This is a genomic window from Streptomyces sp. GbtcB6 (assembly GCF_019091475.1).
Taxonomy (GTDB): domain Bacteria; phylum Actinomycetota; class Actinomycetes; order Streptomycetales; family Streptomycetaceae; genus Streptomyces; species Streptomyces hyaluromycini.
Genome location: NZ_JAGXJL010000009.1, coordinates 1 through 112,498, shown reverse-complemented (window position 1 = coordinate 112,498; position 112,498 = coordinate 1). Strand labels below are relative to the sequence as shown.

Here is a 112,498-nt window from a genome sequence, read left to right as displayed (position 1 = left end):
CGCTCAGCCCACCTCCCACAGGAAGCGGTGGGTGTGGATGCCGAAGTACGGGAAGGGCCGGACCTCGCGGACGCCCTCGATCGGCCGGACCACGTCGTTGACGAAGTCGAGCAGGTCCTTCGGACCGGGCGTGACCACCTCGGCGAACAGGTCGAAGCCGCCCGAGGTGAACACGGAGTACACCACCTCGGGGTGTCCGGCGAGCGCGTCGGCGACGGCACGGGGGTCGCCGTCCACGCCGACGCCCAGGAGGGCCATCGCCTGGCCGCCCATGGCCATCGGGTCGGTGACGCCGACGACCTGCACGGCCCGGGAGTCCAGCAGGCGCTGCAGCCGCTGCCGGGCCGCGGAGGCGGAGAGGCCTACTTTCGGGCCCAGGTCGGCGTAGGCGATACGGCCGTCGGCCTGGAGCTCGCGCAGGATGGCCCGGTCGATGTCGTCCATGTGCACCACGTCCCCGCCCCTTCCCCTTCCTTTTCCTCTTCCTCAGCCGGCCAGTTCGAGCAGGGCGGCGCCGAACACCGCGGTGTGGGTGTCGACGTCCTGCTCGGTGGTGTCCGGGCACATCAGGGCCATGTTGTGGAACGGGGTGAGGAGGATGCCCCGGTTGGCGAGGTAGAGGTGCAGGAAGTCCTCCAGCTCGGGGTCGGCGGCGGCCTCGGACTCGCTGCCGGTGCGCGGCGCCGGGGAGGCGAAGCGGTACTCGGTGCGGGCTCCGAGGCGGCTGACCGACCAGGGCAGGCCGTGCGTCTCGACGGCGGACCGCACACCGGTCTCGAAGCGTGCGGAGAGCCGGTCCATGTGGTCGAACGCCTCGTCGGTGAGCACGTGCTCCAGGGTGGCCCGGGTCGCCGCCACCGAGAGTGCGTTGCCAGCGAGGGTGCCGCCGACCCCGCCCATGTCCACCAGGTCCAGGTCGGCGCGGGCGAGGAGCCGCTCGGCGAGGTCGGCGGAGAGGCCGTAGGCGCCGGCCGGGATGCCGCCGCCGATGGCCTTGCCGATGGTCAGCAGGTCGGGTTCCAGGTCCCAGGCGGCGGTGCAGCCGCCGGGACCGGCGGAGAAGGTGTGCGTCTCGTCGTTGATGAGCAGCGTGCCGTACTGCCGGGTGAGGGCACGCACGCCGTCCAGGTAGCCGGGCTCGGGCAGGACGATGCCGATGTTGGTGAGGGCGGGTTCCATGAGGACGGCCGCCACGTCGCCGTGGGCGAGTTCGCGCTCCAGCTGGTCCAGGTCGTTGAACTCGGCGACCCGGCTGGTCAGGGTGACGTCGCAGGGCGCGCCGACGTTCCCGGGGCGGGGCACGCCCTTGCCGTCGGGGCCGACGACGATGAGGGACTCGTCGACGCTGCCGTGGTAGCTGTAGCTGTTCACCAGGATCTTCGGGCGTCCCGTGACGGCGCGGGCGAGCCGGATCGCCCACCGGTTGGCGTCCGTCGCGGTGAGCGAGAAGCTCCAGCGGGCGAGCCCGAAGCGGCGGGTCAGCTCGGCGCCGACCCACTCCGCGTCCTCCGTCGGCAGCATCGCGGTGGCCCCGCCCAGCTCGGCGAACCGGCGGTGCACCGCCTCGGTCACGGGGGCCGGCGAGTGACCGGCCATCGCGCCGGTGTCCCCGAGGCAGAAGTCGATGTACGTGTGCCCGTCGACGTCGGTGACCCGGGCACCACGGGCAGTCGCCAGGTACCGGGGGAAGGCTCCGGCGGTCTTGTTCATCCACGTCATCGGGACCCGGCCGAAGAGATGGCCGGCGTCAGCGTATGCCGCCCGGGAACGGGGGTTTCGCCCTTCGGCCTCGGCGCTCTCGCGGGCCAGGAGGGCGTGCAGTCGGGTGCGGTCCATGAAGTACCCCTGGTCGGGTGCAGCGGCGACGGAACGATGGGAGCGTACGACTGATATCGCCCTCACATCAAGGTATGACACTCGAATCGATTGTCGGAACGATGGAATCGAGCGCGATTGCCCGTCGAGGCAGATCGCCGTTCTGCGCGGCATCCGGACCAATGCACAGTGTTCGAACATCCGCCCTAAAACGCCAGGGTTCGCCACCCCTTCCGCCAGTTAGAAATATCTACCAGCATGCATATGCCGGGTTGGCGGGCGGATGCGCCGAGTGCCCGGTGTCGGTCGTTCCCTGCACCCGAAACAGGTGAGCGGATATCTCCCGGAGCAGTGCATGACGAACACGATGTGGATGCAGGGTGTGGAATGGCTCGCGGCGGCCTCGGCGGACCCCCGGACGTGCAAATGGGAGTGGGACCACGGTGAGGGCGTCTCACTCCTTGAGGCGGGACGCTTCTGGGATGTGCTGAGCGTGCCGGACCGGCTCGGCATGCTCACGCTGGACCTGCTGTGGCGGCCGTCCCTGCCGGTGCCCGGGCCGACCCTGGTGGACACCGCGGCGGGCCGGGTCGGGTTCTTCCTGCCCCCCGACCCCGACGGCGGCTGGATCGGGGCCGGGCTGCGGTACACGAGCAAGGGGGCGTGGGTCGCCGTACCGCCCCCCTACCGGCCCGCGCGTTTCCTGGAGTGGCTGGTGCCGCCCGACGGCAGTGGCGCCTTGCACTCGCCGGCCACGCTGGAGCTGGCGCTGCGGGAGGCCAACGGCACGCTGGCGGTGCTGCGGCCGGTGTGCGACGAGCAGTGAGGCCAGAGGTCGGCGGCGGCCCTGCTCCCGCCGTTCCCGGACGAGTTGGGCGCAGACCGGCTCACGGGAGCGGAGGGCGCGCGGTTCCTGGGCCGTGCGCCAGGGCGTGCGAGAGGTTCCGTCCAGACCGGGGCAACGCCCGGGACGCGCTGGTTGGTACGCGCCGTCCGACGCGCTCACCGGGCCGGGTGAGCGCCCCCCGACCGGGCCCGGCCGCCCGTCCTGCAGGCATTCCGGCGGCCCGCGGCCGGCAGGCGGTGCCGGGCGCGCGCTCGTATCCTGTGAAGTCAGGGTTCTGACGTCCGACCCCACCGCACGTTCGCTCTCACGTGCTTGGAGTCAGCCCATGCCGTACACGTCCGCCAGGCTGCGCCGGACGGCCGCGATCGCCGTCGTGCTGGGGGCGCTCACCGTGCCCCTCGCCGGAGCACCCGCCGCCGCACCGGCCGCGTTCGCCGCGCCCTCGCCCACCCCGTCGCCGTCCGGCAGCCCGGGCGTCCGTGACCTGACCCCGGCGGTGGCCCGCCAACTCGACGCGGTCGTACAGCACGTCATGCGCGAGGCGGACGTACCCGGCGTGACCGTCGGCGTCTGGACGCCCGGCCGGAGCGACTACGTTCGCTCGTTCGGGGTCGCGAACAAGGCAACCGGACAGAAGATGTCACCCGACCTGTACATGCGGATCGGCAGCGAGACCAAGACGTTCACGGTGACCGCACTGCTCCAGCTGGTCGACCAGGGCAGAGTGAGCCTGGACGACCCCATCGGCAAGTACCTCGACGGGGTACCCAACGGCGACCGGATCACGCTGCGAGACCTGGCCGGGATGCGCAGCGGGCTGTTCAACTACTCCGAGGACACAGGCTTCTTCAAGGCGCTGACCTCGGATCCGCAGCGCGCCTTCACCCCGCAGCAGCTGCTCGCCTACTCCTTCAGACACCCGGTGATGTCCCAGCCCGGGGAGAAGTTCTACTACTCCAACACCAACCTGATCCTGCTCGGCCTGCTCGTCGAGAAGGAGAGCGGGCAGCGGCTCGGCGACTACCTAGAACAGCACGTCCTGGGTCCGGCGGGCATGAGCCACACCCTGTTCCCGACCGGGAACGAGTTCCCCGCCCCGCACGCACAGGGCTACACGAACCAGACGGCGACCGGGAAGGTCGAGGAGACCGCCGGCTGGAACCCGTCCTGGGGCTGGGCCGCCGGCGCGATGATCTCGAACCTGGACGATCTGCACACCTGGGCGCGCACCGTGGCCACCGGCGTCTTCCCCGACGGCACCACCATGGTCGGACCGGTCGTCCAGAAACAGCGGCTGACCACACCCTCGACCGGCATCCAGGGCGCCGGGTACGGCCTCGGCATCTTCGACGTCCAGGGCTGGATCGGGCACAACGGCTCCCTGCCGGGCTACGAGTCCCTCACCGTCTACCTGCCGTCGACACAGACGACCGTGGTCGTGCTGCTCAACACCGACATCGGCTACAAGGGCGACATCGAGCCCAGCACCCTGTTCGGCCAGGCGATCACCCGGGTCCTCTCCCCGGCCCACGTCTTCGACCTGCCGGCGCCTGCCTCCGCCACGCGGTGACGACCACGCGGTGACGACTCGGCCCGCGCGGGAACCCAACTCACCGCCCCCGCATGGCATTTCCGACAGTTGACACAGAAGCGAACAGCCGCCGGGCGGATTCGAAGTGATGTAACGATTCACCGTGCGGGGCCGGTCAATGACGGTGTGTACTGTGCTGCGAGCGCCACATGGGAGGACCCCGGGCTCTCCCTGCCGTCTGCTGCCCTACTCCCCCTGGAAACCGATTCCATGATCGAATTACCGGAACTGGTGGCCGGTGGTCTCGCCGCCGGAACGCTCTCCGCGCTCGCCCTCGGCGGCAGCCTGGTCAGGTCCCGGCGCCAGAAGGCGGCGCTGCGGGCCGAGGTGACGGAGCTGCGCGCCCAACTGGAGGGCGCCGAGGGCGCGTTCATCACCGAGGTCGAGCATCTCGCCGCCCGCCGGATGCCCGCGGCCGCGGCCCAGCTCGCGCATCCGCACCTGAGGGTGCCGGGCCCGGCCAGGCAGCACACGCCCGGGACCCCCACCGGGATCGCGCTGGAGTACGTGCTCACCGCGCTGCGCGAGGAGCTGAGCGCGCAGCGCACCCGGATCGACGCGGCCGCGCAGGCCGGCCTCCGGGGCGCCACCCGGGAGATCCAGGCCGCCCTGTACCGTCTGCAGGACGCCCTGCGGGGGCTCCAACAGCGCTATGACGACCCCGAACTGGCGCAGACACTGTTCGCGCTGGACCACGAGAACGAGCAGTCGCTGCGGCGGGCGCAGGTCGCGGCCGTGGTGTGCGGAGCCTGGGTGGGGCTGGCCCGCGAGGAGTCCCATGTGGTGGACGCCGTCACCGGCGGCCAGGCCCGGCTCTCGGGCTACCACCGGGTCCAGGTCCACAACCATCTGGAGCCGGGCACCGCCCTGGTGTCGCACGCGGTCGAGCCGGTCGCCATCATCGTCGCCGAACTCCTCGACAACGCGCTGCGCCACTCGGCGCCGGACACCGACGTCGTGGTCAATCTGGAGCACGTCCACCACGGGGTGTGCGTGACCGTCGACGACGCGGGTCTGGGCATGACGCAGGACGAACGGGCCCGTGCCCAGCGGCTGGTGGCGGGCAGCGACCCGATCCTGCTGACCGACCTGGGCGACCCGCCGCGCATGGGCCTGGCCGCGATCGGCCAGCTCACCCGCCAGTTCGACCTGGGCGTCGACGTCTCGTCCCCGTCGCCCTACGGCGGGGTCCGCGCGGTGCTGCGGGTGGACAGCCATCTGCTCGGCCGGATCGACCCGGGCGAACGGCCCCCGTCGGTCAGCGCGCCCCGCTCGACCCGGGAGCGGGCGGCGCGCAGGGAAGCGGTGCGTGAGCGGGCCGTGCGGGAGACGGCGATGCGGGAGACGCCCGTGCGTCAGACAGCCGTACGCGAGGCAGGCGTACCGGAGACGGCCGTGCCCGAGATCGCCTCGGCCGAGTCTCCGGTGCCCGCCGCGCCGGCACCGGCCGGTCCGGCAGCCGAGCACGAACGCGCCCCCGCCCCCGGCCATGAGGAGCCGGGTGACCTGGGCGGTCTGCCGCAGCGGCGCCGTCGGCACCGTGCCGCCGCCCCCGGCTCGCCCGAACCGCAGCAGGCCGCCGCGCGCCGCCCCGAGGAGGCGGCCGCGGCGCTCGCGGCCCTGCAGTACGGCACCGCCGCGGCGCGGGCCCCCAAGCGGGCGAGCGCGCCCGATCCCCACCGGACCGACGACGAAGGAGGAGCGGCCAGATGAGCAGCCGCGATGCGGGCGAGACGGCATGGGTGCTGGACCCCGTCCTGCAGGTACCGCATGTACTGGCCGCCGTCCTGCTCACCCGGGACGGTCTTGCCACCGGCTACACCGACGGCCTGTCCCAGGCGAGCGCGGAGCGGGTGGCCGCGATCACCAGTACCGTGCAGGGCGCCTGCCGGGCCGCGGCGGCCGCGTTCGCGGACCGGGACCGGGCCGAGGTGCGGCAGGTGGTCATCGAGTCGGACCACGGGTACGTGCTGATCGTGCCGACCGACCACGGCACCTGTGTGGCCGCCTACGGTGACCCGGAGGTGCGGCTCGACCTGCTGGCGCACCGGGTGCACTCGCAGGTGGCCCGGCTGGGTGAGAAGGCGATGGCGGCCGCGCCCAGAGGCTCCGACGGCGGCGCACCGGCATGACCGGCCGCCGTGGCGGCCGTCCCCTGGTCCCCGCGTACCTGTCGACCGGCGGCGTGGCCCGGCCCAGCCGTCCGCACCTGGAACGGCTGACGGTGCTCACCCGTGACGGGAACCCCCTGCCCGTCGGCCTGCCGGCCGCCGAACTGGCCCTGCTGGAGCTGCTGTCCGGCGGCGCGCTGACGGTGGTGGAGGCGGCGGCGCTGCTGCGGCTGCCGTTCTCGGCCGTCCGGGTGCTGGCCGCCGACCTCGTCGACCGGGACCTGGTCCAGGCCCGCGCGCCGATCCCGCCCGCCGAACGGTTCGACCCCGACCTGCTGAAGAGAGTGGCCGATGGCCTCCGCGCCCTCAAGCACCAGTGAGCTGCCCCGCGCGGGCGGCACCCATCTCCCCGACGGCGCCCGCGACCTGGTGAAGATCCTGGTCACCGGCCCGTTCGGGGTGGGCAAGACGACCCTGATCGACTCGGTGTCGGAGATCCGCCCGCTGCACACCGAGGAGCATCTCACCGAGGCCTCCGTCCATGTCGACGACCTCGACGGGGTGCGGGAGAAGGAGACGACGACCGTCGCCATCGACTTCGGGCGGATCAGCCTGTCCGGCGGGATCGTGCTGTACCTGTTCGGGACACCTGGGCAGGACCGGTTCCGGACGCTGTGGGACGACATCTCCTACGGGGCGCTCGGTGCCCTGGTCCTGGTCGACAGCCGCCGGATAGACGCTTCCTTCGACGTACTGGGCCTGGTGGAGGAGGCGGGGCTGCCGTACGCGGTCGCCTTCAACGCGTTTCCCGACGCGCCGAGCCACTACACGGGCGACCAGCTGCGCGCCGCCCTGGATCTGGAGCCGGGCACCCCGATGGTGACCTGTGACGCCCGGGACGCGCATTCCTCGGTCGACGCGCTGCTCGCCCTCGTCCAGCATCTGATCGACGACCGGCCGGCGGAGGCCCGATGACCGCCCAGCAGTCCTTCACCGTCTCCGGCCCGGTGCGGCTGTGGGAGGACGGTTTCGCCCGCAACCCGCACGGCTACTACGCGGCGCTGCGCGCCCAGGGCCCGGTGGGCTGGGCGGAGCTCGCGCCGGGCACGCCCGCGTACGTGGTCACGGAGCGGCGCGCCGCCCTGGACGTGCTGCGGGACATCGAGACCTTCTCGCACGACCCGCGGGGCTGGGAGGCGACCGTACCCGAGGACTCCCCGCTGCTCGGCATGATGCGCTGGCGGCCCAACGCCCTGTTCTCCGACGCCGACGCGCACATCCGGTACCGGACCACCCTCATCGACGTGTTCGACCTGATCGAGCCGCACGACCTGCGCCAGCTGGTGCACCGGGCGGTACGGCTGCTGGTCGACCGCTTCGGGCCCAAGGGCGAGGCGGATCTCGTCACCGACTTCACCCGGCCGCTGATGGCCCTGGTGTTCAACAACCTGTTCGGGCTGCCGGACAGCCAGGGCGACCGGCTCAACGAGGGCCTCCTGAAGATGATGGAGGGCGGCGCGCAGGCGGCCGAGGGCGAGGCGGACTTCGTCGAGTACGTGCTGCGGCTGATCGCCGCGAAGGTCGAGGAGCGCGGCGAGGACCTGCCGAGCATGCTCCTGGACCATCCCGCGCAGCTGACCCCGGAGGAGGTCACCTGGCAGGTGTTCCTCACCCTGGGCGCCGGCTACGAGCCGACCACGAACCTCGTCTCCAACGCGCTCTCCCGGATCCTCGGCAACCCGCTCTACTACTCCACGCTCACCAGCGGCGCCCGTCCGGTCATGGACGCGGTGGTCGAGGTGCTGCACCACGAGACCCCGCTGGCCAACTACGGCATCTACTACGCCCGTCGGCCGGTCTCCTTCCACGGGGCGTGGGTCCGCCCGGCGATCCCGGTGGTGGTCTCCTTCGGCGCCGTGGGGCTGTTCGCCGAGCGGGAGGACACCGGCGGCCGGCGTGCCGCGGACGCCTCGCACCTGTCGTGGGGCGCCGGCCCGCACGCCTGCCCGGTCCGGCACCACGCGCTGCTCATCGCGACCGAGGCGATCGAGCAGCTCACCCTGTGGTTGCCCGACCTCGACCCGGTCCTGCCCCGCGAGAAGCTCAGCTGGCGGCCCGGCCCGTTCCACCGCTCGCTGACCTCGCTGCCCGTCCGGTTCAGCCCCCGCTCCCCCGACCAGCCTGGAGAGTCGTCGTGACCGTCACCGACCGCATCGCTCTCGACCCGTTCGGCTCCGACATCCCGGCGGAGAGCGCACGGTTACGCGCCCTCGGCCCCGTCGTGCCCGTCGAACTGCCCGGCGGCATACCCGCCTGGGCGCCCACCGGCTACGACGTCCTCAAGGAACTCATCCTCGATCCCCAGGTCAGCAAGGACCCGCGCAAGCACTGGCGGCTCTGGCCGGAGATCGGTGAACACCCCTCCTGGGGCTGGGTGGTGAGCTGGATCGGCGTGTTCAACATGCTCTCCGCGTACGGCCCCGACCACACCCGGCTGCGCAAGCTGGTGGCGCCGAGCTTCACGCACCGGCGGACCGAGGCGATGCGGCCGCGTGTCACGGCGATCGCCTCGGAGCTGCTCGACGCGCTGGCGGCCGCGGGATCCGACGGCGCTGTGGTGGACCTGCGGGCCGGACTGGCACAGCCGCTGCCCATGCGGATGATCTGCGAACTGTTCGGGGTGCCCGACGAGATGCGGGACGACACCGGTGCGCTGATCGCGGCCATCATGGACACCTCCGACCCGACCCCCGAGCACGCGGCGTTCGTGCAGGAGCGGATCGGCACGGTCCTCGGCGGGCTGATCGCGTACAAGGTGGAGCATCCGGGCGACGACATGACCACGGAGCTGATCCGGGTCCGCGACGAGGACGGCGACCGGCTCGGCGACGAGGAGCTGCTGTACACGCTGCTGCTGGTGATCGGCGCCGGCTTCGAGACCACGGTCAACCTGATCGGCAACGCGGTCGTGGCGCTGTTGACGGATCCGGCGCAGCTGGCGGCGGTGCGGACCGGGGCGGTCGGCTGGGACGCGGTGATCGACGAGACGCTGCGGGTCCATCCGTCGATCGCCTCGCTGCCGCTGCGGTTCGCGGTGAGCGACCTGAAGGTCGGGGACGTCACCATTCCGGCCGGGGACGCGATCATCACCACGTTCGCGGCGGCGGGCCTTGACCCGGCGCACTACGGGCCGGACGCGGCCGCGTTCGACGCCGCTCGGGGTGGCGACGACCATCTGGCGTTCGGGATCGGGGTGCACCGCTGCATCGGGGCACCGCTCGCCCGGGCGGAGGCGCTGGCCGCGCTGCCCGCGCTGTTCGAGCGGTTCCCGGGGCTGCGGCTCGCGGTCGGGGAGGACGAGCTGCGGCAGGTGCCGTCGTTCATCGCGTTCGGCTGGCAGGAGATCCCGGTGTGCCTGGAGGCGTGAACGGGGTCGCAAGGGGGCGACCGGGGATCGCGGGGGCGGCGACCGGTCCCCCGTTCCGGTCGTGCCCCCGCGCATCGTGAACATACGTCCGGATCCGGCCGTTGGGTATCGCGCCGATGCCCGTTCGTGGACGCCGAGGACTCACCCGTGCACAGGTGAGTCCGGTTGGCCCTGATTCGCCCGGAGCAGGGCGGGGGCGGTGAGGTCCCCGAGGGCGAGGTGGGCCAGGACGACCTCGTACAGGTCGGTGCCGGCGGCCAGCAGCTGGCGTTCCAGGACGGGTTCGGCGCCCCGCACGTGTTCGCGGACGGTCTGGGCGTGCACGCCCAGGTCCTGGGCGGCGCGTTCGGCGTTCCCGTCGGCGGCGATCCAGGCGCGCAGGGTGCCGCGCAGGTCGCGGCCGTCCCGGACCAGCCGGTCCAGGAGGTCGTGCGCCCAGGCCCGCAGCGCCGGACTCGCCAGCAGGTCGTCCAGGCGGACGCCGGACGGCTCGGGCACCGTAGCGGCGAGATCCTCCGTCAGGGCCGCATGGGTGTTCAGGGCCAGATGGGCGGTGGCGCGCACGGTGAGGTCGGAGAAGTCGGCGCCGAGCAACGCCTCGACCCGGTCCATGCGGGCGCGCACGGTGTTGCGGCTGACGCCGAGGACCTTGGCCGCGCTGACGGCGGTGAACTCCAGGCCGAGGCGGGTGGTGGCGAGGAGTTCCGCGCGGGTGTGGTGGGGCAGGGTGTCGAGCGGCCGCAGCACGGCGGTGGACCAGGCGTGCAGCACGGTGGGGTCCATCAGCCGTTCCGGGTGGGTGCGTTCGGCGTAGACGGCGGCCTGGTCGGGGCGGAAGTGGGCGACGGCGAGGGCGCTGACGGCCTGGCCGTAGGCGGTGGCCGTCTGGGCCAGGCTCTGCCGGACGCTGCCGCCGAGGAAGGTGCCGGGGCGGCCGTCGACCAGTGAGCGCAGCCGCTCCGCCGTCGCGGGCGCGGGGCTGAGGACGATGACGTGGCCGTCCATGGCGGGGCAGCGCACCACGAGGGCCTGGCCGCGGGTCATGTCGAGGCAGTCCTCGGCGAGGCCGTCGCGTTCCGCCGGCTGCCCCTCGACGATGTACACACAGGCGCTGTCGGTGTCGAGCAGGCCGGGCCACAGGCCGGAGGCGACGCGGCGGGCGGAGACCGTGTCCTCCACCATCAGGAGTTGCAGGATGGCGAGGCGCAGGTCGGCTGCGGCCCGCCGGAGCCGGTGCCCGGCGGCTGTCAGCTCCCGCTCGCGCAGCAGGAGCTCGACGACCCCGGCGGTGTGGGTGACGATCTCGGCGGCGCGCCGGTCGAAGGGGGTCTCGCGGGCCACGGCGAGCAGTCCGGCGGCCGCCGGACGCGGGTCGGAGGCGCGGACGGCGACGAGCCGCAGGTGGCGGTCGCCGTCCTGGACCGCGGCGGCCGAGATCCGTCCGGCGACCACGTCGGCGACGAGGTCGGCGTCGAGGGGGATCCCGGTCCCGGCGAGCACCGTGCCGGCGGCGTCCTGGAGGCAGACTGCCCCCTGCACCGCGCCGGCGAGCCAGGCGACGACCCGGCGCGGGTCGCGGGCGCCGGGACGCAGATGGTCGAGGAGCCGCGCGGCCCAGTCGTCGCCGAGGGGTGTCGGGTACTGGGGGCCCTCGCCTGCTCGGCCTGCCATCTCGCCCTGCCCCTCGTCCCTCGCTTCAGCCTCGGTCCACGGACGTTACCCGATGATCGAAGCCTGGTCCCGGCCACCGGGCACGGCTCCGCCGGCGGCCCTCGGGGGAAGGGCCGCCGGCGGAGAAAGCCTCACCCGGGGCCGGGGGGAGGGCCCCGGGGTGGCTCGCCCCTCGGGTGCCCCGGAATCCACCGATCATGCAGACCGATTCCGAAGCCACTGATTCACGGGGCCGACGAGGGCCGCGTCGGAGCCACCGAGCCGTGCCACGACCAAGCGCTCCGCTGGAAGTGCCGCGATATGTCTTCTGCCGACTGCGGCGCCGTCGTGGCTGGTCGCGCAGTTCCTCCCCCAGCCTTCGGCCGGGGGTACCCCCAGCGCCCCTCGGGGCGCTGCCGTACCGCAGCGGACTTCGCCGGACCCGCCTAGGGCGGGCAGGGGCCTGCACGCATCCCGGTATCGCCGGGTACGGCCTCGTAGCCGTCCGGCGCGTGTCCGGCCAGGTCGGCCGAGAGTCGCCGTACGGCATAAGCTCGGCGGATGGCGAAGTACTTCGACGTGCACCCCGACAACCCGCAGCCGCGCAGCATCTCCCAGATCGCCGACTCGGTGCGGTCGGGGTCGCTCATCGCATACCCGACCGACTCCTGCTACGCGCTGGGCTGCCAGCTCGGCAGCCGGGACGGCATCGACCGGATCCGCAGCATCCGGCATCTGGACGACCGGCACCACTTCACCCTGATGTGCCGTGACTTCGCGCAGCTCGGCCAGTTCGTGCGCGTGGACAACGACGTGTTCCGGGCCGTGAAGGCATCGACGCCCGGCAGCTACACCTTCATCCTCCCGGCGACCCGGGAGGTGCCGCGCAAGCTGCTGCACCCGAAGAAGAAGACCGTCGGCGTCCGCATCCCCGACCATGTGGTCACCCAGGCGCTGCTGGCGGAACTCGGCGAGCCGCTGCTGTCCAGCACCCTGCTCCTGCCGGACGAGGCGGAGCCGCTGACCCAGGGCTGGGAGATCAAGGACCGGCTGGACCACCAGGTGGACGCGGTGGTCGACTCCGGGGAGTGCGGCACCGAGCCGACCACGGTCATCGACTTCTCCGGCGGGGAGGCGGAGATCGTCCGCCGGGGCGCGGGCGACACCTCCCGCTTCGAGTGAACTCGACGATCCCCCGTCCGCGGCTCGCTCACCCCGGCGTGCCACGATGATCGCGACATGCCGCGCCGGGTGTCCCCCACCCCGACGCCGACTCCACAGAGAGGCACTTGCGCCATGACCGCCGTACAGGGAACCGACGTGGACATCACCACCGAGGACGGTGTCGCCGACGCCTACCTGGCCCATCCCGCCGACGGACTCCCCCACCCGGGCGTGCTCTTCTACCAGGACGCGTACGGAATCCGTCCCCACCTGAAGTCGATGGCGGACCGGCTCGCCGCCGCGGGCTACACAGTGCTGATCCCGAACGTCTTCTACCGCAGCGGCCGTACGCCGGTCGTGGAGCTGCCCGAGTTCATCGACCCGGCCGCGGACCCGACCATCTGGCAGCGGATCATGCCGATCCTGCAGTCGCTGACGCCCGACCGCGTCAAGCGGGACGCCGACGCCTACCTGAACTGGCTGGCCGACAGCCCGCTGGTGGCGGACGGACCGGTCGGCATCACCGGTTACTGCATGGGTGCCCGGCTGGCCGTGGGGACCGCCGCTGTCTTCCCGGAGCGGGTCGCCGCGGCGGCCGGCTTCCACGGCGGCGGACTGGTCAACGACACCCCGGACAGCCCGCACCTGATGGTCGGCCCCATCACCGCGGAGCTGTACTTCGGCTTCGCCGACCAGGACCACTCGATGACCGCGGAGCAGATCCGCACCTTCCAGGAGGCACTCGACGCCGCCGGCATCCGCAACACCTGCGAGGTCTACCCGGGTGCCGCGCACGGCTATACGCAGGCCGACACCCCGGCGTACTCCGCCGAGGCCGCCGAGCGCCACTGGGCCGCGCTGCTCGACCTGCTGAAGCGCGCTCTCTGATCCACCGACGTCACCGAACCAGACGTCACCGAAAGAAGGGGCCCGTCGACCGACGGGTCCCTTCTTTCGTCCTGCGCATTGACATGAACCCGCCCCACCGCCACGCTGAGAGCGCTCTCAAAATTGGTCCGGACCAATTTCCGTACCAACCCCGACCCCACACGGAGGTGGAGAGTGCGCACAGGACTCGCACGCCGGACGCTGCCCCTGACGGCCGCGGCGGCGCTGATCGGCGGAGTGCTCAGCCTGGGCACGCCGCAGCCGGCCGACGCGGCGGTGCCGGACACGATCCCACTGAAGATCACCAACAACTCCGGCCGTACCGACCAGGTGTACGTGTACGACCTCGGCACCCAGCTCAGCACGGGACAGCAGGGCTGGGCCGACGCCAACGGCACCTTCCACGCCTGGCCGGCCGGCGGCAACCCGCCGACCCCGGCGCCGGACGCCTCGATCACGGGCCCGGCGGCGGGCCAGTCGAAGACGATCCGGATCCCGAAGTTCTCCGGCCGGATCTACTTCTCCTACGGCCAGAAGCTGGACTTCAGACTGACCACCGGCGGCCTGGTGCAGCCCGCGGTGCAGAACCCGACCGACCCCAACCGCAACATCCTCTTCAACTGGTCCGAGTACACGCTGAACGACTCGGGTCTGTGGATCAACAGCACCCAGGTGGACATGTTCTCGGTGCCGTACGCGGTCGGAGTGCAGCGCGCCGACGGCAGCACGGCCAGTACCGGGCACCTCAAGTCGGGTGGCTACAACGGGTTCTTCAGCGCCCTGCGCGGCCAGCCCGGCGGCTGGGCGAACCTGGTCCAGACCCGGTCCGACGGCACCGTGCTCCGCGCGCTCTCCCCGCTGTACGGCGTGGAGACCGGGGCGCTGCCGTCGACCGTCATGGACGACTATGTCAACCGGGTCTGGTCGAAGTACTCGACGTCGACCCTGACCGTCACGCCGTTCGCCGACCAGCCGAACACCAAGTACTACGGCCGGGTCTCGGGGAACGTCATGAACTTCACCAACTCCGCCGGAGCGGTGGTGACGAGCTTCCAGAAGCCGGACGCGAACAGCATCTTCGGCTGCCACAACCTGCTCGACGCGCCCAACGACCTGGTACGCGGCCCGATATCGCGCACACTCTGCGCGGGCTTCAACCGGTCGACGCTGCTGACCAGTGCCAACCAGCCGGACACCAACCCGGCCGACTTCTACCTGGACACGGTCACCAACCACTACGCGCGCAAGATCCACGCGCAGATGGCCGACGGCAAGGCCTACGCCTTCGCCTTCGACGACGTCGGCAACCAGGAGTCGCTGGTCAACGACGGCAGTCCGCAGCAGGCGTACCTCACGCTGGACCCGCTGAGCTGATCCGCGCGAGCGTCCCGCACCCGGGTCGCGGGTGCGGGACGCTCGGCTTCAGCTGCGGTACGTCAGCCGGTCGTGACGGCGGTGTCGTCGACGACGAAGCTGGTCTGGAGCGAGGAGTCCTCGACACCGCTGAACTTCAGGGCGACGGTCGAGCCCGCGTAGGACCCGAGGCTGAAGGACTTCTGCACGTACCCGGTGGCCGCGTTGAGGTTGGAGTACGTGGCCAGGGTGGTCGAACCGGCGGTGACCGTCAGCTTGTCGTACTGGGTGCTGGTGGAGGTCTCGGCCGTGTCGACGTGCAGGTAGAAGGTGAAGGTGGTGGCGGTGCAGCCGGACGGGATCGTCACCGACTGGGAGAGCGTGTCGGTGTGGGTCGATCCGTAGCCGTCGAGCCAGGCCTTGTACGAGCCCGCGTGGGCGGCCTCGCTGCTGGAGTTGGTGATGACGCCGCTGGTCGCGGTCCAGGTGGTGTTGCCCGATTCGAAGCCGGCGTTGCCGAGGAGCTGCGTGGAGGTGCAGCTGCCGCCGCCTCCGCTGGAGCTGACCGTCCAGGTGAAGGACGCGGTGCCGGTGGCCCCGGTGGAGTCGGTCACCGTGACGGTCGTGCTGTAGGTGCCCGCCGTCGTGGGGGTGCCGGTGATGGCCCCGGTGGAGCTGGAGATCGACAGGCCGGTCGGCAGTCCGGTCGCCGCGTAGGTCAGCGAGCCGCTGTTGGTGCTGCTCGCCGATATCTGCAGGCTCACCGCGGTACCGACGGTCGAGGACTGGCTGCCCGGGTTGGTGACCGTGACGCCCGAGGTGGGCACGGTGATGTGGCTGCCGACGTTGATGCCGGCGAACGCGTTGCCGACACCCGCGTACTGGGTGGAGCTGGTGCCGTACAGCGCCGCGGCCGCGCTCAGGGCGGCGGTGCGGGCGCCCGCGTAGTTGGTGCTGGACGTCATGTACGTCGTCAGCGCCTTGTACCAGATCTGCAGGGCCGCGGCCCGGCCGATGCCGGCGACGGCGACGCCGTCGGAGGTCGGGCTGTTGTACGTGACGCCGTTGATGGTCTTGCTGCCGCTGCCCTCGGACAGCAGGTAGAACATGTGGTTCGCCGGGCCCGAGGAGTAGTGCACGTCGAGGTTGCCGACCCCGGAGTACCAGCTGTCGGCCGACGAACCGTCCTTGTCCGGCTCGTCCATGTAACGCAGCGGCGTGCCGTCGCCGTTGATGTCGATCTTCTCGCCGATGAGGTAGTCACCGACGTCGGTGGAGTTGTTGGCGTAGAATTCCACGCCGGTGCCGAAGATGTCGGAGGTCGCCTCGTTCAACCCGCCCGACTCACCGGTGTAGTTGAGACCGGCGGTGTTCGAGGTGACGCCGTGGCTCATCTCGTGGCCCGCGACGTCGAGCGAGGTGAGCGCGTGGGTGCTGCTCGTGCCGTCGCCGTACGTCATGCAGAAGCAGGTGTCGTCCCAGAAGGCGTTGACGTACGCCGTGCTGTAGTGGACGCGGCTGTAGGCGGCGACACCGTCGTTCTTGATGCCGCTGCGACCGAAGGTGTTCTTGTAGAAGTCCCAGGTCGTCTGGGCGCCGTAGGCGGCGTCGGCGCCGGCGGTCTGGGTGTTGGAGCCGGCTCCGGTGCCCCAGACGTCGTCGGTGTCGGTCATCAGGGTGCCGGTGCCCGACGTGCCGTTGTTGAGGCTGTACGTCTTGTGGCCGCCGCGCGTGGTGTCGTACAGCTGGTACGTCGAACCGGACAGCGTGGTGTTCAGGGTGACCGTGCCGCTGTACTGGGTGTTGCCGGTACCGGTCTTGATGCCCTGGTAGCGATAGAGCTCCGCGCCGGTGGTGGCATCGGTGATGACGTGCAGCTGGCTGGGTGTGCCGTCGTCCTGGAGGCCGCCGACCACGGTCTCCCAGGCGAGCTTCGGGGTGCCGTTGCCGGCCCAGATCACCTTGCGGGCGCTGTCGGTGGTGGGCTTCTGGGCGTCGAGGGCCTTGGCCGCCTTGAGCGCCTTGGTCTGGGCGGCCGACTTGCTGTAGGCCGCGCTGACCGTGGAGACCGCGATGGTGCGCTTGTTGTTGAAGGTCGTGCTCACCGTGCCGGCCGCGAGGGAGGCGGGCGGGGTGTGCACGACCAGGTCGCCGCCGAGGACCGGCAGACCGGCGTAGGTGCGCTCGTAACGGGTGTGCACGGTGCCGTCGTTGTCCTTGACGACGTCCTTGACGACCAGCTTCTCCTTGGCACCGAGACCGATGGTGCGGGCGGTCGTGGCGGTCTTCTGCCGGGCGCTCTTGAGCAGCGCGGAATGCTGGGCGGGGGTGAGCTTGGCCTCCAGGCCGCCGGTGCGTACGGGGCTGGGGTGGGGGGTGGCGGGCTTGGCGTTCGCCGGGACCGACTGGATGCCGACGGCGAGGAAGGCGGCGGTGGAGACCAGTGCGGCTCCGACCGTGGCCCGTCTGTGGGGAAGACGTCTCACTCGTACTCCTCCTGCTGCGGCCGCCGGGTCGCGGCCGGTGACAGACCGGGCAGACGGGGATGTGCTGTCCGGGACGAGCTGAGCTGTGCGGGAACCGGGATCCAGGAACCGGGGTGCGTGGTCCGTGATCCGTGGACACGCCATGGAGAAAGCGTGTGGTGAGCGAGGATTCCAGATTTGACCCGCACATGTCAGTCACGTCGAGGTCAGTCGAGGGTTTTCCCTATGCAGGGCGGGGCGGTCCGGGCGGACCGGTGTTCAGCGGGAGGGCGGGGACGGCACGCGCGGGGCGGGCAGGCGAACCATGAACACGTCCACCGGATCCTCGGTCTCGACCAGGAACCCGTGCCGCTCGTACAGCCGCCGGGCCGCGCTGCCCTGCAGGACGTTCAGCCGGACGGGGACGCCGTCGCGGTCGCACCCCTCCAGCAGCTCGCGCAGCACGGCCGAGCCGATGCCGCCGCCCTGCACGTGCGGCGCCAGATAGAAGTGCTCCAGCCGGCGGGCGTCCCCGGCCGGCCGCAGCGCCACACAGCCGGCGAAGGCGCCACCCACCTCGATCACCCGGGTGTGGGCCGCGGCGAACCCGTCCCGCAGCCGCTGCCGGACCCGCCGCGCGTCGTACCGGCCGAGCCGCTCCAGGTCGTCCCGCAGTACGACGGCACGCAGTTCGGCCACCGCCTCGACGTCCGCGTCCGACGCCGGCCGCGTCTTCCAGTCCCCCATGATCGCCACGCTACCCGCCACAGCCGGCCACCAGGAGAGCGGGGCGAGGAACCCGGCCCGGCCGTCGGGCCGACGAGAGCCGACGACCACCCCCTGTCACCAGCCCGAGCCGCGGCAAGCCGACCGATTTATCCTTATTGAGCCGGAGTGTGGCGACCTCGCGCCCCGGACCGGCCGTCGGCAGCTCCCACCCCACGGAAGGGGCTCACCCATGCGGGTCTTCATCGTCGGCACAGGCAACATGGCGGGCGGTATCGCCACCCGCGCCCTGGCGGGCGGGCACACGGTCCGGCTGATCGGCACGGACCCCGCCAAGGCCGCCACGCTCGCCGACGCCCTGGGCGAGCGTACGCCGGGGGCGGATGTGGCGCCCGCCGTGCCGGACGCGGTCGGGTCCGCGGACGTGGTGGTGCTGGCCGTGCCGTTCGACGCGGCCAGGCAGGTCGTGACCGAGTACGGGGACCAGCTCGCGGGGAAGACGGTCGTCGACATCTCGAACCCGGTGGACTTCTCCACCTTCGACTCGCTCACGGTGCCCGCGGACAGCTCCGGCGCCCAGCAGCTCGCGGAGGCCGCCGCACCGGGCACGCACGTGGTGAAGGCGTTCAACACCACGTTCGCGGGCTCGCTGGTCGCGGGCGAGGTGGGCGGGCTGCCGCTGGACGTGTTCATCGCCGGCGACGACGCGGCGGCCCGCGACCAGGTGGCCGAGCTGGTCTCCTCCGGCGGACTCAACCCGGTGGTCGTCGGCGGCCTGCGGCACGCCCGGGAGCTGGAGGGCATCCAGCTGCTGCACATGGCCCTGCAGACACGGCCCGGGGGGCACGGCTGGATGAGCGCGATCAAGATCGTCGCACCCTGAGCCCCGCCTGTACCCCGCCTGTACCCCGTCCGAAGACCTCCCCTGCGGCAGCTGTGTCGACCCTTCGGCCCCGGAGGCGGCCGAAGTCCCGGCGCACGCCCCCGGCGCGTAGTACCTTCCCCCACAACAGCCGTGACTCTGGGGGGAGTTGCACACATGCACGGCACGACGGACGGTTTCCACTACGGCGCCGTGACTCCGGTCGCGGCCTATCTGATGGCCTGTCTGGGCGGGGCACTGGGGCTGCGCTGCATCGTCAGGTCGCTGTACCACCACGGGCAGTCGTGGCGGCCCGGCTGGCTCGCGCTGGGGGCGGCCTCGATCGGCTGCGGCATCTGGACGATGCACTTCATCGCGATGATCGGCTTCCATGTCCGGGAGACCACAATCCGCTACGACGTGGGCCTGACCCTGCTCAGTCTCGCGGTGGCGGTCCTGGTGGTCGGCATCGGCGTGTTCGCGGTCGGCTACCGGGGCGCGACCACGGGAACGCTCTGGACGGCCGGTGTCGTCACCGGTCTGGGCGTGGCGGCCATGCACTACCTGGGCATGGCCGCGCTCCGCCTTGACGGAACGATTCACTACGACCGGGTGACGGTCGCACTGTCCGTGCTGATCGCGATCGCGGCGGCGACGGCGGCACTGTGGGCGGCCGTGTCGGTGCGGGGCTTCACGGCGAGTCTGGGCGCCAGCCTGGTGATGGGCCTGGCCGTGTCGGGCATGCACTACACCGCCATGGCCGCCGTGCGCGTCGATGTGCACGCGGCGTCCGTCACCTCCTGGTCGAGTGCGTCACCGACCTCGCTGCTGCTGCCCATGCTGCTCGGCCCGGCCGTGTTCCTGCTGCTGGCCGGGGTGGTGGTGATGTTCGACCCGCTGCTGGTCCTGGGCGAAGGGGACTGGAACCGCCGGGCTCCCGGGAAGAACGCCCGGCCGGCGCCGTCGCCCCGGGCGGCACGCTCACGCCCACCGGGCCGGCGCGGCGGGCGCCCGCCCCGAGGCCGCAACGGCCGCCCGACTCCCGGCGGCGCGGACCGGTACGGCACGGCGGCACGCACCGCGCCGTCCGCCACGGACCGGTACAGCACCCGGAACCGCCCGGCACCCGGCGGGACCGGCCAGTTCGGCGTCCCCACCCAGCCGGCACCCGGCGCCACCGGCCGACCGGGCACCCCTCATCGCCCCACGCACCCTTCGCAGGACCCGTACGGCGCCCCCGCGAACCCCTACGAGTGGTGACCGGTCCCGCCGGAAATGCCGGAATGCTATCGACGCCCCGTTTCCGGACATGAGCAGCTGAAGCAAAGAGCCGGGGACGACTCCGTGGACCGTGCCGGATGAGCTGCGGACCGTCTTGAGCCGCGGTTGAGCCGCGGTTGCCGCGGCGTGAGCGGCGCTTCAGGTGTCCGGGCCGCAAGCCGCTTCCGGACCGGGAGCTGCTGTGCGGGATCCCGCGTGTGCCGCAGGCCGGCGCCCAGTGAGGCCACCTGCCGCAGCGCAGAAGTCGTGGCGCGCTTTCCGGGATCGGTCGTCACCGATGAAACCCTGCGCTCCTTCGAAGACCGGGGCGTCGAAACCCTCACCACTGCGAGGTCGCGGCCGGTGCTGCCCGGAGCCGTGCGGGCGCTGCGCAAGCCGTCCGCGCGGACGGCGTGATCTTCGGCGGCACCGGGGCCTGGGGCCGAGGACGCCCCCGTCGTGTGCCACACGCTCTCCGGGATCCGCTTCACACGCCTTTAACCGCAGGGACACGAGAGGGAATCGGGAGCCACTGAGCATGTTTTTGGATCCAATCCAGCGCAGATTTAATCCATTCTCAGGATCGGTGCCCAAGGAGGCCCCATGCCGGACCACACATCTGGATCGCCCTCGACCGCCGCCGCCACCCCGTCGTCGGTGCCGGCGACCGGGTCGCGGGACGTCTCGCGCCGGACGATGCTCCGGGGTGCCGGACTGCTCGGCGTGGGCGTGGGGTTCGGGCTGCCCGCCCTGCTCACCGCGTGCGGTGCCGCGGCCCAGGACGGGGGCGGCAGCGGGAAGGGCGGCACGCTCACCCTGGCCATCGACGCCACCAGCGCCGTCAACGACCCGGCCTTCTACACCTCCCTGGGCGACTGGATGGCCGTCGACTGCATCTGCCGCGGCCTGACGTTCATCTCCTTCGAGACCAACGAGCCCACACCGGACCTGGCGAAGACGTGGACCATATCCGATGACAAGCTCACCTACACCTTCACCCTGCGCGAAGGGGTGAAGTTCCACGACGGGACCGCGCTGACCTCCGCCGACGTGCTCGCCAGCCTCGGCCGCCAGTTCGACCCGGACGACAAGACGCTGCCCAAGGGCGCGACCCGGCCGCTGTCGAGCATGGGCGCCAACGTCGCATCGCTCACCGCACCCGACGACATGACCGTGAAGATGGTCCTCAAGAAGCCGGACCGGACCGTGCTCGGCAAGCTCTCCGACATCGGCGGCCGGATCATCTCCAAGTCCGCGCTGGACAAGTACGGCGCCGACATCGGCAAGCACCTCGTGGGCACCGGGCCGTTCGCCTTCTCCACCGCCACCGCGGGGCAGTCCATCACGCTCGAGGCCTTCGACGGCTTCCGGCTGGGCAAACCCCCCATCGACCGGCTGGTGCTGCGCCAGGTCCAGGACCCGTCCACCATCGTCAGCTCGCTGCTCAGCGGCGACGTGTCCGCGACCCAGTTCGCCCCGTACTCCGCCGTCTCACAGCTGCGCAAGGACAGCGCGGTGAAGGTGTACGACACCCCGCAGAACGCCGACGCCATCATGATGATCGACGCCCGCCGGGTCCCCGAACTGAAGGTGCGCAAGGCCATCAATCTGGCCATCAACCGCAAGGCCATCCTCCAGCAGGCGTTCTACGGCGTCGGCGCCGAACCCAGGGGCTACGCCATCCCGCCGGCCCAGAGCGGCTACGACACCGCGCTCGCCGACCTCAGCACCCAGGACACCGCGCAGGCCAAGCGGCTGGTCGAGGAGGCCGGGGCGAAGGGGCGCACCATCCGGCTCATGGCCGCCAGCGACTCCTGGCACCCCAAGGCGGCCCAGATCATCGCCCAGAACCTCACCGACGTCGGCTTCAAGGTGGCCACCACCTCGGTGGACCCCGCGACCTACTTCAGCCGGCTCCTGGACGGGGAGGACGACTACCACGACCTGATGATCTGGGAACGCAACACCTACGTGCCGGACCCCGACGACATGGTCGGCGCCATGGCGAGCCCCACCAGCATCTACGGCTCCAAGCTCTCCGGCATGGACACCCTGAAGGGCGCCGCCTCCCTCGCCGACGACCTCTACACGGCCAAGAACCTCACCGACACCAAGAAGCGCACCGCCGCCTACACGAAGATCCAGCGCCGGTGGGCCGAGGAGTACATGGTCCTGTCGATGCTGGCCTGCTTCAGCAACCTGGTCGTCAGCGGTGCGGACGTGAAGGGCATGAACACCGACGCCCTGGCCAACCACCGCTGTTACATGGAGAAGGCCAGTGTCTGAGACCGGCGCCGCGGTCGACGCCGTGGCGGTGGAGGCGGCAGCCCCCGCCGCCGCGGCCTCCCCGCCCCGGCCCGGGACGGCACGACGGATTCTGGGCGCGCTGCGCCGGCGCAGGGTGGCCCGCTCCTGGCCCGCGCTGCTCGCCTGGCTGCTGCTCGCCGCGACGGTCCTGATCGCCCTCCTCGGACCGCTGGTCGTGGCGGCCGACCCGCTGCGCCAGACCTCCTCGGCGCTGCTGGCGCCCGGGGCGCCGGGGCATCCGCTGGGCACCGACGACCTGGGCCGGGACGAGCTGGCCCGGCTGGTGCACGGAGCCCGTCCGCTGCTGCTGGTGTCCTTCGCGGCGACCGCGCTCGCGGCCGGCATCGGCACCCTGGTCGGGCTGGTCGCCGGATACGCGGGCGGCGTGGTGGAGCAGGCGCTGATGCGGCTGGTCGACCTGGCGCTGGCCTTCCCGTCGATCCTGCTGGTGATCCTGCTGGTGGCGGCGGCCGGACCGGGCACGGTCAGTCTGGTCGTCGGTATCGGCAGCTCGCTGGCGCCGGGTCTCGCCCGGCTGGCCCGCACCCTGACCGCACGCGAGGCCGCCAAGGACTACGTCGTGGCCTGCCGGCTCGGCGGCACGGGAGCGCCCCGCATCCTGCTGCGCGAGGTACTCCCCAACATCGGCGGCCCGTTGCTCGCCCAGGTCGTCATGACGCTGTCGATCGCGGCCGGTTTCGCCGCCGGCCTGTCCTACCTCGGCCTGGGCATCCAGCCGCCGCAGCCGGACTGGGGCTACATGGTGCAGGCCGGGCAGGAGTTCCTGTACACCGCTCCCCGGCTGGTGGTGCTGCCCGCCGCCCTCACCCTGCTGTTCGTCGTGGCGTGCAACTTCGTCGGCGACGACCTGCGGGACGCCCTCGACCCGAGGGGGACGGCATGAGCGCGGGCACCGGGGTGCTGACCGGGGTGCGCCTGCCCCGGCCGGCGGGAGCGGTCGGGGCGTTCGTGCGGCGGCTCGCCGTGATCCCCGTCGTGCTGTTCGCGCTGGCCTCCCTGGTGTTCGTGGCGATACGGCTGCTGCCGGGCTCCCCGGCGACCTCGCTCGCGGCGGGCGGCGGCAACACCTCCGCCGGGCAGTTCGACGCCAACGAGGAACGCGTCACCAAGGCCCTCGGACTCGACCAGCCGCTGCTGACGCAGTACGGGCACTTCCTCGACGACCTGGTCCATCTGCGCCTCGGCACCTCGTTCTACGGCTCCAACAGCGTCCTCGGCCTGCTCGGCGACGCGCTGCCCGCGACCGTGGAGCTCACCCTCGCGGCCATGACGGTCGCGGTGGTACTCGGCGTCGTCACCGGAGTCGTCGCGGCACTGCGCCGGGGCACCTGGATCGACACCTCGACCCGGGCCGTGGCGACCGTCAGCTTCTCGCTGCCCTGGTTCGCGCTCGGCGTGCTGGCCATCGTGGTGTTCGGCGTGTGGCTGCGCTGGCTGCCGGTCCTCGGCCGGCTGCCAAGCACCCTGGACTACCGGCCCACCACCGGCTTCGTCCTGCTCGACGCGATCCTCCAGGACCGGCCCGAACTGGTGTGGCCGTGGTTCCAGCACCTGATCCTGCCCGCGGTGACCCTCGCGCTGTCGATGGCCGGTTTCATCACCCGGATCGTGCGCGCCTCCGTCCTGGAGGTGCTCGGCGACGACTTCGTGCGCACCGCCCGGATGAAGGGCCTCGGCGAGGGCGCGGTGGTGCGCCGGCACGTGCTGCGCAACGCCTGGCTGCCCATCGTCACCGTCCTCGGGCTCCAGTTCGGGTCCCTGCTGGGCGGTTCGGTGGTCACCGAGACCGTCTTCTCCTACCCGGGCGTCGGACGCCTCCTCGTGCAGGGCGTGCTGCAGCGCGACTACCCGGTGGTCCAGGGCGCGGCCCTCGCGATCGCCCTGCTGTTCACCCTCGTCAACCACGCGGTCGACCTGCTCTACACGGTCCTCGACCCGCGCCTACGCAAAGGATGATCCCGATGGACATCGTGCTGGTCCACGGCGCCGGCGGACGGCCCACCACCTGGTCGGCGGTCCAGCCGCTGCTCACCGCCCACGGCCACCGGCTGGTCACGGTCACCAACCCGATGACCTCGCTCGCCGACGACATCGCCGAGACCACCGCCGCGCTCGCGGGCACCAGCGGCCCGGTGCTGCTCGCCGGGCACTCCTACGGCGGCGCGGTGATCACGAACGTGGGACGCGATCCGCGTGTCGCGGGGCTGGTCTACATCGCCGCGTTCGGGCCGGACGAGGGCGAGACCGTCAACGGGATCGTGGAGCGCTACGAACCCGCGGAGATCTCCAAGTACATGCGACGCGGCCCGAACGGCGAGTGGAAGTCCGAGCCGAGCGCGGAGTTCTGGGCGGAGATCGGCCCGGACCTGTCGGACGAGCAGCGGGCGGTCGTCGAGGCGGAGGGCCGGAAGGCGGACAACCTGATCTTCACCCAGGCGACCGGTGTCCCGGCCTGGCGGTCGCTGCCCAGCTGGTACCTGGTCGCCGACGACGACCGCACCCTGCGCCCGGAGATCCAGAACTTCATGGCCGAGCGGATGAAGGCGACCGTCGAGCACGTGCCGGGCAGCCACTACACCACCCTGGTGTGGCCCGAGCGCGTCGCCGAGCTGATCCACCGGGCGGCGCTGGCCGTGGGCGGTGCCGTATGACGGCGCCGGAGGGCGCGCATGGCGTGACTGGTCCGGAGGCCGCCCACGACACGACCGCGTCGGGAGGCGCGCACGACGCGCCCCCTCCGGAGGCGGTGCTCGAAGTCCGTGAGCTGTGTGTGGGGTTCGATGTGCCGGCGGGCCGGCTGCCCGCCGTGGACGGGGTGGACCTGACGCTGCGCAGGGGCGAGATCCTCGCGCTGGTCGGCGAGTCCGGGTCGGGCAAGTCGGCGCTGTCGATGAGCCTGGTCGGCCTCAACGGCGGCCCCCGCACCCACATCGCCGGATCCGTGTCCTTCCGGGGCCGGGAGCTGGTGGGGGCGTCCGAGCGGGAGCTGCGCCGGGTGCGCGGCAAGGACGTGGCGGTGGTCTTCCAGGACGCGCTGGCCGCGCTCAACCCGCTGCACCGGGCGGGCGCGCAGGTCTCGGAGACGATCCGCGCCCATGGCGACGTCCCGCGCGCCGCGGCCGCGCGCCGTGCTGTCGAACTGCTCGGCGAGGTCGGCATCGCGGGCCCGGCTCGGGCCGCGCGCGCCTATCCCCACCAGCTCTCCGGCGGCATGCGCCAGCGCGTGATGATCGCGATGGGGCTGGCCAACGACCCGGCGGTATTGATCGCGGACGAGCCGACCACCGCGCTGGACGTGACCATCCAGGCCCAGGTGCTGGCGCTGCTGAAGCGGGTACAGCGCGAGCACGGCACGTCCGTGCTGCTGATCACCCACGACCTCGGGGTGGTCGCGGAGGACGCGGACCGGGTGGCGGTGATGTACGCGGGCCGGATCGTGGAACAGGGCACCCGCGACGAGGTGCTGTTCGACCCCCAGCACCCGTACACGATGGGCCTGCTCGGCTCGGTGCCTCCGCTGCACGGGCCGGTGCCCGAGCGGCTGCCGGCCATCCCCGGCAGTCCGCCCGCCGGTGTCGCGCGGCCGCCCGGCTGCGGCTTCCGGCCGCGCTGCGCGTTCGCCCACGACGGCTGCGACGGCCGCCCGGAGCTGCGGCGGCGCCATGGCGGCCCGGCCCACCTGGACGCCTGTGTGCTCCCCGCAGAGGCCCGGGCGCGGGCTCGCGCGGCTCAGGCTGCGGGAGCCGCCGTATGAGCGAGGTCCTGATGAGCGCCCGCGGGCTGCGGGTCGACTACGCCGGCCGGGCCGGCGGCCGGGTGCGGGCGCTGCGGGACGTCGACCTGGACATCGCGGAGGGCGAGACGCTGGGCCTGGTCGGCGAGTCGGGGTGCGGCAAGTCCACGCTCGGGCGGGCGCTGCTGCGCGTGGTGGAACCGTCGGCGGGCCGGATCGACTTCCTCGGCACCGATCTGACCCGGCTGCGCGGCCGGCGTCTGAGGCGGACCCGGGCCGAGCTCCAGATGGTGTTCCAGGACCCGTTCGGCTCGCTGAACCCGCGCCGCACGGTCGCCGACATCGTCGCCGAACCGCTGCTGCGCTCCCGGGGCGCGAGCCGCGCCGAGGCGGAACGTACCGTGGCCGGGCTCCTCGACCTGGTCGGTCTGGGGGCCGAGGCCGGCGGGCGCAAGCCGCACGAGTTCTCCGGCGGCCAGCGCCAGCGCATCGGCATCGCCCGGGCCCTGGCGTCCTCGCCGCGGTTCGTGGTGGCCGACGAGGCGGTCTCCGCGCTGGACGTGTCCATCCAGGCCCAGGTGCTGAACCTGCTGTCGGACCTGGTGCGCGACCGGGGTCTGACGATGCTGTTCATCTCCCACGACCTCGGCGTGGTGCGGCACATCGCCGACCGGGTGGCCGTGATGTACCTCGGCGAGATCATCGAGACCGCTCCCCGGGACGCCTTCTTCTCCGGCCCCGCCCATCCGTACAGCAGCGCGCTGCTGGCCAGCGTGCCGGAGCTGCGGCCCGGCCCGCCCGTCGAACGGCAGCCTCTGGAGGGCGAGCTGCCCGACCCCGCGGACCCGCCGGAGGGGTGTCTGTTCCGGACCCGCTGCCCGTTCGCCACCGACCTCTGCCGCACCCGGCACCCGGAACTGCGCGAGATATCGCCGGGCCGCCGCGTGCGCTGCCATCTGCCCCTCGGCCCCGTACCCGTGAGTGAGGACCCGCATTGATCATCGACGCCTACAACACGACCCAGGACGTGCGCGGCCGTTCCGACTACCTGACCGGCGCGCGCAAGGGCGAGGCGCCGCCGCCCTACAAGCCCTTCGAGCCGCGCCGCATCCTCGACCGGATGGACGCCGCGGGGGTGGACATGGCGATGGTGTGCTCGCTCGCGCAGCGCATCGAGAACGACTTCATCGCCTCGCTGGTGGCCGCGCACCCCGACCGGTTCTTCGGCTTCGGCCAGGTGCTGCCGCAGGCGGACGACGCCATCGAGGAGATCGACCGGATCGCCGACGCCGGACTGGTGGGTCTGAAACTGCATCCGAGCCTGCACGGCTACCACGTGGCCGACCACGGGCTGCTCGACCCGGTGTTCGAGGCCTGTGCAAGACGCGGGCTGATGGTGCTGGTCAACGCCCTCGACGACGCCTTCTGCGCGCCCCTGGCCATCGAGGAGATCGCCCGGGACCACCCCGGGGTGCCGACGATCATCGCGCACATGGGCGCGGTGTGGAACGTGCCGGAGGCGATCATCGTGGCCGAACGGCAGCCGCACGTCTATCTGGAGACGTCCGCGACGCTGATGAGCGATGTGAAGCGGGCCTACGCGCGGCTCGGCCCCCGGCAGATCCTCATGGGCAGCGAGTGGCCCGGCTCGGACTTCGACCTGGAGCGCATGAAGATCGCCAAGGCGGTCGAGGACGAGAAGGACCGGGCGCTGATCGAGGGCGGCAACATGGCCCGCCTGCTGGGGCTCGGCGCATGACCGCCGCACCCGTGGTCGTCCCGCCGGAGATGAGCGAGCAGGACGCCGAACTCCTGTCCGTGGCCCAGGCGTTGCTGGACCGGGTGTGGCAGCCGGACCGGCACGAGGTGGCCACCGCCCTGCGCACCGCGGACGGCCGGATCCACACCGGCGTCCATGTCGAGGGCTCCTGCCGGCGCAGTTCGATCTGCGCGGAGGGCGTCGCCCTCGGCACCGCGCGCGGCGGGCTCCCGCCCGGTGCGCCGCTGGCGGTGACCTCGGTGGTGTCCGTGCAGATCAAGCCCGCCGGACGGTTCCGGATCATCGCGCCGTGCGGGGTGTGCCGCGAACTCATCAGCGACTACTGCCCGGACGCCGTCGTGTGGATCACCACGGTCGACGGCGACCGTCCTGTCCCGGCACGCGCCCTGGACCTGCTCCCGGAGAAGAGCCGGCGCCGCTGGTGACCCCGAACGACAGCCCCGCGCCCCCGAGGAAACGACACCCCGGTACCCCCGAGGAAAGGAGAGACATGCCGTCCGTCATCACAGGGCCGAACGGTCTGAGCGTCCCCACCGGCCTTGACGTGCCCGCACTCGCCGCGCAACTCGGCGGCAGCGGAGCGCCGTTGCCGTGGGAGGAGCTGACCTGGCAGGAGGCCGGGACCACCGTCGCCGCCGGCGACGCGGTGATCATCCCGGTGGGCGCCACCGAACAGCACGGCCCTCATCTGCCGCTGGCCGTGGACACCCGGATCTGCGAGGCGGTCGCCCTGGGCGTGTCCGCGCTGACGGGCGTGCCGGTGCTGCCGCCGCTGGCCTTCGGCGTGTCCGCCTCGCACGGCGGCTTCGCCGGGACGGTGGCGCTGCGCCCCGAGACGCTGATCGCCGTCGTGGAGGACGTGATCGACTCCCTGTACGCCAGCGGCGTAAGGCAGTTCGTCCTGCTCAACGGCCACATCTGGAACAACGGCGCGCTCGACGTGTCCGCCGAGAAACTGAGGGTGCGTCACCGGGACGCCCGGGTACGGGCGTTGGGGTACGTGACGATGTACCCGGGGCCCGAGGTCGACGGCCATGTCACCTACGGGCGGGCGCTGATGCACGCCAACTACTTCGAGACCTCGGTGATGCTGCACCTGGCGCCCGGGCTGGTGCGGATGGAGCGGGCCACCTCGCACGTCGACGTCGACTCCTTCTGGGACTACCGCATGGACCAGGTCAGCGAGACCGGTGTGTGGGGCAGGGACGTCTCCGAGGCGAACGCGGCCCACGGGCGGGCGGAGTTCGACCGCTGTGTGCTCACCACCGCCCGCGCGGTCTCGGCGGCCGTGCGCGAGCCCTGGCCCAGCGCGGCGCACCGGCCCGGCGATCCCACCTGAGCCCTCACGCTCGAGCCGTCCGCTTGAGCCAAACCGCTTGAGGAACCGCGCCGCCCGTTCCACGAACGACAAGGAGAACCCCTTGGACCCCAGCATCACCCTGCCCAGGCTGCCCGAGTGCGAGCCCATGCTCATCGGCGGCGCCTGGACCACGGGCGCCTCGGCCCGGCGCATCCCGGTCCTCGACCCGGCCACCCGCGAGCCGCTGACCACGATCGCCCAGGCGGACGCCACGGACGTGGCCGCGGCGGTGGCCGCCGCCTCGGCCGCGCACCGCGACGGCCGCTGGCGCGCGCTGCCGCCCCGGGACCGGCGGGACGTCCTGCTGCGGCTCGCGGACCTGGTGGAGCGGGACGCCGAGGCGCTGGCGGTCCTGGACACCCTGGACAACGGGAAGGCGATCGAGCGGGCCCGCGGTGACGTGGAGCTGGGTCTCCAGGCGATCCGGCACTTCGCGGGCACCCCGGCCCGGCTGACCGGCACGGTACATCCCGCCGGGCCCGGCCGGCATGTGTACAGCGTCCGGGAGCCGGTGGGCGTGGTGGCCGCCGTACTCCCCTGGAACTTCCCCTTCATGATCGCGGCCTGGAAGCTCGCCCCGGCCCTGGCGGCCGGCTGCACGGTGGTCGTCAAGCCCGCCGAGCAGACCCCGCTGACCGCGTTGCGGCTGGCCGCGCTGTGTCTTGAGGCCGGTGTGCCGGAGGGCGTCGTCAACGTGGTGACGGGCGACGGACGCACCGGGGCGGAGCTGGTCGCGCATCCCGACGTGGCCAAGGTGTCGTTCACCGGGTCCACCGACGTCGGGCGGCTGATCATGGCCGCGGCGGCGCCGTCCGTCAAGCGGCTCACGCTCGAACTGGGCGGCAAGTCCGCCAACATGGTCTTCGCCGACGCCGACCTGGACGCCGCCGTACCGGCCTCCGTGCGGGCCGTGTTCGGGCACTCCGGACAGATGTGCACGGCGGGCAGCCGACTGCTCGTGCAGCGCACGGTGATCGAGGAGTTCCTGGACCGGATGCTGCCGGCCGTCGAGGCGCTGCGGATCGGCCCCGGCCTCTCGGGCGGGATCAACATCGGACCGCTCGTCTCCCAGGAGCAGTTCGACCGGGTCACGGGCTACCTGGACCTCGGCCGCGCCGAGGGAGCCAAGGCGGTCACAGGCGGCGAACCGCTGCCGGGACCCGGCTGGTTCGTGCGGCCCACGGTGTTCACCGACGTCACGCCGGACATGCGGATCGCCCGGGAGGAGATCTTCGGACCGGTCGCGGCGGTGCTGCCCTTCGACACCGAGGAGGAGGCGATCGCGCTCGCCAACGACAGCGACTACGGCCTCGCGGCCGGCGTATGGACCACCGACCTCGGCCGCGCGCACCGCGCCGCTGCGGCGCTCCAGGCGGGCACCGTGTGGGTGAACACCTACAACGAGTTCGACCCCGCCGTGGCGTTCGGCGGCAGCAAGCAGTCCGGTCTGGGCAGGGATCTCGGCGACGCGGCGGTCGACGGGTTCACCGAGCCCAAGAGCATCACGATGGCGCTGTGAGCGCCCCCGTGACGGCGGTGCCGCCGGCCCCCGCCGGTTTCGACCTGGCCGCCGAGCGGGCCCGCACCCCGGGCTGCGCGACCGGTCACCACTTCAACGCGGCCGGTGCCGCGCTGCTCGCCTCGGACACGGTCGAGGCGGTCATCGCCCAGCTGCGCGCCGAAAGTCTGCACGGCGGCTACGAGGCGGCCAAGCTCGCCGCCGACGACCTGGCTGCCGTCTACACCCGTACCGCCGGCCTGCTCGGTGTCGACGCGGACGAGATCGCCCTGGTCGAGAGCGCCACCGCCGGCTGGCAGCGCATCGTGTCGGCGCTGCGGCTGCGACCCGGGGACCGGGTGCTCGCCGCCCGCTCCAGCTATGTGAGCAGCGCCCTGCACCTGCTGGCCGCCGAGCGCGACACGGGAGTCCGGGTGGAGGTGCTGCCCAACGGGCCCGACGGCGCGACCGATCTGGAGGCCCTGGAGCAGGCGCTGCGCACCGGTCCCGCCGCGCTGGTGACCGCGGCACACGTGCCGACCTCGTCGGGACTGGTCGAACCGGCCGCCGGCATCGGCGCGCTGACCGCCGCGCACGGGGTGCCCTTTCTTCTCGACGCCACCCAGTCACTGGGCCAGCTGCCCGTCGACATGACCGCCCTCGGCTGCGATCTGCTGATCGGCACCGGCCGCAAGTTCCTGCGCGGTCCGCGCGGCACGGGCCTGCTGGCGGTGCGCCGACCGCTCCTCGAACGGCTCTCCCCGCAGGCACCGGATGTGCGCGGGGCCCGCTGGACGGCCGAGCGCAGCTGGGAACTGGCCCCCGACGCACGGCGGTTCGAACTGTGGGAAGCCGCCCACGCACTGCGGCTCGGCCTGGGCTCGGCCCTGGCCGACCTGCACACGCTCGGCACCGCGACCGTCTTCGGCCGGCTGGCCGCCCTCGCCGCGCGGCTGCGCGAGCGGCTCGGCGCGGTCCCCGGCGTACGACTCACCGACCCGCCGGCGGCGGGCGGGGCGATCGTCACCTTCGTGGTGGAGGGGCTCGACGCGAGCGAGGTCCAGCGGCGACTGGCGCTGCGACGGGTGTACCTGATCGCCGTGCCTGCCGACCACGGCCGCTGGGACCTGGAGCCGCGCGGGCTGGCCAAGGTGGTGCGGGCGTCGGTGCACGTGTACACCGACGACGGCGACCTGGACGCCCTCGTGGAGGCGGTCGCGGAGATCGCGGCGGACACACAGGGCACGGGTCGTGGGGCGGAGGCGTCGGGACCTGCCGCCGTGGCGGCTACGGCAGCCGCCTCCCGGCCCCCGGCCCGTCGCCCGCGCACACGTGCCGCCCGGACGTCCGCGAGCGCCCGGCGAGACGCCGTGGTCGTCGGGCTCGGCGTGCACGGCGGCGCCGCGCTGCGGCAGCTGGCCGAAAGGGGGCTGGACGTGCTCGGGATCGAGCGGTTCACGGCAGGACACGACCGCGGCTCCTCACACGGCGCCACCCGGATGATCCGCCGGGCCTATCCGCACCCCGACTGGGACGGCCTGGTCGACACCGCCTACCGGGCCTGGGCCGAGCTGGAACAGGCCGCGGGGACCCGGCTGGTCGAGGTCACCGGCGGGCTCTACGCGGCGCCCGGGGAGCGGCCCGATCCGCTGCGTGGTCCGGGCTGCCGTGCGGTGGACCGCGCGGAGGCGGACCGGATCTTCCCGGGGCTTCGGCTGCCCGAGGGGTTCACGGCGGTGCACGACCCGGCCGCCGGGATCATCGACGCCCGCGCGACCCTGCGCGCCCAGCTCGCCCTCGCGAAACGGGCCGGAGCCACGATCGCCGACCGCACGCGGGTCACGGGCTGGCGTCCGGACGGCGACGGGGTCGTCGTCCGGACGGCGGACGGGGAGGTGCGCGCCCGCCGGCTGGTGCTGTGCGCCGGGCCGTGGATGCCGAACCTGGTGCCGTCGCTGACCGCGCACCTGACGGTCACCCGGATCGTGAACGCGTACTTCGCCGCGGATCCGGCGGGGCCGCTCGGGCCCGGCGGGCTGGGCAGCTTCTCGGTCGATCTCCCGGAAGGGCTGCTCTACGGCTTTCCGGCCGCCGACGGTCGGGGGCTGAAAGCCGGTCTCGACTCGGGTCCCGCGTGGGATCCGGACGCGGTCGGACCCGCCGCGACCGATGCCGAACTCGCCCTGCTGACAAGGGCGGTGAGGCGGGTGCTGCCCGGTGCGGGCCCGGTTACGGAGAGCCTGACGTGTCTGTACACGATGACGCCGGACCGACGGTTCCTGGTCGGCGAGGTGCCCGGTGTGCCGCAGGCGCTGCTGGCCTCGGCCTGTTCGGGACACGGTTTCAAGTTCGGTCCGGCGATCGGGGCGGCCCTGGCCGACCTGGTGTGTGAACTCCCCCGCCCCGACCTGGACTTCCTCTCCCCCGCTCGGCTGGTTCCCGGCGGTGCCCGGTGACGGCGGTCACCGGGACTGCCGGAGGCGGGTCAGCCGTGGAACACGGTCTGGGAGCGTCGCTCGTACCAGGCGGTCAGATGTTCGCCGGCGCTGATGACGTGCTCGCGCATGGCCTCCTGCGCCCGGTCCTCGTGCCGGTCGGTCAACGCGGCCACGATGGCGTCGTGCTGACGGATGTTCAGCTGGCGGTGGCGTTCGTCACCGGTCAGGGCCAGCGAGGACACGTTGCGCGGGAAACTCTCGTTGATCCGGTCGATCATCCGGCTCAGCCAGGGGTTGTCCGCCGCCTGGCAGACCACGGTGTGGAAGCAGTCGTTGGCCTGGGTGGTGTCCGGGGTGCCCGCGGCTCCGGCGCCCGCCGCCGCGCGCAGCACCTCGTTGTGGCGGCGCAGCTCGGCGAGCTGGCTGTCGGTGATGCGGGCGGCCGCGCGCCGGGCGGCCAGCGCCTCCAGCTCCGCGCGCACCTCGTAGGCCTGCCGCACCTCCCACGGCGCCGGCACCCGCACCACCGCGCCGCGGTGCGGCTGCATCTCGATCAGCCCGCCGTTCTGCAGCTGGCGCAGCGCCTCGCGCACCGGGGTACGGCTGACCCCGAACTCGGCCGCCAGCGCCGCCTGGCGCAGCGGTTTCCCGATCGGGAGCTCCCCGTCCATGATCCGCGCGCGGATACGGGCAGCGATGTCGTCGACGAGGGCGCCTTCGTCGGTCTGGGGCGTCATCGGAGTGGGTCTCACCCTTCTCGGGGGCTGACGGGAGCCGCGCGGTGGTGGAGCAGTCTGTCACGCCGCCGCCGTCCACTGTTCATCGACATTGGATCCATTTACAGACTATCCGCATCCAATAGGAGCGTGTCATGCACCTCGATGTGACCAAGGCCATCGACGTCTCCGTGCCGATCCACCCCGGCATGCTGCACTGGGGCCGGCGGCCCGAGATGGAGGTCGTCGAGTCGCGGACGGCGGGTGATCCGTCCAACGTCAGCCGCTGGCGCATCGGCGCCCACACCGGCACGCACATCGACGCCCCGGCCCACTTCGTCGACGGCGGCAAGACCGTGGACCGGCTGGACCTGTCGGCCCTCAACGGGGCGGCCCGGGTGCTGGACCTCACCCATGTCAAGGAGCAGATCACCGCCGCCGACCTCGACGCGGCGGGGCTCGGCACCGAGGAACGGGTGCTGCTGCGCACCAGCAACTCGGCGGGGGTGCTGCGCAGTCCGTGGAAGGCCCGGCAGTGGGTCGGCCTGGCCCCGGACGGCGCCGAGCGGCTGATCGAGGCGGGGGTGCGCACGGCGGGCATCGACTACCTCAGCATCGAGGCGGTCGCCTACACCACGCACTGGGAGACACACCAACTGCTGTGCGGCGCGGACGTGTTGATTCTTGAAGTCGTCGACCTGCTGCACGCCCCCGCCGGGGTCTACGACATGCTTTCGCTACCCGTGCCCCTCCAGGGCGCCGAGGCGGCCCCGTCGCGCACCCTGCTGCTGCCCCAGGACGCCGCGTGACCCCGGCCGACGCACTGGCCCTGGCCGCCCCGCACCCCGCGGCGCTCGCCGCGGCTCGGCGGGCGGCCGGGCGCGGCGGCAACGCCGTGGACGCGGCGCTGGCCGCGGCGGCCGCGCTGACCGTCGTCTACCCGCACCAGTGCTCCCTCGGCGGCGACCTGGTCGCCCTGGTCCACGCCCCCGACGGCACCGTGCGGGCGCTGCTGTCCGTCGGGGCGGCCGCGGCGGGCACCGACGTCGAGGCGCTGCGCGCGGCGGACTCCAGGATGCCGGCCCAGGGTCCGGGGACGGTCACCGTGCCGGGCGCGGTGGCGGGCTGGGCGGCGCTCGCCGAGGCGTACGGCACGCCGGGCGCGCTCGCCGCCGCACTGCGGGACGCCGCCGCTCTGGCGCGGGCGGGGGCGACGGTCTCGGCCGGGCTGGCGCGCGCGGTACGGGACAACGAGGCGCGGATCAAGGCCGATCCGGGCCTGTCGGCGCTGCTGACCGGCCCGGACGGCCGGCTGGTCACGGAGGGCGCCCCGCTCCCCCAGCCCCGGCTGGCGACGGTGCTCGACGAACTCGCCGACGACCCCTGGTCGTTCTACCGGGGCGCCGTCGCCGAAGCACTCGCCGACGGACTGCGCGACCTCGGCAGCCCGCTCATCGCGGCCGACCTGGCGGCGCACCGGGCGGAGTTCGCGGAGCCGGTGAGCATCGCGGAGGGGGGCGTCGAGCACGGGGGCGCGGAAACGGTGAGCGCCAAGGCGGTGGATGTCGAGCCGTTGGGCGCCGAGGCTGCGGACGTCAAGACCGTGAGCGTCGAGGCGATGGGCGCCGAGCCGGAGGACGCCGAGGCCGTGAACGCCGAGCCGGTGGACGGCGAAGCCCTGGGCGACGAGTCGATGGGCGTCGAGCCGATGGGCGTCCGCTGGTGGGCCGCGCCCCCGCCCAGTCAGGGCGCCGTACTCCCCGCCCTGCTGTCCGCGGCGGCCGGTGCCCCCGGCCGCTCCGCGGCGGAGCGCACCCGTCTGCTGGCCGCCCGCTGCCAGGATGCCTCGGCCGCCCGGGACCGGCTGCTCGGCGATCCGCGTGGGCAGCGGCTCGACCTCGACGGGCTGCTCGACCCGGCGCCGCTGGCCGGCACGCTCCCGCCACGGCCGCCGTTCCGGCCGTCCGGTGACACGGTCGCGGTGACGGCCGTGGACTCCTCCGGACTCGCGGTCTCGCTCATCCAGAGCGTCTACCAGACCTTCGGCTCCGGACTCTGCGACCCGGGCACCGGGATCGTGCTCCACAACCGGGGTTCGGCGTTCAGTCTGCTCCCCGGGCATCCCGGCCTGCTGCGCCCGGGCGCGCGCCCGCCGCACACGCTGTGTCCGGTGATCGGCCGCTCCCCCGCGCTGCTGCTGGCGGCCGGCTGCCAGGGTGGCCGGGCCCAGCCGCAGATCCTCGCCCAGACCCTGCCCGGGCTGGCCGACCCGGACGCCGACCCGGCGGCCGTACTCGCGGACCCGCGCTGGGTGATCGGTGCCCGGGACATCGGCTTCGAGGAGCAGACGCTGCTCGCCGAACCCGGCTCGGTTCCAGCGGCAACGCCCGCCGTGTCACCGGGAGTTCCCGTGGTCACCGCCCCGGGTCCGAGCGATCTGGCCGGCCATGTCCAGGTGGCCCGGCTCACCCGTGACGGCCGCCTGGACGCCGCCTCCGACCCCCGAGCCGACGGCGGCACGATCCACCTCGCACCCGACACCCCCGGCACCACTCGCACCACCGGCACCACCCCGGAAGGAACCCCCGCATGAGCACCCTCGCGCCCCGCCCCGCGTCCGCCGCCGCACCCCACCCGCTGGATCCCCTGACCGCCGCCGAACTGGCCGTCGCCGTCAAGGTGCTGAAGGACGACTCCCGGGTCACCGGGGACGCCCGGTTCTGGGGCGTCGCCCTGGACGAGCACCACGCGCGCACCGCCCGGCCCGGCGACGCCCGGCGGGCCCGCGCGGTGGTGATCTGCCCCTCGGCGCGCCTCGGCTACGAAGTCGACCTGGAACTCGGCGAAAAACCGCAGTCCATGGCCTGGCGTGAACTGGACGTGCGCAGCCCCGGCTGTTCGTCGGAGGAGGCCCGGCAGGCCGCCGCCGCGTGCCGGGCGGACCCGCGGTTCCGGGAGGCGCTCGCGCTGCGCGGCATCCACGACGTGTCGCTGGTGATGGTCGACCCGGAGTCGATCGGCGGGTTCGAGCCGCCCGAGCACCCGGGCCGCAGGCTGACCTGGGGCAGTGTGTGGCACCGCGAGTCGGAGGACGACAACGGCTACGCGCGGCCCGTGCAGGGCGTGGTGCCGATCATCGACATGGAGTCGATGGAGGTGCTGTACATCGAGGACCACGGGGTGGTGCCGCTGTCGGAGGAGTCCGGGGTGTTCGCCGCCGGGACCGTGCCCGAACGGGCGGGTCTGAAGCCGCTGGAGGTGATCCAGCCCGAGGGGCCGAGCTTCACCGTGACCGGGCAGCGGGTGGACTGGCAGGGCTGGTCGGTGCAGGTCGGCTTCAGCCACCGCGAGGGCCTGGTGCTGCACGACCTGAGCTTCGACGCGGGCGGCAGGGGGCCGCGCCAGGTGATCCGCCGGGCCTCGGTCAACGAGATGTACGTGCCGTACTTCGACACGGCCTCCACCCAGTACCGCAAGAACTTCTTCGACTGGGGCGAGTACGGCGCCGGGCCGCTCACCAACTCCCTCGCCCTGGGCTGCGACTGCCTCGGCGTCATCCACTACTTCGACGCGGCGGTCCTCGGCGGCGACGGCGTGCCCCGGGTCATCCCCAACGCGGTGTGCATGCACGAGGAGGACGACGGGATCCTCTGGAAGCACCACGACGGACGCACCGGCCGTACGGAGGTGCGCCGCTCCCGCCGCCTGATCATCTCGGCGTTCGCCACGGTCGCCAACTACGACTACGGCTTCTACTGGTCCCTGTACCAGGACGGCTCGGTCATGCTGGAGATCAAGATGACCGGCATCCTCTCCGCGACCGGTGTCACGGAGGACGAGGAGACGCCGTACGCCCGGCGGGTCGCCCCGAACGTGGCGGTCACCAACCACCAGCACTTCTTCGCCGTACGGCTGGACATGGCGGTGGACGGGACGGCGAACCGGCTGGTCGAGGTGACGGCCGAGCACGAGAGCGACCCGTCGCTCGACCCGTACGGCAACGCGGCGCGGACGGTCCTGCGCCCTGTCCTCAGCGAAGCCGAGGGCGGGCGGTCCACGGACGCCTCCCGGGCCCTGCACTGGCGGGTGGAGAGCACCGAGGCGCGCAACCGGATGGGTGAGCCGACCGCGTACCGGGTGCACGTGGAGAACACGGCGGTGCTGCCGGTGCGTCCGGACAGCGTGTGCGCGCGGCGGGCGCCGTTCGTGGCGAAGCAGCTGTGGGCGACGGAGTACGACCCGGCGCGGCGGTTCGTGGCCGGCGAGTACCCCAACCAGGCCGAGCCCGGCGCGGACGGGGTGCACCGCTGGCAGGAGGAGGACCGTTCGCTGGACGGCACGGATCTGGTGCTGTGGGCGACGGTCGGCTCGCACCACTTCCCGCGTCCCGAGGAGTGGCCGGTGATGCCGGTGGCCCGGGCGCGGCTGCGCCTCGAACCGGACGGCTTCTTCGACCGCAACCCCGCCCTGGACGTTCCCGCGCCGGTCTCCTGCCATCCGCCGGCCACCACGGCGGAGGCGGACGGTGGCCACTGCTGCGCCGGATGACCACCGTCTACGGCCCGCCCAGGGCCCCAGTACTGCGATCGCTCGCCGCGCTCGCGGTCCTGGTCGTGACGGGGGCCGCCGTACTCACCGCCGGTGCCGCCTCGGGGCACGGCGGCCACGCGGGACACACCGACGCGGTGGGCACCGGGTACGGACCGGCGGACCCGACGGTCGCCGTCGGTCTGCTGGGAGCTGTTCTCGCGGTCACGCTGACGCTGGCGTGGCCCGCGCTCCGGATCGTCCTGGTGCCCGGGGCCCGGCGGCTGACCGGGCGGTGTGTCCTCACCGCCGCGGCGGCCGCGGCCGTGCTCGCCGTCCCGTTGCTGCTGGTTCGGGCACCGGGCGGGGTGGACGCACACGTGTGGGCGATGGTCCGCTTCGAGTCGCTGGCGGTGCTGGGGCCGGGCCTGTTGGCGCACGCCGTCGGCGCGACCGGGCCGCTCTCCTCGCGGGAGCGCGGCGGGGCCCGCCTGGGCGCGGTGGTCTGGACGGTGTCGGCGTACGCCTGGCATCTGCCGCCGCTGCACGCGCTCGACGGGCCGGGGATCGAACTCGCCCGGTCGTTCTGCTGGGTGGCGGCGGGCGTGCTGCTCTGCCGTCACCCGGTCGCCCCGCGCGGGCCGTTCCTCGCCGCACACCTGGCCGTCCTGCCGCTGGCCGCGGTGATGGCGGCCACCGGACGGGGCAGGGCGGGTCTGGTGATGATGGCAGCCGACGCGGCCATGGCGGTGTGCGTGCTCAACGTGCGCCGCCGGAGAGGCTGTTACGTCCACGTAAATATTGGATCCAATTATTGGCGCTCTGGATCCTTCCATCATTACGGTCTCCGTGACCGGGACAGAAAGGCGTCAGATGCGCGAGGAAGAGAACGTACGGCTCACCAGGACCGGTCCGGGCACGCCCGCCGGGACCTGGATGCGCCGCTACTGGCAGCCCGTCGCCCTGAGCGAGGAACTCGACGGCGTACGGCCCCTGGTGGCCCCGAAAGTGCTGGGGCAGGACCTCGTCCTGTTCCGGGACGGGAACGGTGAGCTCGGTCTGGTCGACCGGGGCTGTCCGCACCGGGGAGCCGATCTGGCGCTGGGCCGGCTGGAGGACGGCGGGCTGCGCTGCTGCTTCCACGGCTGGCTCTTCGGCCGGGACGGCGCCTGTCTGGACACCCCGGCGGAACCGGCCGGCGGTGGCCTCGCCTCCCGGGTCCGGCTGGGCAGTTACCCGGTGCGCGAGATCAACGGCGTGATCTGGGGCTACCTCGGCCCCGGCGAGCCGCCCGAACTGCCCGCGCTGGACTGCTTCGAGGCCCCCGTCGGGCACACCTTCGCCTGGAAGGGCCTGCTGGAGTGCAACTGGCTCCAGGCCCTGGAGGTCGGCATCGACCCCGCGCACGCCTCGTACCTGCACCGCTTCTTCCAGGACGAGGACCCCTCCGACAGCTATGGCAAGCAGTTCCGGGCCGCCTCCCAGGGCACCGACCTGCCGATGACGAAGATCCTGCGGGAGTACGGCCGTCCCGACATCGACGCCGTCCGCACCCCCTACGGCATCCGGATCACGGCGCTGCGCACGCTCGACGGCACCGACACCGAGGGCCGCGTGATGGACGGCAGCCGCACCCATGTCCGGGTCACCCACCAGGTCTTCCCGCACGGCTTCCACATCCCGCTGGACGCCGAGACCGCGATCACCCAGTGGCATGTGCCGATCGACGACACGTCCTGTTACTGGTACGCCCAGTTCACCAGCGTCGGCGGTCCGGTCGACCGGGCGGAGATGCGCCGGCAGCGGGTCGACGCGGTCACCCTGCCCGACTACCGCCCGCGCTTCGGCCGTTCCAACGGCTACGGCTACGACCCCGCCGAGCAGCTGACCACGACGTACACCGGGCTCGGGACCGACATCAACGTGCACGACCAGTGGGCGGTGGAGGGCCAGGGCGCGATCCAGGACCGCACCCGCGAGCACCTGGGCCGCTCCGACAAGGCGATCGTGATGTACCGGCGGATGCTGGGCGAGGCGATATCCGCCGTCGAGCGCGGCGAGGACCCGCCGCTGGTGCTGCCCGCGGCGCGCGCGGCCGAGCTGCGCGGTCCGGTCACGCTCGACGGCATCGGGCCCACCGAGGGCTGGGCCGAGCACTGGGCCGCCGTGACCGCGAAACAGCGGGCCGACAGCGGCTGGGCGCACACGGCCGGAACGGACGGCTGAGCGCGGTGGACTTCGTCGAACGCCACGCGGCGTGGACGGCCGAGCAGTCGGCCGCCGCCTCCGAGATCCGCGACCGCGCCGAGCGCGGCGGGCTGAAGGTGGTGCGGCTCGTCTTCGCCGACCAGCACGGGCTGCTGCGCGGCAAGACCGTCACCGCCTCCGAAGTGCCCGCCGTACTGCGCGAGGGCACCGGTATCGCCTCGTCCCTGCTGGCCAAGGACACCTCGGGCCGTACGGTGTTCCCGCTGTTCACCCGGGAGACCCCGCTCGGGCTGCCCGAACTGCGCGGCGCGGCCGACATGGTGATGGTGCCCGACCCGCTCACCTTCCGGATGCTGCCGTGGTCGCCGGGCAGTGGCTGGCTGCTGTGCGACCTGCGGTTCACCTCCGGCACCCCGGTCCCGCTGTGCACGCGCGGGCTGCTGCGATCGGTTCTGGAGCAGACGGACGGGCTCACCTACCGCACGGGCCTGGAAGTGGAGTTCCACCTGTTCCGGCTGGACGACCCGAGGCTGGGCGCGGCCGACCTGGGCCAGCCGGGCGCGGCACCCGAGGTGGGCATGCTCAACCACGGCTACCAGTACCTGAGCGAGCTGCGCTACGACGAACTCGACCCGATGCTCGACCTGTTGCGCGGCACGCTGGAGGAGCTGGGGCTGCCGCTGCGCACCCTGGAGGTCGAGTTCGGGCCGAGCCAGGTCGAGCTGACCCTGCGACCCGCCGACGGACTGGGCACGGCGGACGCGATGGTGCTGCTGCGCAGCGCCGTCAAGCAGGTCGCCGCCCGGCACGGCCACCACGCGACCTTCATGTGCCGGCCCCATCTGCCCGGGGTGTTCTCCAGCGGCTGGCATCTGCACCAGAGCATGGTGCGCGGCGACGCGGGCGTCTTCGCCCCGGAGCCCGAGGCCGGCGGCACGGTCGGCGGGCCGGGGCTGTCGCCCTACGGCCGTGCCTTCCTGGGCGGTCTGCTGCGCCATGCGCGAGCCACCAGCGCGCTGTCGACGCCCACCCTCAACGGGTTCAAGCGGTTCCGGTCGCTGTCGCTGGCGCCCGACCGCGCGGTCTGGGGGCGGGACAACCGGGGCGCGATGGTGCGGGTCCTGGGCGACGGCCCGTCGTCCACCCGGCTGGAGAACCGCATCGGCGAACCGGCCGCCAACCCCTATCTCTACCTCGCCTCCCAGCTCGCGGCCGGTCTGAACGGAGTGGCGCGCGGCCTGGACCCGGGTCCGGCCGCCGACGAGCCGTACGCGACCCGGGCGGAGCCGCTGCCGCGGTCCCTCGGCGAGGCGCTCAACGCGCTGGAGGCCGACCGGGAGCTGACCGACCGGCTGGGCAAGGACTTCGTGGCCTACTACACGAGCGTCAAGCGGGCCGAGATCGCCCGCTTCGACCAGGAGGTCACCGACTGGGAACAACGGGAGTACTTCCGTGTCTTCTGACCCGCCCGCACCGGCCTTTGCGCGTCTTCTGGTCCGCCAGGCCCGCTGGATCGCCGAGGAGGTCGTCGAGCTGCGGCTGGCCCGGCGGGACGGCCTGCCGCTGCCCCCGTGGGAGCCCGGCGCCCATGTGGAACTGACCCTGCCGTCCGGTCTGCGCCGCACCTACTCGCTGTGCGGGGATCCACAGGAGCGCACCGCCTGGACGGTCGCGGTGCATCGCGCGCCGGACAGCCGGGGCGGTTCCCGGGAACTCCACGAAACGGCCCTCGTGGGCCGGGAGCTGACGGTGGACGGCCCGGTCAACCGCTTCCCGCTGCTCCCGGCCCCCGGGTACCTCCTGCTGGCCGGTGGCATCGGCGTCACCCCGCTGCTGCCCATGGCCCGCGCGCTGGCCGCCGGCGGTCTGCCGTGGCGTCTCGTCCTGGGCGCCCGGGACGGCTCCCGCCTCGTCTACGCCGAGGAGCTGACCGCGCTCGGCGGCGACCGGGTCCGGCTGGTCCCCCAGGACCAGGCGGGCCTGCCCGACCTCGCCGCGGAACTCGCCGCCGCCCCGCCCGGCCACGCCGTGTACGCCTGCGGCCCCGCGGCGATGCTGGACGCGGTGTCCGAGCTGTGCCGCACCGCAGTACCGGCACGTCCGCTGCACATCGAGCGGTTCGGCCCGCCCGTCCGGGCGGAGGAGGACACGGAGCGGGGGCGGTTCGAGGTCGTGCTGCGCCGGTCGGGGCTGCGGCTGGCGGTGCCGGCGGACCGGTCGGTGCTGGAGGTCGTACGGGACCGTGTGCCGGACGTGCCCTACTCCTGCGAGGAGGGCTACTGCGGCAGCTGCGAGACACCCGTCCTGGCCGGCACCCCGGACCACCGCGACTCGGTGATCGGGCCGCAGGAGCGGGCGGCCGCCACGACGATGATGATCTGTGTCAGCCGCGCCGCCTCGACGATCCTCGAACTGGACCTCTGAACCCCCGACAACGGACGGAGCACCATGACCCGACACGGCGTACGGCGCGTTCTGCCCCTCATCCTCGGCTGGGAGGAGCTGCCCAGATCGGTGTCGGTGCACGGCGCCCCGCACGGGGAACGGGTGCGGGAACCCGTGCCGGGCGTGCTGCTGGAGACCGAGGAGGGATGGCTGCTGCTGGACACCGGCTTCAACGCGGCCCTGCTGCGCGACCCCGAGCTGCGCCGGCGGTACTACCCTTCCCCCTCCTACCAGCCAGAGCTCCCCGGCCCCGGCGAGCCCCTGCCGGCGGCGCTGGCCGCCGTCGGCGTGGCGCTGGAGGAGATCACGGCCGTCGCCGTCAGCCATCTGCACGCCGACCACGCCGGCGGTCTGAAGCACTTCGCGGGCCGGGTGCCGGTGCACATCCAGCGTGCCGAGCTGGAGTTCGGGCTGTCGGGACGGCCCGAGGTGGAGCGCGAGACGATCTTCCGGGTGGACTTCGACGACCCCCGCATCGACTGGCGCCTCGGCGACGGCGACCAGGAGATCGTGCCCGGTGTCACGGCCGTCCTGTCCGCCGGGCACACCCCGGGCCACCAGAGCTTCGTGGTCGACCTCGCCGACGGCGGCGGCTATGTGTTCACCTGCGACGCGGCCGACCTGACGGAGAACATCGACGAGGAGCGCCCCGCCGGAACGTCGATCGGCGTCCCCCCGGAGGCGACCCTGGCGCCGATCCGGCACCTCAAACGACTGGCGGCGGACAAGGGCTACGAGCTGGTCCCGGGCCACGATCCGGTCGTCTGGCCGGAGCTGATCCGGCGGCTGACGGACGGCCAGGGCCACCGACACCGCGGCCGGACCGTACCTCCCACACCTCGTCGCTGACCAGGTGACGGGGAGGACGGCCGACTCCCGGCGCGCTTCTGCGAGCCGCAGCGGTCGGAGCATCTGTCCGAGGCAGTGATACGGCATGTCAGGCCCAGGACGCCACTGGTGCGAACGAACCGCCCTGTCCGAACCCCCGCGCCACAGCAGCCCGTTGATCGTTGTACGGTTCCCGCGTGTCTGACTCCTCACGCGAGACCGCAGAAGGCGCCGGCTGGGGCGAGGCCGAGCGCGGCGCCTATCGCCGGCTGATGCCGGACCATGTCGAGAAGCTGTTCTGGTTCGACCCGAGGACCATGTGGGCTGCCCGCAACGGGGTGCTGGCATCCTGGTTCGGCGATCCGACCGGCCGTACCCGCAGCCGTTGGGTGGCGCAGCAGGCGGCCGCCGGGGCACCCGCCGACAAGGTGATCCGGCGTCACGAGGCGGACCGGTTCTCGTTCATGGTGATCGGCGACACCGGTGAGGGCGACGACTCCCAGTACGCCGTCGTGCCGGGCTTCCTGAAGGCCGGTCGGGACACCGACTTCGCGGTGATCGCGAGCGACGTCATCTATCCGGTCGGGGCCACCGACGACTACGGCACCAAGTTCTTCCGGCCGTACCAGGACTATCCGGCGCCGATCTACGCGATACCCGGAAACCACGACTGGTACGAGGACCTCGGCGCCTTCATGCGCGTCTTCTGCGACGACGCCCCGCCGCTCCCGGCCGAGCCGAAGCCCCGCCCGCCGGCCCGCGCCTGGTGGCGCGCCCTGCTGTGGCACCGGCCGCGCCCGGCCGACGAGCAACTCCTGGCGGAGGCCCGGAAGTTGCGGTCGGCGCAGGAGCAGACTGCCGTACAGCCCGGCCCCTACTGGGCCATCGACGCCGGGCCGGTGCGGATCGTCGGTATCGACACCGGGCTGCTCGGCACCATCGACGCCGAACAGGGCGCCTGGCTGCGCGAGGTGTCCCGGGGGCCGCGCCCGAAGATCCTCGTCACCGGCTCCCCGCTGTACGTGGACGGCGAGCACCACCCCTGCCCGATCGAGGGCGGCGGCACGGTCGACGACATCGTCCGCGACCCGGCCCACCACTATGTGGCGGCGATCGGCGGCGACATCCACAACTACCAGCGCTACCCCGTCGACGTGGACGGCCGCACCATCCAGTACGTGGTCGCGGGCGGCGGCGGCGCCTTCATGCACGCCACCCACACCATCCCGCCGGTGTCGATCGCGAACGTCACCGAGGACGACTTCCGCTGCTACCCGCTGCGCGGCGACTCCCTCGCCTTCTACAGCCGGCTGTACGGCCGCAGACTGCGCCTCCCCCGCTTCTTCACGCTCAGCGAGGCCGAGGCCACGGCCGTGATCGCCGAGCGCCTCGGCATCAGGACCGGCCGCACCCCCGCCCCGGACACCCGGGTCACCCGCCGCACCCGCCTGGTCGCGACCCTGCTGGGCGCCGGCAGCCGCCCGGGCCGCGGCTCCCGCTTCCGGCTGCCCGTGAAGAAGATCTACACCCAGCTGTTCTCCCCGGGCTCGGTCACCTACAGCCCGCCGTTCTTCAAGTGCTTCCTGCGCCTCGACGTCACCCCGGAGGCGGTACGGCTGCGCTGCTTCGCCGCCACCGGCAACCGCCCGCAGGAGCTGGACCCGCCGGTCGAGGACGAGATCACCATCCCCCTGACCTGATCCGCAGCTGATCACACTCCCGCAATGTTCGAGTGACACAATCGGGGCAGAACTGACGTACGACCGCTGGAGGACCCGTGCCGTCCACCCCACGCCCCCTGCGCAGACTGGGCTTCCTCACCATCGGCCTGTTCGACGGCGCGGATCCGGGCCGGGGGCACGAGTCCACGCTGGAGATCATCGAGCTGGGCGAGCGGCTGGGCTTCGACAGCGCATGGGTGCGCCACCGGCATCTGCAGTACGGCATCTCGTCCCCGGTCGCCGTCCTCGCGGCGGCCTCGCAGCGCACCAGCCGGATCGAACTCGGCACCGCGGTGATCCCGCTGGGCTGGGAGAACCCGCTGCGGCTCGCCGAGGACCTGGCGACCGTCGACCTCCTGTCCGGCGGCCGCCTCAACCCCGGGGTGAGCGTGGGCCCGCCCATGCACTACGAGCAGGTCAGGGAGGCCCTCTACCCGGACACGGCCGACGTGGAGGACTTCAGCTACGAGCGGGTCCGGCGGCTCCTGGACTTCGTCCGGGGCAAGGCGGCAACCGACTTCAGCGGGGTCGAGGGCTTCGAGGTGTTCTCCGACGTCGTCCAGCCGCACTCCCCCGGGCTCGGACAGCGGCTCTGGTACGGCGGCGGCAGCCTCAGCTCGGCACGCTGGGCGGGCGAGCACGGCATGAACTTCCTGACGAGCAGTGTCGTCAGGGCCGTGGAGCCGGAGGGGCCGCACGACTTCGCGGAGATCCAGCGCTCGCACATCCGCGAGTTCCGCGCCCATCACCCCGACGGCGAGGCGGCCCGGGTCTCCCAGGGCCTGGTCGTCATCCCGACCGACTCCGCCACACCCGAGCAGCGGGCCAAGTACGAGGCGTACGCGGCCAAGCGCCTGCCCCGTACCACCACCCCGCAGGGCCCGGCGCGGCTGCTGTTCGCGCCGGACATCGTCGGCACCTCGGCGGAGATCGTCGAGCGGTTGCACGAGCACGCCGGGTTCCGCGAGGTCGACGAGGTGGCCTTCGCCCTGCCGTTCACGTTCGAGCACGAGGACTACGTCCAGATCCTCACGGACCTGGCGACCAGTCTCGGCCCGGCGCTCGGCTGGCGCCCGGGGGCCGCGGCCTGAGTCACCAGCGGCGCGCCTCCGTGCCGGTGACCGGCTCCGACGGCCTGCCGTCCACCCCGACCGGCACCTCGCCGTGCAGCATCACCCGGTGCATGACGCGGGGCAAGCCGAGGTGGGCGTTGTCGCCGGGCGCGAGGTGGATGGTGGCCCGGTTGTCCCAGAAGGCGACGCTGCCGGGCTCCCAGCGGAAGCGGACCGTGTACTCGGGCCGTACGGCCTGTTCGAGCAGCATCTCCAGGAGTGCGGCGCTCTCCGGGCGGGAGACGCCGGCGATCTGCTCGACGTAGTACCCGTTGACGTAGAGCACCCGCTCGCCGCTCTCCGGGTGGACGCGTACCAGCGGGTGCACCGAGGCCACCTGATGGTCAAGGAGGTGGCGCAGATATGTGTCATCACCGGGGCGGGGCTGGTAGCCGACGCCGAGGCGGTGCTCGGCGCGCAGGCCGTCGACGAAGGCGCGCACGGGTGCGGAGAGCCCGGCGTAGGCGGCGGCCAGGTTGGCCCAGGTGGTGTCGCCGCCGTACGGCGGGACGGTCTCGGCGCGCAGAATGGTCGCGGCGGGCGGGTCGATCCGTGCCCCGTGGTCGCAGTGCCAGCCGCGCAGCAGGGTGTGCCGGCGCCGCTGGAGCCACTCCTCGTGCTCCATCCCGAACCGGCCGCCGAGCTCCAGCCGGTCGGCGGTGGTCTCCACCTCGGGGAAGCCGGCCGGTGAGGCACTGCCGCGCCGGCCGAGCACGACCGGTTCGCCGAAGCGGCGGGCGAAGGCGACGTGCCCGGCGTGGTCCAGCCGCTGGTCCCGGAAGAAGACGACCTTCCAGCGCAGCACGGCCTCCCGGATCAGCCCGACCACGGCGTCGTCGAGTTCGTCGGTGAGCTCGACGCCGGTGATCTCGGCCCCGATGTGCCCGGCAACGGGTCTCACCTCGGCCGCTGGGTTCCCCGTGCTGCTTTCCGTCGTCATGTGTGCTCCGCTGGTCGTCGGTACCGGCCACTGGTGAAGTACCCCGGCATGGGACGCGGTGATGCACCGGGTTCTCCTGCATCCGGAGGCATGCGGATGGCGATCGGGCGGTTCTCCACGGACGATGATCTCGAAATCCCTGGTGGCAGAGCTTCTGGTCCGCTGTGGTCCGCAAAGGAGACACCCATGCAAACCGTTGACACAGGCCGACAGGTGACCGCATGAGCCTTCGCAAGAACTCGCGGAACTCCTCGCGTCAGCGGGCCCAAAGGGCCCTGGCGCACAACGGATGGTCGCGCGCGTGTCTAGTGTCGGTCCTGCTGGTCCTCCTGCTGACGACCGCGACGCTGGGCCTTTTCGGTATCGGGGACCTGACCAGTGCCTTCACCTTTCCCGGTCGCCTCACCGGTGCAGTGCTCGTCGCAGTCGCCTTCACCTCGTTCCTGGGCGCCGCCGCGCTCGTGGACCACTGGCTGTTCCGGACTTTCGCCAACTCCGGCCTGGTGGCCCTGGTCGGTGCGTTCGCCGCCGTCCTGGCCAATGTGACACTCTTCCTCGAACTGCTGAACAACGCCGACTCGGTCCCTTGGAAGGTGTTGTTCGGCGCCCTCGCGTCGGGTTCGGCATGGGCTGTCTTCGCCGTGTGGCGGACATTGGCCGTGATTCCCGCTCCGAAGCGGGTAGCCACGGCACTGCTCGTCACCACCGTCATCGCGGCAGGAAATTTCGGCTATCAGAATCTCTACCTGCCGTCGCAGCACGAGGTCAGGCCCGTCGTCAGACTGATCACGGGGACCCCGGTGCCGAGTCCGGACCGAAAGGCATTCTCCGTGCCGGTCGACATCACCCTTGAGAACCACAGCGACCTGAGTTTCGACGTGCTCGGCACCGAATTCCACGCCATGGCGCAACGGGTGCCGCTGGTCCCCCAGGACCGGCTCCGCCAGCAGTGGCGAGCCACTGCCGAGCAGTGGAAGCAATTCGAGGGGACGAATCCGCTGTCGCGCAGAGAGATTTACCAGCCCGGCGACTTGGTACAGGCCCAACCGTGGATGCGCTACGGAGGTTCAATCGACGCGAACGACACCGTCAGCGCCCGAGTCGTCGTACAACTGCCCAAGGACACGGAGTACGACCAGGTGGCTTTCTACGCCAGCGCACACCTCACGCGCAAGGACCGCGTGTCCCTCAACCGCCTCGAGCCCGCCCCATCGGGTTTCAGCAGTTGGGGTGGCGGACATGTACCCGATTGGCTGAAAAGGGATACGGGTTTTGATTCCCTCATCTACGAGAGCTCGCTTCGCGAGAACAACGCGATCGACGCGGAAACGAGGGATACCCGGCACATCACCGTCTACTGGAAGTTCGGCGAACACGGCGTCAACATTACGGAGACCATCAGTACGGCACACGGCAAGGACGAGTCCGATCACGTGACACAGAACCGGTACGGCATCCGCATCGTCGAAACAGGGCCGGTGGAGCGCACCCTGTGGGACATCAAGAGCAAGCTGTGACCGGCACCGTCGCCCCCGCTGCCGGTGCACGCACCTCTGACAGCCGCTCCAGCCACACCACCAGCGCGAGCGAGCAGTTCACACGGTCCCAGGAGTACGAGTCGCCCATCCCCCACTGCGCCTCCCGCACCGCCCGGCACAGCGTGTCGACGTCGAACATCTCCGCTACGAGCGGATGCCGTGCGGAGCGGCAAAGGTCGATGAGTTCGTCGCCGTGTGCCCGCAGACCACGGACGTAAAGGTCGTTGAAGGGGATCTTGGCCGTTCGGTCGTGTATCCGACGCGGGAGCAGATCCGCCATGGCCTCGCGCAGAACCGCCTTCGAACGGCCCGCTCGCATCGTGGCTTCGGCGGGGAGGCGCCGCATCGTCGCGATCACCTCCGGGTCGAGGAAGGGGTGGGAGAGGAAAAACCCGTTCTGCTGTGCGTAGCGCCAGGACAACGGGTCAGGCGCGGCAAGGTAGTTGGCCGCGTCGTAGAGCGACTGCTCCGGCCTGCGCCCGAACACGAAGCGGCTCTCGGCGATGCTGGCCGCCCGGTAGCCGTGAGCCCGCGCGAATCCGGGGCGCAGCCAGGGCGGCCGAGTGAAGTTGCCGAGTCCCCCGAGGACTGTTCCGCGATGGACCAGCCTCGCGAACCGTTCGGCCGCCAGCGGAAGCGCCGGCCGCACCACGTGCGTGCCGACGATCTCACGGATACCCCGTTCACTGGTTGCGGCGTAGGCATGTGCCTGGCTCGCTAGCTCCCGGAGCCTTCCGGAGCGCGCCAGCCGGTGCAGGTGCAGCGGGTTGGAGTCGACGACCGGATCGGCTCCGCAACCGGTGAGAAGGATGTCGCAGCCCAGCTCCGCCGCAACGGCATGCAGCCTGCTCCAGAACGGGGCACGGAAGGCGTGGGCGTGCGGCTCGTCCGAGTCTCCCGCGTGGTGCTCGAAGTCATCGAAGTCGGCCACGTCGTCGGCCTCGACGATCACCGGACGGGCCGCTGGTGCAAGCCGGCGAACCGCGTCGACGGCCTCCTCGAGGTACGGCCGCTCCCCGGCCAGTTCACCCCCGCCGAAGCGCCCGGCGAGCAGGATCAGATCCGCGTCGGGATCCTCACCCGCGGCGAGCTGACGCGCAGCGAGCAACGCGACGCTGGTGGAGTCGGTGCCGCCGGAGACGTGGCACGCGGTCGTCCTGCCGAGGCGGCGCGCGACAGCCTGCTCCAGGGCTCGGCGCAGATCCTGCCCGGCGCCACCGGGGCCGAGTCCGTCTGCGAGTGGTGCCGGCGGCAGGCCGGCCCGACGAGCACTCAGTATCGACCGGCCGCGCAGCCGCCCGGTGACCGAGAGCTCCACCACTTCGCCGCCCAGGACACGGTGCACCCCGGCGAACGGGCTCAACTCCGCGTGCGGTTGGGCCATGTTCCCGGTCAGGTACCGGCAGAAGTAACGGTGTTCCAACTCCGCGGCGTGCCCCAGGCTGCGCGCCGAGGTGCTCACGGCGCTCACGCGGCCACCGGACTCTCTGAAGAACAGCGGGATGCGTGCCTGCGCGTCCCGCATCAGCAGCACGCGGTCCCGGTACACCAGGACAGCCGCGAAGTCACCGGTCGGCAGCGGCGGCTCGGCTCCGGGGCGGTCGAAGGCGTCGAGGAGAGCGCGAGCGCCGGCCAGGCGGTCATGGACCGAATGGGCCCAGCCGACGACCGCCGCGGTGCCGGCCGGTGAGGAGACCGTTGTCACGAGTCCCTGCCGAGCCATCGCCCCGGCGGTCCACAGCTTCACCGCGCCGCCGGACCATTCGAGTCGGAGCGCTTCCAATGTCACTCGCTTCCGCAGCCGATCGAGAGAACCGGCGTGAAGGCGTGCCCTCGCGGGTCGGCGGCGGGAACGCACAGCCCGGCCGCTGACGTCCAGGCGTGCAGGGCGAACGGGTGCTCACGCACGCCAACGTGCAGCGTGGCCTCGAAGCCGCACCGCCGCAGAAGGACGAATGCCGTCACGGCCTCGGCCTTGCAGTCATCGTCGACGAACCAGCTTCTGCGGCCGTGTGCTTGGACCGCTCGTTTCAGCCGTGCCACATCCTGCGGGGAAGGGGTGTCCGCGCGGGCGTAGCCAGGGGCGACCAGGGGGAGCAGCCGAAGGACGCGTCCGAAACCCATGGCACGGATCAGGAGATGTACACCGCGAAGCCAGAGCCCGATCTCGGCGTCCGCGTAGGCCTTTCGTCGGGCCGTCGCGCATCCGGCTCGGACGAGTCCGGTGACGAGTTCCGCACGTTCCTCGGACGTTCCGCCTACAAACTTCCGCACGTCGGCGGTCGTCATGCCAAGAAAACGCGTGCGTCGCCAGTCGGCGATGAGGGCCCCGCCGGACAACCTGGTGACACGGCAGTGGGGTGAAAGGATGTGCGTCATGGCCACGAGGGCATCGGTGTCCTGAGCCACCGCGCCTCCTCCCGTTCCAGGGGTGCAGGCGTGTCAGGACTGGTATCCGTGACCGTCGTAGTCGCCGCCGCTGAAACCCCGGATTAGACGGCCGTTGCCGAGAAGGACAAGGCCACGCGGCAGTCGGCGCCGCAGCATTCGGATGAACATCGCCCACCTCCAGTGCCGGGTTGGCGTCGATCATGTCCAGGCTACGCCGCCCCGAACGCCTCGCAACCGCTCACTCCATCCGTGACGCTGGAGGGACGACACAGTTGAGGAAAGGTCCCATCATGACAAGCATTCCGGCGTACACGCTCAACGACGGTACGGCGATCCCCGCCACCGGCCTGGGCACCTGGCCGATGGACGACACGCAGGCCGAACAGGCCGTTCGTCACGGGCTTGAGCTGGGTTACCGGCTCGTGGACACGGCGGTGAACTACCGCAACGAGGCCGGGGTCGGCCGGGGTCTCGCGAGCAGTGGGGTGCCCCGCGAGGAGGTGGTGGTGACGACGAAGCTGCCGGGCCGCCACCACGGCTACGAGGAGACCCTCGCCTCCTTCGAGGAGTCCCGGCAGCGGCTGGGCCTGGAGTACGTGGACCTGTATCTGATCCACTGGCCCAACCCCCGGGTCGACAGGTACGTCGACTCGTGGCGGGCGATGATCAGGCTGCGCGAGGACGGTCTGGTGCGCTCGATCGGCGTCTCCAACTTCACCGAGGAGCACCTCACCCGGTTGGAGAAGGAGACCGGGGTGCTGCCCTCCGTGAACCAGGTGGAGCTGCATCCGCTGTTCCCGCAGGACGAGCTGCGGGCCATCCACGCGGAGAAGGGCATCGTCACCGAGAGCTGGAGCCCGCTCGGCCGGGACGTCCGGCTGCTCGACGACCCGGCCGTCGTCGCCGTCGCGCAGGCGCTCGGGGTGACGCCCGCCCAGGCGGTGCTGCGCTGGCACGTCCAGCTCGGTGCCCTGCCCATTCCGAAGTCGTCGGACGCCGAGCGGCAGCGCGCCAACCTGGACCTGTTCGGCTTCGAACTGGACGCCGCCCAGATGGCGGCCGTCTCGGAGCGGGCCCACCGGCGGCTCGGCGGCGACCCAGACCGCCATGAGGAGTTCTGAGCCGCCCACCCGAGGACGCGGTCGCCGAACTGGACGGGACCGAGCAGCAGGCCCCACGCTGATCGGGAGGGGCTCTGCCAGGTCCTCGGGGCGCACGTCCGAGGGAAGGAGCCGTGGTGGGTGGCGACGACGAGCGGCTGCGTACGTACCGTGACAAGCGTGACTTGGAGCGGACCGGGGAGCCGTCGGGAGAGGCGGCAGGGGCCGGTGACCGGCTTCGGTTCGTGGTGCAGATCCATGACGCGCGCCGGATGCACTTCGACTTCCGGCTGCAGGTCGACGACGTCCTGAAGTCCTGGTCGATCCCGAAGGGCCCGTCCGCCGACCCCGGGGACAAGCGGCTGGCCGTGCCCACCGAGGACCATCCGCTGGAGTACGAGGACTTCGAGGGCGTGATCCCCAAGGGCGAGTACGGCGGTGGCACCGTAATCGTCTGGGACCACGGCTGGTACGAGCCGCTCAGCCACGACCGCAGGGGACGCCCGGTCGGTTTCGGGAGTCACTGGAGTACGGGCACGGCTCCAAGCTGCACGGCGAGTACGCCCTGACCCGGTTCCGGGGCCGCGACGGCGAGGACGCCTGGCTACTGGTGAAGAAGGGGGGCCGGGCGCTCGGACGGGCACGGCACGCCCGACCCGCGGCGGGCCCGTTCGGTGCGCTCCGGCCGCAGCCTCGCCCAGGTCGCGGCGGCCGCGGGCGAGGGTTGACGGGCGGTGTCCGACCGGATGAGCGGCAACGCCGCCTGCGCGTACGCGGATTGAGCCGTTCCCGCCCCGACCGACCGTGCGGGGGCCTATGTTCACGAAGGTACTCGATCTTCGGTTCAGGAGGCCCCACACATGCGTACCGCGCTCCGTACCGCCATGGCCGGGGCGGTGGCCGCCGGCACTCTGCTGACCTGCGGCACCGCCTACGCCACCCCCGCCGGACCCGGCGTCACCGGCAGGGTGATCAGCCAGACCACCATCGGCGACACGGACTACGTCCTGCGGGAGATCACCGTCCCGCCAGGCCAGACCACCGGCTGGCACTACCACGACGGCCCGGTCTACGGATACATCCAGAAGGGCACCCTCAGCCACTTCCGCTCCGACTGCAAGGAGGACGGCGTCTACCGGCAGGGCGGCACGGTGTACGAGTCGGGCGGGCCGAGCGACGTGCATCTGGGTGCCAACCTGGGAGACACCGACCTGGTCCTCGACGTGCTCTACATCCTGCCGCACGGCTCGCCGTACTCGGAGTCGGTGCCGAACCCGGGCTGCGACTTCGATTGACATGCTCCTCTCCCTGAAGGGCGAGGATTGTGGCCTTCTCGATTGGCTGCTGTGCCGCTAGGCGGCACGGGGTTCGGTCGGGAATCCGCGGCTTCCTGTTTCTTCGCGCTGTGCCGGGATTGCTCCCGGTCTTACCGGCGCTCCGCAGGCCGATACCGCCAGTCCGGCGGCCGTCTTCACGTTGATCGCGGCGTTGGTGTCCCGGTCGTGGACGGTGCCGCAGCCGGCACAGGTCCATTCCCGGACGTTCAGGGGCTTGGGTCCGTCCTTGACCCCGCACGTGGAGCAGACCTGAGTCGTCGGCTCGAACCGGCCGATGGTGATCAGAGTGCGGCCGTACCGTTCCGCTTTGTACCTGAGCATGCTGAGGAACTGTGCCCATCCGGCGTCGTGCACGGACTTGGCCAGCTTGGTGCGGGCCAGTCCCGCCACCGACAGGTCCTCCACGGCGATCCCTTGGTTCTCGGAGATCAGCTTCGTGGAGAGCTGGTGGTGGAACTCACGGCGTGCGTCGGCAACTCTGGCGTGGGCGCGGGCGACCTTCAGGCGGGCCTTGACCCGATTCTTCGATCCCTTCTGCTTGCGGGACAGCTCCCGCTGGGCCTTCTTCAGCTTCTTCTCCACGCGCCGCAGGAAGCGCGGGGAGTCGATCTTCGTGCCGTCGGAGAGGACCGCGAAGTGAGTGACGCCGAGATCGATGCCGATAGTGCGGTCGGTCTCCGGCATCCGTGCCTGGTCGGCGGTGGGGTCGGTGTCGAGGACGAAGGAGGCGAAATACCTGCCGGCCGCGTCCTTGATGACGGTGACGGAGGTGGGGGCGGTGGGAAGTGTGCGGGACCATTTCACCTTCACCGCGCCGATCTTCGGCAGGTTCAGACGGCCACTGCCGGTGATGCTCCAGCGGGCGTTGGCCGTGAACCGGATCGACTGCCGCGCGTCCTTGCGTGACTTGAAGCGGGGCGGGCCGGTCCTGGGGCCCTTGCGGGTGCCCTTGAGAGAGGCGAAGAAGTTGCGGTAGGCAGTCTCGGCGTCCCGCAGCGACTGCTGGAGCACCACCGCGGAGACCTCGCCCAGCCAGGACCTCTCCTTCGTCTGCTTTGCCTCGGTGATCAGCTTCCGGGACAGCTCCCCGGCCGTCGGGAACGGCCGGGCGGCCTTGCGAGCGTCCTCGCGGGCGCGGACCGCGTCGTTGAACACCACCCGGGCGCACCCGAACGCCCTGGCCAGCGCGGCCTGTTGGATGGTGTCCGGGTACAGGCGGAAGCTGTACCGAAGCTGCATGACCGTCACCCTACGTACGTGGGCTATGGCTGAGATGCAGAAGATCAAGACTGGCCTGCACTGTACTTTTGTGAGGCATGTCCACTTGGTCTTGGCGACCAAGTTCCGGCACAAGGTGTTCACCGGTACCCATCTCGCCCGCATGGAGAAGATCATGCGGTCGGTGTGCACGGACTTCGGGTGCGAACTGGTGGAGTTCAACGGCGAGGACAACCATATCCACCTACAGGTGAACTTCCCGCCCGAGGCCGCCATCACCAAACTGGTCAGCTCCCCCAGGAGAGTCCCCTCCCCCGCCTGTGCCTGGGGTACCCCCGGCCGGAGGCTAAGGGAGAGTTACCTGACCTTGCGCCACTACTGGCGGGCCAACAAGCCCTGGTCCGGGTCCTGCTTCGCCGCGACCGCCGGCGGCGCCCCGCTCGCCGTGGCCAGGCAGTACATCGAACAGCAGAACCGGCCCGGGTGAGCGCCACCCGGGCCGGCCGCGAGAAGCCCTCGAGACGCTCCGCGACGCAGGCGAAGAACCGTAGTTTCGGGCACCGCTGGATCAGAGCCCGCGACGCTCCGCGTCGCCACTGCCAGATTCACTTCACCAGCGGCCTGAAGGCCGGTGTACTACGAATGAATTCCGGTAGCGCCGAGCAGCCTGTCACTCGTCGGCGACCGGGAACGTGCCTTCGGGCAGCGGCTGTTCTGCCCAGATGGTCTTGCCGCTGCCCGTCTGCCTGCTGCCCCAGCGCTGGGTGAGCTGGGCGACGAGGAGCAGGCCGCGGCCGCCCTCGTCGTAGGCGTGCGCCCGCCGCAGGTGCGGTGAGGTCGAACTGCCGTCGGCGACCTCGCAGATGAGCGCGCGGTCGCGGATCAGGCGCAGCTGGATGGGCGGTTCGCCGTAGCGGATGGCGTTGGTGACGAGTTCGCTGACGACGAGTTCGGTGACGAAGGCGGCCTCGTCCAGGCCCCAGGCGGCGAGCTGCTCGGTGGCCGCCTGCCGGAAGCGCGCCACCTGGGCCGGGTCGGGCGGCACGTCCCAGGTGGCGACCCGGTCGGCGCCGAGGGTGCGGGTGCGGACCAGCAGCAGGGCGACGTCGTCGGCGGGCTGTTCCGGCATGACGGCCTTGAGCACGTTGTCGCTGAGGGACTCCAGGGAGTCGGCGGGCGCGCTGAGCGCGCGGCACATCTCCTCGGTGGCGCGGTCCACGTCCCGGTCGCGGTCCTCCACCAGACCGTCCGTGTAGAGGGCGACGACGGTTCCCTCGGGCAGTTCGAGCTCCGTCGCCTCGAAGGGCAGACCGCCGACGCCGAGCGGCGGTCCCGCGGTCATCGGGATCAGCTCGGCCTCGCCGCCCGGCAGCACGATGGCCGGCGCCAGGTGCCCGGCGGCGGCGAGGCTGAGCCGGCGCGAGACCGGGTCGTAGACGGCGTACAGGCAGGTGGCGCCCAGCTCGGCGACCTCCTCGCCGGGACCGTCCGCGGCAAGGTGGGTGACCAGGTCGTCCAGGTGGGTGAGCAGCTCGTCGGGGGGCAGGTCCACGTCCGCGAGGGTGCGTACGGCCGTACGGAGCCGCCCCATGGTGGCGGAGGAGCGGATGCCGTGGCCGACGACGTCGCCGACGACCAGGCCGACCCGGCTGCCGGAGAGCGGGATCACGTCGAACCAGTCGCCGCCGATGCCGGCCAGCGATCCGCAGGGCAGGTAGCGGTGGGCGACCTCGACGGCGGCCTGGCCGGGCAGGCCGCTGGGCAGCAGGCTGTGCTGGAGGGCGAGGGCGGTGGAGCGCTCGCGGGCGAAGCGGCGGGCGTTGTCGATGCAGACGGCGGCGCGGCTGGCGAGTTCCTCGGCGAAGACGGTGTCGTCGATGACGTAGTCGTCGGGGTGGCGCATGCGCACGCCCACGACGGCACCGAGCAGGACGCCCCGGGCCTGCAGGGGTACGGCGATCATGGAGTGGACGCCCTCGCGGTAGGGCCGGCCGGCGGGCGAGAGGGCGTTGCGCTCCTCGACCCAGCGGCGGAACTCGGGCTCGCCCTCCTGGCTGACCACCGCCCGCCGCTCCCGCAGCGCCCGCGCCGGCGGTGACGACGCCGGGTGCACCTCGGCCTCGCCGAGCCGTACGGCGGCCTCGGGGGTGCCCTCGGTCACGGAGCCGTGGGCGACGCGGCGCAGCGCGATGTCGCCCTCCGGCACGGTGGGCAGTTCCTCGGCGCCGAGGACCCAGTCGAGGAGGTCGACGCTGGCGAAGTCGGCATAGCGGGGGACGAGGAGTTCGACTAGCTCCTCGGCGGTGCGCACCACGTCCAGGGTGGTGCCGATGGCGGTGGCCGCCTCGTTGAGGAGGGCGAGCCGGAGCCGGGCCTGGTACTGCTCGGTGCTGTCGAAGGCGGCCAGGGCGACGGCGGTCAGCTCGCCGGCGGGGTCGCGCAGGGGCCACATCTCGATGCTCCAGGCGTGGTCCCGGTTCAGGACCGGGGCGCCGGTGAAGGTCTCGTAGCGGACGGGCCGGCCGGTCTCGACGACCTGGCGCAGATGGCGCAGGAAGCCCTCGCTGTGCGGGGCCTCCTCGACGGTGTCCAGGAAGTGGCGGCCGAGGAGGGCCTCCTCGGGGACGCCCATGACGTGGCAGGCGGCGTCGTTGGAGCGGAGGTAGCGCTGGCGGACGTCGAAGACGGACATCGACATGGAGGCCTGCTGGAAGGCCTGGCCTGCCAGCGTGGGGTCGGTCCGCCAGGGCGGGTCGGCGGTGAGTACGTAGCCGGTGGTGGTGCCGTCGGGGCCGAGGACCGGGCAGGCGGTCACCGCGATCTCGATGCGGCGGCCGTCGGCATGACGCAGCGTGACGGTCCCGGAGCGGGCGGCCAGTGCCCGGGCGGGGACCGCCTCGGCGAGGAGGTCGGCGGCAGGCTTGCCCACGACCTCCTCCGCCCGGTGTCCGGTGAGCACCCGCGCGCCCTCGCTCCACCCCGTCACCCTGCCCAGGGCGTCGGTGACCGCGGCGGCAGCGACACGCTCCATACGCCCCAGGATGAGACCTGTGCCCCGGCGCATCAAGCGCGGGGCGGGACCGTCCGCTCAGCCCTGGTGGGCGCGCAGGGCGGCCAGTGCCCGGTCGGCGTGGGTGTTCATGCGCAGTTCGCTGCGGACGACCTCCAGGACGGTGCGGTCCTGGGCGATCACGAAGGTGGCCCGCTTGGTCGGGGCGAGCGAGAAGCCCCGCTTCACGCCGAACAGCTCCCGCACGGCGCCGTCCGCGTCGGAGAGCAGCGGCATGCCGAGCGTGTGCTTGCCGGAGAACTCCTGCTGGCGTTCCACGCTGTCACCGCTGATGCCGACCGGGCGGGCGCCGACGGCGGCGAACTCGGCGGCCAGGTCCCGGAAGTGGCAGGCCTCGGCGGTGCAGCCGGCCGACAGTGCGGCGGGGTAGAAGAACAGCACGACCGGTCCGTCGGCCAGCAGATCCGTGAGGGTCCGCGTCGTACCGGTCTCGTCCGGCAGCGCGAAGTCCTCGATCGTGCTTCCCACCTCGACAGGTGCCGCCATCTATCGGCCCTCCTCGTCACGTGCGACACCGCGCGCCCACAGCACCAGGGGGATCTGGAGCGGCAGCCGGGCGAGGGCCGCGGTCCTGAGCGGCTCGGGCCGCTTCTGCCAGTCGACGGCCATCTGCACGTTGGCCGGGAACACACCTACGAAGAACGCGGCGGCGGCCCGGGCCGCAACCGCGCGGGTCCGCGGCAGGGCGATCCCCGCCGCCAGCGCCAGCTCCACGGCCCCGCTGCCGTACGTCCATGCTCTCGGCGACCCCGGCAGCGCCTTGGGGATCGTCGCGTCGAACGACTTCGGCGCCGCGAAGTGCGCGACGCCGGCCGCGGCCAGCAGCCCCGCGAGCAGCAGGGGTGAACGTTCGGACCGGGCCACGCAGCCTCCTCAGACGACCTGCCGCCGGATATTACCGGGCGGTACCGCCCCGCTTCCCGCCGGGTCCTGTAAGGGACACCGGCCCGGCCGCGCATACCGGCGTCTCAGACGGCCCGGGGGGCCGGGGGTGCCGTCTCGGCGGTCTCCTGGCCGGGTTCGTCCTCGACCGCGTACGCCAGGAAGTCGTCGACCATGCGGTGGAAGAGCGTGGCCAGCTGCCGCAGCTCCTCGGGCTCCCAGTCCCCCAGGGCCAGCTGCATGCCGCGCGCCCCGGCGTCCCGGACGCGGTCGACGGCCTCCCGGCCGGCGTCGGTGAGCTCGATCCGCTGGGCGCGGCGGTCGTCGGGGTCGGGAACGCGGGTGACGTAGCCGGACCTCTGGAGCTGTTGCACCGTACGCGTCACATGGGACGCCTCGACTCCGAGCCGCTGTGCCAGCTCCCCCGGGCGCAGCGGCTCGGAGTCCGCGACCTGGCGCAGCAGGGCCACCGCGGCACGGTCCAGCGGGACGCCGGCCAGGGCCATCAGTCGCTCGTGCTGCCGGGCCCGGGTGCTCAGATAGGTGATACGGGTCAGGGCACGCTCGATCTCGACGACCTCCGGCGTGGCGGCGGGGACGGCTGGCAGCGGTTCTGTGGGCATACCGGCCAGTTTACCATATCGTTGCGTAACTCAAGTAAGTTACTGCGTGGGTTTTCTCTCCGTACTGCGCGGTGCGTACACGCCGGTCGTCAGAGTCCGTGCTCCCGCAGCGGTCCGACGGTGAGACCTCGCCGGTCACAGGTGTCCAGGATGCGGGGCAGCGCGCCCAGGGCCGAACGCCAGGCGCCCGGTGCCGAGGTGCAGTCGGAGTCGTGCAGCAGGATCGTGCCGCCGCCGTCCAGGTCCCGGGCGACCGTGCGGTGGACGGAGTCCGGGGTGGCGCGGGCGGTCCAGTCCTCGCCCCAGCAGGTCCACAGCACCGGGGTGAGACCGAGCCGGCGGGCGGCCACATGGGCCGCGGTGGACATCACTCCGTACGGCGGCCGGAACAGCCGGGGAGCCTGCCCGACGAGGGCGCCGACGGTGTCCCGGGCCCGGGCGAAGTCGTCGTGGGTGGCCTGGGGGCCGCGCAGCAGGAGCGGTCGGTGCAGCCAGCCGTGGATCCCTATCTCGTGACCGGCGGCCGCCATCTCACGGACCAGGCCGGGCGAGCGGCGGGCCTGGCTGCCGAGCAGGAAGAAGGTGGCGCGGATGCCCCGCTCGTCCAGGGCCCGCAGGAAGAACGGGGTCGACAGCGGGTCGGGGCCGTCGTCGAAGGTGAGGGCGACATGGTCCGCCCGGCCCCGGCCTGCGAGCCGGGGCATGGCGCGGTTGCGCAGCGGGCCGAACGTGGAGACCACGGGCGCCGCGTGCAGGGCGAGCGCCGGGAGGGTGGCGAGGGCGGCCGCGCGGAGGAGGGGTGCGGTGGCGGTCACGAGTGGGGATCTTCCGTCGGGCGGGCGGGGTGAGGGTCCGTACCGGAGCCGTGTGCGGGCGTCACGAGTGGTGGCCCTGCTGCGGGGCGCCGGGGTGGACGTCGTCGTCGAGGTCCAGGGTGTGGCCGATGGCGTGGATGACACCCGGGCCGCTGCCGGTCGTGGCGACCGCGGTGCCGACCGCGCCGGCCCAGACGACACAGGCCACGACCATGCTGGCGGCGAGGCGCCGGACGGCCGGGCGGGGCCCGCGCGGTGCGGACGCGGTGCCGGGAGCGCTTGCGGCCGGACCCGACGGGGGTGGCGGCCGGTCGAGGCCGCGCGGGATCGGCACCGGGCCGGTCGCGCGGCAGGCGCGCGCTATCTCGTCCGCGGGGCCCGCTCCGGCGGCGGCGAACAGGGCGCGGCCCGCCTCGCGTTGCAGCAGGCCGCGCGGGCCGTCGATCAGGTCGCCGAGTACGTCCTTGAGCTGGTCCGGGTCGCGGATCCAGGCGGCGACCCCGGCCTCGTCGAGCGCCGCCGCGTTGGTGAGCCCGTGGCCCGGTATACAGCGGTAGCTGGCGACGGGCAGTCCGGCGGCGAAGGCCTCCAGCGAGGTCAGCCCGCCGGCGTTCTGCACCAGCACGTCGGCCGCGTGCATCAGGCCAGGCATGTCGTCGACCCAGCCGTAGGCGTGCTCGATGCCGTCGGCGCGCAGCTGCTCTGCGAGGGCCTCGTTGCGGCCGCAGACGACGACCGGTACGGCCGCGCCGCAGTCGCGCAGTTCCAGGGCCACCTGCCGGACCGGGCCGACCCCCCAGGAGCCGGCGACCAGCAGCGCCAGCGGGGTGTCGGCGGGCAGCCCGAACCGGGCCCGGGCCGCCCGGCGCCGTTCGGCGTCGGCGGGACAGAAGCGCGGGTCCGCCACCGGGCCGCCCACCCGGACGTCCCGGGCGCCCAGGGCGCGGGCCTGGGCGGCGGGCACGGCGTGGGCGGCGAGGTGCACGTCGACGCCCTCGGCCACCCACAGCGGGTGCACGGAGAAGTCGGTGAGATAGGTGAACACCGGCGCGTCGAGGCGCCCGCGGAGCCGCAGGCTGCCCAGGACGCGGCTGGCGCCGGGGTAGGTGGAGACGACGGCGCCGGTGTCGGCGGGGAGGGCGTCGCGCATGCGGTTCTCGGCGGTGCGCAGCAGCGCGCGGGCCAGCGGGCCGCCACCTCCGGCGCGTTCGGTGCTGGAGTAGACGCGCTGGTAGATCCAGGGCGCCCGGACGAGCATCCGGTGGTAGCCGTCGCGGACCGTCCGGCCGAGCCGGGCGGGCAGCAGGTCGAGCAGGTCGAACCGGTCGACCGTGACACCGGCCGCCGTCAGCCGGCGTTCCAGTTCGCGAGCGGCGCCGTCGTGGCCCGCGCCGATGCTCGCGGAGACGATCACGACGCGCTCGGCGGGTGTCGCGCGCCGGGGCACCGGGACGGGGCGGGGACGCAGGGCGGCGACCGCCAGGGCGCGCAGATGCACCGTACTTCCGAGGTGGGGCATGGGTGGGTTCCTCCGCAGAGACTCCGCAGGTGGAGTGGAGCGGCGAAACTCTACAACATGTAGTAGGTAATCTCGTACAACTTGTAGTAGACCGCTTTCGCGCAGCTCACAGCCGCCCGCCCCCGGTTCTACATGCAGTAGTAGCAGTCCCGGTAGGCTGTGACCTCGAACGCTGGTTGAAGGACGGTGAACGGTGCACGACCGGAAGATCGACGAGACCGGCGAGGCGACCGCCCGGCGGGCCCGCGGCGAGCTGGAGAGCGGTGTGCTGGCCGCCCTGTGGGCCGCTTCCGAGCCGCTGACCGCCCGGCAGGTCCAGCAGCGGCTGCCGGGAGACCTCGCCTACACGACGGTGCTGACGATCCTGTCCCGGCTCCACGACAAGGGCACGCTGGTACGGCACCGGGCGGGCCGCGGCTACGCGTACGCGCCGGTGCGGGACGAGGCGTCCGACACCGCCCAGCGCATGCACACCCTGCTGGAGCGCGGTTCCGACCGGGAGGCCGTGCTCGCCCGGTTCGTCTCCGAGCTCTCCGAGGAGGACGAGCAGTTGCTGCAGCGCCTGCTCGGGGAACACGACGGCGGCCCCGCCGACGAAGGACCGTGAGCCGATGACCGTCAGCGTCTACGTCCCCTTCCTGGTCACCGTGGTCCTCGCGGTGCTGGCGCCCCGGCTCGCCCGGCGGTTCGCGCCGCACCCGGCGGCGTGGGCGCTGGCCGGCGGCGCGCTGGTGACGGCGCTCGGCTGGCTGGGCTCGCTGGCGCTGCTGGCGTTCACCGGGCTGGCACAGATCCCCGAGGTCGCGGAGGAGGGCCGCTGGTCGGTGACGGCGCTGCGTGCGGACGACCCCGTGTACCTCACCGTGGCCGCGGTCGCGACGGTCGCCCTGCTCGCCTCCCTGACCGGCCTCGCGGTCGCCGCCGTACGGCAGGTACGGCATCTGCTCTGGGCGCGCCGGGAGTGCGCGCGGCTGCCCGGGGACCTGGAGCTGGCCGTGCTCGACGACGCCTCGCCGCACGCTTTCGCGCTGCCGGGGGCGCCGGGCCGGATCGTGGTCTCGCACGGGATGCTGCGCTGCCTCGGCGACGCCGAGCGGGAGGCGCTGCTCGCGCACGAGCGGGCCCATCTGCGCGGCCACCACCATCTCTTCCAGACCGCCTGGCGGCTCACGGCGGCCGTCTGCCCGCTGCTGCGGCCGCTCGCGGAGACCGGCGGCTTCGTGCTGGAGCGCTGGGCCGACGAGGAGGCCGCGGCACACCTCGGGGACCGCACGGTGGTGGCACGCGCGGTGGGCCGGGCGGCCCTCGCCTCGGCCAAGGCACCGGCCCGGGCCTCGCTCGCGGCGACCGGGGGCGCGGTGCCCCAGCGGGTCCGGGCGCTGCTCGCCCCGCCGCCACCGCGCCGTGCGCTGCCGCTGATCGCGGGCGCCGCGCTGCTGGCGGTGTCCTGCGCGAGCCTGGCCGAGGCCGCGTCCGACAGCGAGCACATGATCGAGGGCGCCCAGTTCGCCGCGTGCGTGACGGCCCTCAAGGACACGGGGACTCCGGTACCGCCGCCCGGACACGGCCCCTGCTGCCACCCGCCCCGCGACCACGACGGGCCGGGCCCGCACTCCCGCTGACCGCCGCGGGACTTGACACCACGCTCGGAACGGGGGTTATCGTCACCCGACGATCGCCAGGATTCCTGATGGTCGATCCGTCGCCCGCCGGGTGCCGCCCCGTGGCGCGGGCCCCTCCCGATCGGAGCCGTATGTCCCTCCTGGCCCGCCCTTCGGTCGCCGCGCTCGCCGCGAAGACCTTGCAGCGCCTGACCGGGTTCGCGAGCCGGCGCCCGAGCGGTCCGGGCTCCGACGCCGCCTCGCATGCCCGGTTCCCCGAATTCCCCCGCACAGTGCGGACGTTGACCATCCCGACGTCCGTCGCCCCGGCCCGCGCCACGGTCTACCTGCCGCCGGCCACGGCGCCCGCTCCCCCGGTGCACGTCAACTTCCACGGCGGCGGTTACGTCATGTCGCTCACCGAACTCGACGACCCGCTCTGCCGGTTCCTGGCCGCCGAGGCCGGGATGGCCGTGGTCAACGTCGACTACGTCGTCGCCCCGCAGCATCCCTTCCCGGCTCCGCCGCGCCAGGCCTACGAGGTGGTCCGCTGGGTCGCCGAACACGCGGCCGAACAGGGCTGGGACGGCGCCCGGCTGACCGTCGGCGGGCAGAGCGCCGGCGGCGGGCTCGCGGCGGCGGTGGCCCGGCAGGCGCTGGCCGAGGGCGGCCCCGCGATCGCCCTCCAGGTCCTCCACTATCCCCCGCTGGACCTCGCGACGGACGCCGCCGACAAGCACGCCGCCATCGCCAGGCCGATGCTGCGGCCCTGGATGGCCGACGTGTTCAACTCGGCGTACGTCCCGGAGCCGAAGAGGCGTGCCGACCCGTTGGTCTCCCCCGCCCACCCGTCCGACACGGCCGACCTGACGGGCATCGCCCCGGCACTGGTGATCACGGCCGAGTTCGACCTGCTCCGGGCGGAGGGCGAGCGGTATGCCTCGCGGCTGGGGGCCGTGGGAGCACTGGTGGAGCACCACGAGGTGGCGGGGGTGGACCACGGGTACGACGGCAAGGACGACGTGAAGGCGCGGGAGGTCTATGCGCTCATCGCGCGTCATGTGCGGGAGGTTCAGGGCCGGGGCGCCTGAGAGCTCGGGGTGTGCTGCGAGTGGGCGACCGGCCACTACGGCGCCGCAGTCGGCAGATCGCGGCACTTCCAGCGGAGCGCCTAGCCTTCGAGCCGCGGCACAGTGACGCCCAACCGGTCGGCCTGCTCGGAGAGTTCGCGCCATACCTTCGCCGCCACGGGAATGCCCTTCGCCCCCCGCTCCTCCGCCACCGCCGCACTGCGCTCGCCCGGGTAGAACACCCCGTCCGCGCCGTCCGCGACCGGCAGGCCCTTCAGCGTGCCCAGGGTGTCGTCGACGCCCGCGGCGAAAGCCTCCGGGTCGCCGAAGGCGGCCGGGTCCACGGCGATGAGCAGGGCGTTCTGCCGGTGCTTGCGGTCGCCCGCGTGGAAGGACGCGAAGATCGGCGCGCCGACCAGGACGCTGGTCAGGAGCTCGAAGGCGAGGGACATGCCGGAGCCCTTCGCACCGCCCAGGGGCAGGGGCATGACCGCCAGCTCCGGGTCGGTCGTCGGCGTGCCGTCCGCCGTCGCGGCCGCGCCCTCCGGCAGCGGCGTGCCGCTCGCCTTCGCCTGCCGGATCTTGCCGAGGGCGATGGTGGCGGTGGCCATGTCCAGCAGCAGCGGGGCGTGTTCACGGGCCGGTACGGCGATGGCGAGGGGGCTGGTGGCGACCGCCGCGCCCTTGACGCCGGTGTAGCCCATGTTGGGCATGCCGGCCACGAACCCGAGCCCGACCAGGCCCTGTTCGGCGATCCGGGAGACGTAGTAGCCGATGGCGCCGGTGTGCACCGTGCGGCGCACGCCGATCGAGGCGATGCCGGTCTCGCGGGCCCGGCGTACCGCCTCGTCGGCGGCGGCGGTCAGGGCCACCGGGCCGGGGGCGCGGTCGGCGTCGAGGACGGCGGCGGCCGGGGCCGTCGACTCGATCGTCATCTGCGGCTGGGCGTTGGCCACGCCCTTGGCGAGCAGGTCCAGGTAGGCGGGGACGCGTGCGGTGCCGTGCGAGTCGACGCCGCGCTGCGCGGCCCAGACGAACACTTCAGCCGTGGTCCGGGCGTGCTCGGCGCTCAGGCCGCCCTTCTCAAGCAGGGCGGCGGAGAAGGTGCGCAGGTCGTCGGCGGGCACCAGGATCTTGGTGGGGGTGCTGGACATGGTTGCGGTGTGTCTCCTGGGCTAGCGGGTGACTAGGACGTCCACGACGGCGGTCGTGCCCTCGGCCACGGCCTTGAGGGCGCGTTCCAGCGCCGGCGCGAGCGCCTCCGACGTGTCGACGGTCTCGGTGTGCATACCGAACGGCTCGGCGAACGCGGCGAGCCGGGGCAGCCGGTGCAGATCGGTGCCGAGCCACTCACCGGTCTCGGCGGCCGCGCCGTCGGGGTAGAAGCGGCGGTGGTTGAGGTTCATCGACTTGTAGACACGGTTGTTGAACACCACGATCAGCAGCGGCAGTTCGTACGCGTTCGAGGCGTCGTACGAGGGGATCACCGGGTTGTAGGTGAAGGCGCCGTCGCCGATGGTGAGGACCACCGGCCGTTCCTTCGCGGCGAGTTTGACGCCGAGGGCGACCGCGATGCCCTGGCCGAGTCCGCCCTGGACGTAGAAGTAGGAGTCCGGGTCGGCGGTCCGGAGATGGCGCTTCACGACCCGGCTGTGGGTGATGGTCTCGTCGACGACGATCGCGTCCTGCCCGGCGAGCAGCCCGCGCAGGGTGGCGGTGACCAGCACCGGGTCGACGCCCTTGGCCTCGGCCGCCTTCGCCTCCGCCGCCGCGATCGCGGACTGCTCGGCGGTGTGCCGTTCCTCCTGCGCCGCCCTGCGCACCTCGACCGCCCGCTCGTCGAGGTCCTTGGCCCGCTTGGCCAGCTGGCGCAGCGTGTTGGCGACGTTGCCCTCCAAGTAGGTGTCGGCGAACAGCACTTGGTAGACGACGTGCGGGCGTTGCGGGACCTCGTCGATGACGACGATCTTCGCCTTGGAAGGGCGGCGGGAGGGCGGGTAGAAGGGCGCCCGGCAGTTGACCAGGAGGATCAGGTCCGCCTCGTCCATCCAGGGCCCGATGTCGCTGCCGGCGTGCAGCGGGTGGGTGCGCGGGAAGTTCCCGCAGACCGCCGAGTCCGGCTCGACGACCGGGATGTTCCAGGCCTCGGCGAAGGCGACCAGGGCCTCGAAGCCGCCCGCCTCGCGCCCCGCCGTCTCGGTGACGATCACGGGGTTGGCCGCCTCCCGGATCAGCTGGGCGACCGGATCGACCTCCTCCGGCGAACTGTGCGTGGAGCCCGGCGGCACGACGGGCTTGGCCTCGCGGCCGTCCCATTCCTCCAGGAGGATCTCCAGGGGGATGTTCAGGTACGCCGGTCCGGCCGGGGCCCGCCGGGCCAGTTCCGCCGCTCGGGTGATCATGACCGGCAGCGTGTGCACGCTGGCGGCCTCGGTCGACCACTTGGTGAACGGCTGGGCGATGCCGTGCGGGCCGCCCACGATCGACAGGTTGCGGTACCACTGGCCGCCCGGGTCGTGCCCGGGGGCGTCGCCGTACGTCGTCGACTCCGAGGAGGCGACCACCATCGGCACACCGGCCAGCAGCGCGCCGTGCACGGCCATCGCCCCCTGGAGCAGGCCCGGCGCCGCGTGCAGCAGCACGCCCTGCGGGCGGCGCCCGATCAGCCCGTACCCGGTCGCCATGCCCACGGCGACCGTCTCGTGGGTCAGGTCGAGGTACCGGGGGGCGGGCTCGCCGTCGCGGTGGCGGCGGGCCAGTGCCTCCCACACCGGGGCCCATTCGGACCCCGAGGAGCAGAAGACGTAGTCGGCGCCCGCCGCGTTGAAGGCGGAGACGACGGCGTCCCCGCCGTCGGTCCGTGGGTTGTTGGTCATCGCCGGAGTTTCCTCAGCCCTCGATCGGCCAGTTCAGGACCTCGGAGATACCGCGGCCCATGATCCATTCAAGCTCCTCGGCCGTGAAGTCCCAGTGCTTGGTGAACTGCTCGATCGTGTCGGTGTAGGTGATGCCGTGGCCGAGCAGCCGGGTGATGTCGGTGCCGTAGAAGCAGCGCTGCGGGCCCATCTTGTCGACCATCTCGCGCACGTACTTCTGGATGTTGTTGTTCGGGAAGGGCTGCGTGGAGTAGCCCGGCAGCGCCGACACCTTGACGTAGATGTTCGGGTGGACGTGCAGGTCGGCGGTCTCCGAGACCCAGTAGCCGATCGCGTCGTCGACGCAGCGGGCCATGATGCCCATGTGGTCGATGATGATCTTCAGCTCGGGGTGCTTGGCGGCGATCTCGCCCAGCTCACGCTTCCAGATCGGGGCGTGGACCATGGTCGGGATGCGCAGTTCCTCGGCGATCGGCCAGTACCAGTCGTTGGTGCCGTCGATCATCCAGTTGCGGTCCTGCGGCCGGTGGAAGGTCAGCCGGGTGCCCTTCACGTGCGGGTTCTGCGCGAAGTCCTTGAGCATGGCCTTGCCCTCTTCGGGCTTGTTCTGCGGGATGCGGGCCATGATGCCGAACCGGTCCGGGTGGGCCTCGCAGGCCTCCAGGGCGTAGTCGATGCGGTCGCCCTCCCAGGACGGCGGCAGGATCAGCGCCCGGTTCACGCCGGCCTCGTCCATCAGCTCCAGGGCCTCCTCGTAGGAGAAGGGGTCCTCGCGGTGGCCGTTGAGCCGGATCCGCTCCCGGGCGCCGGGCACCCAGGGGCGGTCCGGGGTCTCTTCCTTCCAGATGTGGATCTGCGTGTCGACGACGAACATGTCCGAACTCTTTCTCTCGACGGGGGTGGTGGGGCGGTGTGGAAGGAACGCTAGGCGGCCGGTGCGCTCTTGCGGAGATCCCGGAGCGCAAGCTGTTGTTGCACGGAAGTGCGCTGTTCGCGGGGCATACGGCCGCTGCTTCAGGCGTCGTCGAAGACGGCCGCGGTGATGTTCTCGGCGATGGCCATGGAGGCCGTGGCGGCGGGCGACGGGGCGTTGCGTACGGCAGTGATCCGGCCGACCCGGTGGATGCGGAAGTCGTCGACGAGCGTGCCGTCGCGGTCCAGCGCCTGGGCGCGCACGCCCGCGCCGCCGCGCACCACGTCACGGACGCCGACGCCCGGGACGTACAGCTTGGCGTCCTTCATGAAGGCCTCCATGGAGAAGGAGCCGCGGTACTCCTTGATGCCGGTGCGCCAGTGCTGGGCGGCCATCCGCCAGGCGCCCGGGTAGGCGGCGAGGGCCAGCAGGTCCCGGGGCGAGACCCTGCTGCGCCGGTACCCCTCCTTGGCGAGGGCGAGGACGGCGTTGGGTCCGACCTCCACCGAGCCGTCGACGCGTGGGGTGAAGTGCACGCCGAGGAAGGGGTAGCGCGGGTCGGGCACCGGGTAGACGAGGCCGCGCACGAGATGGGCCCGGTCCGGCTTGAGCAGCATGTACTCGCCACGGAAGGGGATGATCCGGGGCTCCTGCCTGTCCTGGGCGAGCCTGGCCACGGAGTCGGACTGGAGGCCGGCACAGAGGATCAGCCGGTCCACGCGGACGCGGTCCTGGCCGGAGGCGACCTCGATGCCGCCGGGCACGGTGGTGATCGAGGTGACCGGGAAACCGAGGCGCACCTCGCCGCCCGAGTCCACGACGTCCTTGGCGAACGCGCGGGCGATCGCCGGGTAGTCGGTGATCGCGGTGCGCGGGGAGTGCAGGGCCGCGATACCGCCGACGTGCGGTTCGAGTTCCCTGATCTCCGCCCGGGAGATCCTCCGCAGCTCCGGTACGTGGTTGTTCTTCGCCCGCTCGTACAGGTTCTCCATCCGGCCGAGCTCGTCCTCGCGCACCGCCACGACCAGCTTGCCGATCTCGTCGTACGGCAGCCGCCGGTCCTGGCAGTACTCGCGCAGCAGGGACACGCCGCGCACGCACAGGTCGGCCTTGAGGCTGCCGGGCGTGTAGTAGATGCCGGCGTGCACCACACCGGAGTTGTGGCCGGTCTGGTGCCGGGAGACCTCCTGTTCCTTCTCGAACACCACGACCCGGGTGCCGGGGCGGCGCAGGGCGATCTCGCGGGCCGTGGCCAGGCCCACGATGCCGGCGCCGACGACGCCGACCGTCTCATCAGCCATGGGCCCGCTCCGGGGCACCGATGTGGACGGCCACCGTCTTGACGCGTGTGGAGAACCTCAGGACTTCCTCGCCCTGCTCCTTGTAGCCCGTGCCGGAGTCGTGAAAGCCGCCGAACGGCAGATGGACGTCCCAGCCGGTGGTCGTCGTGTTGACCGCGACCTGCCCGCACTCGGCCTCGTCGGCGAAGTGGTACGCCGAGCCGAGGTCGCGGGTGAAGACGGCGGCGGCGAGCCCGAAGCCGGAGTCGTTGACCGCCTCCACGGCCGCGGTGAAGTCGTCGACCGCGCGGACGGCGAGGACGGGCCCGAAGACCTCCTCCCGCCAGACGGCCATGTCCGGGGTGACACCGGCGAGGACGGTGGGTTCCACGTAACAGCCGTGCGGCCGCTCGGCGTCCGCCCCGCCCCCCGTGAGCACGGTCGCGCCCTGCGCCACCGCCCTGCCCAGGTCGGCGAGGACGCTGTCGCGCTGCTTCGGGCTCGACAGCGGGCACAGGGTGGTGGCGGGGTCGGTGCCCGGGCCGACGGTCAGCGCCCGCACCTCCGCCACCAGCAGCGTGACGAACTCGTCGTACACCGGCTGTTCGACGATCACCCGGCTGGTGGCCGTGCAGCGCTGCCCGGCCTGGCCGAAGGAGGCGGCCACGACGGCCTTCGCGGTGGCCGGCAGATCGGCGTCGCGCAGCACCACCGACGCGTTCTTGCCGCCGAGTTCGCCCTGGAAGCGGACGTTGCGGTCGGCGAGGCGGCGCCGGATGCGGTTGCCCACGGCGTTGGAGCCGGTGAAGGTGATGCCGACGATCCGGGGGTCGTCGAGGAGGGCTTCCTCGATCTCGGCGGTCCGGCCGGTGACGACGTTGAGGACGCCGGCGGGCAGGCCCGCGTCGTGCAGGGCGCGGGCGAAGTGGAGCCCTGCCAGGGGTGTCTCGGTGGCCGGCTTGAAGACGGCCGCGTTGCCGGTGGCCAGCAGCGGGGCGAGCTTGCGGGCCGGGGTGATCAGCGGGTCGTTCCAGGGGCTGATCACCAGGATCACGCCGATCGGCTCGCGCTGGGTGTGCGTACGGTGGTCCGGGCGTACGTCGTGCAGGAGGGTGCCGTAGCCCTGGCGGGCGAGGCCCGCGTAGTACTCCAGGAAGTCGGCGGCCTTCAGGGTCTCGCCGGTCGCCTCGGCCAGGGTCTTGCCGTTCTCGGCGGTGACGTCGGCGGCGATCTCCCCGGCCCGCTCCCGGATCAGCCGGGCCGCCTCGGTGAAGACCCGGGCCCGTTCGAAGGGGCTGGTGCGCTTCCAGACGGCGAAGCCGCGCTCGGCGTGGTCGTAGGCCCGGGTGACGTCCTTCGCGGACAGGGCCGGGACACGGGCAAAGGGGGCGCGGACGTCGGCGGGGTCGTGGACGTCGATCCATTCGCCGGTCCTCACCCACTCCCCGCCGGAGAGGGTTTCCAGAGTGCGCATGGAGATCACTTCCTTTGTCGTCCGCGGTGCCGGCCGTGCGGGCCGTTTGCGACAACACACCATGTGGGAGGGGGTTCACCAGCCCCGCGGGGGCAGGCATTGATTGCGCTGTGCGGGGGCCGTCGGGCGCATGATCCATGCTGGAATCGGGCGGGCCGGACAAGTCCCGAGGAGAAGAGGAGAAAACGGATGGCGTACACAGTCGTCGCCCACTATCGCTGCGCACCCGCCGACGAGGCGGCGGTGCGCGCCGCGCTGCTGAAGGCGCGGGAGGCCACGCGGACGGAGCCCGCGAACCTGATGTACGAGGTGCACGTCGTGGAGGGCGAGCCGGGTGGGTTTCTGCTGTACGAGCGGTATGTCGACCGGGAGGGGTTCGAGGCGCACAAGGCGGCCGAGCACTTCAAGGAGGTCGTTGTGGGGGTGGTGTGGCCGTTGCTGACCGAGCGAACGGTGACTTTCGCCGAGGTGCTTTAGCGTCTGCCGGGCTGGTGTGAGTGAAGAGAGCGCGCGTGGACTGTGGTTGCTCGCGCAGTTCCCCGCGCCCCTCAAAGAAAGGGGCGCTGCACGAGCGCCCCTTCAGGGGCGCGGGGAACTGCGCGACCGGCCACGACGGCGCCGCAGACGGCAGATCGCGGCACTTCCCGCTCAGAACTCGTTGCCCCAGCAGTAACGGGCGACGGTCTCGACCAATACGAGCTTGCGGCGCTGGTCCTCCGCGGTCAGCAGGGGCCGCGATGCCACGTCCGCGAAGCCCCGTGACGGGGATACGGCGCCGTCCTCCAGGTCCTTGAACTCACCTGCTGTGTCTATACGGGACATCACCGTGTCGATGTCCTCCAGCTCCGGCACCGTCGCGTCGACCACGCCCAGGCAGAAGTCGCGGTCGTCGGGCAGGGCCTTGACGAGGTCGAGTTCGGCCTGTGTGCCCTGGTCGAACGGGAGGATCCAGCGGTCGGCGGCGATGCCGGCGTACAGCTGCTCGGCGCGGGCCCGGTCCAGCTCGGCCGGGGCCGACCAGCCGGGGGCGACGCCGATGCGGACGCTCTCCGGGCACTCGTCCAGCCGTACCGCCAGGGCGTCGACGGCCAGCGCGTCCGCGAAGGACAGTGCGCCGGGGTCGGCCGGGTCGGTGCTCAACTGGGCCAGCAGGAGCGGGTTGTCGAGCTGGATCAGGCGGACGCCCCTCGACACCAGCAGCTCGATCTCGGCCCGGACGATCTCCGCGAGGGCCTCGCCCAGCTCCCGGGCCGAGGAGACGCCGAGGCCCGGCTGGAAGGTGGTGGCCGCCAGATACGCCGGGGAGGGCAGCGTGGCCTTCGGGGCGATCACCGTCAGTTCGGCGAGCTTGGCGGACCAGTCGGCGAGCAGCGGGCCGTTGGCCTTGGGCAGTGCCTCGGCGACCCAGCGGACCAGGCCGTCCGGGCCCACCTCGTCGGTTCGGCGGAAGCCCGACACGCCGTCGAGGACCGCGCTGCGGAAGTCCTCGCGGGGGAAGTCGCCGTCGGTGACGACGGTGGAGCGCAGCTTGCGCTGGTAGGCGACGGCCTCCCGGACCGCCGTGTCGACGGCCTCCGGGTCGGCGGTGGACAGGCCTGCCGGGCGGACCAGGCTGCCGTGGTGGTCGATGCGGTAGTTGAACGTGTCCGCCATGGTGTCAGTCCTTTCCGCCGGCGACGCCCCAGGCCGCGAACTCCAGCTCGTAGCCGAGGGCCTTCAGGACCTCCTCGGCGATCTGCTGGTCCTCGTCCGCGGTGCCGCCGGCGATGCCGAGCCCGCCGATGATCTCGCCGTCCTTCTTGATGGTGAGGCTGCCCTCGGTGGCCATGATCGGCAGGGCGGCTCCGGGGAGCTGGGAGAGCTGGGAGAAGAAGACCGGCTGGGACTCCTGCCATTTCTTCAGCATCTTGCCGGGGCGCTGCATGATCGCCGCGGTGTAGGCCTTGGCGCGGGCGATGTCGGGGGTGAGCGGGCGGGCGCCGTCGGGGCGGCGGATGGCGATCGGGAAGCCGCCGGCGTCCACGACGGCGACGCTCACCGCCTTGCCGATCTCCTGGGCGCGCTGGTGGGCGGCGCCGATGATCTCCTCGGCGGCGGCCAGGGTGAGGCTGGTCATGCTGCTTCCTTCGGTGCGGTGAGGGTGCGGCGGAGCCGGGCGACGGCGGTGTTGTACTGCTCGGGCGCCTCCCAGTACATGGAGTGCGGGGCGTTCGGAACGATCTCCAGGTGGGAGCCGGGCAGCAGTTCGTGGGCGCGGGTGACGGTCTTCACGCTGAGGACCGCGTCCTTCTCCCCCGCGAGGAACGCGACCCGCACGCCGGAGGCCCTGATCTCGTCCAGGGTCGGGCCGTCGGTGTCGAGGTTGCGCAGGTCCTGCATCCTGGCCACGTTGAACGTGCCCATCTGCTGGAAGAGGAAGGTGAGGTCGGCCCGCTCCTGCTGGAAGGACTTGGTGAGCAGCCGGTCGATGACGGGCAGTTTCACGGCCTCCGCGCGGTCGGCGGCGGCCAGCTCCTTCAGTTCGGGGTGGCTGATGCCGCCGAGGGAATGGCCGAGGACGACCGAGGAGACCCGCTCGGGGCGCAGCAGCGCGGCGCGCAGGGCGGCGACGGAGCCGATGGACTGGCCGACCAGCATGGCGTCGGTGATGTCCGCCTGGTCGAGGACGGCGACCACGTCACCGGGGAAGTCCTGACCGTCGAACTCGGCCATGGACGAGTCGGACTTGCCGAAGCCGCGCAGGTCCACGGTGACGACCGTGAACTCCTCGCGCAGTGCCGCCACTTGCTGCCACCAGGCGGCGTGGTGTCCGCCGCTGCCGTGCACGAACAGGATCGCCGGGCCGCTGCCGTGGCGCTCGTAGTAGATGGAGGTGCCGTCGGAGTCGGCGATGGGCATGGGGTGAACTCCCGTACTGATGCGCTTAGTTGGGGCGGCGGCTGTGGTAGACGAGCTCGATCATGGTGTGGTCGGGGTCGTGGATGTAGCAGAACTTGGACTGGTTCTCGGGGCGTTCGATCGGCCGGGTGTGGCGGATGCCCAGTTCCTTGAGATGGGCGAGGAAGTCGTCCCAGTCGTCGACCTCGACGGCGAAGTGGTAGGGCGCCATGCGCTCCATCTCTTCGACAGGGGTGAAGTGCAGGTCGAAATTGCCCCGGGTCATCAGCACCACGCGGGTGTTGGACTTGGGCATGATGCGCTTCATCCCGAAGACCTTGGTGTACCAGGCCGCGGTGCGATCGGGGTCGGTGGTGGGGAAGTTGACGTGGTGGATGTAGCGGGGTTCCGCGGTCATGAGTGGTTGCCTTCCAGGTGTACGGGGTTGGACAGCACGCCGATGCCGCTGATCTCGACCTCGACGGTGTCGCCGGGCTCGATCTGGCAGGTGGACTCGGCGCCCATCCACAGCACGTCACCGGGGTGCAGGGTGATGTGCCTGGTGATCTCGACGATGAAGTCGAAGGGATCGAAGACCATGTCCCCGGTCGGGAACGTGGCGCGCACCTCGTCGTTGACGCTCAGGGTGGTCGTCTGGGCGAGCGCGTCGACCTCGGTCTCGATCCACGGCCCCATCGGCTTGAACGTGTCGCTGTTCTTGCTGCGCCAGAACGTGCGGTCCTGGTGCTGCCAGGTGCGGGCGCTGACGTCGTTGCCGATGGTCCAGCCGAACACCGCCTTACGGGCCTCGTCGAGGTCGGCGTACCGGAGCGTGCGGCCGATGACGGCGACCAGTTCCGGCTCGGCCTCGAACCGTCCGGTCACCTCGGCCGGTCTGACGATCGGTGAACGGTGGCCGGTGAGCGCGTTGTTGGCCCGGTAGCCGACCTCGGGACGCTCGGGGGTCGCGGCGCCGGCGTGCTCGATGTGCCGGGGGTAGTTGTAGCCGACGGCGTAGAACACGCCCGGGACGACGGGCGGCAGCCAGACCGCCCCGGCGACGGGGATCGTGCCGAGGACGTCGGGTTCGCCCTCCAGCGGCGACCCGGAGAGCAGTTCGACGCGTGTCTCCCGCACCCGGCCCCAGACCGCCCGGCCCTCCACCGCAACTCGCGCGTACCTCATGGCGTCAGCAGGTGGGAGACGCGCTTGGTGACCAGGTAGGCGTCCAGCGCCTCCGGCCCGCCCTCCCGGCCGTACCCGCTGTCCTTGACCCCGCCGGAGGGCGCCTCGTGCACCGAGCCGCCGCAGTGGTTGAGGGAGAGGATGCCGGCCTCCAGTCCGTCCGAGAGCTTCTCGGCGGTGGCGGCCGACCTGGTGAAGCCGTAGGCGGCGAGGCCGTACGGCAGCGAGTTGGCGGTGGCCAGCGCGTCGTCGAGGTCGGTGAAGGGCACGATCGGCGCGAGCGGCCCGAACGGCTCCTCCGACAGCAGGTCCGCGTCCGCCGGTACGTCGGTGAGGACGGTCGGCGCGAAGAAGTAGCCGGGGCGGTCGAGCCGTTCGCCGCCGGTGCGGACGGTGGCTCCCTTGCGCACCGCGTCCGCCGTCAGCCGCTCGGTCGACCGCAGCCGGCGCTCGTTCGCAAGGGGGCCCATGGTGGTGCCCTGGGTCAGTCCGTCGCCGACGACGACCGACTCGGCGGCCTTCACGAACTCGGCGGTGAAGTCCTCGACCAGGGACTCGTGGACCAGGAAGCGGCTGGGTGAGGTGCACACCTGGCCGGCGTTGAAGAACTTGGCCTGGGCGGCGCGGCGGGCGGCCTGTCCGGGGTCGGCGTCGGCGCAGACGATGACCGGGGCGTGGCCGCCGAGCTCCATCAGGGACGGCTTCATCACCTTGCCGGTCTCGGCGGCGAGGAGCTTGCCGACGGGCACCGAGCCGGTGAAGGCGATCATGCGGGTGACCGGGGAGGCGATGAGGCGGGCGGAGACCTCGGCGGGTTCGCCGAAGACGAGGTTGAGCACTCCGGCGGGCAGGCCCGCGTCCGCGTAGCACTCCACCAGGGCGGCGGCCGTCGCCGGGGTCTCCTCGGAGGCCTTGATGATGATCGAGCAGCCGGCCGAGAGGGCCGAGGAGATCTTCCGGTTGGGTCCGCCGACCGGGAAGTTCCAGGGGACGAAGGCGGCGACGGGACCGATGGGTTCGCGGCGGACGGTGAGGACCGTGCCGGGCGCGGACGGGATGATTCGGCCGTACGCGCGGCGGGCGTCCTCGGTGTGCCAGCGCAGGGTGTCGGCGGTGCGCCTGGCCTCGCCCGTCGACTCGGCGAGGGTCTTGCCCTGCTCCAGGGTCATCACGCGGCCGATCCCGGCGGCGCGTTCGGCGATCAGGTCGGCGGCGCGGTCCAGAATGGCGCTGCGCTTCGCGATCGAGGTCGCGCGCCACACCCTGAATCCGTGCTCGGCGGCTTCGAGCGCGCGGTCCAGGTCGGCGGGGGTGGCGAGGGGGACCTCGCCGATCGTCTCCTCGGTGGCGGGGTTGACGACGGGGGCGGTCCGTCCGGAGCCGCCCTGGCACCACTCGCCCGCTATGTACATGCGGACGGCGGGATAGCCGTGGTCGGTGGTCATGAAGGGGTGCCCTCTCAGGGTCAGGACGCGGTGGGGGCTTCCTGGTCGCGGTTGGTGCGCAGGGCCCAGATGTGGTGCGGCGGGGTCGTCTCGTGGACCCGGGTGCCGTACTTCTCGTCGGCCCGGTCCATGTCGGCGGCGTACTCGACGCGACCGCCGCACGGGGCGTGCAGGAAGCGGAAGACGTTGGAGCCGATGGTGTGCCGACCGAGCCTGCGGGCCTCCCGCCAGCCGTGCTCGATCATGTGGTTGCCGCCCTCGATCACGTCGTCGAAGCCGGGCACCTCGTAGGCGATGTGGTTGACGCCCGCCTTGTCGGGGCGGTGGCACAGCAGCATGGTGTGCTGGTCGTCGTCGCCGGGGGCCTGCATGAAGACGCCCATCGGCTCGACCACGTCGGTCGGGCGGAACCCGAGCCGGTCGACGTAGAAGCCGACGGCCGCCTCGCGGCCCTCCTTGGGGATGTTCAGGGCGACATGGCACATGCGCAGCGGGCGGACCCGGGTGATCGGCTCCAGGGCGGTGTTCCAGCGGGTGACGCTGCCGAGGGTGTTGGCCGGGCGGGGGGTGACCGGGGCCGGTGCGGGGCGGGCCAGGGTCAGGCCGACGCCGAAACCGGTCTCGTCGACGGTGTGGTGGACGCCGTCGGCGCTCTCCCGGACCTCGCGGTCCCGGCCCGCCTCCGCGACGAGCCGCTCCAGCTCCTGCGGTGTGTCGACGCCCCAGACGACCTCGCGCAGCGTCGGCCCGTCCTCGACGGGGGCCGGCAGCGACGGCGACGGCAGGGAGTCGAGGTGGAGGGTCTGGCCGGTCCGGGTCTCGAACACCGCGTGCTCGTCGGTCCGTTCCACCATCGACAGCCCGAAGTCGTCGAAGAACCGGACACATACGCCGAGGTCGTCGATGCCGTAGGTGACCGATTCGATTCTCTGGATTCCCATGGATTCCTCGTTTCCGGGTCGCCTCGCGAGCGTAGATTTCGGCTCGCGAGGGGCTCAATGGCCTGAGCTCTACGGAATGCGCAAGCGTTTCTTGCGGCCCCGGTTACGACCGGATCGCGGGAATCGGGTTCTGCGCGAACCAACCGGCGAGGAAGTCCAGGAAGACGCTGATCTTGCGCGGGGTGTCCTGTCCGGGGCCGTAGATCGCGTACAGCGGGCGGTCGGGTACGGCGAGGTCGGCCAGCAGCACCTGGAGGGCGCCGGAGACGAGGTCGTCGTAGACCGGGCGCTGGGGCAGCAGGGCGATGCCGCGGCCGTGCACCGCCGCCTTCTGGAGGGCGATGTAGGAGTTGGACGAGAACGCGATGTTGCGGATCTTGTGCAGGGTGCTGGTGTGCCCGTGGCCGATCCGCCAGACCGGGTCATTGAGGTGGACCAGGCAGTCGTGGGCCGCGAGGTCGTTCGGGTGGTCGAGCGTCCCGCACCGTTCGATGTACTCCGCGGAGGCGCACAGCACGAACGGCAGTGAGGCGATCTTCTTCAGCCGGACGCTGGAGTCCCTGAGGTCCCGGGTGTGGAAGGCGACGTCGAATCCGCTGTCCAGGAAATCGTAGGTACGGTCCGACATCCCGCCGAGTTCGAACCGGACCTGGATTTTCGGATGCGTCGCCGAGAACGCGGCAATGGCGTCCCCGAGGTCGAGGCTGCCTATCCACTTGGGACAGATGACGCTGAGGGTGCCCTCGGGCCGGTCGTGGAGCTGGGCGATACCGGCGTCCTCGGCCTCGATCTCGTCGAGGATGCGGGCGGCGAACTCGGCGTACCGCAGGCCCGGCTCGGTGAGGCTCACGGAACGGGCGGTGCGGTTGACCAGGCGTACGCCGATCTGCCGCTCCAGCTCCGCCACGTGCCGGGACACCAGGGAGCCGGACGAACCCAGTTTCTTGGCGGCCCCGCTGAAACTGCCGACCTGGGCGACGGTCACGAAGCTGTGCATGAGGAGCAAGCGATCCATTTTTCCTCCGAACGCGCGTGCGGCTCGCCCGCGCTGGTCACCCACACAAATCGAATGTCGGCAATCCTGTCAACGTCTCCCCGCTTAAAAGATCGGCCGCGTTTCTCATGGTCAGGCGCTGGACCGGGCTCCGTCCGGGGCGATCCGGCCATAGCCGCGGATGTCCGGGAACGGCGGCTCCCGGTCGGCCTGGAGGTCCACCTGGAAGGTGTTGAGGCACATGCCGAGCATGGTGAAGTTGCCGAGCGCGCCGATCGTGTCGACCAGTCCCTTGGGGCCGAAGTGCGCCAGGGCGCGGGCGAAGGTCTCGTCGGTGACGAAGTGCTCCTCCAGGACCTCCCGGCAGAACTGGTAGAACGCCTGGTCGGCCTCGTCCTCGAAGACCGCCTCGCGCTTCTCGGCGATGGCCTCTACGGCCGCTTCCGGGATGCCGGCCTCGACGGCCTGGTGGACGTGGGCGTTCCAGGAGTACTGGGCGTCCCAGTTGCGGGCGGCCATCAGCAGGGTGAGTTCGCGCAGGTGCTTGGGGAGGCTGCAGTCGAAGCGGGCGAAGGCGCCGAGGGACTCCGCGCGTTCGCACATCTCCGGGCTGTGCAGCCAGACCCGGAACGGGCCGCGGACGGCGCCGCGGCGGCCCGCGATCCGGGCGGCCAGCTCCTGCTGGCGCGGGTCCATGTCGTCTTCGCTGAGAACGGGGAGCCTCATGGGGCCGGTACCTGCCTTTTCTCTCCGGCGGCCGTGGATTGCCTGGTGACGCTACAGCCGCTTGGCGGGCGCTCACACCTCCCGGAGCGCAAGGTAAAACTGCACGCCAGGGGGCACCCGTTCGCGCGCCCGCGGCCTACCGTCGGTCCGCGTGTCAGGTACGCCGTACTGGAGAGGAACCCCCGGATGACCACGATCATCAAGGCCGCGTCCGTGCCCCTGCTGGACCGGGGCGGGGCGGTGCTGTCGACACCGCTGATCACCACGCCGTCGGCGGGCGGGGAGAACCTCATCACCAGCGGGATGAGCGTCTACCCGGTGGGTTCCGGGGCGCCGTTGCACTCGCACAACTGCGACGAGCACGTCACCGTCCTGGAGGGCGAGGCGGAGGTGTGGGTGGACGGCGAGGTGACCCGCCTTGAGCGGTTCGACACCACGTACGTCCCGTCCCCCGTCCCCCACCTGTTCCGCAACGTCGGCGACACCCCGCTGCGGATCCTGTGGGTGTACTCGTCGGGGTATGTCACGCGGACCTTCACGGCCACCGGGAAGACGGTGGAGCACCTGTCGACCGAGGACCAGATGGGCTGAGGCCCGCGTGCCATGGGACGTCCCAGCCGTTCCAGGGCACGCGGGGACGACATGGTGAGGGTCCGGCACGGAAACGCTCCGACTCGTGATCACGCTTCGTGGTCACGAGCACGACAGCACGGAGGTTTCCATGTCCCGTCGGATCCTGAAGAACGGCCTGCTGGCCACGGTCGCGGTGTTCGCGTTCCTGCCCACGGCCGGGGCCGCCACCGCGAGCGCCGCCACCCCGGTCCCCGCGCCACAGGGAATCGTGCAGTTCTACAACTACACCACCCTGCCCGCGCCGGCGGGCCACCGTCTCCACCACCGCCACTACACGTACCGGACCGTCGGCCGGGTGACCACGCACCACGTCCGGCTCAACGTGCGCTCCGGCCCGAGCACCCGCTACCGCGTGGTGAGCCACCGCCGCCACAACCACCTCGTCCCGCTGACCTGCAAGACGTACGGCGGCTCGGTGCGCGGCAACCACACCTGGTACCGGCTCCCGCACCACAAGGGGTACGTCTCCGCCCACTACGTCCGGGTCGGCCACGCCGTCCCGTGGTGCTGACGGGCTCGCACCGCCGTACTCCCTGACCCCAGAGGCCTGTTCGGGAACCCCGCGTTCCCGAACAGGCCTTCGACATGCACCCCTCGATTCACCGACTTCACACCTGTTCGCCGATTGCGGGCCCGGTCCCGATGGGAAGCCATTCCGACAACAGGGGCGAAACGCCCATAGCGTAATGAAGTCGAGGCAAGCGACATGCCGCACTCCGAAGGAGCGAGAACCCCCCCACCGGACGAGTCGCCGGCGGCGAGGCTGCGCGAACTGAAGGAGCGTACGGGACTGAGCCTCGCGGCGCTGGCCGCCCGCACCCCCTACAGCAAGTCCGCCTGGCACCGCTATCTCTCCGGCGACAAACGGCCTCCACGCCCGGCCGTGGAGGCCCTGGCCCGGCTCGCGGGCGCCGACCCCGCGGCCGTGCTGGCGCTGTGCGAGGTCCCCGAGGAACCGCCGGTCACCGAGGTGGTCCAGGAGCGGCGGCCGGCGAGGCGATGGTGGCGGCTGCCGCTCAGCGCGCTCGCACTGCTCGCCGTGGCCGGGGTGACCGCGGCCGCCGTGACCGTCTCGGACCGGCGGGGTGCGCAGGGCACCCAGCCGGTGTCGGGGGCGCCGCGCTGTCATGGCCGGTCCTGCCAGGGCGAGTTGCCGGTCGCCTCGGACTGCGCGCGGGACGCGCAGACCAAGAGCACCGTCACCGACCCCGCCTACGACGTCCGGCTGCGCTGGTCCCCCGCCTGCGGCACCGCCTGGTCCGAGGTACGGCTGCACACCCCGCGCGCCCGGGAGGTGTCGGTCCGGGCCGGGCAGGACGTGCTCTCCGCGAGCTATCCCGCCGAGGACTCCGTCGGCTACACCAGCCCGATGCTCGCGGTGCCGGCCCCCCGGGGCGTGGAGGCGTGTGCCGAGGTGGCGGGACGGCTGGCCTGCACCGGGCTGGAGGCGGAGCCGGCCGGCGAGCAGTAGGAAGGCGCCGCGCCCGTGGAAGGAGCGCGGCGCCGGACCGGTCCGGGGGGCGGTCAGTGGGCGGCGACCAGCTTCTCCTGGTCGCTGCTGGCCTGCGGCTGCCTGGCCGAGCGCAGGGCGGCGATACCGATGAACACCATCGAGGAGACACCGGCCAGGGCGAAGGCGGTGAAGCCCCAGTCGCCGTTGCCCGCGGCGAGCAGCTGGCCGCCGAGCCAGGGACCGAAGACGGCGCCGAAGCGGCCCATGCCGGAGGTCCAGCCGACGGCGGTGGCGCGGTTGTCCGGGGTGGAGCGGATGGAGACGGTCGCGTAGATCATCGTCTGGGCGCTGTTGAGGAAGACGCCGGTGAGGAAGACGACCACGGTGGTCACGCCCATCGGCATGTGGGCACTGAGCAGGTAGACGCCGGCGGCGGTGAGGGCGAACCAGATCGCCGCGATGCGCGGGGCGCCGAACCGGTCGGCGGCCCGCCCGGCGGCCAGCATGCCCACGATGCCGCCGAGGTTGAAGACGACCACGAAGGTCAGGGCGTTGGCGAGCTCGTAGCCCTCGGTGCGCATCAGGGTGGGTAGCCAGGTGGCGACGCCGTAGACCAGCAGCAGGCCGCCGAAGGAGGCCAGCCAGTAGAGCAGGGTCTGCAGCCACTCGCCGCCGCGGAACAGGCCGAGCAGCGCGTCCCAGCGGTCGGCGGCGGTCTTCTTGGCGGCGACGGCGGGCAGTTCGACCTCGTAGCGGTCGGCCAGGGCGGCGGCCTCCTCGGTGCGGCCCTTGGCGACCAGGAAGCTCAGCGACTCGGGCAGGAACTTCAGCAGGACGGGGACGAAGAGCAGCGGGAGCACGCAGACCCAGAAGGCGGAGCGCCAGCCGTACGGGTCGACCAGCCACTTGGCGACGTAGGCGGAGAGGATGCCGCCCGCGTGGTGGGCGGTCATCAGCACGCCGATGGTGATCGCGGTCCGGCCGCCCTTGGCATAGTCGGAGACCATGCTGATCGCGGTCGGCAGCAGCCCGCCGAGGCCGACGCCGGCCAGGGTGCGGCCGAGGCCGAAGACCGCGAGGCTGCCGGAGATCGCGCAGATGCCGGAGGCGAGCGAGAACAGCGTGACGCAGGCGATCATCAGCTGCTTTCGGCCGATCCGGTCCGCGATCGTGCCCGCGGTCAGGGCGCCCACCAGCATGCCGAACGTGGCGTAGGAGCCGAGGTCGCCGGCCTTGTCCGGGGTGATGCCGAAGGTCTTGGTCTCCAGCAGGTGGGGCAGCACCGAGCCGTAGATGAACATGTCGAGGCCGTCGAAGAGCACGGCCAGCCAGCACAGGCCGACAACCAGCTGAGCCAGTTTGCTGCCGCGAGCGGACAGGGCGGTTGAGGAGGACATCTTTGTTTTCCTCTCGTCCAGGATGCGTTCCCTGGAGGGGAAGCGGTAGAGGGGGGGTCGACGCGGCTCGTGCAGCTGACCCGTGGTGCGTAGACGCTAAGGATTGGCGACCAAAAACGTCAACACTTTTGTCAACAATCACAGCAACAATCCGGCCACCATGGCAAAGCCGGCCACCGTGGCAAAGGGGGTGGGCAACGCGCCGTGACGCGTCGCCCACCCCCCAGAGGCCGAAACCGGATCAGCCGATCGGCGGCGTCCCGTGCGTGTGGAAGGACTCGATCGTCTTGAGCCCCCACGCCTGCCCCTTGGCCCGCTCGGCCTCGGTCCAGGTCACCAGCGGCCAGTCGGGCGCCAGCACCAGGCGGGTGAGCGGGTTGCACAGCTCGATGCGGTTGCCGCCCGGCTCGTAGACGTACAGGAAGAACGTCTGCTGGATGGCGTGCTTGTGCGGGCCGGTCTCTATGAACACGCCGGTGTCGATGGCGAGATCGGCCGCGCGCAGGATGTCCTCACGGGTGTCGGTGGCGAAGGCGATGTGGTGCAGCCGCCCGGTCGAGCCGGTCCAGTCGGAGGTGTAGACGACGTCGTACGACTTCTGGGTGAAGGTCAGCCAGCGGGCCGCGATCGTCCCGTTGTCGAGGCGGACCTGCTCGGTCGGCCTGGCCCCCAGCACGTGTTCCTGGAACTCGGAGTTGGCGAGCACGTCGGCGGCCAGGAAGTTGACGTGGTCCAGGCGGCGCACGCCGACGCCCCGGTTGGGCTTGGCCTGCGGCTGGTTCTTCAGCGCGGGCCGGAGCTCCTCGGGGGCCCGGTAGTGCTCGCTCTCCCAGTAGAGGGCGTGCTCGTGGCCGTCCGGGTCGGTGGTGACGTAGAGCTTGCCGAGGCCGGGCTCGTCCTCCACCCAGTGGCCGGTGCCGCCCGCCTCCTCGACCGCCTTGATACGGCGATGCAGGGCCTCCTCGCCGGAGGTGCGCAGGGCGAGCCGGCCGAGGCCCGGCCGGTCGCGGGCGGTGAGGACCAGGCTGTGGTGCTCGTAGTCGTCGTACGTGCGCAGATAGACGGTGTCGCCGTCCTGGCCGTTGACGGTCAGTCCGAGGTAGTCGGTGAAGAAGGCGACGCTGGCGTCCAGGTCCGGGGTGAACAGCTGGGCGTGGCCGATATGGGCGATGTCACCGAGCGGCGGAGCCATCGTTGCCTCCTTGAGGTCGTGCGGGAAGGACGGCGGCGCGTGGGAAGACGGTGCCGTCGAAGATCTTGCGGGCGGTGCGGACGACCGCGGTGTGGCGGGCGGCCGGCGGGGAGCCGTCGGATCCCGGGTCGACGCTGGTGTCGATCTCCAGGAATCCGGTGGGGTGTTCGATCCGGATCCGGTCGCCGTGGTCCGGGAGCCGGGCGATCCTCTCCCCCACCCCGCCGGGCAGTCTGAGCCCCGCGGCCACGCTCGCGGCGCCGAGGACACCGATCGAGGTGTGGCAGCGGACGGGGATGAAGGTCCGGGTGGTGACCGCGCCGCCGTCGCGGGGCGGGGCGAGCAGGCTGAGCTTGGGCACGGTGGCGGTCTCGACATCCCCGAGGCCCATCAGCTTGCCCGCCGCCAGCCGGATCTCATGCAGCCGGTCGGCGAGGGCCAGGTCCTCCTCCAGGTCCTTGGGCGCCTCGTACCCGGTGACGCCGAGGGCGCTCGCCGCGATGAGCACGGTCGGCATGCCGTTGTCGACGCAGGTCACCGCGATCCCGGCGACGGTGTCGCGGACACTGCCGGTGGGCAGCAGCGGGCTCGCGCCGGCCGGGAACTCGATCACCACCGGGGCGGCCGTGCCGGGCACGCCCGAGATCTCGGCGTCCCCGGTGTAGTCGACGCGCCCGCCCGGGGTCGGGAAGGTGGCGACGGCCCGCTCCCCCGTGTTGAGCATCCGGATCCGTACGGAGGTCTCGCCGTCACCGGGGGCCACGAGCCCCCGCTCCACGGCGAACGGGCCGACCCCGGCCAGGATGTTCCCGCAGTTCTGACGATCGATCACTTCCGGTCGCTCGACGGCGACCTGGAGGAAGAGGTAGTCGACGTCCGCCTCCGGGTCGTCCGACACCGAGACGACCGCCACCTTGCTGGTGAGGGGGTGCGCCCCGCCCAGGCCGTCGATCTGTCGCGGGTCGGGGCTGCCCATCACCCGCAGCAGCAGATCGTCGCGGGCGGCGGGATCTGCGGGCAGGTCCTCGGCCAGGAAGTAGGCGCCCTTGGAGGTGCCGCCGCGCATCAGCATGCAACGCACCTCCGCGGGCCCGGTCACTGGGTGTACTCCTCGTAGGACCTGTACTCGACGCCGAGGCGCTGAAGGGTCTCCCGCAGCCCGTAGCGGTCGAGGCCCAACTGGCCGTCGACGAACGCGGCCCGGGTCGCGGCCTCCTTGGCCTCGCGGGCCTCGGACCTCTCGACCGTCTCGCGGGCACGCTCGCGAGGTACGACCACGACCCCGTCGTCGTCGGCGAGGATCACGTCACCCGGGTTGATCACCTGCCCGTCGACGGCGATCGGCACGTTGACCGAGCCGCCGGTGGCCTTGACCGTGCCCTGCGAGGAGACCGCCCGGGACCAGGCGGCGAAGCCCATGTCCCGCAGCTCCTGGGTGTCGCGGATACCGGTGTTGAGGACCACCCCGCGCACCCCGCGCTGCTTCAGCGCGGTCGCGAACAGCTCCCCGAACAGCCCGTCCGTGCAGGGCGAGGTGGTGGTCACGACCAGGATGTCGCCCTCTCCGCACTGCTCGACGGCCGCGTGGATCATGAGGTTGTCGCCGGGCCAGCTGAGCACGGTGACGGCCGTGCCCGCGACCCGTACGCCCTGCTGGACGGGCCGGATCCCCGGACCCAGCAGGCCGGTCCGGCCCATCGCCTCGCTCACGGTGGCGACACCGAAGCCGGCGAGGGCGTCCACGTCCTTCAGCTCCGCCTTCGGCGGGTTGGTGACGATCACGCCGCTCATGCCAGCTCCTTCGCGATCTGCGGGAACGGCCGCATGAACGCCTCGGCCATGGTGTTGTGCGCCAGGCCCAGGTTGGGGCCGGCGTTGCGCTTGAGCTGCACGCCCCGCCGGACGGCGAGATCGGTGTAGTAGGCCCACAGGTGCTGCTGGGCGCCGAGGCACTCCATCGCCTTGCGCTTGGTGTCCCAGACCTCGGTGATGTCGAGCAGGACCTCGGGCCTGAAGCCGCTCATCTCGGGCTGGTGCGGCTCGAAGTAGAAGACCGGCGGGGCGCCGATGATGTCGCCCGCGCCCGGGTACCCGATGGCCTGGGCGAGGATCCGGGCCTCCAGAGCCATCCGGTTGGCGGCCGGGTGGTCGCCGTTGTACGGGTCCTCGACGGGGTGGGTGAGCACGACGTCGGGCTGGGTCTCGCGGTAGACGGCGACCAGCTGGTCGGTCAGCTCGGCGGTGGCGACCAGCGGGTAGTCGCCCGCGTCGAAGAAACGGACCTCGGCGCCGAGCGCGGCGGCGGCCTTCTCCGCCTCCTCCCGGCGTATCGCCTTGATCTCCTCCAGGTTCCTGCCCTCGCGCCACGCCTTGGCGGACTCGCCGCGCTCGCCGAAGGTCAGACACGCGATGGTGACCTTCTCGCCCCGGGACGCGGCCAGGGCGATGGCTCCACCCGCCCGCCACACGAAGTCCCCGGCGTGCGCGGTGACGACCAGGGTGGATCGCGGTGGGGTTTCGGCGGGCGCGTTGGCGTGCGTCATTGAAAAACTCTCCTTGGTGGACAGGTGTGCGCCCACCCAGCCCCGGGCGTTCTCAGTCGCTCAGTGCGTCGATCACGCTCGTGAGGTGGGCGCGGACGGCCGCCTCGGCCGCCTGCGGATCCCTGGCCCTGATCGCTTCGATCATCGCCAGGTGCTGGTTCAGGGATTGCTGCGGACGCCCCGGGCGCAGCGCCAACTGGAAGCGGTGCCGTACCAGTTGGGCGTTGAGCCGCTCCAGCAGCTCCACGGCGGTCTGCTGGCCGGAGATCTCCCGGATCCTGTCGTGGAGTGCGTGGTTGAGCTCGGAGTAGGTGACCGGTTCGCCGTCGGCGACGGCCTTGGTCATGGCCGCCCCGAGGTCCGCGAGTTCGGTGAGCTGCTCGTCGCTGGCCGCGACGGCCGCCTTGGCCGCGCACAGTCCCTCCAGGACCATGCGGCACTCGGTGATCGCGACCGCTTCCTCCACGGTCACCACCCGCACCCGCGAGCCGCGGTTGCGGATCCGCTCGACCAGTCCCTGGGCCTCCAGATCGATCAGTGCCGCACGGATACTGGCCCGCGTCACACCGAACTCCTCGGCGAGCTCGTTCTCCACCAGCCGCTGGGCCGGGGCCATCTCGCCGTGCAGGATCGCCTGCCGCAGCAGCGTGAACGCATGCTGCTTGGCCTGCTCTCCGGTGCTCGGACGGGCTTCTTTCGGCATTGCGCCCTCCCTGAGTGAGTGCCTGTCGAACGTAAATCTAGCCAAACAAGATTGTCAACAATTTTGTCTGCCGTATTGCCGGGACATCCCGGCGGACCGTGTGCTCAGCCGACGCGATACAGCTCACTGAGCAGTTCGAGAACGGCCTGCTGGGCGGGGTGCGGGTCGTCCCGCCACCAGGCCAGCCGGACGGCGACCGGTTCGGCGTCCCGGACCGGCCGGTAGACGATGCCGGGCCGCGGGTACTGGTTGGCGGTCGACTCGGCGGTCACACCGACCGCACGGCCGGCACCGATGGCGGTGAGCCAGTCGTCGACGTCGTGCGTCTCCTCGACGGCCGGCCGCGACTCCGGTGGCCACAGCTCCGGGGTGGTGGTGCCGGTACGCCGGTCGACCAGGAGGATCCTGCCGGTGAGGTCGGCCAGGCGTACGGTCCGGCGCCGGGCCAGCGGATCGTCGGCGGCCAGCGCGCACAGCCGCCGCTCCAGCCCGACGAGGGCCGAGTCGAACCGCCGGTCCTCCAGCGGGCGGCGCACCACCGCGAGGTCGCAGACGCCTTCGGCGAGGCCGGCGGAGGCCGTGTTGACCCGGACGAGCTGCAGATCGGTCCCGGGGCACGCCGCGGCCCAGCCCCGCTGGAAGGCGACGGTGTGCCGGCCCACGGCCGACCAGGCATAGCCGATCCGCAGCAGGTTGTGCCCCGAGCCGGCCTCCTGGACCAGACCGGCGACGTCCGCCAGCACCCGCCGGGCGCGCGCCACCACCCGCAGTCCGGTGGCCGTCGGGGTCACCGCGCGCGAGGTGCGCCGCAACAGCCGTACGCCCAGCGCGCGTTCGAGGGCCGCCAGGGTACGCGAGACGGCCGCCTGGGACACCCCCAGGGCGATCGCCGCATCGGTGAAGCTGCCCTCGTCGACGATGGCGACAAGACAGCGCAGCTGCCGCAGCTCGACCTCATCCATACGGACAGCGTATAGATTCCGGGCCGCATGCATTTTGCGCAAGGGCGGACCGGGCGGACCCTCCTCCCATGCGACGAGCCCCCGAACGCCCCGTCTCCTCCCCCGCGGTCGTGCCGTCCGCGCCGACCCGGCTCTCCGGCGTGGCGGCCATGTTCGGCAGCGGCCTGTCCAACCAGACCGGCGCGGCGATCGGCTCCCTCGCCTTCCCGGTCCTAGGCCCGCTCGGGGTGGTGGCGGTACGGCAGTACGTGGCCGCACTCGTCCTCGTGGCCGTCGGCCGGCCCCGCCCGCGGGACTTCACCTGGCGGCAGTGGTGGCCGGTGCTGCTGCTCGCGCTGGTCTTCGGCACGATGAACCTGACCCTGTACACCGCGATCGACAGGGTCGGCCTGGGCCTGGCGGTCACCCTGGAGTTCCTGGGCCCGCTCACCATCGCCCTGACCGCGTCCCGCCGCCGGCTCGACGCGGGGTGCGCGCTGCTGGCGGCGGCCGGGGTGGTGGTGCTGATGCGCCCGCGGCCGTCCACGGACTACCCGGGTATGGCCCTGGGCCTGGTGGCAGCGGGCTGCTGGGCGTCGTACATCCTGCTCAACCGGGTGGTCGGGCGCCGGATACCGGGGGCGCAGGGCCCGGCGGCGGCCGCGAGCGTGTCGGCACTGACGTTCCTGCCGATCGGCATCCTGGTCGCGGCAAGGCATCCGCCGACGGCCGGCGCCGTCCTGTGCGCGGTGGCGGCGGGCGTCCTGTCGTCGGCGGTGCCGTACCTGGCCGACCTGCTGACGCTGCGCAAGGTCCCGGCCCAGACCTTCGGCCTGTTCATGAGCGTCAACCCGGTACTGGCGGCGGCGGTGGGGTGGGTGGTGCTGGGGCAGAGCCTGGGGGTGCCGGAGTGGGTGGGTATCGGGGCGGTGGTTGCGGCAAACGCGGTCAGCATTGCAACAAGCGCCCACTGAGACGCGCCCCAAAGGGGCGCGGGGAACTGCGCGACCAGCCCCCACCGGCCCGCAGTACCCCCACAACCGATCCCACCCCACACTTCAACCCACGGCTTCCTTCCAAGCCGCCCCCACCGCAATCGCCTGCCGCCACCCCCGCATCACCTTCGGCGGCACCCCCACCGCGAGCACCCCGCTCAACCGCTCCCCCCTCCGATAAGCGGCGACGAACCGCCCCTCCGCCAACTCCCCCTCCACGACCCGCACTTCCTCGTGCCCGCGCAGATACCCGTACGCCTGGATCTTCATGTCGTACTGGTCGGACCAGAAGTACGGCACCGGCGCGAACGCCTTGCGCGCCTCGGGATTGAGGAGATTCCGGGCCGCGGCCATCCCCTGCTCCGCCGCGTTGGTCCGGTGCTCGATCCGCATCGAGACCCCGAACAACGGGTTGTACCAACGGGCGACGTCACCCGCCGCGTACACCCCCCGCGCGGCCTCGCAGTACTCGTCGCAGACGATCCCGTCGCCGACGGCCAGCCCGCTGTCGGCCAGCCACTCGACGTTGGGCAGCGAACCGATCGCCACCAGCACCTCGTCGGCCTCGATCTCCGCCCCGTCGCCGAGCCGCACCCCGTCCTCGGTCACCTCGGTCACCGCGACCCCGGTCCGCAGGTCCACGCCCCGCTCCAGGTGAGCCCGGGACAGCACCCGGCCCACCTCCTCGCCCGCCGCGTGCGCGAGCGGCACCGGCGCCGGTTCCAGGAGGGTCACCTGCGCACCCAGCCGCCAGGCGACCGCGGCGGCCTCGGCGCCGAGGAACCCGGCGCCGACCACCACCAGCCGCTGCCCCGGCCAGAGCCGCTCCCGCAGGGTGAGCGCGTCGTCGAGGGTGCGCAGCACATGCGCTCCCTCCCCGGGCAGCCGGCGCGGCCGCACCCCCGTGGCCACGATCAGCCCGTCGTAGGGCACCGCCGAGCCGTCGGCCAGACGCACCGTACGGTCCGCCACGTCCAGCCCGCTCGCCGCCACCCCGAGTCTCAACTCCAGCCCCAGGGAGTCGAGTTCGGTCGGTGCCCGCAGTGTCACCCGGTCCGGCGCCCACTCGGCCGACAGCACCTGCTTGGACAGCGGGGGCCGGTCGTACGGGGTGTGGAGTTCGTCGCCGACGAGGGTCAGCGTGCCGTCGTAGCCCTCGCGGCGGAGCGTCTCGACCGCAGCGAGTCCGGCCGCGGAGGCGCCGACGACCACGATCCGGTTCACTGTTCCACCAGTCGGATCGCGGCGGCTGGGCAGATCGCCACGGCCTCGCGGACGGCGTCCAGGGTGTCCCCGGCGGGATTCTCGTCCAGGACGAAGGCGATGCCGTCCTCGTCCCGCTGGTCGAACACCTCGGGGGCGGCGAGCACGCACTGCCCGGATGCGACGCACTTCGGTTCGTCCAGTTCGACATGCATGGTGTTCTCCTCGCTGTGGGTGGGGGGCCGGGTCACCAGGTGACCGGGAGTTCGTAGACGCCGTAGACGGATCCGTCGTGCTTGAAGGGCAGTTCAGCGATGTCGGCGGCGAGCCGGAGGCCGGGCACGCGGCGGTAGAGGGTGCCGTAGACGACCTGGAGTTCCATCCGGGCCAGCGGCTGGCCCAGGCACTGGTGGACGCCGAAGCCGAAGGCGACATGGCGGCGGGCGTCTCGGGTGAGGTCGAGGCGGTCTGGGTCGGGGAAGGCCTCGGGGTCGCGGTTGGCGATGTCGTTCGGCATGATCACGCCTTCACCGGCCCGGATCACCTGACCGGCGACCTCGATGTCCGCCAGGACCGCCCGGCGCCGGCCGCCGTGCACGATGCTCAGGTAGCGGAGCAGTTCCTCCACCGAGGACGCGATCAGCTTCGGGTCGTCGGTGTCCCGCAACAGGGCCAGCTGTTCCGGGTGTTCGAGGAGGGCGAGGGTCCCGAGGGCGATCATGTTGGCGGTGGTCTCGTGCCCGGCGAGCAGCAGCAGGACGCCCATCTGCGCGGCGTCGGTCCGGGTCAGCTCGCCCGACTGCACCCGGGCCACCAGCCCGGAGAGCAGGTCGTCGCCGGGGTGCGCCATCTTCTCGCCCATCAGCTCGTCGAGATAGCCGATCAGCTTCCCGTGGGCGGCCATCCGGTCCTCCATGGCCGAGTCCCGCTTGATGAGGATCTTGCTGTTCTCCTGGAAGAAGTCGTGGTCGTCGTAGGGCACTCCGAGCAGCGCGCAGATCACGAGCGAGGGCACCGGGAGTGCGAACGCCTCGACGAGGTCGACAGGGTTCGGGCCGGCGAGCATCTCGTCGATCAGGTCGTCGACGATCTTCTGTACGGCCGGGCGCAGCGCCTCGACGCGTTTGATCGCGAACGGTGCGGTGACCATACGCCGCAGCCGGGCGTGCTCGGGGTCGTCCATCAGGATGAAGCTGATGTTGTTCTTGCCGTTACTGGGGGCCTGGAGCGGATATCCGGGCCGGGTGATGTCGGCGCTGACTCGGGGGTCGAGCAGCACGGCACGCTGGTCGGCGTACCGGGTGAGCAGCCAGTAGTCCTTGCCGTCCCAGAGCCGGACCTTGGCGAGCGGTCCCTCCTTCTGGGCGGCGCTCAGGCCCGGGGGCGGGTCGAAGGGGCAGCCCGCGGCCCGGGGCATCGGGAACTCGTGGACCGGTGCGGACGGACCAGGTCCGGTGCCGGTGCCGGTGCCGGTGCCGGTCAGGGTGTCGGCCATCGCTGTCTCCTAGGCGTGGGGGATGAGCACATGCAAACAGGATGGACTGACCGCATCCGGTCAGTTCCCTGACATCAAGCTGACGTGATCCAGGTCACAGGGCCGCATCATCGCCATAACCCGCGTACCGGACAGACATCATAAACTTCCTTACAGATAACGTGACTTGACGTCACCGTCGATACCGCGCACCCGCCCGAACGGCCGACCGCTCCCCCGCCCCGCCCACCACGCCAGACGGACGACGCGGCCGCCTGGGCATTTGCTCACGGATTCCAGCGCGAAGCAGCCGTCCGGGCCCTCACGACTCCCCCAGCCAGTAGCCGAAACCCCGTCGGGTGTGGATCAGCGCGGGGCCGCCCCGGTCGACCTTGCGCCTGAGCCGGGAGACCAGTTGCTCGATGGCGTTGCCGTCCCGGAACTCGCCCCAGACGTAGCGGCTGATCTGCTCCTTGGACAGCACCTTCTCGGCGTTGACCAGGAGGTGACGCAGCAGCCGGTACTCGGCGGGCGTGAGGTCGAGGGTGCGGACACCCCGGCGGGCCTGACAGGCGCCGTCGTCCAGGACCAGGTCGGCATGGTCCAGCATGCCGCCCCGCCGGTCACCGCCGCCCACGCCCCGGAGCAGGACCTTGACCCGGGCGAGGACCTCGGCGATCCGGAAGGGCTTGGTGACGTAGTCCCGTTCACCGGCGCCGAGTTCGGGCACCAGCCGGGCCAGGGATTCGCAGCCCGCCAGCAGGAGGACCGGAGGCCGGTAGGCCGGCTTGAAGCGGCCGCCCTGGGCGAGGTCGTCGAGGCCGGGCAGTTCGGCGTCCATGACGACCAGGTCGTACCGGTACTCCGCGAGCCGCCGCGCCACCTCGGCGCCGCTGCCCGCCGCACCGGTCCGGTAGCCGGCCAACTCCAGGGTGGAGGTGAGGAGTTCGGTGGCGTCCGGGTCATCGGCGGCGACCAGGAGCCGCTGTCCGCTGCCACGGGCGAGCACTGGGGGTAAGGGGGAGCTGCCATACACGGGGTGACCCATTCGTTCGAGGCGCCGGCAATTCGCTTGCTTGACTCAAGTAAGCCACATATGCTTGCCTAACTCAAGTAACCGGGGTCGTCCTGAGCGGAGGCCGCCCCGGGGGCCTGCCAAGTGGCGGGCCCTGGCGCCGGAACCCGTGGGGACGGGAACCGGCGCGGCCCTCGGGCCGGTCGCCGGCCCACTCCCCCCGGCACGGCGACCGGCCCGAGGGCATCTCCTCGGCCACACGGCCCGACAAACCAGCACGGCACCACCAGAAAGCGAGAGTCACCCATGGCCACGATGAAGTCCGTACAGACCGGCGGCGTCGGCCGGATCGAGGTCGTGGACGTCGAGCGTCCCGTGCCCGGCCCGAAGGACGTGCTGCTGAAGATCCGCGCGGGCGGGATCTGCGGCACCGACGTCACCTTCCTGCACATGGGCGGCATGCCCGCCCGCGCCCACCTGGGCGGCGACCTGGTCCCGATCGCCCTGGGCCACGAGCCGGCCGGCGAGGTCGTCGAGGTCGGCGCCGAGGTCACGGGGCTGAAGACGGGCGACCGGGTGGTGGTGAACCCGCAGGACGCGCCCACCGGGATCATCGGCTGCGGCGGCCGGTACGGCGCCCTCAGCGAGTATCTGCTGATCGAGAACGCCGAGGTGGGACGGAGTGTCACGGTGTTCCCGGACACCGTGCCGTTCGAGGTCGCCTCCCTGAACGAGCCGATGGCGGTGTCCCGGCACGCGGTCAACCGCTCGGAGGCCGCACCCGACGACAAGGTGGTCGTGTTCGGCGCCGGACCGATCGGGCTGGGCGCGGCGATCTGGCTGAAGCTGCGGGGCGTCCGGCACGTGGTCGTCGTCGACGTCATCCCGGCCCGGCTGGAGAAGGCGCTGGCCGTGGGTGCGGACGCCGTGATCAACTCCGCCGAGGAGGACGTCACCGCGCGGCTGACCGAGCTGCACGGGCAGAGTGCCAACGCGCTGGGCCAGCCCCGCCCCGGCACCGACGTCTTCATCGACGCGGCCGGTGCCCCGGCCGTGTTCAACACCGTGGTGGCCAACGCGCAGTGGCACGCCAGGCTGGTCATGGTCGCCGTGCAGAAGAAGGGCGAGATCGACCTCGGCGGCATGCTGCGCAGCGAGCTGACCCTCGTCGCCTCGCAGGGCTACCCGACGGAGATCTTCGAGGTCACCCCCGAACTGGTCGAGCACCACGAGCGGTTCGCGAAGCTGATCAGCCACCGCGTCCCGTTCACCGACGTCCACCGCGCCTTCGAGCTGGCGCTGACGCCGGGGGCCGCAGAGAAGGTCGTTGTCACCTTCGACGCGTAGCGGAGACGGGCGCCAGCCACAGCCCGAGGAGCGCGTCGGTGAGCCCGGTGGCCGCGTCGCTCCAGGTGGCGCGCGGAGTGGCGGTGCCCTCGGCGAGGGCCCGCTCCCGCTCGGCGCAGGTGTGCAGGATCAACGTCCTTGCCATCAGGCCGCGTTCGGTGCGGACCTCGGCGGGCAGTTCCGGCAGCCGCCGGTTCAGCGCGTCGACGGCCCGGCGCAGCGACGGCGAGGCGAGGGACTCCTCGACCATGATGTCGTAGAGGGCGGGGTCGGTCATGACCTGGGCGCAGAAGCGGGCGTACCAGGTCGGGCCGCCCAGGCCGGCGAGGTGTTCGGTGATGGGGCGGACCAGGCAGTCCACCCAGTCGCGCACGTCGTCGGAGTCGCCGACCTCGGCCAGCAGGCGGACCCGGATCTCCTCGATCCGGTCGAAGTGCCGGGCGGCGACGGCGCGGACCAGGTCGGCCTTGGTGCCGAAGTGGTAGCCGACGGCCGCGTTGTTGCCCTGGCCGGCGGCCTCGCTGACCTGGCGGTTGGAGACGGCGTACACGCCCTGTTCGGCGAAGAGCCGCTCCGCCGCCGCCAGGATGGCCTCCCGCGTCGCGCTGACCTGGTCCGCCCGTGCCGACCTGCCCGCCATGCCCACCACCGCTCCGGGACCGCGCACCACCCGGACCGGCCAGTCCCGCGAGCCGTACCGGGGCCCCGCCCGAAGCGGCGAGGTCCAGCCGAAGAAGCCTACGCGGCAGGGCCGCCGAGTGCGGTGACACCCTGCCAGTACAGTAAGTCAAGCGACTGACTTAAATATGGGTCAGTCGCCCCCTGCCCTGCCTACGGAGGCCCTCTCCCATGTCCGAAGCCCCTGTCCGGCCCGCCGGGTCCGTGAGCCCGGCGCGAACCGGTCCGAACGCGGTGGTGGCGGTGCTGGCCCTGGCCGGTATCACCGTCTCGCTGATGCAGACCCTGGTGATCCCGATCGTCCCGGAGCTGCCGAAGTACCTCAACGCCTCCGCGTCCAACGCCGCCTGGGCGGTGACGGCGACCCTGCTGGCCGCCGCCGTGGCCACCCCGGTGGCCGGCCGCCTCGGCGACATGTTCGGCAAGCGGCTGATGCTGCTGGTCAGCCTGGTGCTGCTGGTCTCCGGCTCGGTGGTGGCCGCGCTGAGCGACTCGCTGGTCCCGATGATCGTCGGCCGTAGCCTCCAGGGCCTCGCGGCCGCCGTGGTCCCGCTCGGCATCAGCATCATGCGCGACGAGCTCCCGCCGGAGCGCCTCGCGGGTTCGACGGCACTGATGAGTGCCTCGCTGGGCGTCGGTGGCGCCCTCGGCCTGCCGACCGCGGCCTTCATCGCGGACCACTACGACTGGCATGTCCTGTTCTGGACCTCGGCCGCCCTCGGTGTCGTCGCGTTCGTCCTGGTCATGTTGCTGGTGCCGGAGTCCAAGGTGCGCTCGGGCGGCCGCTTCGACGCGGTCGGCGCGGTGGGCCTCGCGGTCGGCCTGGTCTCGCTGCTGCTCGCCGTCTCCAAGGGTGCCGACTGGGGCTGGACGAGCGGCACCACGCTCGGCCTGTTCGCCCTCGCGGTCGCCGTGCTGCTCGCCTGGGGCTTCTTCGAACTGCGCACCGGCCAGCCGCTGGTCGACCTGCGCACCACGGTCCGCCGCCAGGTGCTGTTCACCAACCTCGCCTCGATCGCGTTCGGCTTCTCGATGTTCGCGATGTCCCTGGTGCTCCCGCAGCTGCTCCAGCTGCCGACCCAGACGGGTTACGGCCTCGGCAGGTCGATGCTGACGGTCGGTCTGGTGATGGCGCCGCAGGGTCTGGTGATGATGGCCTTCGCCCCGGTCTCGGCCGCCATCACCAAGTCCAGGGGCCCGAAGATCACGCTCATGATCGGCGCGGTGATCGTCGCCGCGGGCTACGGCCTCAACATCGTCCTGATGTCCGAGGTCTGGCACCTGATCCTGGTCTCCTGCATCATCGGCGCCGGTGTCGGCTTCGCGTACGGCGCGATGCCCGCGCTGATCATGGGCGCGGTCCCGGCGTCGGAGACGGCCGCCGCGAACAGCCTCAACACGCTGATGCGGTCCATCGGCACGTCGGTGGCCAGCGCCGTCGCCGGGGTGGTCCTGTCTCAGCTGACCATCAGCCTCGGCGGCGTCACCCTGCCCTCCGAGAACGGCTTCAAGGTGGTCATGGCGATCGGCGCGGGCGCGGCCGTCCTGGCCTTCGTCCTCGCCTCCTTCCTGCCCGGCCGGCGCCCGGCGGACCCGGAGCCCGCTCCGGCCCCGGTCGAGCCCACGGCCGAGTCCGTGCACTGAGCCGCGGACGCGGAAGGTGATCAGCGGTGGGGCGGGCCGAGCCTTCGGGGGGCGGCCCGCCCCACCGCGTGCGCCCCTCCTGACGGGAGGCTGTCAGCCGCCGGGATGACGGCCGGCGGCGCGTGTACTGCGTACTCAGTAGCCGGGATTGTCGGCAGCCGCACGACGACGGCACGGGGTGGCCCCGGGGACTCTGGACCGGTCCCCGAGAACAGCAGATGTGGAGATCTCCGTCCCGTGGCTACTTTCCTCTACCGACTGGGCCGTCTGGCCTTCCGGCGGCGTCGGCTCGTCGCCGTGCTGTGGGTGGCCGTGCTGGCTGCCGTCGGCTTCGCCGCCGTCCGGGCGCCCGAGGCCCCCGACACGTCCTCGACCATGCCGGGGATCGAGTCCCAGCGCGCCTTCGACCTGCTCGGCGAGCGGTTCCCGGGCTCGGCGGCGGACGGGGCCAACGCCCGGATCGTCTTCGTCGCCCCCAAGGGCGAGAAGGTGACCGCAGGCCCGAACCGGGCGGCGATCGAGAGGCTGGTCGGCGAGGCCGCCGACGGCGCGCAGGTCGCGAGCGCGGTCAGCCCGTTCGCGGCGAAGGGCGTCAGCGCGGACGGTACGACGGCCTACGCGAACATCACCTTCAAGGTGACCGCGCATGACCTCACCGACGCGGCCAAGGAGCACCTTGAGAAGGCGATCGGCCAGGCCCGTGACTCGGGGCTGACCGTCGAGGCCGGCGGCACCGCCCTCGCCACCCAGCCCGCTGCAGGGGGCTCCGCCGAGGCGGTCGGCATCGCGATCGCCGCCCTGGTCCTGCTGCTCACCTTCGGCTCCCTGGCGGCGGCCGGACTGCCGCTGCTCACCGCGGTGATCGGCGTCGGCATCGCCATGGCCTCGATCCTGGCCCTGGCCAAGGCGCTCGGGCTCTCCTCCACCACCGGCACGCTGGCGACCATGCTGGGCCTCGCCGTCGGCATCGACTACGCGATGTTCGTCGTCTCGCGCTACCGCGAGGAGCGTGCCAAGGGCCACGCCCCGCAGGAGGCGGCCGCCCTCGCCGCCGGTACGGCCGGTTCGGCGGTCGTCTTCGCCGGGCTCACCGTGGTCATCGCGCTGGCCGGGCTGTCGGTGGTCGGCATCCCGATGCTGACGAAGATGGGGCTGGCCGCCGCCGGTGCGGTGGTCGTGGCGGTACTGATCGCGCTGACGCTGGTCCCGGCCCTGCTCGGCTGCTGGCCGAACGCCGTGCTCTCGCGCCGGGCCCGCAGGAGCGGCCGGGTCGAGGAGGCCGGGGAGCACAACGGCGGCAGCCGCTGGGCGCGGTTCGTGCTGCGCCGTCCGCTTGCCGTGCTGCTGCTCGGGGTGGTCGGCCTGGGCGCGCTCGCGCTCCCGGTGCGGGACCTGCAACTGGGCATGCCCGGCGACGAGGTGAAGCCGACGTCCACCACCGAGCGCCGGGCCTACGACGACCTGGCGCAGGGCTTCGGCGCGGGCTTCAACGGGCCGCTGACGATCGTCGTCGACGGCACGGGGGCGACGGACGTCAAGGGCGCGGTCACGACGATCACGCGGCGGATCGAGGACACCGAGGGCGTGGTCTCGGTGTCGGCGGCACGGTTCGACGCGGCGGGCGACACAGCGGTGTTCTCGGCGGTCCCGGCGACCGGTCCGAGCGACGAGCGGACCAAGGAGCTCGTGCACACCATCCGGGGTGAGCGTGCGGCCGTGGAGGCCGGCACCGGGGCCACCTTCCTGGTCACGGGCACGACGGCGGTCAACATCGACGTGGCCCAGAAGGTGCAGGACGCGCTGGTGCCGTATCTGCTGGTCGTGGTCGGGCTCGCCGTGGTGCTGCTGCTCCTGGTGTTCCGTTCGGTGCTGGTCCCGCTGAAGGCGGCGCTCGGCTTCCTGCTGTCGGTGCTGGCCTCGCTGGGGGCGGTCGTCCTGGTCTTCCAGCAGGGGCACGGCGCGGGTCCGCTGGGTGTGGAGTCCACCGGGCCGGTGATGAGCCTGATGCCGATCTTCCTGGTGGGCATCGTCTTCGGACTCGCCATGGACTACGAGGTGTTCCTGGTGTCCCGGATGCGGGAGGCGTACGTGCACGGGAGCGGGCCGGGGCAGGCGGTGGTGAGCGGGTTCCGGTACAGCGCGCGGGTGGTGGTGGCCGCCGCGCTGATCATGATGGCGGTGTTCTCCGGGTTCATCGGCGCCGGCGAGTCCATGATCAAGATGATCGGCTTCGGGCTCGCCTCGGCGGTCCTGTTCGACGCGTTCGTCGTACGGATGGCGATCGTCCCGGCGGTGCTGGCGCTGCTGGGCCGGTCGGCCTGGTGGCTGCCGCGGTGGCTGGACCGGGCGCTGCCGGCCGTCGACGTCGAGGGCGAGGCGCTCGGCCGTACGGTGCCCGCCCCGGCCGGTGACACCGCCCCGGAACCGGCTCGCCTGTGACCCCTTCCCTCCCTGGGGGCCGCCCGCGCGCCGCAGCGCGGGCGGCCCGCCCGCCGTATCACGGACCATGGTCACAGGAGACCGACCGGAGCGACCGATGAGCACCCCCTGGCAGCGCTACGCCGAAGAACACACCCGTACCGTCGACACCATGGCGGCGGTGCTGCTGTTCGCCTTGTTCCTGTTCGGCAGCGAGATCACCATGAGCGCCGAGGACCAGCCGCACGCGGCCGGCCTCACCATCGCCCTCGCCGCCGTCGGCTGCGGTGCCCTGCTCTGGCAGCGCACCCGGCCGCGCACGGTCGTCGCCCTCGGTGCGGCGGCCACCGCGGCCGCCGCCGGGCTCGGGCATCTGCCCACCCCGCTGCTGCTGGGCGGGCTGATGCTGGCGCTGTACCGGCTGGCGGTCGACACCGACCGGCCCACCGCCCGCCGGTACTACTTCGCGAGCGTCGCCCTCGTGGTGGGCGCCGCGATGGTCTTCGCGCCGGCGGGCATCCCCTGGCCGCTGGAGACGATCAGTCCGGCCGCCTGGCTGCTGCTGCCGGTCGTCGCCGGCAACGCGGTCCGGCTGCAGACCGCCTATCTGGACGCCGTGCAGGCACGGGCCGAGTACGCGGAGCGCAGCCGGGAGGAGGAGGCCCGGCACCGGGTCGCGGAGGAGCGGATGCGGATCGCCCGGGAGCTGCACGACGTGGTCGCCCACCATCTGGCGCTGGCCAACGCCCAGGCCGGCACGGCCGCCCACCTCTCGCGCACCCATCCCGACCAGGTGCACCGGATCCTCGGCGATCTCGCCGGTACGACCGCCTCCGCGCTGCGCGAGCTGAAGGCCACCGTGGGGCTGCTGCGGCAGACCGGCGACCCGGACCTGCCGCTCGCACCGAGCCCCGGCCTGGACCGGCTGCCGGAGCTGACCGAGGCCTGCGAGTCCGCGGGACTCGCCGTGCACGTGAGCGTCGAGGGCAGCCCGCGGCCGCTGACGGCGGGCGTGGACCTGACGGCGTACAGGATCGTGCAGGAGGCGCTGACCAACGTCACCAAACACGCCTCGGCCGAGGCCGCGTACGTCCGGATCGGCTGGGCCCGGGACCGGCTGACCCTCACCATCACCGACGACGGCACCGCCACCGCCCCGGCCGCGCCCGCCCCCGGGCACGGCTTCGGGCTGATCGGGATGCGCGAGCGGGCCCAGTCGGTCGGCGGCGCCTTCGCCGCCGGGCACCGGGACGGGGGCGGCTACGAGGTCACCACCCGGCTGCCGCTGTACCCCAGCGCCCCCGGCGCCACGGAACCGGAAGAACAAGGGACGCCATGACCATCCGCGTGCTGCTCGCCGACGACCAGGCCCTGCTGCGGGCCACCTTCCGGATCCTGATCGACTCCTGCGCCGACATGGAGGTGGTCGCCGAGGCCACCGACGGCGCCGAGGCGGTCGCGCGCACCCGCGAGCACCGGCCCGACATCGTGCTGATGGACATCCGGATGCCCGGCACCGACGGACTCGCCGCCACGGCCGCCGTCTGCGCGGACCCGGAGCTGTCCGGCGTGCGGGTGCTGATCCTGACCACCTTCGAGGTCGACGAGTACGTGGCGCAGGCGCTGCGCTCCGGGGCCAGCGGCTTCCTCGGCAAGGACGTGACCGCCGAGGCGCTGCTGGCCGGGATCCGCACGGTGGCCGCCGGCGAGTCGCTGCTCTCCCCCACCGCGACCCGCACACTCATCACCCGGTTCCTGGCCACGCCCGCGCCCGGCGCCCGGCTCGCCGCCCCCGAACAGCTGCGGGTGCTAACCGCGCGTGAGCGCGAGGTCATGGCGCTGGCGGCCGAGGGCCGCTCCAACGACGAGATCGCCGGGAAACTGTTCGTCTCCCCGCTGACCGTGCGCACCCACATCCACCGGGCGATGACCAAGCTGGACGCCCGGGACCGGGCCCAACTGGTGGTGATGGCCTACCAGTCGGGGCTGGTGCAGCCCCCGCCGCCGGGGCCGGACGCCTGAGGCCTGTTCGGGGGAACCGGCACCGGAAGGGGCGTGCGGCGGCGGCGGCCGGTTCACATCTCCTGGGTGACCGCCCTCCCTGTGATCCCGCCGATGCTCGCCACCCCCGGCCGGCTGCCGCCCGCCGCACAGGACGCCAAGTGGGCCTACGAGACCAAGCAGGACGGCCAGCGGGTGGTCGTCTACCTGCCCGGCGACGGCAGCATGCTGCTGCGCGCCCGTTCCGGCGAGGAGATCACCGCCGCCTATCCCGAACTGCGCCCGCTGGCGGAGGCTCTGGGCCGGACCCCGGCGATCCTGGACGGCGAGGTGCTGGCCGTCGACGAACAGGGGCGCGCCGACTTCCAGTTGCTGCAGAGCCGGATGGGCCTGGCCCACGCCCCGGCCCGGGCGGCCCGGATGGCGGCCCGGGTCCCGGTCCATCTGGTCCTGTTCGACGTGCTCCTCCTGGCGGACCCACTGCTCACCACGGCGTACGCGGACCGTCGGGCCCGCCTGGAGTCCCTGGCCCTGGACGGGCCGTACTGGTCGACGCCGGGGGCCGTCGTCGGGCACGGCGCCGAGGCGCTGCGGGCGACCCGGGAGCACGGTCTTGAGGGCCTGGTCTGCAAGCGGCTCGACTCGGGGTACGAGCCGGGGGTGCGGTCCCGCGCCTGGATCAAGATCCGGAACCTGCACGCCGAGGACGTGATCGTCGGCGGCTGGCTGCCGGGCAAGGGGCAGCTGACCGGGCTGCCCGGCGCGGTGCTGGTCGGCCAGCGGTCCGCCGACGGGCGGCTGCGGTACGTCGGCGGGGTGGGCACCGGCTGGAGCGAGGCGGAGCGGACCGAACTGGCCGCGCTGCTGCGGGCCGCCGGCACCGACTCGTGCCCCTTCGACCCGGTCCCGGCGGTCCCGGACGCCCGCTGGGTGCTGCCGCGGCTGGTCGGCGAGGTCAGGTACAGCACCCGGACCCGGGCCGGGCTGCTGCGCCAGCCGTCCTGGCTGCGGCTGCGCCCGGACCTCGCACCGGAGGAATCGGCGGCGGACCTGCCGGAGGACATGGACTGACGGCCGAGCGCGGCCGCCGAAGCAGGAGCGGCGGGCGGCCGACGAGGCGGGAGCACCGCTCACCCCGGCCGAGCGCCGCGACCTGCTGCGCGCTCCGGCCGACCCGGCCGTACCGAGTGGGGACGACGACCTGTTCCCCTTCGGCCGGGGACCGGGGGATCGGCTCCGCGCCGGACGGTGACCGACAGGATGTCGGAATCCGCGGTTGACGGGAAGGTCTATCGTGTCCCCATGTCGGTACCCGAGTTGATTCGTATCGTCTCCCGCGACTCGCCGATGGCCCTCGCCCAAGTGGCCCGTGTCCGCGCCGAGTTGGCCGCCCTCCATCCGCAGGTGCGCACCGAGGTCGTGCCGGTGAAGACGACCGGCGACAAGTGGCTGGGCGATCTCTCCCAGGTCGAGGGCAAGGGCGCGTTCACCAAAGAGGTGGACGCTGCGCTGCTGGCCGGCCAGGCGGATCTCGCCGTGCACTGTGTGAAGGACGTGCCGGCGGACCGGCCGCTGCCCGCCGGGACGGTCTTCGCGGCGTTCCTGAAGCGTGACGACATCCGCGACGCCCTCGTCCACCCGGGCGGGCTGACCCTCGACCAGCTGCCGCCGGGCACCCGGATCGGCACCTCCTCGGTCCGCCGGGTCGCTCAGCTGGCCGCCACCCACCCGCATCTGGAGTGCGTGCCGTTCCGGGGCAATGCCAACCGGCGCCTGGAGAAGCTCGCCGCCGGGGACGCCGACGCGCTGCTGCTCGCGGTGGCCGGCCTGGAGCGGATCGACCGCACGGATGTGATCACCGAGGTGCTGGACCCGGAGACGATGATGCCGCCCATCGGCGCGGGCATCCTCGCCCTTCAGTGCCGGGAGGGCGACTCCGAGCTGATCGACGTGGTGAGCGGGCTCGGTGACCCGGACACCTACCGGGAGGCCACCGCCGAGCGGATGTTCCTGCACGTGCTCCAGGGCCACTGCAACAGCCCGATCGCCGGCTACGCCCGGGTCGACGGCGGCGGTGAACTGTCGCTGCGTGCCTGTGTGTTCACCCCGGACGGCAAGACCCGGCTGAACGCCCACGAGTGGGCGGGCCGCCTCGACCCGGCCACGCTCGGCACCTCGGTCGCCGTGGCCCTGCTGCGGCAGGGGGCCCGCGAGATCATCGACGGTATCCCCCACTGAGCGCTCCGCTGGTGGCGCCGGGGCCGGGTTGTGTCGTCGTTCGGCTGCGGGTGCGTGGGGGTTGCTCGCGCAGTTCCCCGCGCCCCTTTGGGGCGCTGCCGAACAGCAGCCTGTTCAGGGAGCGGTGGGGCCCGGTTCCGTCTGGTCCTTGAGGAAGGCTGTCACCTGGTGGGACAGGCTGCCGGGGCCGGCGGCCTGGCAGGCCGCCGCGGCGGTCGACTCCAGTACGCCGATGCCGCCCGCCCACAGCCGGCGTTCCGTCCACTCCTCGTCGACCCGCAGGTGGACCTGGATGTCCACCTGGGCCAGGGCGGCCTCCGGGCCGGCGGCGTAAAGGACGGCGGTGGCGCGGCGCAGCGGGTAGACGTCGAAGCCCTCGATGAACTGGGAGTTGCGCCAGTCGATGAACGCGCCCTCGCCGTCGGGGCCGACCCGGACGTCGATCTGGCCGTCCTCCAGTTGCACGCTGAAGTGGCGGGAGCCACGGTTCTCGATGGTCACCCGGGCACTGAAGTACGTCAGCCCGGCCGCGGCGTCGTCCCGGCCGCGGGGCGGCTCGGACTCCGCCAGGCGGTGGACGCGGACCCGCAGACCGGCATGTTCGTCGTACTCATGCCAGTCCCCGACCACGTTCGGCTCGTACACAATGCCCCTCTCGACCCCCGCTGTTTATCTGTGTGCTCAGCGCACTGTCAAATGAGCGGAATGCGCTGTGGCCAGGGGGTTCGCCCGCTTTGATCGCTGATCAAGCGTTGCGCAGCGGTTATCCCGCCCCGGGGGTCCGGAGCGGGTCGCGGGCGCGTGCCGCACATCACGTCGGCGTGCGTCCCGGCCGCGGCCGGTTCAGCGGGCCAGGCGGCCGAGCAGCGAGGAGGCCGCGGTGATGCCGAGGGCTGCGGCGACCGCCAGCACGCCGAAGTCGAGGCCGAGGTGGGCGGGCGTGCCGAGCAGCAGGCCGCGCAGGGCGTCCACCTGGTAGCTCAGCGGGTTGATCTTGCTCACCACCTGGAGCCAGCCCGGCATGATCGCCACGGGGTAGAGGGCGTTGGAGCCGAAGAACAGCGGCATGGTGATCGCCTGCCCGATGCCCATCAGCCGGTCGCGGCTGAGCACGATGCCCGCGATGCTCATCGACAGGCAGGAGAAGAAGGCCGAGGCGAGGACCACGGCGAGCCCGACCCCGAGGAGCTTCAGGGGGTTCCAGGTGAGGGAGACGCCGAGGATCGCGGCGATGACGATCACCACGACGGCCTGGATCAGGGACTTCACGCCGGCCGCGAAGGCCTTGCCGGTGATGAGGGCGGAGCGTGGGGTGGGGGTGACGAGGAGCTTGTTGAGGATGCCGGCGTCGCGCTCCCAGATGATCTGGATGCCGTAGAAGATGGCGATGAACATCGCGGACTGGGCGATGATGCCGGGCGCCAGGTAGTCGATGTAGGGGATGCCGCCGGTGGGTATCGCCTTGATCCGGGTGAAGGTCTGACCGAAGATCAGCAGCCAGAGGGCGGGCTGGATCGCGCGGGTGTAGAGCTCGGTGCGGTCGTGGCGGAGCTTCTGCAGCTCGACGGCGCACATGGCGACGACCCGGGCGGGCAGCAGCCGCCAGCCGGAGCGCGGCCGGGGTGGGGTCAGCAGCAGGGACGTGCCCGTGGGCTCAGCCGACACGGTTCGCGGTGCGGCGGGTGCTTCGGACATCGCGGAAACCTCCTGACTGGTCGTCGAGGCCGCTGCCGGCCACGTCGCGGAAGACGTCTTCGAGGGTGGGCAGGGCTTCGCTGCCCTGGCGTTCGGCGAGGCCGCGCCGGAGCTCGGTGGGGGTGCCGAGCGCGCGGATGCGGCCGCGGTGCATCAGGCCGACCCGGTCGCAGTGCTGGTCGGCCTCGTCCATGTAGTGGGTGGTGACCAGGACGGTCATGCCGGTGGCTTCGCGTACGGCGTTGATCTGGTCCCACACGCTGGTGCGGGCGATCGGGTCGAGGCCGATGGTCGGCTCGTCGAGGATCAGCAGCCGGGGCGCGCTGACCAGCGCCTGGGCCAGTTCGAGGCGGCGGACCATGCCACCGGAGTAGGTGCCGGCGAGCCGGTCGGCGGCGTCGGCGAGGTCCACCACCTCCAGCGCCTCGGCGACCCGCGCGGCCCGCTCGCGCCGGGGCACGTCGAAGACGCGGGCGAACAGCTCGACGTTCTCGCGGCCGGTGAGCCCGCTGTCGGCGGACAGCTGCTGCGGGACGTAGCCGAGCAGCCGGCGCACGGCCATCCGGTCCCGGCCGGTGTCGTGGCCGAAGACGCGGACCATCCCGGCGGGGACGGGCAGCAGGGTGGTGATGCAGCGGATGGCGGTGGTCTTGCCGGCGCCGTTGGGGCCCAGCAGGCCGAAGACCTCGCCCTCGCCGACGCTCAGGTCGAGTCCGTCGACGGCCTTGGTCTCTCCGAAGGAGTAGGAGAGACCGGTACAGGCGACTGCGGTGGTGTCCGTTGTCATGATTCCCCGGCCTCCTCGTGCAGGGTGTCGGCGAGCCGGCGCAACGCGGGAAGCGCCGCTCGCAGCGCCTCCCGGTCTGCCTCGTCCAGCCGGGCGACATGGCCGGCGACGAGTTCCGCGCGGCGGCGGTGCCAGTCGGCGAGTCGTTTCTCGGCGTCTTCGGTCAGCAGCAGCCGGGCGGCCCGCCGGTCGGCCGGGTCGGTCTCCCGGAGCATGTAGCCGTCCTTGACGAGCTGGTTGACCAGGGTCGACACCGAGTTGCTCGCCAGGTACAGCTCCTTGGCGGCGTCCGAGATGCCGATCCCGGGCCGGGACTCGACCAGCCGCAGCAGCTCCACCTCGGCACCGCGCAGCCGCGGCCGGGTGAGCCCGCGCCGCAGCCGGCGACGGATCAGCCGTTGGATGCCGACCAACGCGTCGGCGAGTTCTTCCGGAAAGGTCTCCGATTCCACACCTGGAATATTACCTCTGCTACAGAGGTATCTCCTCCAAGGGAGGGTCAAGGAAAGAGTCAAGGAGGAGGTCGGCAGAGAAATGAGAGCTATCTCACCTTTCTGAGTGAATTGTTTTGCTATACGCCATTAAGGGCATGCGCAGTTCAGTGCCGAGGGAGGTGCGTGCGATGCGTGCCACCTGCAAACCCAAGTCCCATCCACACGACGACGCCCCGGACACGGCCCAGGACTTCGTTCGGCTGGCCGAGCTGCCCGAGGGGCCGGAGCGCCGGGCGCTCAGGGACGAGCTGGTCGAGCTGTGGCTGCCCATGGCAGAGCGGATCGCGGTGCGGTTCCGCGGCCGCGGGGAGACCCCGGAGGATCTCTACCAGGTCGCCGCGCTGGGACTGGTGAAGGCTGTCGACCACTACGACCCGGCGCGCGGCCGGGCCTTCGAGGCCTACGCCGTGCCGACGATCACCGGCGAGATCAAACGCCACTTCCGGGACCACATGTGGACCCTGCACGTGCCGCGCCGGGTCCAGGAGCTGCGCAACCGGGTCCGGGTCGCCCTCAAGGAGCTGGGCCAGACGGCCCCGGGGCACCCGCCCACCGTCCCCGAGATCGCCGCACGGACCCAGCTCACCGAGAGCGAGGTGCGGGCCGGGATGGAGGCCCTGGAGTGCTATTCGGCGCTGTCACTGGACGCCGAGGTCCTCGGCGGCGACGGCTGTGCGCTCGGCGACACCCTGGGCGCCCCGGACCCCGGCTACGACCTGATCGTCGACCGCACCGCCGCGGAGCCGTGCCTCCAGGGGCTGCCCGAGCGCGACCGGCTCATCCTCTATCTGCGGTTCTTCCGCGGTATGACGCAGAGCCGGATCGCCGAGCAGCTGGGTATCTCGCAGATGCATGTGTCCCGCCTGCTCAGCGCCTGTTTCGACCGGCTGCGCGAGGACCTGCTGGCCGAGGCGGGCTGAGAATCACCCGATGGGCGCCGCGCCCCGCGCCCGGATCGGCTGGTCGGCCTCTTCCCGCCGCGCCACCGGGGTACTCGGCAGGCATTCCTGCCGCTTCCGGTTGGAGACTGGTGGCAGACCGGTCCCCCTGCCGGCCCCGACACCAGGACGCGAGTGCCATGAACGACGACACGCCTCCCCCCCGACCCGTGCAGAAGAAGCGAACGGTGATTTCGACGCACTCGGTCTTCGGTGCCCCGTGCTGGGTGAGCCTGACCAGCCGCGACCTGCAGACGACCGAGGACTTCTACAGTGCCGTGCTTGGCTGGCGATGGCGCAGTGTCAGGCTCGGCGACCACTTCCGGATCGCGCTGGCGGACGGGGTGCCGGTGGCGGGCATCGCCGCGGTCGCCGCGATGTGGCAGATGGCGGTGGCCTGGACGCCGTACTTCGCGGTGCCCGACGCGGACGAGGCGGTGGCCCGGGCCCGGGAGCGCGGCGGCACCCCTGCGGTGGGGCCGTTGTCCTTCCCGCCCGGCAGGGCGGCGTTGATCGCCGACCGGGACGGCGCCGTCTTCGGCATCTGGGAGGGGGAACTGGTCTCCAACTGGGAGACCTGGCGGCGGGCCGCCCCGACCTTCATCCGCCTGCACACCCGCAACGCCTTCGACTCGGCGATCTTCTACGGCGAGGTCCTCGGCTGGGCCTCCGGCAAGCCGGGCTGCTGCGAGGTCGAGTACGAGGCCGGCGAGGTCGTGCTGCGCAGCCGCGGCGATGCCGTGGCCCGCATCGACTCGGGGGCGGTGGAGACGGCCCCCGATCCGTCGGTACGGCCGCACTGGCAGATCCATTTCGCGGTCAGCGATGTGGCGGCGTGCGCCCGGATCGCCGAGAAACACGGCGGCAGCGTGCTGAGCGAGGAGGAGACCGAGGCGATCCTCCGGGATCCGGACGGCGCACAGTTCACGGTGACGACGGCCCGCGGCGCGCGCTGAGCCGTGCCGTGCCGGGTTCGCCGAGGTGGTCGGGTGCGGGTGCGTCGTGGCTGGTCGCGCAGTTCCCCGCGCCCCTGAAGGGGCGCTGCACCTGACGCCCCTGAAAGGGGCGCGGGGAACTGCGCGAGCAACCCCCACGCACCCGCAGCCGGGGTGCTACCTCGACGGCCGCGACAGCACGACCATGCTTCGCGTCTCCACGCGCAGCCTCGTGCCCGCCTTGCGCTCGCGTTCGTCCGGCACCCCCTCCGGGTCGGCGGTGTCGATGAGGGTCGTCCAGTGCTCGCCGTAGGAGTCGTCCGGCAGCCGGAAGTCGACCGGCTCCCAGTAGCTGTTGAGGAGCAGCAGGAACGAGTCGTCGACCAGACGCCGCCCGTAGGGGTCCCGTTCGGCGATGGCGTCGCCGTTGAGGAAGACGCCGACCGAGTGCGCGTCGGCGCGCTGCCAGTCCCGGTCGGTCATCTCGCGGGCGTCGGGCAGCAGCCACACCAGGTCGGGCAGCGGCTGCCCGGGGCGCATGGTGGTCTCGCCCCGGAAGAAGCGCCGCCGGCGCAGCACGGGGTGGGCGGCGCGCAGCCCGATGACGTACCGGGTGAAGTCGGTGAGGGTCTGCTGCTCGTCGGTCAGCTCCCAGTCGATCCAGGAGACTTCGTTGTCCTGGCAGTAGGCGTTGTTGTTGCCGCCCTGGGTGCGGCCGAGTTCGTCGCCGTGGCTGAGCATGGGGATGCCCTGGGACAGCAGCAGGGTGGCGAGGAGGTTGCGCTGCTGGCGGGACCGCAGTTCGAGTACGGCCGGGTCGGTGGTCTCGCCCTCGGCACCGCAGTTCCAGGACCGGTTGTGGCTCTCGCCGTCGCGGTTGCCCTCGCCGTTGGCCTGGTTGTGCTTGTCGTTGTACGACACCAGGTCGCGCAGCGTGAAACCGTCGTGCGCGGTGACGAAGTTGACGCTCGCCCGCGGCCGCCGCCTGCTGTGCTGGTACAGGTCGGAGGAGCCGGTGAGCCGGGAGGCGAACTCGCCCAGCGAACTCGGTTCGGCCCGCCAGAAGTCCCGTACGGCGTCCCGGTACTTGCCGTTCCACTCCGACCACAGCTGCGGGAAGTTGCCGACCTGGTAGCCGCCCTCGCCCACGTCCCAGGGTTCGGCGATGAGCTTGACCCTGCTGATCACCGGGTCCTGCTGGATCAGGTCGAAGAACGCCGAAAGCCGGTCCACCTCGTGGAACTGGCGCGCCAGGGTGGCCGCGAGGTCGAAGCGGAAGCCGTCGACGTGCATCTCGGTCACCCAGTACCGCAGCGAGTCCATGATCAGCTGGAGCACGTAGGGGTGCCGCATCAGCAGGCTGTTCCCGGTGCCGGTGGTGTCGTAGTAGTGCGCCCAGTCGCCGTCCACCAGCCGGTAGTAGGAGGCGTTGTCGATGCCCCGGAAGGACAGTGTGGGGCCCATCTCGTTGCCCTCGGCGGTGTGGTTGTAGACCACGTCGAGGATCACTTCGAGCCCTGCCGCGTGCAGCGCCTTCACCATCGCCTTGAACTCGTTGACCTGCTGGCCCCGGCTGCCGAAGGCGCTGTAGGCGTTGTGCGGGGCGAAGTAGCCGATGGTGTTGTAGCCCCAGTAGTTGGACAGGCCGCGGTCCTGGAGCACCCCGTCCTGCACGAACTGGTGCACCGGCATCAGCTCGACCGCCGTGACGCCGAGCGAGGTCAGGTGGTCGAGGACCGCCGGGTGCGCGAGACCGGCGTAACTGCCCCGGAGCCGTTCGGGTACCTCCGGATGGGTGAGGGTCAGGCCGCGGACATGGGCCTCGTAGATCACCGAGTCGGAGTAGGGCCGCCGGGGCGGGCGGTCGTCACCCCAGTCGAAGTAGGGGTCGGTGACCACGCCGAGCATGGAGTGCCCGGCGCTGTCGGCCGGGGATGGCCCGCCGGGGGTGCGTTCGTAGAGGGAGGCGTGGTTGTCGATCTGGCCGTCGACCGCCTGGGCGTACGGGTCCAGGAGCAGCTTCGCCGGATTGCACCAGTGGCCCAGGTCGGGGTTCCAGGGGCCGGTCACCCGGTATCCGTAGCGCTGTCCTGGGCCGACGCCGGGCAGGTAGGCGTGCCAGACGAAGCCGTCGACCTCGGTCATCGGCACCGTCGTCCGAGTGGCGGCGTCGTTCACCAGGGCCAGCTCGACCCGCTCGGCGACCTCGCTGAACAGGGCGAAGTTGGTGCCCTGCCCGTCGAAGGAGGCCCCCAACGGGTAGGGGTGCCCGCTCCACACGGGCACCCCTTTCCGGGATTTCCTCGCCGTCACCGGGCGCCTTCCAGGACGCCGTCGGCGGATGCGGCCAACTGGGCGACCGGCAGGTCGCGCGGCACCTGAAGGACCTGGCGCAGCCGCGGCGCCGGCCCGGTCCTGACCAGCGGGACGCGCTCGCCGGAGCGGGCCCGCTGCGAGAACCAGATGATCTTGCTGCCGGTCTCCGGGGCACAGCAGCCCCAGCCGTCGCTGGTCGCGGCGAGGTGCGCCAGGCACCCGCGCAGGTCCTGGTCGGGGCGGAGATCCCGGTCGTCGTCACCGATGGCGGTGATGAGGTGCTGCCCGTTCCACCACATCTCGATGGACGTGCGTTTGTCCGTCGCGTGCTGGTCGATGGCGGTCAGCAGCAGTTCGGCACCGCGGCAGACGGGGTCCACGAGGTTGTCGAGATCCCAGTAACGCAGATGGGCGGCCAGTATGCGGCTGACCTGTCCCACCCGTTCCGGGCTGACCTCCACGTCGAGGTGGTAGTAGCAGGGCACTGCGGTCTTCATTGTCGCTAGCTCCTCACCCGCGAAGCTCTCGCTCCCCCTCACCCGCCCGGAAATCCGTTCCGGACGCGCAGCGTGAGCGCCGATCGCTCCTGAGTCACCTTCACTGTGGGGGCGCTACGCCATTCGTGCAACACGAGAGCCGCACGGGGTGGTTGAAGATCCAACAAGACGCTCGGTCATCGTGCGTGCACCATGAGTGAAAGCCTCGATTCGCCGTAACGGCTCCGCGCCTCTCCGTGCCCGGACGCTCCCCCGATCCTCGGGGACACGTGCCCATTCGAGAGCGTCGGAAGGAAAGACACGGCCATGCTGCTACCCGCGAAGGCCGAGGTGGCCCGGCAGCTGCGGCGCTACCGGGCGTGGGAGCGCGTCATGCTCGCCTCGCCGCAGGACCGCGAGGTGCGGTCCACCTTCGAGGACTCGGGCTACACGCTGTGCGTGCTGATGGGCAAGCGCTGCGCCCGGGAGGCGGTGGACGCGGCCGAGCGCTATCTGCGCACCAGCCTCGTCACCTATGTGCGGGAACAGGGTGGGCGGCCCCGGCTGGGCGGGACGGTCCGGCAGGGGCCGCCGACGGACCGGCGTTCCGCGAGGCAGTGATCCCGCAGACGGACCCCGCGGGAAGACACCGGTCTTCCGGCGCACTACGGACCGCGGAGCCGGGCCCCGGGCCCGGCTCCGCGCACGGCGGAGGTGAGACCCATGAAGGCGACTGAGCCCATCGGCCGCGTTCCGGTGCGTGACGTCCGGCCCGCCGTGGAGCGCGGCGGGCGTCCGGTGAAGGCGGTCCCCGGCGAGACCTTCCAGGTCACCGCCACCGTCTTCCGCGAGGGCCATGACGCCGTCGGCGCCGATGTGGTGCTGTGCGACCCCGAGGGCCGGCCCGGCACCTGGACCCCGATGCGGGAGCTGGCCCCCGGCACCGACCGCTGGGGCGCCGAGGTCACCCCGGACGCGACGGGCCGCTGGACGTATCACGTGGAGTCCTGGAGCGCCCCGCTCGCCACCTGGCGGCAGCATGCCCGGGTGAAGATCCCCGCGGGCATCGACACCGGCCTGGTCCTGGAGGAGGGCGCCGAACTGTATGAGCGGGCGGCCGCCGGCGTCCCCCAAGGCCCGGACCGCGAGCGGGTGCTGGCGGCGGCCCGAGCCCTGGGCGACGACTCCCTCCCGCTGCACGCGCGGCTGGCGAACGCCCTCGCTCCCGAGGTGGACGAGGTCCTGGCGCGGTATCCGTTGCGGGAGTTGGTCACCGTCTCGGAGCCGTTGCCGCTGCTCGTGGAGCGTGAACGG

General features: G+C 72.1%; 105 protein-coding genes and 1 pseudogene. 58 read left to right on the top strand and 48 right to left on the bottom strand.

Annotated features, from left to right (window positions below):
* Positions 1–3: 3 nt before the first annotated feature.
* On the bottom strand, positions 4–444 hold the full coding sequence (locus KVT45_RS17415) for an Lrp/AsnC family transcriptional regulator (protein WP_089102895.1): 441 nt from the start codon (positions 442–444) through the stop codon (positions 4–6).
* A gap of 42 nt (positions 445–486) precedes the next feature.
* On the bottom strand, positions 487–1,836 hold the full coding sequence (locus KVT45_RS17410) for a transaminase (RefSeq protein ID WP_217548440.1): 1,350 nt from the start codon (positions 1,834–1,836) through the stop codon (positions 487–489).
* Positions 1,837–2,170: 334 nt separating this feature from the next.
* On the opposite strand from KVT45_RS17410, the gene KVT45_RS17405 reads away from it, so the two are divergent.
* The 8 genes from KVT45_RS17405 to KVT45_RS17370 all read left to right on the top strand — a co-directional run bounded on the left by KVT45_RS17405 (position 2,171) and on the right by KVT45_RS17370 (position 9,791).
* A complete protein-coding gene (locus tag KVT45_RS17405) occupies positions 2,171–2,641 on the top strand; it encodes a hypothetical protein (protein ID WP_217548438.1) in 471 nt (156 codons plus the stop codon).
* A gap of 346 nt (positions 2,642–2,987) precedes the next feature.
* Positions 2,988–4,232, top strand: coding sequence for a serine hydrolase (locus KVT45_RS17400; RefSeq protein WP_217548436.1), 1,245 nt, complete (start codon positions 2,988–2,990; stop codon positions 4,230–4,232).
* Positions 4,233–4,463: 231 nt separating this feature from the next.
* Entirely contained in the window at positions 4,464–5,966 is a 1,503-nt protein-coding gene (locus tag KVT45_RS17395; RefSeq protein ID WP_217548434.1) for an ATP-binding protein, read from the top strand.
* On the top strand, positions 5,963–6,385 hold the full coding sequence (locus KVT45_RS17390; RefSeq protein ID WP_217548432.1) for a roadblock/LC7 domain-containing protein: 423 nt from the start codon (positions 5,963–5,965) through the stop codon (positions 6,383–6,385). Before KVT45_RS17395 ends, KVT45_RS17390 begins: the two co-directional genes overlap by 4 nt.
* On the top strand, positions 6,382–6,744 hold the full coding sequence (locus KVT45_RS17385; RefSeq protein ID WP_217548431.1) for a DUF742 domain-containing protein: 363 nt from the start codon (positions 6,382–6,384) through the stop codon (positions 6,742–6,744). The genes KVT45_RS17390 and KVT45_RS17385 overlap by 4 nt, the downstream gene beginning before the upstream one ends.
* The gene (locus KVT45_RS17380; protein WP_217548429.1) at positions 6,716–7,339 is read left to right on the top strand and encodes an ATP/GTP-binding protein; all 624 of its coding nucleotides are present in this window, start codon (positions 6,716–6,718) and stop codon (positions 7,337–7,339) included. Before KVT45_RS17385 ends, KVT45_RS17380 begins: the two co-directional genes overlap by 29 nt.
* Positions 7,336–8,562, top strand: coding sequence for a cytochrome P450 (locus tag KVT45_RS17375; protein ID WP_217548427.1), 1,227 nt, complete (start codon positions 7,336–7,338; stop codon positions 8,560–8,562). Before KVT45_RS17380 ends, KVT45_RS17375 begins: the two co-directional genes overlap by 4 nt.
* Positions 8,559–9,791: a cytochrome P450 gene (locus tag KVT45_RS17370; protein WP_217548425.1), complete on the top strand. Its 1,233-nt coding sequence runs from the start codon at positions 8,559–8,561 to the stop codon at positions 9,789–9,791. Before KVT45_RS17375 ends, KVT45_RS17370 begins: the two co-directional genes overlap by 4 nt.
* Positions 9,792–9,932: 141 nt before the next feature.
* Here the strand turns inward: KVT45_RS17370 and KVT45_RS17365 are convergent, their stop codons facing one another.
* Positions 9,933–11,462, bottom strand: coding sequence for a helix-turn-helix domain-containing protein (locus KVT45_RS17365; protein WP_217548424.1), 1,530 nt, complete (start codon positions 11,460–11,462; stop codon positions 9,933–9,935).
* 540 nt (positions 11,463–12,002) lie between these two features.
* Between KVT45_RS17365 and KVT45_RS17360 the strand changes: the two genes are divergently transcribed.
* The 3 genes from KVT45_RS17360 to KVT45_RS17350 all read left to right on the top strand — a co-directional run bounded on the left by KVT45_RS17360 (position 12,003) and on the right by KVT45_RS17350 (position 14,867).
* Positions 12,003–12,623, top strand: a complete 621-nt coding sequence (locus KVT45_RS17360) for an L-threonylcarbamoyladenylate synthase (RefSeq protein WP_150134708.1) — start codon at positions 12,003–12,005, stop codon at positions 12,621–12,623.
* Between the two features lie 114 nt (positions 12,624–12,737).
* Positions 12,738–13,493, top strand: coding sequence for a dienelactone hydrolase family protein (locus KVT45_RS17355; protein ID WP_217548422.1), 756 nt, complete (start codon positions 12,738–12,740; stop codon positions 13,491–13,493).
* Between the two features lie 174 nt (positions 13,494–13,667).
* On the top strand, positions 13,668–14,867 hold the full coding sequence (locus KVT45_RS17350) for a glycoside hydrolase family 64 protein (RefSeq protein WP_217548421.1): 1,200 nt from the start codon (positions 13,668–13,670) through the stop codon (positions 14,865–14,867).
* Between the two features lie 62 nt (positions 14,868–14,929).
* Here the strand turns inward: KVT45_RS17350 and KVT45_RS17345 are convergent, their stop codons facing one another.
* Positions 14,930–17,332, bottom strand: a complete 2,403-nt coding sequence (locus KVT45_RS17345; protein WP_217548419.1) for a M4 family metallopeptidase — start codon at positions 17,330–17,332, stop codon at positions 14,930–14,932.
* Between the two features lie 258 nt (positions 17,333–17,590).
* Entirely contained in the window at positions 17,591–18,058 is a 468-nt protein-coding gene (locus KVT45_RS17340; RefSeq protein ID WP_217548417.1) for a GNAT family N-acetyltransferase, read from the bottom strand.
* Between the two features lie 211 nt (positions 18,059–18,269).
* Between KVT45_RS17340 and KVT45_RS17335 the strand changes: the two genes are divergently transcribed.
* From KVT45_RS17335 to solA, 14 genes are all read left to right on the top strand, one after another.
* Complete coding sequence (locus KVT45_RS17335) at positions 18,270–18,920, top strand: NADPH-dependent F420 reductase (RefSeq protein ID WP_217548415.1); 651 nt, start codon at positions 18,270–18,272, stop codon at positions 18,918–18,920.
* Positions 18,921–19,076: 156 nt separating this feature from the next.
* Complete coding sequence (locus KVT45_RS17330; RefSeq protein ID WP_217548413.1) at positions 19,077–20,159, top strand: MHYT domain-containing protein; 1,083 nt, start codon at positions 19,077–19,079, stop codon at positions 20,157–20,159.
* A 267-nt stretch (positions 20,160–20,426) separates the two neighbouring features.
* Entirely contained in the window at positions 20,427–20,576 is a 150-nt protein-coding gene (locus KVT45_RS17325) for a hypothetical protein (RefSeq protein WP_217548412.1), read from the top strand.
* 186 nt (positions 20,577–20,762) lie between these two features.
* Positions 20,763–22,445 carry an ABC transporter substrate-binding protein gene (locus KVT45_RS17320; RefSeq protein WP_217548410.1) on the top strand — a complete coding sequence of 561 codons (1,683 nt, stop codon included), beginning with the start codon at positions 20,763–20,765 and terminating at the stop codon, positions 22,443–22,445.
* Entirely contained in the window at positions 22,438–23,370 is a 933-nt protein-coding gene (locus KVT45_RS17315; RefSeq protein WP_308310752.1) for an ABC transporter permease, read from the top strand. Before KVT45_RS17320 ends, KVT45_RS17315 begins: the two co-directional genes overlap by 8 nt.
* Positions 23,367–24,443 carry an ABC transporter permease gene (locus tag KVT45_RS17310; protein ID WP_217548408.1) on the top strand — a complete coding sequence of 359 codons (1,077 nt, stop codon included), beginning with the start codon at positions 23,367–23,369 and terminating at the stop codon, positions 24,441–24,443. The genes KVT45_RS17315 and KVT45_RS17310 overlap by 4 nt, the downstream gene beginning before the upstream one ends.
* Positions 24,444–24,448: 5 nt before the next feature.
* Positions 24,449–25,138: an alpha/beta hydrolase gene (locus KVT45_RS17305; protein WP_217548406.1), complete on the top strand. Its 690-nt coding sequence runs from the start codon at positions 24,449–24,451 to the stop codon at positions 25,136–25,138.
* A gap of 23 nt (positions 25,139–25,161) precedes the next feature.
* Positions 25,162–26,241 (top strand): ABC transporter ATP-binding protein, encoded by a 1,080-nt coding sequence (locus tag KVT45_RS17300; RefSeq protein ID WP_308310751.1) that lies wholly within the window; start codon positions 25,162–25,164, stop codon positions 26,239–26,241.
* On the top strand, positions 26,238–27,218 hold the full coding sequence (locus tag KVT45_RS17295) for an ABC transporter ATP-binding protein (protein ID WP_217548402.1): 981 nt from the start codon (positions 26,238–26,240) through the stop codon (positions 27,216–27,218). Before KVT45_RS17300 ends, KVT45_RS17295 begins: the two co-directional genes overlap by 4 nt.
* Positions 27,215–27,979 carry an amidohydrolase family protein gene (locus KVT45_RS17290; protein ID WP_217548400.1) on the top strand — a complete coding sequence of 255 codons (765 nt, stop codon included), beginning with the start codon at positions 27,215–27,217 and terminating at the stop codon, positions 27,977–27,979. The genes KVT45_RS17295 and KVT45_RS17290 overlap by 4 nt, the downstream gene beginning before the upstream one ends.
* Positions 27,976–28,425, top strand: coding sequence for a cytidine deaminase (locus KVT45_RS17285; RefSeq protein ID WP_217548399.1), 450 nt, complete (start codon positions 27,976–27,978; stop codon positions 28,423–28,425). The genes KVT45_RS17290 and KVT45_RS17285 overlap by 4 nt, the downstream gene beginning before the upstream one ends.
* A 65-nt stretch (positions 28,426–28,490) precedes the next feature.
* Complete coding sequence (locus tag KVT45_RS17280; protein ID WP_217548397.1) at positions 28,491–29,339, top strand: creatininase family protein; 849 nt, start codon at positions 28,491–28,493, stop codon at positions 29,337–29,339.
* 82 nt (positions 29,340–29,421) lie between these two features.
* The gene (locus KVT45_RS17275) at positions 29,422–30,879 is read left to right on the top strand and encodes an aldehyde dehydrogenase (RefSeq protein WP_254646923.1); all 1,458 of its coding nucleotides are present in this window, start codon (positions 29,422–29,424) and stop codon (positions 30,877–30,879) included.
* The gene (gene solA, locus KVT45_RS17270; RefSeq protein WP_217548395.1) at positions 30,876–33,314 is read left to right on the top strand and encodes an N-methyl-L-tryptophan oxidase; all 2,439 of its coding nucleotides are present in this window, start codon (positions 30,876–30,878) and stop codon (positions 33,312–33,314) included. The genes KVT45_RS17275 and solA overlap by 4 nt, the downstream gene beginning before the upstream one ends.
* Before the next feature lie 29 nt (positions 33,315–33,343).
* On the opposite strand, the gene KVT45_RS17265 is transcribed toward solA, so the two are convergent.
* Positions 33,344–34,033 (bottom strand): GntR family transcriptional regulator, encoded by a 690-nt coding sequence (locus tag KVT45_RS17265; RefSeq protein WP_217548394.1) that lies wholly within the window; start codon positions 34,031–34,033, stop codon positions 33,344–33,346.
* A gap of 134 nt (positions 34,034–34,167) precedes the next feature.
* On the opposite strand from KVT45_RS17265, the gene KVT45_RS17260 reads away from it, so the two are divergent.
* The 9 genes from KVT45_RS17260 to KVT45_RS17220 all read left to right on the top strand — a co-directional run bounded on the left by KVT45_RS17260 (position 34,168) and on the right by KVT45_RS17220 (position 46,832).
* Positions 34,168–34,821 carry a cyclase family protein gene (locus KVT45_RS17260; RefSeq protein WP_217548392.1) on the top strand — a complete coding sequence of 218 codons (654 nt, stop codon included), beginning with the start codon at positions 34,168–34,170 and terminating at the stop codon, positions 34,819–34,821.
* Positions 34,818–36,605: a gamma-glutamyltransferase gene (locus KVT45_RS17255; protein WP_217548390.1), complete on the top strand. Its 1,788-nt coding sequence runs from the start codon at positions 34,818–34,820 to the stop codon at positions 36,603–36,605. Before KVT45_RS17260 ends, KVT45_RS17255 begins: the two co-directional genes overlap by 4 nt.
* Complete coding sequence (locus KVT45_RS17250; protein ID WP_217548389.1) at positions 36,602–38,560, top strand: primary-amine oxidase; 1,959 nt, start codon at positions 36,602–36,604, stop codon at positions 38,558–38,560. Before KVT45_RS17255 ends, KVT45_RS17250 begins: the two co-directional genes overlap by 4 nt.
* A gap of 828 nt (positions 38,561–39,388) precedes the next feature.
* Positions 39,389–40,765 (top strand): aromatic ring-hydroxylating dioxygenase subunit alpha, encoded by a 1,377-nt coding sequence (locus tag KVT45_RS17245; protein ID WP_308310750.1) that lies wholly within the window; start codon positions 39,389–39,391, stop codon positions 40,763–40,765.
* Positions 40,766–40,770: 5 nt separating this feature from the next.
* Positions 40,771–42,210 (top strand): glutamine synthetase family protein, encoded by a 1,440-nt coding sequence (locus KVT45_RS17240; protein WP_217548387.1) that lies wholly within the window; start codon positions 40,771–40,773, stop codon positions 42,208–42,210.
* Positions 42,200–43,171, top strand: coding sequence for a PDR/VanB family oxidoreductase (locus KVT45_RS17235; RefSeq protein ID WP_217548385.1), 972 nt, complete (start codon positions 42,200–42,202; stop codon positions 43,169–43,171). Before KVT45_RS17240 ends, KVT45_RS17235 begins: the two co-directional genes overlap by 11 nt.
* 24 nt (positions 43,172–43,195) lie before the next feature.
* Positions 43,196–44,041, top strand: coding sequence for an N-acyl homoserine lactonase family protein (locus KVT45_RS17230; protein WP_217548384.1), 846 nt, complete (start codon positions 43,196–43,198; stop codon positions 44,039–44,041).
* 176 nt (positions 44,042–44,217) lie between these two features.
* A complete protein-coding gene (locus KVT45_RS17225; RefSeq protein ID WP_217548382.1) occupies positions 44,218–45,720 on the top strand; it encodes a metallophosphoesterase in 1,503 nt (500 codons plus the stop codon).
* A 77-nt stretch (positions 45,721–45,797) separates the two neighbouring features.
* Complete coding sequence (locus KVT45_RS17220; RefSeq protein ID WP_217548380.1) at positions 45,798–46,832, top strand: LLM class flavin-dependent oxidoreductase; 1,035 nt, start codon at positions 45,798–45,800, stop codon at positions 46,830–46,832.
* Between the two features lies 1 nt (position 46,833).
* On the opposite strand, the gene KVT45_RS17215 is transcribed toward KVT45_RS17220, so the two are convergent.
* Complete coding sequence (locus tag KVT45_RS17215; protein WP_217548378.1) at positions 46,834–47,793, bottom strand: TauD/TfdA family dioxygenase; 960 nt, start codon at positions 47,791–47,793, stop codon at positions 46,834–46,836.
* 221 nt (positions 47,794–48,014) lie between these two features.
* On the opposite strand from KVT45_RS17215, the gene KVT45_RS17210 reads away from it, so the two are divergent.
* The gene (locus KVT45_RS17210) at positions 48,015–49,310 is read left to right on the top strand and encodes a hypothetical protein (RefSeq protein ID WP_254646921.1); all 1,296 of its coding nucleotides are present in this window, start codon (positions 48,015–48,017) and stop codon (positions 49,308–49,310) included.
* Here the strand turns inward: KVT45_RS17210 and KVT45_RS17205 are convergent.
* Positions 49,294–51,120, bottom strand: a complete 1,827-nt coding sequence (locus KVT45_RS17205; protein ID WP_308310749.1) for an asparagine synthase-related protein — start codon at positions 51,118–51,120, stop codon at positions 49,294–49,296. The genes KVT45_RS17210 and KVT45_RS17205 overlap by 17 nt on opposite strands.
* Positions 51,117–51,740: a lasso peptide biosynthesis B2 protein gene (locus KVT45_RS17200; RefSeq protein ID WP_308310748.1), complete on the bottom strand. Its 624-nt coding sequence runs from the start codon at positions 51,738–51,740 to the stop codon at positions 51,117–51,119. The genes KVT45_RS17205 and KVT45_RS17200 overlap by 4 nt, the downstream gene beginning before the upstream one ends.
* A gap of 272 nt (positions 51,741–52,012) precedes the next feature.
* Between KVT45_RS17200 and KVT45_RS17195 the strand changes: the two genes are divergently transcribed.
* The 3 genes and pseudogenes from KVT45_RS17195 to KVT45_RS17185 all read left to right on the top strand — a co-directional run bounded on the left by KVT45_RS17195 (position 52,013) and on the right by KVT45_RS17185 (position 54,117).
* Entirely contained in the window at positions 52,013–52,843 is an 831-nt protein-coding gene (locus KVT45_RS17195; protein ID WP_217548376.1) for an aldo/keto reductase, read from the top strand.
* Positions 52,844–52,959: 116 nt separating this feature from the next.
* Positions 52,960–53,550 (top strand): annotated as a pseudogene (locus tag KVT45_RS17190) (DNA polymerase ligase N-terminal domain-containing protein).
* Between the two features lie 132 nt (positions 53,551–53,682).
* Positions 53,683–54,117: a cupin domain-containing protein gene (locus KVT45_RS17185; RefSeq protein WP_217548375.1), complete on the top strand. Its 435-nt coding sequence runs from the start codon at positions 53,683–53,685 to the stop codon at positions 54,115–54,117.
* Between the two features lie 57 nt (positions 54,118–54,174).
* On the opposite strand, the gene KVT45_RS17180 is transcribed toward KVT45_RS17185, so the two are convergent.
* Positions 54,175–55,398, bottom strand: coding sequence for an RNA-guided endonuclease TnpB family protein (locus KVT45_RS17180; protein ID WP_217548373.1), 1,224 nt, complete (start codon positions 55,396–55,398; stop codon positions 54,175–54,177).
* Here KVT45_RS17180 and tnpA point away from each other — a divergent pair.
* Positions 55,397–55,864, top strand: a complete 468-nt coding sequence (tnpA, locus tag KVT45_RS17175) for an IS200/IS605 family transposase (protein ID WP_308310747.1) — start codon at positions 55,397–55,399, stop codon at positions 55,862–55,864. The genes KVT45_RS17180 and tnpA overlap by 2 nt on opposite strands.
* 183 nt (positions 55,865–56,047) lie before the next feature.
* On the opposite strand, the gene KVT45_RS17170 is transcribed toward tnpA, so the two are convergent.
* The 6 genes from KVT45_RS17170 to KVT45_RS17145 all read right to left on the bottom strand — a co-directional run bounded on the left by KVT45_RS17170 (position 56,048) and on the right by KVT45_RS17145 (position 62,286).
* Complete coding sequence (locus KVT45_RS17170; RefSeq protein ID WP_217548370.1) at positions 56,048–58,408, bottom strand: SpoIIE family protein phosphatase; 2,361 nt, start codon at positions 58,406–58,408, stop codon at positions 56,048–56,050.
* 57 nt (positions 58,409–58,465) lie between these two features.
* The gene (locus tag KVT45_RS17165; protein WP_217548368.1) at positions 58,466–58,933 is read right to left on the bottom strand and encodes a peroxiredoxin; all 468 of its coding nucleotides are present in this window, start codon (positions 58,931–58,933) and stop codon (positions 58,466–58,468) included.
* Positions 58,934–59,311 (bottom strand): DoxX family protein, encoded by a 378-nt coding sequence (locus tag KVT45_RS17160; protein WP_217548367.1) that lies wholly within the window; start codon positions 59,309–59,311, stop codon positions 58,934–58,936.
* A 104-nt stretch (positions 59,312–59,415) separates the two neighbouring features.
* The gene (locus KVT45_RS17155; RefSeq protein WP_217548365.1) at positions 59,416–59,952 is read right to left on the bottom strand and encodes a MarR family winged helix-turn-helix transcriptional regulator; all 537 of its coding nucleotides are present in this window, start codon (positions 59,950–59,952) and stop codon (positions 59,416–59,418) included.
* Between the two features lie 89 nt (positions 59,953–60,041).
* Positions 60,042–60,767: a polysaccharide deacetylase family protein gene (locus tag KVT45_RS17150; protein WP_217548364.1), complete on the bottom strand. Its 726-nt coding sequence runs from the start codon at positions 60,765–60,767 to the stop codon at positions 60,042–60,044.
* Between the two features lie 61 nt (positions 60,768–60,828).
* Complete coding sequence (locus tag KVT45_RS17145; RefSeq protein WP_217548362.1) at positions 60,829–62,286, bottom strand: glycosyltransferase; 1,458 nt, start codon at positions 62,284–62,286, stop codon at positions 60,829–60,831.
* Between the two features lie 193 nt (positions 62,287–62,479).
* Between KVT45_RS17145 and KVT45_RS17140 the strand changes: the two genes are divergently transcribed.
* The 3 genes from KVT45_RS17140 to KVT45_RS17130 all read left to right on the top strand — a co-directional run bounded on the left by KVT45_RS17140 (position 62,480) and on the right by KVT45_RS17130 (position 64,978).
* Complete coding sequence (locus tag KVT45_RS17140) at positions 62,480–62,893, top strand: BlaI/MecI/CopY family transcriptional regulator (RefSeq protein ID WP_217548360.1); 414 nt, start codon at positions 62,480–62,482, stop codon at positions 62,891–62,893.
* A 4-nt stretch (positions 62,894–62,897) separates the two neighbouring features.
* Positions 62,898–63,908 carry a M56 family metallopeptidase gene (locus KVT45_RS17135; protein ID WP_217548359.1) on the top strand — a complete coding sequence of 337 codons (1,011 nt, stop codon included), beginning with the start codon at positions 62,898–62,900 and terminating at the stop codon, positions 63,906–63,908.
* A gap of 131 nt (positions 63,909–64,039) precedes the next feature.
* A complete protein-coding gene (locus KVT45_RS17130; RefSeq protein ID WP_217548357.1) occupies positions 64,040–64,978 on the top strand; it encodes an alpha/beta hydrolase in 939 nt (312 codons plus the stop codon).
* A gap of 80 nt (positions 64,979–65,058) precedes the next feature.
* Here KVT45_RS17130 and KVT45_RS17125 read toward each other — a convergent pair whose 3' ends face one another.
* The 5 genes from KVT45_RS17125 to KVT45_RS17105 all read right to left on the bottom strand — a co-directional run bounded on the left by KVT45_RS17125 (position 65,059) and on the right by KVT45_RS17105 (position 71,500).
* Positions 65,059–66,111, bottom strand: coding sequence for an Ldh family oxidoreductase (locus KVT45_RS17125; RefSeq protein WP_217548355.1), 1,053 nt, complete (start codon positions 66,109–66,111; stop codon positions 65,059–65,061).
* A gap of 21 nt (positions 66,112–66,132) precedes the next feature.
* A complete protein-coding gene (locus tag KVT45_RS17120) occupies positions 66,133–67,833 on the bottom strand; it encodes a thiamine pyrophosphate-dependent enzyme (protein WP_217548353.1) in 1,701 nt (566 codons plus the stop codon).
* A gap of 13 nt (positions 67,834–67,846) precedes the next feature.
* Positions 67,847–68,707 (bottom strand): amidohydrolase, encoded by an 861-nt coding sequence (locus KVT45_RS17115; protein ID WP_217548352.1) that lies wholly within the window; start codon positions 68,705–68,707, stop codon positions 67,847–67,849.
* A 140-nt stretch (positions 68,708–68,847) separates the two neighbouring features.
* Complete coding sequence (lhgO, locus tag KVT45_RS17110; protein WP_217548350.1) at positions 68,848–70,047, bottom strand: L-2-hydroxyglutarate oxidase; 1,200 nt, start codon at positions 70,045–70,047, stop codon at positions 68,848–68,850.
* The gene (locus KVT45_RS17105) at positions 70,040–71,500 is read right to left on the bottom strand and encodes an aldehyde dehydrogenase (protein WP_217548348.1); all 1,461 of its coding nucleotides are present in this window, start codon (positions 71,498–71,500) and stop codon (positions 70,040–70,042) included. Before KVT45_RS17105 ends, lhgO begins: the two co-directional genes overlap by 8 nt.
* Before the next feature lie 189 nt (positions 71,501–71,689).
* On the opposite strand from KVT45_RS17105, the gene KVT45_RS17100 reads away from it, so the two are divergent.
* Entirely contained in the window at positions 71,690–71,977 is a 288-nt protein-coding gene (locus tag KVT45_RS17100) for a putative quinol monooxygenase (RefSeq protein ID WP_217548346.1), read from the top strand.
* A gap of 171 nt (positions 71,978–72,148) precedes the next feature.
* On the opposite strand, the gene KVT45_RS17095 is transcribed toward KVT45_RS17100, so the two are convergent.
* From KVT45_RS17095 to KVT45_RS17055, 9 genes are all read right to left on the bottom strand, one after another.
* Complete coding sequence (locus KVT45_RS17095; RefSeq protein WP_217548344.1) at positions 72,149–73,153, bottom strand: methionine synthase II (cobalamin-independent)-like protein; 1,005 nt, start codon at positions 73,151–73,153, stop codon at positions 72,149–72,151.
* 4 nt (positions 73,154–73,157) lie between these two features.
* On the bottom strand, positions 73,158–73,616 hold the full coding sequence (locus KVT45_RS17090; protein ID WP_217548342.1) for a heme-binding protein: 459 nt from the start codon (positions 73,614–73,616) through the stop codon (positions 73,158–73,160).
* Entirely contained in the window at positions 73,613–74,398 is a 786-nt protein-coding gene (locus KVT45_RS17085; RefSeq protein WP_217548340.1) for an alpha/beta fold hydrolase, read from the bottom strand. The genes KVT45_RS17090 and KVT45_RS17085 overlap by 4 nt, the downstream gene beginning before the upstream one ends.
* Positions 74,399–74,423: 25 nt before the next feature.
* A complete protein-coding gene (locus KVT45_RS17080) occupies positions 74,424–74,795 on the bottom strand; it encodes a VOC family protein (protein WP_217548338.1) in 372 nt (123 codons plus the stop codon).
* Positions 74,792–75,562: a fumarylacetoacetate hydrolase family protein gene (locus tag KVT45_RS17075; RefSeq protein ID WP_217548337.1), complete on the bottom strand. Its 771-nt coding sequence runs from the start codon at positions 75,560–75,562 to the stop codon at positions 74,792–74,794. The genes KVT45_RS17080 and KVT45_RS17075 overlap by 4 nt, the downstream gene beginning before the upstream one ends.
* Positions 75,559–77,007, bottom strand: coding sequence for an NAD-dependent succinate-semialdehyde dehydrogenase (locus KVT45_RS17070; RefSeq protein WP_217548335.1), 1,449 nt, complete (start codon positions 77,005–77,007; stop codon positions 75,559–75,561). The genes KVT45_RS17075 and KVT45_RS17070 overlap by 4 nt, the downstream gene beginning before the upstream one ends.
* 20 nt (positions 77,008–77,027) lie before the next feature.
* Positions 77,028–77,948, bottom strand: coding sequence for a VOC family protein (locus tag KVT45_RS17065; RefSeq protein WP_217548334.1), 921 nt, complete (start codon positions 77,946–77,948; stop codon positions 77,028–77,030).
* A 103-nt stretch (positions 77,949–78,051) separates the two neighbouring features.
* Positions 78,052–78,963: a LysR family transcriptional regulator gene (locus KVT45_RS17060; protein ID WP_217548332.1), complete on the bottom strand. Its 912-nt coding sequence runs from the start codon at positions 78,961–78,963 to the stop codon at positions 78,052–78,054.
* Between the two features lie 111 nt (positions 78,964–79,074).
* Positions 79,075–79,638: a carboxymuconolactone decarboxylase family protein gene (locus tag KVT45_RS17055; protein WP_217548671.1), complete on the bottom strand. Its 564-nt coding sequence runs from the start codon at positions 79,636–79,638 to the stop codon at positions 79,075–79,077.
* 216 nt (positions 79,639–79,854) lie between these two features.
* Here KVT45_RS17055 and KVT45_RS17050 point away from each other — a divergent pair, with 216 nt between their 5' ends.
* The 3 genes from KVT45_RS17050 (at position 79,855) to KVT45_RS17040 (ending at position 81,772) form a co-directional block, all read left to right on the top strand.
* Positions 79,855–80,259, top strand: coding sequence for a cupin domain-containing protein (locus KVT45_RS17050; protein WP_217548330.1), 405 nt, complete (start codon positions 79,855–79,857; stop codon positions 80,257–80,259).
* Between the two features lie 130 nt (positions 80,260–80,389).
* A complete protein-coding gene (locus KVT45_RS17045; RefSeq protein WP_217548328.1) occupies positions 80,390–80,812 on the top strand; it encodes an SH3 domain-containing protein in 423 nt (140 codons plus the stop codon).
* Between the two features lie 195 nt (positions 80,813–81,007).
* Entirely contained in the window at positions 81,008–81,772 is a 765-nt protein-coding gene (locus KVT45_RS17040) for an XRE family transcriptional regulator (RefSeq protein WP_217548327.1), read from the top strand.
* Positions 81,773–81,825: 53 nt separating this feature from the next.
* Here the strand turns inward: KVT45_RS17040 and KVT45_RS17035 are convergent, their stop codons facing one another.
* The 7 genes from KVT45_RS17035 to KVT45_RS17005 all read right to left on the bottom strand — a co-directional run bounded on the left by KVT45_RS17035 (position 81,826) and on the right by KVT45_RS17005 (position 88,551).
* Positions 81,826–83,151, bottom strand: a complete 1,326-nt coding sequence (locus KVT45_RS17035) for an aromatic acid/H+ symport family MFS transporter (RefSeq protein WP_217548325.1) — start codon at positions 83,149–83,151, stop codon at positions 81,826–81,828.
* Between the two features lie 241 nt (positions 83,152–83,392).
* On the bottom strand, positions 83,393–84,343 hold the full coding sequence (locus tag KVT45_RS17030) for a catechol 2,3-dioxygenase (RefSeq protein WP_217548323.1): 951 nt from the start codon (positions 84,341–84,343) through the stop codon (positions 83,393–83,395).
* Positions 84,324–85,442, bottom strand: a complete 1,119-nt coding sequence (locus KVT45_RS17025; RefSeq protein WP_308310746.1) for a 4-oxalomesaconate tautomerase — start codon at positions 85,440–85,442, stop codon at positions 84,324–84,326. Before KVT45_RS17025 ends, KVT45_RS17030 begins: the two co-directional genes overlap by 20 nt.
* Positions 85,439–86,134, bottom strand: coding sequence for a 4-carboxy-4-hydroxy-2-oxoadipate aldolase/oxaloacetate decarboxylase (locus KVT45_RS17020; protein WP_217548321.1), 696 nt, complete (start codon positions 86,132–86,134; stop codon positions 85,439–85,441). The genes KVT45_RS17025 and KVT45_RS17020 overlap by 4 nt, the downstream gene beginning before the upstream one ends.
* Positions 86,131–86,886 carry a PIG-L deacetylase family protein gene (locus KVT45_RS17015; protein WP_217548319.1) on the bottom strand — a complete coding sequence of 252 codons (756 nt, stop codon included), beginning with the start codon at positions 86,884–86,886 and terminating at the stop codon, positions 86,131–86,133. The genes KVT45_RS17020 and KVT45_RS17015 overlap by 4 nt, the downstream gene beginning before the upstream one ends.
* 52 nt (positions 86,887–86,938) lie before the next feature.
* Entirely contained in the window at positions 86,939–87,589 is a 651-nt protein-coding gene (locus KVT45_RS17010; RefSeq protein WP_089102634.1) for a GntR family transcriptional regulator, read from the bottom strand.
* A gap of 104 nt (positions 87,590–87,693) precedes the next feature.
* Positions 87,694–88,551, bottom strand: coding sequence for a LysR family transcriptional regulator (locus KVT45_RS17005; protein ID WP_217548318.1), 858 nt, complete (start codon positions 88,549–88,551; stop codon positions 87,694–87,696).
* A 68-nt stretch (positions 88,552–88,619) separates the two neighbouring features.
* Here KVT45_RS17005 and KVT45_RS17000 point away from each other — a divergent pair, with 68 nt between their 5' ends.
* Entirely contained in the window at positions 88,620–89,504 is an 885-nt protein-coding gene (locus tag KVT45_RS17000; RefSeq protein ID WP_217548316.1) for a DMT family transporter, read from the top strand.
* An 84-nt stretch (positions 89,505–89,588) separates the two neighbouring features.
* Here KVT45_RS17000 and KVT45_RS16995 read toward each other — a convergent pair whose 3' ends face one another.
* From KVT45_RS16995 to KVT45_RS16980, 4 genes are all read right to left on the bottom strand, one after another.
* Positions 89,589–90,749 (bottom strand): NAD(P)/FAD-dependent oxidoreductase, encoded by a 1,161-nt coding sequence (locus KVT45_RS16995; protein WP_217548314.1) that lies wholly within the window; start codon positions 90,747–90,749, stop codon positions 89,589–89,591.
* On the bottom strand, positions 90,746–90,943 hold the full coding sequence (locus KVT45_RS16990) for a ferredoxin (RefSeq protein ID WP_089102904.1): 198 nt from the start codon (positions 90,941–90,943) through the stop codon (positions 90,746–90,748). Before KVT45_RS16990 ends, KVT45_RS16995 begins: the two co-directional genes overlap by 4 nt.
* Before the next feature lie 32 nt (positions 90,944–90,975).
* Complete coding sequence (locus tag KVT45_RS16985) at positions 90,976–92,223, bottom strand: cytochrome P450 (RefSeq protein WP_217548313.1); 1,248 nt, start codon at positions 92,221–92,223, stop codon at positions 90,976–90,978.
* Between the two features lie 301 nt (positions 92,224–92,524).
* Positions 92,525–93,250 (bottom strand): response regulator transcription factor, encoded by a 726-nt coding sequence (locus KVT45_RS16980; protein WP_217548311.1) that lies wholly within the window; start codon positions 93,248–93,250, stop codon positions 92,525–92,527.
* A gap of 273 nt (positions 93,251–93,523) precedes the next feature.
* On the opposite strand from KVT45_RS16980, the gene KVT45_RS16975 reads away from it, so the two are divergent.
* On the top strand, positions 93,524–94,564 hold the full coding sequence (locus KVT45_RS16975; RefSeq protein ID WP_217548309.1) for a zinc-binding dehydrogenase: 1,041 nt from the start codon (positions 93,524–93,526) through the stop codon (positions 94,562–94,564).
* Here KVT45_RS16975 and KVT45_RS16970 read toward each other — a convergent pair.
* Positions 94,548–95,204 carry a TetR/AcrR family transcriptional regulator gene (locus tag KVT45_RS16970; RefSeq protein ID WP_217548307.1) on the bottom strand — a complete coding sequence of 219 codons (657 nt, stop codon included), beginning with the start codon at positions 95,202–95,204 and terminating at the stop codon, positions 94,548–94,550. The genes KVT45_RS16975 and KVT45_RS16970 overlap by 17 nt on opposite strands.
* Positions 95,205–95,413: 209 nt before the next feature.
* Between KVT45_RS16970 and KVT45_RS16965 the strand changes: the two genes are divergently transcribed.
* The 6 genes from KVT45_RS16965 (at position 95,414) to hemC (ending at position 103,543) form a co-directional block, all read left to right on the top strand.
* Complete coding sequence (locus KVT45_RS16965) at positions 95,414–96,886, top strand: MFS transporter (protein WP_217548306.1); 1,473 nt, start codon at positions 95,414–95,416, stop codon at positions 96,884–96,886.
* A 237-nt stretch (positions 96,887–97,123) separates the two neighbouring features.
* Complete coding sequence (locus KVT45_RS16960; RefSeq protein WP_217548304.1) at positions 97,124–99,325, top strand: MMPL family transporter; 2,202 nt, start codon at positions 97,124–97,126, stop codon at positions 99,323–99,325.
* Between the two features lie 97 nt (positions 99,326–99,422).
* Entirely contained in the window at positions 99,423–100,643 is a 1,221-nt protein-coding gene (locus KVT45_RS16955; RefSeq protein ID WP_217548302.1) for a sensor histidine kinase, read from the top strand.
* Entirely contained in the window at positions 100,640–101,326 is a 687-nt protein-coding gene (locus KVT45_RS16950; protein WP_089102641.1) for a response regulator transcription factor, read from the top strand. The genes KVT45_RS16955 and KVT45_RS16950 overlap by 4 nt, the downstream gene beginning before the upstream one ends.
* 93 nt (positions 101,327–101,419) lie before the next feature.
* Positions 101,420–102,376, top strand: a complete 957-nt coding sequence (locus KVT45_RS16945) for an ATP-dependent DNA ligase (RefSeq protein ID WP_217548667.1) — start codon at positions 101,420–101,422, stop codon at positions 102,374–102,376.
* A gap of 231 nt (positions 102,377–102,607) precedes the next feature.
* Positions 102,608–103,543 carry a hydroxymethylbilane synthase gene (gene hemC, locus KVT45_RS16940; RefSeq protein ID WP_217548300.1) on the top strand — a complete coding sequence of 312 codons (936 nt, stop codon included), beginning with the start codon at positions 102,608–102,610 and terminating at the stop codon, positions 103,541–103,543.
* Between the two features lie 114 nt (positions 103,544–103,657).
* On the opposite strand, the gene KVT45_RS16935 is transcribed toward hemC, so the two are convergent.
* The 4 genes from KVT45_RS16935 to KVT45_RS16920 all read right to left on the bottom strand — a co-directional run bounded on the left by KVT45_RS16935 (position 103,658) and on the right by KVT45_RS16920 (position 106,477).
* A complete protein-coding gene (locus KVT45_RS16935; RefSeq protein ID WP_217548298.1) occupies positions 103,658–104,188 on the bottom strand; it encodes a hypothetical protein in 531 nt (176 codons plus the stop codon).
* A gap of 198 nt (positions 104,189–104,386) precedes the next feature.
* Positions 104,387–105,238, bottom strand: coding sequence for an ABC transporter permease (locus KVT45_RS16930; RefSeq protein ID WP_217548296.1), 852 nt, complete (start codon positions 105,236–105,238; stop codon positions 104,387–104,389).
* The gene (locus tag KVT45_RS16925) at positions 105,198–106,025 is read right to left on the bottom strand and encodes an ABC transporter ATP-binding protein (protein WP_217548294.1); all 828 of its coding nucleotides are present in this window, start codon (positions 106,023–106,025) and stop codon (positions 105,198–105,200) included. Before KVT45_RS16925 ends, KVT45_RS16930 begins: the two co-directional genes overlap by 41 nt.
* Complete coding sequence (locus KVT45_RS16920; RefSeq protein ID WP_217548292.1) at positions 106,022–106,477, bottom strand: MarR family transcriptional regulator; 456 nt, start codon at positions 106,475–106,477, stop codon at positions 106,022–106,024. The genes KVT45_RS16925 and KVT45_RS16920 overlap by 4 nt, the downstream gene beginning before the upstream one ends.
* A 170-nt stretch (positions 106,478–106,647) precedes the next feature.
* Here KVT45_RS16920 and KVT45_RS16915 point away from each other — a divergent pair, with 170 nt between their 5' ends.
* Together KVT45_RS16915 and KVT45_RS16910 are read left to right on the top strand one after the other, a co-directional pair.
* Complete coding sequence (locus KVT45_RS16915) at positions 106,648–107,439, top strand: RNA polymerase sigma factor SigF (protein WP_217548290.1); 792 nt, start codon at positions 106,648–106,650, stop codon at positions 107,437–107,439.
* A gap of 158 nt (positions 107,440–107,597) precedes the next feature.
* Positions 107,598–108,413, top strand: coding sequence for a VOC family protein (locus KVT45_RS16910; RefSeq protein WP_217548288.1), 816 nt, complete (start codon positions 107,598–107,600; stop codon positions 108,411–108,413).
* 156 nt (positions 108,414–108,569) lie between these two features.
* Here KVT45_RS16910 and glgX read toward each other — a convergent pair whose 3' ends face one another.
* Both glgX and KVT45_RS16900 read right to left on the bottom strand, forming a co-directional pair.
* Entirely contained in the window at positions 108,570–110,678 is a 2,109-nt protein-coding gene (glgX, locus tag KVT45_RS16905; protein WP_217548286.1) for a glycogen debranching protein GlgX, read from the bottom strand.
* A 23-nt stretch (positions 110,679–110,701) separates the two neighbouring features.
* On the bottom strand, positions 110,702–111,205 hold the full coding sequence (locus tag KVT45_RS16900; protein WP_089102650.1) for a pep a2: 504 nt from the start codon (positions 111,203–111,205) through the stop codon (positions 110,702–110,704).
* Between the two features lie 306 nt (positions 111,206–111,511).
* Between KVT45_RS16900 and KVT45_RS16895 the strand changes: the two genes are divergently transcribed.
* Complete coding sequence (locus KVT45_RS16895; RefSeq protein ID WP_217548284.1) at positions 111,512–111,805, top strand: DUF5133 domain-containing protein; 294 nt, start codon at positions 111,512–111,514, stop codon at positions 111,803–111,805.
* Between the two features lie 102 nt (positions 111,806–111,907).
* Positions 111,908–112,498: maltotransferase domain-containing protein (locus KVT45_RS16890; RefSeq protein ID WP_217548283.1), on the top strand; the 591-nt coding region annotated here is incomplete at its 3' end.

Coding starts and splice junctions, on each gene's coding strand:
- KVT45_RS17415 (WP_089102895.1), bottom strand. CDS start 444: ATGGACGACATCGACCGGGCCATCCTGCGCGAGCTCCAGGCCGACGGC.
- KVT45_RS17410 (WP_217548440.1), bottom strand. CDS start 1,836: ATGGACCGCACCCGACTGCACGCCCTCCTGGCCCGCGAGAGCGCCGAG.
- KVT45_RS17405 (WP_217548438.1), top strand. CDS start 2,171: ATGACGAACACGATGTGGATGCAGGGTGTGGAATGGCTCGCGGCGGCC.
- KVT45_RS17400 (WP_217548436.1), top strand. CDS start 2,988: ATGCCGTACACGTCCGCCAGGCTGCGCCGGACGGCCGCGATCGCCGTC.
- KVT45_RS17395 (WP_217548434.1), top strand. CDS start 4,464: ATGATCGAATTACCGGAACTGGTGGCCGGTGGTCTCGCCGCCGGAACG.
- KVT45_RS17390 (WP_217548432.1), top strand. CDS start 5,963: ATGAGCAGCCGCGATGCGGGCGAGACGGCATGGGTGCTGGACCCCGTC.
- KVT45_RS17385 (WP_217548431.1), top strand. CDS start 6,382: ATGACCGGCCGCCGTGGCGGCCGTCCCCTGGTCCCCGCGTACCTGTCG.
- KVT45_RS17380 (WP_217548429.1), top strand. CDS start 6,716: ATGGCCTCCGCGCCCTCAAGCACCAGTGAGCTGCCCCGCGCGGGCGGC.
- KVT45_RS17375 (WP_217548427.1), top strand. CDS start 7,336: ATGACCGCCCAGCAGTCCTTCACCGTCTCCGGCCCGGTGCGGCTGTGG.
- KVT45_RS17365 (WP_217548424.1), bottom strand. CDS start 11,462: ATGGCAGGCCGAGCAGGCGAGGGCCCCCAGTACCCGACACCCCTCGGC.
- KVT45_RS17360 (WP_150134708.1), top strand. CDS start 12,003: ATGGCGAAGTACTTCGACGTGCACCCCGACAACCCGCAGCCGCGCAGC.
- KVT45_RS17355 (WP_217548422.1), top strand. CDS start 12,738: ATGACCGCCGTACAGGGAACCGACGTGGACATCACCACCGAGGACGGT.
- KVT45_RS17340 (WP_217548417.1), bottom strand. CDS start 18,058: ATGGGGGACTGGAAGACGCGGCCGGCGTCGGACGCGGACGTCGAGGCG.
- KVT45_RS17335 (WP_217548415.1), top strand. CDS start 18,270: ATGCGGGTCTTCATCGTCGGCACAGGCAACATGGCGGGCGGTATCGCC.
- KVT45_RS17330 (WP_217548413.1), top strand. CDS start 19,077: ATGCACGGCACGACGGACGGTTTCCACTACGGCGCCGTGACTCCGGTC.
- KVT45_RS17320 (WP_217548410.1), top strand. CDS start 20,763: ATGCCGGACCACACATCTGGATCGCCCTCGACCGCCGCCGCCACCCCG.
- KVT45_RS17310 (WP_217548408.1), top strand. CDS start 23,367: ATGAGCGCGGGCACCGGGGTGCTGACCGGGGTGCGCCTGCCCCGGCCG.
- KVT45_RS17305 (WP_217548406.1), top strand. CDS start 24,449: ATGGACATCGTGCTGGTCCACGGCGCCGGCGGACGGCCCACCACCTGG.
- KVT45_RS17295 (WP_217548402.1), top strand. CDS start 26,238: ATGAGCGAGGTCCTGATGAGCGCCCGCGGGCTGCGGGTCGACTACGCC.
- KVT45_RS17285 (WP_217548399.1), top strand. CDS start 27,976: ATGACCGCCGCACCCGTGGTCGTCCCGCCGGAGATGAGCGAGCAGGAC.
- KVT45_RS17280 (WP_217548397.1), top strand. CDS start 28,491: ATGCCGTCCGTCATCACAGGGCCGAACGGTCTGAGCGTCCCCACCGGC.
- KVT45_RS17265 (WP_217548394.1), bottom strand. CDS start 34,033: ATGACGCCCCAGACCGACGAAGGCGCCCTCGTCGACGACATCGCTGCC.
- KVT45_RS17260 (WP_217548392.1), top strand. CDS start 34,168: ATGCACCTCGATGTGACCAAGGCCATCGACGTCTCCGTGCCGATCCAC.
- KVT45_RS17250 (WP_217548389.1), top strand. CDS start 36,602: ATGAGCACCCTCGCGCCCCGCCCCGCGTCCGCCGCCGCACCCCACCCG.
- KVT45_RS17230 (WP_217548384.1), top strand. CDS start 43,196: ATGACCCGACACGGCGTACGGCGCGTTCTGCCCCTCATCCTCGGCTGG.
- KVT45_RS17215 (WP_217548378.1), bottom strand. CDS start 47,793: ATGACGACGGAAAGCAGCACGGGGAACCCAGCGGCCGAGGTGAGACCC.
- KVT45_RS17210 (WP_254646921.1), top strand. CDS start 48,015: ATGAGCCTTCGCAAGAACTCGCGGAACTCCTCGCGTCAGCGGGCCCAA.
- KVT45_RS17195 (WP_217548376.1), top strand. CDS start 52,013: ATGACAAGCATTCCGGCGTACACGCTCAACGACGGTACGGCGATCCCC.
- KVT45_RS17185 (WP_217548375.1), top strand. CDS start 53,683: ATGCGTACCGCGCTCCGTACCGCCATGGCCGGGGCGGTGGCCGCCGGC.
- tnpA (WP_308310747.1), top strand. CDS start 55,397: ATGACCGTCACCCTACGTACGTGGGCTATGGCTGAGATGCAGAAGATC.
- KVT45_RS17180 (WP_217548373.1), bottom strand. CDS start 55,398: ATGCAGCTTCGGTACAGCTTCCGCCTGTACCCGGACACCATCCAACAG.
- KVT45_RS17170 (WP_217548370.1), bottom strand. CDS start 58,408: ATGGAGCGTGTCGCTGCCGCCGCGGTCACCGACGCCCTGGGCAGGGTG.
- KVT45_RS17165 (WP_217548368.1), bottom strand. CDS start 58,933: ATGGCGGCACCTGTCGAGGTGGGAAGCACGATCGAGGACTTCGCGCTG.
- KVT45_RS17155 (WP_217548365.1), bottom strand. CDS start 59,952: ATGCCCACAGAACCGCTGCCAGCCGTCCCCGCCGCCACGCCGGAGGTC.
- KVT45_RS17145 (WP_217548362.1), bottom strand. CDS start 62,286: ATGCCCCACCTCGGAAGTACGGTGCATCTGCGCGCCCTGGCGGTCGCC.
- KVT45_RS17135 (WP_217548359.1), top strand. CDS start 62,898: ATGACCGTCAGCGTCTACGTCCCCTTCCTGGTCACCGTGGTCCTCGCG.
- KVT45_RS17130 (WP_217548357.1), top strand. CDS start 64,040: ATGTCCCTCCTGGCCCGCCCTTCGGTCGCCGCGCTCGCCGCGAAGACC.
- KVT45_RS17125 (WP_217548355.1), bottom strand. CDS start 66,111: ATGTCCAGCACCCCCACCAAGATCCTGGTGCCCGCCGACGACCTGCGC.
- KVT45_RS17120 (WP_217548353.1), bottom strand. CDS start 67,833: ATGACCAACAACCCACGGACCGACGGCGGGGACGCCGTCGTCTCCGCC.
- KVT45_RS17115 (WP_217548352.1), bottom strand. CDS start 68,707: ATGTTCGTCGTCGACACGCAGATCCACATCTGGAAGGAAGAGACCCCG.
- lhgO (WP_217548350.1), bottom strand. CDS start 70,047: ATGGCTGATGAGACGGTCGGCGTCGTCGGCGCCGGCATCGTGGGCCTG.
- KVT45_RS17105 (WP_217548348.1), bottom strand. CDS start 71,500: ATGCGCACTCTGGAAACCCTCTCCGGCGGGGAGTGGGTGAGGACCGGC.
- KVT45_RS17100 (WP_217548346.1), top strand. CDS start 71,690: ATGGCGTACACAGTCGTCGCCCACTATCGCTGCGCACCCGCCGACGAG.
- KVT45_RS17095 (WP_217548344.1), bottom strand. CDS start 73,153: ATGGCGGACACGTTCAACTACCGCATCGACCACCACGGCAGCCTGGTC.
- KVT45_RS17090 (WP_217548342.1), bottom strand. CDS start 73,616: ATGACCAGCCTCACCCTGGCCGCCGCCGAGGAGATCATCGGCGCCGCC.
- KVT45_RS17085 (WP_217548340.1), bottom strand. CDS start 74,398: ATGCCCATCGCCGACTCCGACGGCACCTCCATCTACTACGAGCGCCAC.
- KVT45_RS17080 (WP_217548338.1), bottom strand. CDS start 74,795: ATGACCGCGGAACCCCGCTACATCCACCACGTCAACTTCCCCACCACC.
- KVT45_RS17075 (WP_217548337.1), bottom strand. CDS start 75,562: ATGAGGTACGCGCGAGTTGCGGTGGAGGGCCGGGCGGTCTGGGGCCGG.
- KVT45_RS17070 (WP_217548335.1), bottom strand. CDS start 77,007: ATGACCACCGACCACGGCTATCCCGCCGTCCGCATGTACATAGCGGGC.
- KVT45_RS17065 (WP_217548334.1), bottom strand. CDS start 77,948: ATGGGAATCCAGAGAATCGAATCGGTCACCTACGGCATCGACGACCTC.
- KVT45_RS17060 (WP_217548332.1), bottom strand. CDS start 78,963: ATGGATCGCTTGCTCCTCATGCACAGCTTCGTGACCGTCGCCCAGGTC.
- KVT45_RS17055 (WP_217548671.1), bottom strand. CDS start 79,638: ATGGACCCGCGCCAGCAGGAGCTGGCCGCCCGGATCGCGGGCCGCCGC.
- KVT45_RS17050 (WP_217548330.1), top strand. CDS start 79,855: ATGACCACGATCATCAAGGCCGCGTCCGTGCCCCTGCTGGACCGGGGC.
- KVT45_RS17045 (WP_217548328.1), top strand. CDS start 80,390: ATGTCCCGTCGGATCCTGAAGAACGGCCTGCTGGCCACGGTCGCGGTG.
- KVT45_RS17040 (WP_217548327.1), top strand. CDS start 81,008: ATGCCGCACTCCGAAGGAGCGAGAACCCCCCCACCGGACGAGTCGCCG.
- KVT45_RS17035 (WP_217548325.1), bottom strand. CDS start 83,151: ATGTCCTCCTCAACCGCCCTGTCCGCTCGCGGCAGCAAACTGGCTCAG.
- KVT45_RS17030 (WP_217548323.1), bottom strand. CDS start 84,343: ATGGCTCCGCCGCTCGGTGACATCGCCCATATCGGCCACGCCCAGCTG.
- KVT45_RS17020 (WP_217548321.1), bottom strand. CDS start 86,134: ATGAGCGGCGTGATCGTCACCAACCCGCCGAAGGCGGAGCTGAAGGAC.
- KVT45_RS17015 (WP_217548319.1), bottom strand. CDS start 86,886: ATGACGCACGCCAACGCGCCCGCCGAAACCCCACCGCGATCCACCCTG.
- KVT45_RS17010 (WP_089102634.1), bottom strand. CDS start 87,589: ATGCCGAAAGAAGCCCGTCCGAGCACCGGAGAGCAGGCCAAGCAGCAT.
- KVT45_RS17005 (WP_217548318.1), bottom strand. CDS start 88,551: ATGGATGAGGTCGAGCTGCGGCAGCTGCGCTGTCTTGTCGCCATCGTC.
- KVT45_RS17000 (WP_217548316.1), top strand. CDS start 88,620: ATGCGACGAGCCCCCGAACGCCCCGTCTCCTCCCCCGCGGTCGTGCCG.
- KVT45_RS16990 (WP_089102904.1), bottom strand. CDS start 90,943: ATGCATGTCGAACTGGACGAACCGAAGTGCGTCGCATCCGGGCAGTGC.
- KVT45_RS16985 (WP_217548313.1), bottom strand. CDS start 92,223: ATGGCCGACACCCTGACCGGCACCGGCACCGGCACCGGCACCGGACCT.
- KVT45_RS16980 (WP_217548311.1), bottom strand. CDS start 93,250: ATGGGTCACCCCGTGTATGGCAGCTCCCCCTTACCCCCAGTGCTCGCC.
- KVT45_RS16975 (WP_217548309.1), top strand. CDS start 93,524: ATGGCCACGATGAAGTCCGTACAGACCGGCGGCGTCGGCCGGATCGAG.
- KVT45_RS16970 (WP_217548307.1), bottom strand. CDS start 95,204: ATGGCGGGCAGGTCGGCACGGGCGGACCAGGTCAGCGCGACGCGGGAG.
- KVT45_RS16965 (WP_217548306.1), top strand. CDS start 95,414: ATGTCCGAAGCCCCTGTCCGGCCCGCCGGGTCCGTGAGCCCGGCGCGA.
- KVT45_RS16955 (WP_217548302.1), top strand. CDS start 99,423: ATGAGCACCCCCTGGCAGCGCTACGCCGAAGAACACACCCGTACCGTC.
- KVT45_RS16950 (WP_089102641.1), top strand. CDS start 100,640: ATGACCATCCGCGTGCTGCTCGCCGACGACCAGGCCCTGCTGCGGGCC.
- KVT45_RS16945 (WP_217548667.1), top strand. CDS start 101,420: ATGCTCGCCACCCCCGGCCGGCTGCCGCCCGCCGCACAGGACGCCAAG.
- hemC (WP_217548300.1), top strand. CDS start 102,608: ATGTCGGTACCCGAGTTGATTCGTATCGTCTCCCGCGACTCGCCGATG.
- KVT45_RS16930 (WP_217548296.1), bottom strand. CDS start 105,238: ATGTCCGAAGCACCCGCCGCACCGCGAACCGTGTCGGCTGAGCCCACG.
- KVT45_RS16925 (WP_217548294.1), bottom strand. CDS start 106,025: ATGACAACGGACACCACCGCAGTCGCCTGTACCGGTCTCTCCTACTCC.
- KVT45_RS16915 (WP_217548290.1), top strand. CDS start 106,648: ATGCGTGCCACCTGCAAACCCAAGTCCCATCCACACGACGACGCCCCG.
- KVT45_RS16910 (WP_217548288.1), top strand. CDS start 107,598: ATGAACGACGACACGCCTCCCCCCCGACCCGTGCAGAAGAAGCGAACG.
- KVT45_RS16900 (WP_089102650.1), bottom strand. CDS start 111,205: ATGAAGACCGCAGTGCCCTGCTACTACCACCTCGACGTGGAGGTCAGC.
- KVT45_RS16895 (WP_217548284.1), top strand. CDS start 111,512: ATGCTGCTACCCGCGAAGGCCGAGGTGGCCCGGCAGCTGCGGCGCTAC.